104 protein-coding genes and 1 riboswitch (1 of these 105 only partly in view) are annotated in these 115,343 nt (G+C 61.5%); of the genes, 27 read left to right on the forward strand and 77 right to left on the reverse strand.

Annotated features, from left to right (window positions below; genetic code table 11):
• Nucleotides 1–79 precede the first annotated feature (79 nt).
• The 5 genes from HMPREF2896_RS10090 to rplS form a co-directional block, all read right to left on the reverse strand.
• Nucleotides 80–385, reverse strand: a complete 306-nt coding sequence (locus HMPREF2896_RS10090) for a DUF2469 domain-containing protein (protein ID WP_005528899.1) — start codon at nt 383–385, stop codon at nt 80–82.
• A gap of 87 nt (nt 386–472) precedes the next feature.
• Nucleotides 473–1,114 (reverse strand): ribonuclease HII, encoded by a 642-nt coding sequence (locus HMPREF2896_RS10095; RefSeq protein ID WP_070520045.1) that lies wholly within the window; start codon nt 1,112–1,114, stop codon nt 473–475.
• A 5-nt stretch (nt 1,115–1,119) separates the two neighbouring features.
• On the reverse strand, nt 1,120–1,821 hold the full coding sequence (gene lepB / locus HMPREF2896_RS10100) for a signal peptidase I (protein WP_070520044.1): 702 nt from the start codon (nt 1,819–1,821) through the stop codon (nt 1,120–1,122).
• Complete coding sequence (gene lepB / locus HMPREF2896_RS10105; protein WP_236659254.1) at nt 1,799–2,494, reverse strand: signal peptidase I; 696 nt, start codon at nt 2,492–2,494, stop codon at nt 1,799–1,801. Before lepB (HMPREF2896_RS10105) ends, lepB (HMPREF2896_RS10100) begins: the two co-directional genes overlap by 23 nt.
• Nucleotides 2,495–2,728: 234 nt before the next feature.
• Nucleotides 2,729–3,073 (reverse strand): 50S ribosomal protein L19, encoded by a 345-nt coding sequence (gene rplS, locus HMPREF2896_RS10110; protein ID WP_010190405.1) that lies wholly within the window; start codon nt 3,071–3,073, stop codon nt 2,729–2,731.
• A gap of 173 nt (nt 3,074–3,246) precedes the next feature.
• A riboswitch (TPP riboswitch) is annotated at nt 3,247–3,361 on the forward strand.
• Here rplS and thiC point away from each other — a divergent pair.
• From thiC to HMPREF2896_RS10140, 6 genes are all read left to right on the forward strand, one after another.
• Nucleotides 3,357–5,159: a phosphomethylpyrimidine synthase ThiC gene (thiC, locus tag HMPREF2896_RS10115; RefSeq protein WP_070445541.1), complete on the forward strand. Its 1,803-nt coding sequence runs from the start codon at nt 3,357–3,359 to the stop codon at nt 5,157–5,159. It overlaps the preceding riboswitch by 5 nt.
• Nucleotides 5,152–5,802 (forward strand): thiamine phosphate synthase, encoded by a 651-nt coding sequence (locus tag HMPREF2896_RS10120; RefSeq protein WP_070445538.1) that lies wholly within the window; start codon nt 5,152–5,154, stop codon nt 5,800–5,802. The genes thiC and HMPREF2896_RS10120 overlap by 8 nt, the downstream gene beginning before the upstream one ends.
• The gene (gene thiO / locus HMPREF2896_RS10125) at nt 5,799–6,944 is read left to right on the forward strand and encodes a glycine oxidase ThiO (protein ID WP_070643820.1); all 1,146 of its coding nucleotides are present in this window, start codon (nt 5,799–5,801) and stop codon (nt 6,942–6,944) included. The genes HMPREF2896_RS10120 and thiO overlap by 4 nt, the downstream gene beginning before the upstream one ends.
• A complete protein-coding gene (gene thiS / locus HMPREF2896_RS10130) occupies nt 6,941–7,138 on the forward strand; it encodes a sulfur carrier protein ThiS (protein WP_070711422.1) in 198 nt (65 codons plus the stop codon). Before thiO ends, thiS begins: the two co-directional genes overlap by 4 nt.
• Nucleotides 7,139–7,918 (forward strand): thiazole synthase, encoded by a 780-nt coding sequence (locus HMPREF2896_RS10135; RefSeq protein ID WP_070520034.1) that lies wholly within the window; start codon nt 7,139–7,141, stop codon nt 7,916–7,918.
• 35 nt (nt 7,919–7,953) lie between these two features.
• Nucleotides 7,954–9,012 (forward strand): ThiF family adenylyltransferase, encoded by a 1,059-nt coding sequence (locus HMPREF2896_RS10140; RefSeq protein WP_070719424.1) that lies wholly within the window; start codon nt 7,954–7,956, stop codon nt 9,010–9,012.
• Here HMPREF2896_RS10140 and HMPREF2896_RS10145 read toward each other — a convergent pair.
• Nucleotides 9,009–11,174 (reverse strand): YhgE/Pip domain-containing protein, encoded by a 2,166-nt coding sequence (locus HMPREF2896_RS10145; protein ID WP_070719426.1) that lies wholly within the window; start codon nt 11,172–11,174, stop codon nt 9,009–9,011. The genes HMPREF2896_RS10140 and HMPREF2896_RS10145 overlap by 4 nt on opposite strands.
• Nucleotides 11,175–11,502: 328 nt before the next feature.
• Here HMPREF2896_RS10145 and HMPREF2896_RS10150 point away from each other — a divergent pair, with 328 nt between their 5' ends.
• Nucleotides 11,503–12,642: an HNH endonuclease signature motif containing protein gene (locus HMPREF2896_RS10150; RefSeq protein WP_070520028.1), complete on the forward strand. Its 1,140-nt coding sequence runs from the start codon at nt 11,503–11,505 to the stop codon at nt 12,640–12,642.
• Between the two features lie 258 nt (nt 12,643–12,900).
• Here the strand turns inward: HMPREF2896_RS10150 and HMPREF2896_RS10155 are convergent, their stop codons facing one another.
• From HMPREF2896_RS10155 to rimM, 4 genes are read right to left on the reverse strand one after another with little or no spacing between them, the layout of a single operon-like run.
• Nucleotides 12,901–15,192: a Tex family protein gene (locus tag HMPREF2896_RS10155; RefSeq protein ID WP_070719428.1), complete on the reverse strand. Its 2,292-nt coding sequence runs from the start codon at nt 15,190–15,192 to the stop codon at nt 12,901–12,903.
• Nucleotides 15,193–15,232: 40 nt separating this feature from the next.
• Nucleotides 15,233–15,601, reverse strand: coding sequence for a hypothetical protein (locus tag HMPREF2896_RS10160; RefSeq protein WP_070445512.1), 369 nt, complete (start codon nt 15,599–15,601; stop codon nt 15,233–15,235).
• A 1-nt stretch (nt 15,602) separates the two neighbouring features.
• Nucleotides 15,603–16,445 carry a tRNA (guanosine(37)-N1)-methyltransferase TrmD gene (trmD, locus tag HMPREF2896_RS10165; protein ID WP_070719430.1) on the reverse strand — a complete coding sequence of 281 codons (843 nt, stop codon included), beginning with the start codon at nt 16,443–16,445 and terminating at the stop codon, nt 15,603–15,605.
• Complete coding sequence (rimM, locus tag HMPREF2896_RS10170; protein ID WP_070643806.1) at nt 16,442–16,942, reverse strand: ribosome maturation factor RimM; 501 nt, start codon at nt 16,940–16,942, stop codon at nt 16,442–16,444. Before rimM ends, trmD begins: the two co-directional genes overlap by 4 nt.
• A 33-nt stretch (nt 16,943–16,975) precedes the next feature.
• Between rimM and HMPREF2896_RS10175 the strand changes: the two genes are divergently transcribed.
• A complete protein-coding gene (locus tag HMPREF2896_RS10175; protein ID WP_070445506.1) occupies nt 16,976–17,374 on the forward strand; it encodes a cupin domain-containing protein in 399 nt (132 codons plus the stop codon).
• A 23-nt stretch (nt 17,375–17,397) separates the two neighbouring features.
• On the forward strand, nt 17,398–18,063 hold the full coding sequence (locus HMPREF2896_RS10180; RefSeq protein WP_070719432.1) for a TetR/AcrR family transcriptional regulator: 666 nt from the start codon (nt 17,398–17,400) through the stop codon (nt 18,061–18,063).
• 59 nt (nt 18,064–18,122) lie between these two features.
• Here the strand turns inward: HMPREF2896_RS10180 and rpsP are convergent, their stop codons facing one another.
• On the reverse strand, nt 18,123–18,647 hold the full coding sequence (gene rpsP / locus HMPREF2896_RS10185) for a 30S ribosomal protein S16 (protein ID WP_070445501.1): 525 nt from the start codon (nt 18,645–18,647) through the stop codon (nt 18,123–18,125).
• 294 nt (nt 18,648–18,941) lie between these two features.
• Between rpsP and HMPREF2896_RS10190 the strand changes: the two genes are divergently transcribed.
• The gene (locus HMPREF2896_RS10190) at nt 18,942–21,194 is read left to right on the forward strand and encodes an acyltransferase family protein (RefSeq protein WP_070719434.1); all 2,253 of its coding nucleotides are present in this window, start codon (nt 18,942–18,944) and stop codon (nt 21,192–21,194) included.
• Between the two features lie 66 nt (nt 21,195–21,260).
• Here HMPREF2896_RS10190 and ffh read toward each other — a convergent pair whose 3' ends face one another.
• From ffh to gdhA, 18 genes are all read right to left on the reverse strand, one after another.
• A complete protein-coding gene (gene ffh, locus HMPREF2896_RS10195; protein ID WP_070719437.1) occupies nt 21,261–22,865 on the reverse strand; it encodes a signal recognition particle protein in 1,605 nt (534 codons plus the stop codon).
• A 50-nt stretch (nt 22,866–22,915) separates the two neighbouring features.
• Nucleotides 22,916–25,015, reverse strand: coding sequence for a [protein-PII] uridylyltransferase (locus HMPREF2896_RS10200; protein WP_070719439.1), 2,100 nt, complete (start codon nt 25,013–25,015; stop codon nt 22,916–22,918).
• 2 nt (nt 25,016–25,017) lie between these two features.
• Nucleotides 25,018–25,356 (reverse strand): P-II family nitrogen regulator, encoded by a 339-nt coding sequence (locus tag HMPREF2896_RS10205; protein ID WP_070445489.1) that lies wholly within the window; start codon nt 25,354–25,356, stop codon nt 25,018–25,020.
• Nucleotides 25,357–25,483: 127 nt separating this feature from the next.
• Complete coding sequence (locus HMPREF2896_RS10210) at nt 25,484–25,852, reverse strand: Na+/H+ antiporter subunit G (protein WP_070445486.1); 369 nt, start codon at nt 25,850–25,852, stop codon at nt 25,484–25,486.
• Nucleotides 25,853–25,856: 4 nt separating this feature from the next.
• Nucleotides 25,857–26,147, reverse strand: coding sequence for a cation:proton antiporter (locus HMPREF2896_RS10215; protein WP_070445483.1), 291 nt, complete (start codon nt 26,145–26,147; stop codon nt 25,857–25,859).
• Nucleotides 26,144–26,698, reverse strand: coding sequence for a monovalent cation/H+ antiporter subunit E (locus tag HMPREF2896_RS10220; protein ID WP_070719442.1), 555 nt, complete (start codon nt 26,696–26,698; stop codon nt 26,144–26,146). Before HMPREF2896_RS10220 ends, HMPREF2896_RS10215 begins: the two co-directional genes overlap by 4 nt.
• Nucleotides 26,699–28,240 (reverse strand): monovalent cation/H+ antiporter subunit D family protein, encoded by a 1,542-nt coding sequence (locus HMPREF2896_RS10225; protein ID WP_070719443.1) that lies wholly within the window; start codon nt 28,238–28,240, stop codon nt 26,699–26,701.
• Nucleotides 28,241–28,678 (reverse strand): cation:proton antiporter subunit C, encoded by a 438-nt coding sequence (locus HMPREF2896_RS10230; protein WP_010190439.1) that lies wholly within the window; start codon nt 28,676–28,678, stop codon nt 28,241–28,243.
• The gene (locus HMPREF2896_RS10235; RefSeq protein ID WP_070719445.1) at nt 28,675–31,656 is read right to left on the reverse strand and encodes a DUF4040 family protein; all 2,982 of its coding nucleotides are present in this window, start codon (nt 31,654–31,656) and stop codon (nt 28,675–28,677) included. The genes HMPREF2896_RS10230 and HMPREF2896_RS10235 overlap by 4 nt, the downstream gene beginning before the upstream one ends.
• Nucleotides 31,657–31,844: 188 nt before the next feature.
• Nucleotides 31,845–33,707, reverse strand: a complete 1,863-nt coding sequence (ftsY, locus tag HMPREF2896_RS10240; protein ID WP_070719536.1) for a signal recognition particle-docking protein FtsY — start codon at nt 33,705–33,707, stop codon at nt 31,845–31,847.
• A 74-nt stretch (nt 33,708–33,781) separates the two neighbouring features.
• Entirely contained in the window at nt 33,782–37,285 is a 3,504-nt protein-coding gene (gene smc, locus HMPREF2896_RS10245) for a chromosome segregation protein SMC (RefSeq protein ID WP_070719448.1), read from the reverse strand.
• 10 nt (nt 37,286–37,295) lie between these two features.
• Complete coding sequence (locus HMPREF2896_RS10250; protein ID WP_070719450.1) at nt 37,296–37,604, reverse strand: acylphosphatase; 309 nt, start codon at nt 37,602–37,604, stop codon at nt 37,296–37,298.
• Nucleotides 37,605–39,131, reverse strand: a complete 1,527-nt coding sequence (locus HMPREF2896_RS10255; protein WP_070562754.1) for an alanine/glycine:cation symporter family protein — start codon at nt 39,129–39,131, stop codon at nt 37,605–37,607. It lies immediately after the preceding gene.
• Between the two features lie 34 nt (nt 39,132–39,165).
• Nucleotides 39,166–40,014: a bifunctional DNA-formamidopyrimidine glycosylase/DNA-(apurinic or apyrimidinic site) lyase gene (gene mutM / locus HMPREF2896_RS10260; protein WP_070562751.1), complete on the reverse strand. Its 849-nt coding sequence runs from the start codon at nt 40,012–40,014 to the stop codon at nt 39,166–39,168.
• 14 nt (nt 40,015–40,028) lie between these two features.
• Nucleotides 40,029–40,799, reverse strand: coding sequence for a ribonuclease III (rnc, locus tag HMPREF2896_RS10265; RefSeq protein ID WP_070445456.1), 771 nt, complete (start codon nt 40,797–40,799; stop codon nt 40,029–40,031).
• Nucleotides 40,796–41,335 (reverse strand): YceD family protein, encoded by a 540-nt coding sequence (locus HMPREF2896_RS10270; RefSeq protein ID WP_070719452.1) that lies wholly within the window; start codon nt 41,333–41,335, stop codon nt 40,796–40,798. Before HMPREF2896_RS10270 ends, rnc begins: the two co-directional genes overlap by 4 nt.
• 174 nt (nt 41,336–41,509) lie before the next feature.
• Nucleotides 41,510–42,256: a DivIVA domain-containing protein gene (locus HMPREF2896_RS10275; RefSeq protein WP_070711437.1), complete on the reverse strand. Its 747-nt coding sequence runs from the start codon at nt 42,254–42,256 to the stop codon at nt 41,510–41,512.
• A gap of 124 nt (nt 42,257–42,380) precedes the next feature.
• Nucleotides 42,381–43,727: an NADP-specific glutamate dehydrogenase gene (gene gdhA / locus HMPREF2896_RS10280; RefSeq protein WP_070719453.1), complete on the reverse strand. Its 1,347-nt coding sequence runs from the start codon at nt 43,725–43,727 to the stop codon at nt 42,381–42,383.
• A gap of 171 nt (nt 43,728–43,898) precedes the next feature.
• Here gdhA and HMPREF2896_RS10285 point away from each other — a divergent pair, with 171 nt between their 5' ends.
• Entirely contained in the window at nt 43,899–45,017 is a 1,119-nt protein-coding gene (locus tag HMPREF2896_RS10285) for a glycerate kinase (protein ID WP_070445731.1), read from the forward strand.
• A gap of 46 nt (nt 45,018–45,063) precedes the next feature.
• Here the strand turns inward: HMPREF2896_RS10285 and HMPREF2896_RS10290 are convergent, their stop codons facing one another.
• A complete protein-coding gene (locus HMPREF2896_RS10290) occupies nt 45,064–45,462 on the reverse strand; it encodes a hypothetical protein (protein WP_070445443.1) in 399 nt (132 codons plus the stop codon).
• A 36-nt stretch (nt 45,463–45,498) separates the two neighbouring features.
• Here HMPREF2896_RS10290 and HMPREF2896_RS10295 point away from each other — a divergent pair, with 36 nt between their 5' ends.
• Entirely contained in the window at nt 45,499–46,707 is a 1,209-nt protein-coding gene (locus HMPREF2896_RS10295) for an amidohydrolase (RefSeq protein ID WP_070719455.1), read from the forward strand.
• Nucleotides 46,708–46,848: 141 nt separating this feature from the next.
• Complete coding sequence (locus HMPREF2896_RS10300; protein WP_070719457.1) at nt 46,849–49,239, forward strand: glycogen/starch/alpha-glucan phosphorylase; 2,391 nt, start codon at nt 46,849–46,851, stop codon at nt 49,237–49,239.
• A 152-nt stretch (nt 49,240–49,391) separates the two neighbouring features.
• On the opposite strand, the gene pyk is transcribed toward HMPREF2896_RS10300, so the two are convergent.
• The 14 genes from pyk to hisD form a co-directional block, all read right to left on the reverse strand.
• On the reverse strand, nt 49,392–50,813 hold the full coding sequence (pyk, locus tag HMPREF2896_RS10305; protein WP_070445728.1) for a pyruvate kinase: 1,422 nt from the start codon (nt 50,811–50,813) through the stop codon (nt 49,392–49,394).
• Between the two features lie 300 nt (nt 50,814–51,113).
• Nucleotides 51,114–52,022: a prolipoprotein diacylglyceryl transferase gene (gene lgt / locus HMPREF2896_RS10310; protein WP_070445434.1), complete on the reverse strand. Its 909-nt coding sequence runs from the start codon at nt 52,020–52,022 to the stop codon at nt 51,114–51,116.
• 41 nt (nt 52,023–52,063) lie between these two features.
• Nucleotides 52,064–52,891 (reverse strand): indole-3-glycerol phosphate synthase TrpC, encoded by an 828-nt coding sequence (locus HMPREF2896_RS10315; protein WP_070445431.1) that lies wholly within the window; start codon nt 52,889–52,891, stop codon nt 52,064–52,066.
• A gap of 170 nt (nt 52,892–53,061) precedes the next feature.
• The gene (locus HMPREF2896_RS10320; RefSeq protein WP_070719459.1) at nt 53,062–53,736 is read right to left on the reverse strand and encodes a TIGR02234 family membrane protein; all 675 of its coding nucleotides are present in this window, start codon (nt 53,734–53,736) and stop codon (nt 53,062–53,064) included.
• Nucleotides 53,729–54,139, reverse strand: a complete 411-nt coding sequence (hisI, locus tag HMPREF2896_RS10325; protein ID WP_070445428.1) for a phosphoribosyl-AMP cyclohydrolase — start codon at nt 54,137–54,139, stop codon at nt 53,729–53,731. The genes HMPREF2896_RS10320 and hisI overlap by 8 nt, the downstream gene beginning before the upstream one ends.
• A complete protein-coding gene (gene hisF / locus HMPREF2896_RS10330; RefSeq protein ID WP_070445717.1) occupies nt 54,136–54,900 on the reverse strand; it encodes an imidazole glycerol phosphate synthase subunit HisF in 765 nt (254 codons plus the stop codon). The genes hisI and hisF overlap by 4 nt, the downstream gene beginning before the upstream one ends.
• 121 nt (nt 54,901–55,021) lie before the next feature.
• The gene (locus HMPREF2896_RS10335) at nt 55,022–55,825 is read right to left on the reverse strand and encodes an inositol monophosphatase family protein (protein WP_070643780.1); all 804 of its coding nucleotides are present in this window, start codon (nt 55,823–55,825) and stop codon (nt 55,022–55,024) included.
• A 4-nt stretch (nt 55,826–55,829) separates the two neighbouring features.
• Complete coding sequence (gene priA, locus HMPREF2896_RS10340; RefSeq protein WP_070719461.1) at nt 55,830–56,612, reverse strand: bifunctional 1-(5-phosphoribosyl)-5-((5-phosphoribosylamino)methylideneamino)imidazole-4-carboxamide isomerase/phosphoribosylanthranilate isomerase PriA; 783 nt, start codon at nt 56,610–56,612, stop codon at nt 55,830–55,832.
• Nucleotides 56,613–56,642: 30 nt separating this feature from the next.
• The gene (gene hisH / locus HMPREF2896_RS10345) at nt 56,643–57,278 is read right to left on the reverse strand and encodes an imidazole glycerol phosphate synthase subunit HisH (protein WP_070711442.1); all 636 of its coding nucleotides are present in this window, start codon (nt 57,276–57,278) and stop codon (nt 56,643–56,645) included.
• The gene (locus HMPREF2896_RS10350) at nt 57,275–58,495 is read right to left on the reverse strand and encodes an MFS transporter (RefSeq protein WP_070445416.1); all 1,221 of its coding nucleotides are present in this window, start codon (nt 58,493–58,495) and stop codon (nt 57,275–57,277) included. The genes hisH and HMPREF2896_RS10350 overlap by 4 nt, the downstream gene beginning before the upstream one ends.
• Before the next feature lie 50 nt (nt 58,496–58,545).
• A complete protein-coding gene (locus HMPREF2896_RS10355) occupies nt 58,546–58,728 on the reverse strand; it encodes a hypothetical protein (RefSeq protein ID WP_070445412.1) in 183 nt (60 codons plus the stop codon).
• Between the two features lie 5 nt (nt 58,729–58,733).
• Entirely contained in the window at nt 58,734–59,366 is a 633-nt protein-coding gene (gene hisB / locus HMPREF2896_RS10360; protein WP_070445409.1) for an imidazoleglycerol-phosphate dehydratase HisB, read from the reverse strand.
• A gap of 60 nt (nt 59,367–59,426) precedes the next feature.
• A complete protein-coding gene (locus HMPREF2896_RS10365) occupies nt 59,427–60,530 on the reverse strand; it encodes a histidinol-phosphate transaminase (protein WP_070719463.1) in 1,104 nt (367 codons plus the stop codon).
• A 3-nt stretch (nt 60,531–60,533) separates the two neighbouring features.
• Nucleotides 60,534–61,883, reverse strand: coding sequence for a histidinol dehydrogenase (hisD, locus tag HMPREF2896_RS10370; RefSeq protein WP_070719465.1), 1,350 nt, complete (start codon nt 61,881–61,883; stop codon nt 60,534–60,536).
• Nucleotides 61,884–62,034: 151 nt separating this feature from the next.
• Here hisD and HMPREF2896_RS10375 point away from each other — a divergent pair, with 151 nt between their 5' ends.
• On the forward strand, nt 62,035–62,958 hold the full coding sequence (locus tag HMPREF2896_RS10375) for a YbjN domain-containing protein (RefSeq protein WP_070719467.1): 924 nt from the start codon (nt 62,035–62,037) through the stop codon (nt 62,956–62,958).
• Here HMPREF2896_RS10375 and HMPREF2896_RS10380 read toward each other — a convergent pair.
• Nucleotides 62,917–63,501, reverse strand: a complete 585-nt coding sequence (locus HMPREF2896_RS10380) for a hypothetical protein (RefSeq protein ID WP_246824021.1) — start codon at nt 63,499–63,501, stop codon at nt 62,917–62,919. The two genes, HMPREF2896_RS10375 and HMPREF2896_RS10380, sit on opposite strands and share 42 nt — an antisense overlap.
• An 8-nt stretch (nt 63,502–63,509) precedes the next feature.
• On the reverse strand, nt 63,510–64,256 hold the full coding sequence (locus tag HMPREF2896_RS10385) for a hypothetical protein (protein WP_070643759.1): 747 nt from the start codon (nt 64,254–64,256) through the stop codon (nt 63,510–63,512).
• Between the two features lie 176 nt (nt 64,257–64,432).
• Here HMPREF2896_RS10385 and HMPREF2896_RS10390 point away from each other — a divergent pair, with 176 nt between their 5' ends.
• The 5 genes from HMPREF2896_RS10390 (at nt 64,433) to HMPREF2896_RS10410 (ending at nt 70,519) form a co-directional block, all read left to right on the forward strand.
• The gene (locus HMPREF2896_RS10390; RefSeq protein WP_070711447.1) at nt 64,433–65,020 is read left to right on the forward strand and encodes a TetR family transcriptional regulator; all 588 of its coding nucleotides are present in this window, start codon (nt 64,433–64,435) and stop codon (nt 65,018–65,020) included.
• 14 nt (nt 65,021–65,034) lie between these two features.
• The gene (gene glgX, locus HMPREF2896_RS10395; protein WP_070711448.1) at nt 65,035–67,260 is read left to right on the forward strand and encodes a glycogen debranching protein GlgX; all 2,226 of its coding nucleotides are present in this window, start codon (nt 65,035–65,037) and stop codon (nt 67,258–67,260) included.
• Nucleotides 67,261–67,317: 57 nt separating this feature from the next.
• On the forward strand, nt 67,318–68,703 hold the full coding sequence (locus HMPREF2896_RS10400) for a 3'-5' exonuclease (protein ID WP_070719469.1): 1,386 nt from the start codon (nt 67,318–67,320) through the stop codon (nt 68,701–68,703).
• A gap of 124 nt (nt 68,704–68,827) precedes the next feature.
• Nucleotides 68,828–69,463 (forward strand): hypothetical protein, encoded by a 636-nt coding sequence (locus HMPREF2896_RS10405; protein WP_236659250.1) that lies wholly within the window; start codon nt 68,828–68,830, stop codon nt 69,461–69,463.
• Between the two features lie 51 nt (nt 69,464–69,514).
• On the forward strand, nt 69,515–70,519 hold the full coding sequence (locus HMPREF2896_RS10410; RefSeq protein ID WP_070445378.1) for a GTP pyrophosphokinase: 1,005 nt from the start codon (nt 69,515–69,517) through the stop codon (nt 70,517–70,519).
• On the opposite strand, the gene HMPREF2896_RS10415 is transcribed toward HMPREF2896_RS10410, so the two are convergent.
• Genes HMPREF2896_RS10415 through ilvA form a run of 4 tightly spaced genes read right to left on the reverse strand, consistent with a single transcriptional unit; the run spans nt 70,516 to nt 73,112 of the window.
• The gene (locus tag HMPREF2896_RS10415; RefSeq protein ID WP_010190494.1) at nt 70,516–70,902 is read right to left on the reverse strand and encodes an RNA-binding S4 domain-containing protein; all 387 of its coding nucleotides are present in this window, start codon (nt 70,900–70,902) and stop codon (nt 70,516–70,518) included. The two genes, HMPREF2896_RS10410 and HMPREF2896_RS10415, sit on opposite strands and share 4 nt — an antisense overlap.
• 6 nt (nt 70,903–70,908) lie before the next feature.
• Complete coding sequence (locus tag HMPREF2896_RS10420; protein ID WP_070445375.1) at nt 70,909–71,145, reverse strand: hypothetical protein; 237 nt, start codon at nt 71,143–71,145, stop codon at nt 70,909–70,911.
• A 45-nt stretch (nt 71,146–71,190) separates the two neighbouring features.
• Nucleotides 71,191–71,829, reverse strand: coding sequence for a YigZ family protein (locus HMPREF2896_RS10425; protein ID WP_070719471.1), 639 nt, complete (start codon nt 71,827–71,829; stop codon nt 71,191–71,193).
• Complete coding sequence (gene ilvA, locus HMPREF2896_RS10430) at nt 71,829–73,112, reverse strand: threonine ammonia-lyase IlvA (protein WP_070719473.1); 1,284 nt, start codon at nt 73,110–73,112, stop codon at nt 71,829–71,831. Before ilvA ends, HMPREF2896_RS10425 begins: the two co-directional genes overlap by 1 nt.
• Before the next feature lie 178 nt (nt 73,113–73,290).
• On the opposite strand from ilvA, the gene HMPREF2896_RS10435 reads away from it, so the two are divergent.
• Both HMPREF2896_RS10435 and HMPREF2896_RS10440 read left to right on the forward strand, forming a co-directional pair.
• Nucleotides 73,291–75,216, forward strand: coding sequence for a choice-of-anchor I family protein (locus HMPREF2896_RS10435; RefSeq protein ID WP_141754783.1), 1,926 nt, complete (start codon nt 73,291–73,293; stop codon nt 75,214–75,216).
• 109 nt (nt 75,217–75,325) lie between these two features.
• Nucleotides 75,326–75,952 (forward strand): hypothetical protein, encoded by a 627-nt coding sequence (locus HMPREF2896_RS10440; RefSeq protein ID WP_070445366.1) that lies wholly within the window; start codon nt 75,326–75,328, stop codon nt 75,950–75,952.
• A gap of 107 nt (nt 75,953–76,059) precedes the next feature.
• On the opposite strand, the gene HMPREF2896_RS10445 is transcribed toward HMPREF2896_RS10440, so the two are convergent.
• Together HMPREF2896_RS10445 and dnaE are read right to left on the reverse strand one after the other, a co-directional pair.
• Entirely contained in the window at nt 76,060–77,256 is a 1,197-nt protein-coding gene (locus HMPREF2896_RS10445; RefSeq protein ID WP_070445363.1) for a cobalamin-independent methionine synthase II family protein, read from the reverse strand.
• A 112-nt stretch (nt 77,257–77,368) separates the two neighbouring features.
• Nucleotides 77,369–80,944, reverse strand: a complete 3,576-nt coding sequence (dnaE, locus tag HMPREF2896_RS10450; protein WP_070719539.1) for a DNA polymerase III subunit alpha — start codon at nt 80,942–80,944, stop codon at nt 77,369–77,371.
• Nucleotides 80,945–81,009: 65 nt separating this feature from the next.
• Here dnaE and rarD point away from each other — a divergent pair, with 65 nt between their 5' ends.
• Nucleotides 81,010–81,912 carry an EamA family transporter RarD gene (rarD, locus tag HMPREF2896_RS10455; RefSeq protein ID WP_070711454.1) on the forward strand — a complete coding sequence of 301 codons (903 nt, stop codon included), beginning with the start codon at nt 81,010–81,012 and terminating at the stop codon, nt 81,910–81,912.
• Here rarD and HMPREF2896_RS10460 read toward each other — a convergent pair.
• Genes HMPREF2896_RS10460 through lspA form a run of 4 tightly spaced genes read right to left on the reverse strand, consistent with a single transcriptional unit; the run spans nt 81,909 to nt 84,246 of the window.
• Entirely contained in the window at nt 81,909–82,178 is a 270-nt protein-coding gene (locus HMPREF2896_RS10460; RefSeq protein WP_070445357.1) for a permease, read from the reverse strand. The two genes, rarD and HMPREF2896_RS10460, sit on opposite strands and share 4 nt — an antisense overlap.
• Nucleotides 82,179–82,211: 33 nt before the next feature.
• The gene (locus HMPREF2896_RS10465) at nt 82,212–82,811 is read right to left on the reverse strand and encodes a hypothetical protein (protein ID WP_070643737.1); all 600 of its coding nucleotides are present in this window, start codon (nt 82,809–82,811) and stop codon (nt 82,212–82,214) included.
• Complete coding sequence (locus HMPREF2896_RS10470) at nt 82,808–83,731, reverse strand: RluA family pseudouridine synthase (protein WP_070445351.1); 924 nt, start codon at nt 83,729–83,731, stop codon at nt 82,808–82,810. The genes HMPREF2896_RS10465 and HMPREF2896_RS10470 overlap by 4 nt, the downstream gene beginning before the upstream one ends.
• Nucleotides 83,731–84,246 (reverse strand): signal peptidase II, encoded by a 516-nt coding sequence (lspA, locus tag HMPREF2896_RS10475; protein ID WP_070643734.1) that lies wholly within the window; start codon nt 84,244–84,246, stop codon nt 83,731–83,733. Before lspA ends, HMPREF2896_RS10470 begins: the two co-directional genes overlap by 1 nt.
• Before the next feature lie 32 nt (nt 84,247–84,278).
• Between lspA and HMPREF2896_RS10480 the strand changes: the two genes are divergently transcribed.
• Nucleotides 84,279–85,226: a DUF6263 family protein gene (locus HMPREF2896_RS10480; RefSeq protein ID WP_070719475.1), complete on the forward strand. Its 948-nt coding sequence runs from the start codon at nt 84,279–84,281 to the stop codon at nt 85,224–85,226.
• A gap of 129 nt (nt 85,227–85,355) precedes the next feature.
• On the opposite strand, the gene HMPREF2896_RS10485 is transcribed toward HMPREF2896_RS10480, so the two are convergent.
• Nucleotides 85,356–85,988 (reverse strand): WKL family lipoprotein, encoded by a 633-nt coding sequence (locus HMPREF2896_RS10485; RefSeq protein ID WP_070719476.1) that lies wholly within the window; start codon nt 85,986–85,988, stop codon nt 85,356–85,358.
• 106 nt (nt 85,989–86,094) lie between these two features.
• Between HMPREF2896_RS10485 and HMPREF2896_RS10490 the strand changes: the two genes are divergently transcribed.
• Nucleotides 86,095–87,030: an asparaginase gene (locus HMPREF2896_RS10490; RefSeq protein WP_070445339.1), complete on the forward strand. Its 936-nt coding sequence runs from the start codon at nt 86,095–86,097 to the stop codon at nt 87,028–87,030.
• Here HMPREF2896_RS10490 and HMPREF2896_RS10495 read toward each other — a convergent pair.
• Nucleotides 87,027–88,490: a DNA polymerase IV gene (locus tag HMPREF2896_RS10495; RefSeq protein ID WP_070643724.1), complete on the reverse strand. Its 1,464-nt coding sequence runs from the start codon at nt 88,488–88,490 to the stop codon at nt 87,027–87,029. The two genes, HMPREF2896_RS10490 and HMPREF2896_RS10495, sit on opposite strands and share 4 nt — an antisense overlap.
• 150 nt (nt 88,491–88,640) lie before the next feature.
• Here HMPREF2896_RS10495 and HMPREF2896_RS10500 point away from each other — a divergent pair, with 150 nt between their 5' ends.
• Together HMPREF2896_RS10500 and HMPREF2896_RS10505 are read left to right on the forward strand one after the other, a co-directional pair.
• Nucleotides 88,641–89,282, forward strand: coding sequence for a GntR family transcriptional regulator (locus HMPREF2896_RS10500; RefSeq protein ID WP_070719478.1), 642 nt, complete (start codon nt 88,641–88,643; stop codon nt 89,280–89,282).
• 161 nt (nt 89,283–89,443) lie between these two features.
• Entirely contained in the window at nt 89,444–90,628 is a 1,185-nt protein-coding gene (locus HMPREF2896_RS10505; RefSeq protein WP_210385989.1) for an MFS transporter, read from the forward strand.
• Between the two features lie 189 nt (nt 90,629–90,817).
• Here the strand turns inward: HMPREF2896_RS10505 and ileS are convergent, their stop codons facing one another.
• Entirely contained in the window at nt 90,818–94,015 is a 3,198-nt protein-coding gene (ileS, locus tag HMPREF2896_RS10510) for an isoleucine--tRNA ligase (RefSeq protein ID WP_070719480.1), read from the reverse strand.
• 363 nt (nt 94,016–94,378) lie between these two features.
• Between ileS and HMPREF2896_RS10515 the strand changes: the two genes are divergently transcribed.
• The gene (locus HMPREF2896_RS10515; protein WP_070719481.1) at nt 94,379–95,452 is read left to right on the forward strand and encodes an HNH endonuclease signature motif containing protein; all 1,074 of its coding nucleotides are present in this window, start codon (nt 94,379–94,381) and stop codon (nt 95,450–95,452) included.
• A 116-nt stretch (nt 95,453–95,568) separates the two neighbouring features.
• Here HMPREF2896_RS10515 and HMPREF2896_RS12875 read toward each other — a convergent pair whose 3' ends face one another.
• The 18 genes from HMPREF2896_RS12875 to rsmH form a co-directional block, all read right to left on the reverse strand.
• Nucleotides 95,569–95,739, reverse strand: coding sequence for a hypothetical protein (locus HMPREF2896_RS12875; protein ID WP_167595650.1), 171 nt, complete (start codon nt 95,737–95,739; stop codon nt 95,569–95,571).
• Nucleotides 95,740–95,862: 123 nt separating this feature from the next.
• Nucleotides 95,863–96,993, reverse strand: coding sequence for a DivIVA domain-containing protein (locus HMPREF2896_RS10520; protein WP_070711460.1), 1,131 nt, complete (start codon nt 96,991–96,993; stop codon nt 95,863–95,865).
• Between the two features lie 168 nt (nt 96,994–97,161).
• Nucleotides 97,162–97,473 (reverse strand): YggT family protein, encoded by a 312-nt coding sequence (locus HMPREF2896_RS10525; RefSeq protein ID WP_070643706.1) that lies wholly within the window; start codon nt 97,471–97,473, stop codon nt 97,162–97,164.
• Nucleotides 97,474–97,700: 227 nt separating this feature from the next.
• Complete coding sequence (locus tag HMPREF2896_RS10530) at nt 97,701–98,123, reverse strand: cell division protein SepF (protein WP_012715146.1); 423 nt, start codon at nt 98,121–98,123, stop codon at nt 97,701–97,703.
• A gap of 67 nt (nt 98,124–98,190) precedes the next feature.
• Complete coding sequence (locus tag HMPREF2896_RS10535; protein WP_070719482.1) at nt 98,191–98,901, reverse strand: YggS family pyridoxal phosphate-dependent enzyme; 711 nt, start codon at nt 98,899–98,901, stop codon at nt 98,191–98,193.
• On the reverse strand, nt 98,901–99,641 hold the full coding sequence (gene pgeF / locus HMPREF2896_RS10540) for a peptidoglycan editing factor PgeF (protein WP_070719483.1): 741 nt from the start codon (nt 99,639–99,641) through the stop codon (nt 98,901–98,903). Before pgeF ends, HMPREF2896_RS10535 begins: the two co-directional genes overlap by 1 nt.
• 24 nt (nt 99,642–99,665) lie before the next feature.
• Nucleotides 99,666–101,030, reverse strand: coding sequence for a cell division protein FtsZ (ftsZ, locus tag HMPREF2896_RS10545; protein WP_070719484.1), 1,365 nt, complete (start codon nt 101,028–101,030; stop codon nt 99,666–99,668).
• Between the two features lie 206 nt (nt 101,031–101,236).
• Nucleotides 101,237–101,896, reverse strand: a complete 660-nt coding sequence (locus tag HMPREF2896_RS10550; protein ID WP_083311485.1) for a cell division protein FtsQ/DivIB — start codon at nt 101,894–101,896, stop codon at nt 101,237–101,239.
• Nucleotides 101,889–103,379 carry a UDP-N-acetylmuramate--L-alanine ligase gene (murC, locus tag HMPREF2896_RS10555; protein ID WP_070719486.1) on the reverse strand — a complete coding sequence of 497 codons (1,491 nt, stop codon included), beginning with the start codon at nt 103,377–103,379 and terminating at the stop codon, nt 101,889–101,891. Before murC ends, HMPREF2896_RS10550 begins: the two co-directional genes overlap by 8 nt.
• 38 nt (nt 103,380–103,417) lie before the next feature.
• A complete protein-coding gene (gene murG / locus HMPREF2896_RS10560; RefSeq protein ID WP_070719487.1) occupies nt 103,418–104,503 on the reverse strand; it encodes an undecaprenyldiphospho-muramoylpentapeptide beta-N-acetylglucosaminyltransferase in 1,086 nt (361 codons plus the stop codon).
• A 29-nt stretch (nt 104,504–104,532) separates the two neighbouring features.
• Complete coding sequence (locus HMPREF2896_RS10565; protein WP_070445288.1) at nt 104,533–106,014, reverse strand: FtsW/RodA/SpoVE family cell cycle protein; 1,482 nt, start codon at nt 106,012–106,014, stop codon at nt 104,533–104,535.
• 14 nt (nt 106,015–106,028) lie between these two features.
• On the reverse strand, nt 106,029–107,420 hold the full coding sequence (gene murD / locus HMPREF2896_RS10570) for a UDP-N-acetylmuramoyl-L-alanine--D-glutamate ligase (protein WP_070719488.1): 1,392 nt from the start codon (nt 107,418–107,420) through the stop codon (nt 106,029–106,031).
• Nucleotides 107,417–108,529, reverse strand: coding sequence for a phospho-N-acetylmuramoyl-pentapeptide-transferase (gene mraY, locus HMPREF2896_RS10575; protein WP_070445282.1), 1,113 nt, complete (start codon nt 108,527–108,529; stop codon nt 107,417–107,419). Before mraY ends, murD begins: the two co-directional genes overlap by 4 nt.
• Before the next feature lie 23 nt (nt 108,530–108,552).
• Complete coding sequence (murF, locus tag HMPREF2896_RS10580) at nt 108,553–110,088, reverse strand: UDP-N-acetylmuramoyl-tripeptide--D-alanyl-D-alanine ligase (RefSeq protein WP_070719489.1); 1,536 nt, start codon at nt 110,086–110,088, stop codon at nt 108,553–108,555.
• The gene (locus HMPREF2896_RS10585) at nt 110,085–111,638 is read right to left on the reverse strand and encodes a UDP-N-acetylmuramoyl-L-alanyl-D-glutamate--2,6-diaminopimelate ligase (protein ID WP_070445276.1); all 1,554 of its coding nucleotides are present in this window, start codon (nt 111,636–111,638) and stop codon (nt 110,085–110,087) included. Before HMPREF2896_RS10585 ends, murF begins: the two co-directional genes overlap by 4 nt.
• Nucleotides 111,639–111,705: 67 nt before the next feature.
• A complete protein-coding gene (locus HMPREF2896_RS10590) occupies nt 111,706–113,574 on the reverse strand; it encodes a peptidoglycan D,D-transpeptidase FtsI family protein (RefSeq protein WP_070719490.1) in 1,869 nt (622 codons plus the stop codon).
• A 328-nt stretch (nt 113,575–113,902) separates the two neighbouring features.
• Nucleotides 113,903–114,739, reverse strand: a complete 837-nt coding sequence (locus HMPREF2896_RS10595; RefSeq protein WP_070445269.1) for a cell division protein FtsL — start codon at nt 114,737–114,739, stop codon at nt 113,903–113,905.
• Nucleotides 114,736–115,343, reverse strand: the 3' portion of a protein-coding gene (gene rsmH / locus HMPREF2896_RS10600) for a 16S rRNA (cytosine(1402)-N(4))-methyltransferase RsmH (protein WP_070719491.1). The gene runs 436 nt beyond the window's last position; 608 of the gene's 1,044 nt are visible here — the last part of the coding sequence; its start codon lies beyond the right edge, outside the window; it ends in the stop codon at nt 114,736–114,738. Before rsmH ends, HMPREF2896_RS10595 begins: the two co-directional genes overlap by 4 nt.

Here is a 115,343-nt window from a genome sequence, read left to right on the forward strand (position 1 = left end):
CCCTCGCCACCGCAAATCTGTGGATAACTAGTCCGGGGTCACCTCGATGGTGTTTCCCCGCACTCCTTTACCTAGAACTCTATTCAGGGAGAACAAAGTCCGGCTTGTCCAGCTCCTCAATATTGACGTCCTTGTAAGTGATCACACGGACATAGCGCACAAAGCGCGCCGAGCGGTACATGTCCCACACCCAGGCATCCGACATGCGGACCTCGTAGTAGACATCCGGGCCGGAGGTATGCGGGATGAGCTCCACCGCATTGGCCAGGTAAAACCTGCGTTCGGTTTCTACCACATAGGAGAATTGGCTGACCACATCGCGATATTCGCGGTACAGCGACAGCTCGACTTCAGCCTCGTAGTTATCGAGTTCCTCAGCGCTCACGGTGTGCTTCTCCTTCGCTCACAATTACCCGGGATCACGGTGTCACAGATTGAGCACAAGCTTAGTTCGCACTTGCTGCCTAAGCCTTCAGGCGCGCGCGAGGAATCGTGCATGAGCTTCAGCAACATTGCGATAGCTCATACGGTGCTCAAGCGTCGCCCCCAGCTGGGCGATGGCATCCTGATGCACAGCTGTGCCATAGCCCTTATGGGTTTCCAGAGCATAGCCTGGGTAGTGCTTCGCCACATCCACCATGAGACGGTCCCGGGAAACTTTGGCCAAAACACTAGCCGCAGCGATGCAACGTGCGGCGGTATCGCCGGCGATGATCGGCAGCTGCGGGGTGGGCAGGCCGGGGACGAAGAGGGCGTCGCTCAGCACATAGCCCGGGCGGATCCCCAGCTGCGCCACCGCACGGCGCATTCCTGACAGGTTGGCATGCTGAATGCCAAAGGCATCGATATCCTTCGCGCCTATGTGCACCACTGACCAGGCCAGCGCACGGCGTTTGATCACCGGCTCCAACTTTTCCCGGGCCGCCGGCGTGAGCTTCTTCGAATCATCAAGCCGCTCCAAGCCGGGCAGGATACGATCCGGCAAAATACACGCGGCGATAGTTATTGGCCCGCAGCAAGCTCCGCGCCCAGCTTCATCCACCCCGGCAACAGGCCCCAACCCTGCTTTGGAGAGCGCGACCTCATAGGTTCTCTTCTGTTTTAGACGGCGCATAGCGGTTAGAGGGGCATGTCCTCGATAGTGTGCGCACGGCTAATCGGAACCACCACGGCAGCGACCTTCCCGCGCACGTTCTCCACTGGAACGGTGCCCTGGAGCTTATCGCCTAGGTGCGCGCGCGAATCCAAAGAGTTTGTGCGGTTGTCCCCCATCACCCACAGGTGCCCCTCGGGAACGGTGACGGGCCCAAAGTACGCGCCGCCACAGGCCTGCGATCCCACCCGCTCATCGACGGGTATCTCCGGCGGATCGAGGACAAAGTCCTGGTTGGTGGGTTGGCCGTCCACCATGACGGCCGGATCGCCCTCCTGGCACGACACGGTCTGACCCCCGGTGGCAATGACCCGTTTGACCAGAATGTTATCGCCGTTGGGAGCCAGCCCCACAACAGCCGCCATATTTTGGATGCCGCGGAGAAACACATTGTGGGAACGCTTGACCTCAAAAGACGTGTTCCACGATTCCGGACCGGCAAAGACCACAACCTCTCCCGGGCGCGGATCGCTGAAGTAATAGCTCACCTTCTGCACCGCAATGCGGTCATTCGTACACCCCGGGCAGCCATGCAGGGTGGGCTCCATGGAAGAAGACGGGATGAGATACAGCCTTCCCACGAAGGCCTGAATCAACGCCAGCGCCACGAAGGTGACAGCCAGCGCCGAAAGAACATCGCGAACTCTAGGACTGGATGTCCGGGTCATCGACTCCACCAATACGGTTGAAGGGGAAGAAGATGAACATGACCTTGCCGCGAACATTCTCCAGGGGGATTGTTCCTTGGTACTCATCCTGCATGTGATAGCGCGAGTCCGCGGAGGCCGTGCGATTATCTCCCATCACCCAGATATTGCCCTCCGGCACGGTCACGGGGCCAAAGTACGCGCCGCCGCAGGCATAGGAACCGGTGGTTTCATCAACGCGATAGGTCGGTGGATCCTGCACATAATCCTGTTCAATGGGCTTGCCGTCCACCATGACTGCCGGATCCCCTTCTTGGCAGGACACCGTCTGGCCACCGGTGGCAACAACGCGCTTGACCAGAGTGTTCTCATCGGGCGGGGTGAGCGACACATAGCTCAGGGCATCCTGAATGCGGTGGATCACTGGGTTATCGGAACGCGGGGACACCCAGTTGCTATCCCAGTCCGGGGTGCCCTTGAATACCACGACATCACCGGGTTCCGGGCTCTTATCGCCGTAGTAGGAAACCTTTTCGGTAAAGATCCGGTCGTTATTGCAGCCTTCGCAACCATGCAATGTCGGCTCCATGGAGCCGGAGGGGATCACGTACTGCCGGCCTACAAAGTTCTGGAAAATGCCGACGACTGCGAGCACGGAGACCACTACGAGGGCAGTCTCCAGCAACCAGGGCATCTGCTTCTTTTCTTCAGCTGGGGGCGCCGCGCTTTCCGACGCCTCTCTCCCAACCCCCTGGGAACTTTCAGTAATGTCGTTTTCTTTTTCCACGGGCTAAATCCTAGCAATGTGTCTTGCCCTCACGGGCCTTGTGGCCCCGCGCGGCGCACGCTAAAAGGAGAAGGCAAAAGGAAAGCCCTTCGCCTTTCCTCACGGTGAGGATAAAGGCGAAGGGCTGTGATGCGCTGTAAATTAGCGGCGCTCCTTGATGCGGGCCTTCTTGCCGCGCAGGTCGCGCAGGTAGTACAGCTTGGCGCGGCGGACACGGCCGCGGCGGACTACCTCGATGGAGGCAATGTTCGGGGAGTGAACCGGGAAGGTACGCTCAACGCCGATGCCGAAGGAGACCTTACGCACGGTGAAGGTCTCGCGGATGCCGTCGCCCTGACGGCGGATGCAGACACCCTTGAAGAGCTGGGTACGCTCGGTGGTGCCCTCGATGACCTTGACGTTGACGTCGAGGGTATCGCCCGGGCGGAAGGACGGGATATCGTCGCGCAGCGAAGCTGCATCAACCTTGTCAATGAGGTTTGCCATTGGTGTTTTCCTTTTCAGTTTAAGACAGAGGACCCTAGCGCCACCTCGCGGCAGCTGACCGGTTCGTGCCTATTACACAGAACATCGTCATCTTTCCACACCCCACCCCGGAAGAACAAATTCCGTCAAACGCCTGACATCTCCTCATTGCGGGCTCTAAGGTGGGTGGCGCACTGACACCCCACGGGTGCCCACGGGAAGTGGGCTGAGAGTGGCGCTGATACCGCGCCTGCACCGTTCGAACCTGTCTGGTTAGCACCAGCGAAGGAAGAGAGGAGCAGCCATGACGGCTACCCATAACCCCATCCAGTCCACCAACTCCGGCGAGATCCACCCCAAGCACTCCTACTCCCCCATCCGGGAGAATGGCCTGGAGGTACCGGAGACCGAGATCCAGCTGGATGATTCCCCTACCGGCCCCAATGAGCCCTTCCGTATCTACCGCACACGTGGCCCGGAGTGTGAGCCCGAAGTCGGTCTGCCGGCACTGCGCGCCGAATGGATTGCGGAGCGCGGGGACGTTGAGGAATATGAGGGCCGCGCACGCAACCTCGCTGACGATGGCCGCTCGGCCGAGCGCCGCGGTGCGGCTTCCCAGGAGTGGAAGGGGGAGCGTCGCCAACCGCTGCGTTCTAAGGAAGGCAAGCGCGTTACCCAGATGCACTATGCGCGCCAGGGCATCATCACCAAGGAGATGGAGTTCGTGGCCCTACGCGAGCACTGCGACCCAGAGTTCGTGCGCTCCGAAATCGCCCGTGGCCGCGCCATCCTGCCTAATAACGTCAACCACCCCGAGTCGGAGCCGATGATCATCGGTCGGAAGTTCCTCACCAAAATCAACGCCAATATTGGCAACTCCGCGGTGACCTCCTCCATCGCCGAGGAGGTATCCAAGCTACGCTGGGCCACCCGCTGGGGCGCGGATACCGTCATGGACCTCTCCACCGGTGACGACATCCACACCACCCGCGAGTGGATCCTGCGCAACTCTCCGGTTCCTATCGGCACCGTGCCCATCTACCAGGCGCTGGAGAAGGTCAATGGTGTCGCGGAAGACCTGACATGGGAGATTTTCCGCGATACCGTCATCGAACAGTGCGAGCAGGGCGTGGACTACATGACCGTGCACGCCGGCGTGCTTTTGCCCTACGTGCCGCTGACCACGAACCGCGTCACCGGCATTGTTTCCCGCGGCGGCTCCATCATGGCAGGCTGGTGCCTGGCGCACCACAAGGAGTCCTTCCTCTACGAGAACTTCGACGAACTCTGTGAGATTTTCGCGCGCTACGACGTCGCTTTCTCCCTCGGCGATGGTCTGCGCCCCGGCTCCTTGGCGGATGCTAACGACACCGCCCAATTCGCTGAACTCAAAACCATCGGTGAGCTCACCCGGCGCGCCTGGGAGTATGACGTCCAGGTCATGGTGGAAGGCCCAGGACACGTCCCGCTCAACATGATTCAGGAAAACAACGAGCTCGAGCAGGACTGGGCCTCGGATGCTCCCTTCTACACGCTGGGCCCGCTGGTTACGGATATCGCACCGGGCTATGACCACATCACCTCCGCCATTGGTGCGGCACACATCGCCATGGGTGGTACGGCCATGCTGTGCTACGTCACACCGAAGGAACACTTGGGGCTTCCCAACCGCGATGATGTGAAGACCGGCGTGATTACCTACAAGCTTGCGGCCCATGCAGCCGACGTGGCCAAGGGCCACCCAGGTGCGCGCGCGTGGGATGATGCGATGAGTAAGGCCCGCTTCGAATTCCGCTGGCACGACCAGTTCGCGCTCTCCCTCGACCCAGACACCGCGCAGGCCTACCACGATGAGACCCTGCCTGCGGAGCCGGCGAAGACCGCCCACTTCTGTTCCATGTGCGGCCCGAAGTTCTGCTCTATGCGCATCAGCCAGGACATCCGGGATACCTTCTCCGACTCCCTTGGTATGCCAAGTTTTCCGGGTAAGGACGCCGTTGATCCGGAGGTCGTGGCAGCTGCCCGTGCCGGTGAGAAACAGATGTCGGAAGAGTTCAAGGCCCAAGGTTCGCAGCTCTATCAGGAGGAAGAAACCGCGCATGCCTGATCTTCGCTGCTACTTCGTCACGGGCGCGGGCACGCCTGCGGAGATCGTGCGCATCGCTGCGGCAGCGGCGCGAGGCGGTGCCGGGGTCGTGCAGGTGCGCTCCAAGCCGATTTCTGCCCGCGACCTTTTCTATTTAGGCCGCGACGTGGCCCGCGCGGTGGCGAAGGCTAACCCAGAAACGCGCGTGCTTATCGACGACCGCGTAGACGTCGCCGCCGCCCTACGCCACGCCGGCGAGCCGGTGCATGGCGTGCATGTCGGCCAAGATGATCTACCCGTCGCCGCTGCCCGCGCGTTGTTGGGTCCGGACGCGATTATCGGTCTGACCACCGGCACCCGCGAATTGGTCGAGGCCGCCAATGACGTCGCAGATGTCATTGACTACATCGGTTGCGGCCCGTTCCGCGCGACTCCGACGAAGGACTCCGGCCGCACGCCTTTAGGACTTCACGCCTACCCGGAATTGGTGAAGCTCTCCCGCGTGCCACTCGTAGCCATCGGGGATGTCACCGCTGAGGATGCAGCCGATCTTGCGGCAACTGGTGTGGCCGGACTAGCCGTCGTGCGCGGCATCATGAATGCCGAGGACCCAGAAGCTTATTGCCGCGCGCTGCTGTCCGGTTTTGACGAAGGTGCGCGATGAGTACTAGCTCTGATTCTTCAGTCATCGTCGTCGGCGCGGGCGTCATCGGTCTGGCCACCGCCGTGGAGTTGGCCGCGCGGGGCTTTAAGGTCACTGTCTTGGACCCGGCACCGGCCTCTGGGGCTTCGCACTATGCCGGGGGCATGCTCGCCCCCGCCGCGGAGGTGGTCTACCAACAGGATCCACTCTTCCCGCTGATGCGTGCCTCCGGCGCGTGGTACCCGAAGCTTATCGATCTCGTGGCTCAGCACACCGAGGTCCCAACTGGCTACCGCGCCGAAGGTACCCTCGTCGTCGCCGCTGACCGTGCGGATGCTCAGCACCTCACCGAGCTGGCTGACTATCAATCCCTCCACGGCATGGAGGTCGAGCGCATCACCGTGCGCGAAGCCCGGCGCGCCGAACCTTTGCTCTCGCCACGTCTGGCTGCTGCGGTGAGTATTCCGGGTGACACGCAGGTTTTCCCCCGCCAGTGGACAGCTGCACTGCTCAGCGCAGCCCAAGCACTCGGTGTGCGTTTCTTCCGTACGGCAGCACAGTCGATCAATGCTGACACGGGCATGGTCACCACGGCCGTCGGCGAGTTCGAAGCTGAACAGGTGGTACTCGCTGCAGGCCTGGGAGCACGCGATATCGAGTGGGCTGCATCAGCCGGGCTCGAAGAATCTCCGCTACACCTGCGCCCGGTATACGGCGATATCCTGCGCCTGCGCGTACCGGACGAGCTCCAGCCTCTGCTCACCCGCGTGGTGCGCGGCTTCGTGGAGGACCGCCCCATCTACCTCATCCCCCGCGGCGACGGCACCTTGGCGGTTGGCGCTACAACCCGCGAGGACACTCTTGCTACGGCCCAGGCCGGCGGTGTCTACGCGCTGCTTCGCGACGCCATCCGTGTGCTGCCCGCCGTCGAAGAGTGCGAATTCCTCGAGGCCAGCGCGGGTGCCCGCCCCGGAACCCCGGATGACCTGCCGTACCTCGGCCGCGTCAGCGACAAGCTCGTCATCTCCACCGGCTATTTCCGCCACGGCATTCTGCTCACGGCCCTGGCCGCGCGCTGTACACGCGAGCTCATCGAAGGCACCGAATCCAGCATCGATCTCACCGCTTGTGATCCTCTACGTCACCTCAAGGAGCAGCCATGATCCTCATCCTTAACGGCCAGCCCACTGACACCTCAGCGACGACCATCACCGAATTGTTGGACGAGCAGAACATCGCCGCCGACGGCACCGCCGTGGCCGTGTCCGAACAAGTCGTTCCTCGCTCGCAGTGGGAGTCCACCTCACTCACCGAAGGCGCGGCCGTGGAAATCCTCACCGCAGTCCAAGGAGGTTAAATGCTCACCATCGCCGAGACCACCTTTTCTTCCCACCTCATCATGGGCACCGGTGGGGCCACGAGCCACGACGCCCTTGAGCGCGCGCTCGTCGCCTCCGGAACCGAGCTGACTACCGTGGCCATGCGCCGCCACGCTGGTACCCGTGATGGTGAGAGTGTCTTCGATCTGCTGCGCCGGTTGGACATCGCCCCACTCCCCAACACCGCCGGGTGTCGCACCGCGCGCGAGGCCGTGCTCACCGCCCGCATGGCCCGCGAGGCGCTGGGGACCTCCTGGGTCAAGGTCGAGGTCATCGCCGACGAACATACGCTGCTGCCCGATGTCGTGGAAACCCTCGACGCCACCGAGCTGCTGAGCGCCGAAGGGTTCACCGTCCTGGCCTACACCAGCGACGATCCCGTAGCCGCCCAGCGCCTCGAAGACGCCGGAGCGGCAGCCGTCATGCCTCTCGGAGCCCCCATCGGCACTGGTCTGGGAATCCTCAATCCCCACAACCTCGAGCTCATCTGCTCACGTGCCTCGGTGCCCGTGCTTGTCGACGCCGGCATCGGCACCGCCTCCGATGCCACCCTCGCCATGGAGCTCGGCTGTTCCGGAGTGCTTCTCGCCAGCGCGGTCAACCGCTGCCAAGATCCCGAGGCCATGGCCACCGCCATGCGCTACGCCGTCGAAGCCGGCCGCCTAGCCCGACGTGCAGGGCGCATTCCGCAGCGCGAACACGCCCAGGCATCCTCCACCTTCGAGGGCCTAGCCTCCTGGGCCGACCACGTTCTCTAGACCTGTGGCATTGATCGCCGCCGCAAAAGGAACCTATGCTCAGCAAAGATGAACTCGCCCGCACCGCGCGCCAACGCCTTCTCCCCGGATTCGGTGACGCGGCCCAGGAGCGCCTCAATGCCGCGCACGTGCTCGTCGTGGGCGCCGGTGGGCTGGGCTGCCCGGCCCTCCAGCAGCTGGCGGCGGCTGGCATCGGGCGAATCACGATTATTGATTCCGATACCGTCGATATCAGCAACCTGCACAGGCAGGTGCTGTTTGGTGTAGGGGACCTCGGCAAGCCCAAGGCCGAGGTAGCCGCCGCGCGCGCCCGCGAGCTTGCCCCCGAGCTCACCATCACCGCGCTTAAAGAACGCCTCGGCTCCTCCACCGTCCTCGACCTGTGTTCCGAGGCCGACCTCGTCCTCGACGGCTCAGATACCTTCGATACGAAGTATCTCGTCGCTGATGCCTGCGAGCTCACCTCTACCCCACTGGCCTGGGGAACCGTGCTGCGCTACGGCGGGCAAGCCGCGCTGTGGCACTCCGGGAATGCATGTGCTGACGGGCGCGGGGTGGGCTTTCGCGATCTCTTCCCCGCCCCGCCTAGTGGCGAGGCTCTCGAGTGCTCCACAGCGGGAGTCCTGGGGGCTACGACATCGGTCATCGCGGGGCTCATGGCCACCGCGGCACTGGGCTGGTTGGGGAAGCTTCCGCACTACGAGGAGCTGCGTGGCCGCCTCACCTCCTATGAGGCGCTGCCCGGTAGCTTCCGCACACTGCGGGTGGGCGCCGATCCCGACCGCCCCCTCGTTACTGCCCTACCTGGCCGGCACACCCCGCCGCCGGAGCTTGTCACCGGCCGCGCTGCCCTCCTCGATATCTCCGAGGAGCCCAACTTTCCTTATGCCGCGGTGACACTGCCCTGGCATACCGTCACCGATGATGATGCCGTGCGCCGAGCACTATCCGCCTGCGCATCCGAACTGGTCTACGTGGCCTGCCCCTCCGGTGGGCGCAGCGCTGGCTTTGTCCTGCGCTACGCCGATCTCGCCGCGGACATGGGCATCGAGTTGCGCAACCTGCCCGGTGGGCTCGCAGCACACGATTTCTAGGCGCCAGCCGCCGCCGGCGTGCGGAAGAGATGCTCGTCGAGAATGCGCGCGGTGCCATGGTGACGGGCCCGGAGAATCACGCAAGAGGCCACCAGTGCCAGAGCGGTCACGATGAACAGCACCGCGATACCGGCCCAGAACGTCCCATCGTGGATGCCGTCGGTAGCGCGGGTAAAGGCGTTTTTCGCATAGGACATCGGGTGGAAAGGATGCAGCAAACTCAGCGGGCGTGGAATGGCGGCCACGGGCCACACGCCGCCGAAGACCATGACGCCTAGGGCAAAAGCACCGACGGCGAAGACGGCACCAATCTTGCGGCCGAAGGTTACGAGGAAGAACTGGTAGGTCGCCGCACCCACGGCCGCGATGGCGGCGATGACTAACAACATCATCGGCCAGCTGGCAGGACTCCAGCCCATGGTGGAGGACATCAAACCCATAAAGGTCAAGATCAAGAAGTTCAGCCCCGCCACCACGCCGAAGGCCGCCAGAATGCCACGTACCGGGCTCGTGACTGACTCGCCGCGACGGCCCAGGTAATACGGCAGCGTCATCGCCAGAAGCAGCATCACAAGGAAGCCGAAGACCAGCACGAAGAGCAACAACGCGCCACCAGTGATGTTCTTCTCGGTCGGGTCAACCGGGCTGACCACCGTCTGTACAGGGTGAAGGTTGGAGGAGGTGAAGTTGATGGGCACGGCCATGTTCTGTGCGGACGTATCCGGCTGGCTAATGGAGGGGGCTTTGGCGGCACCGTCGGCAAGCTTGGTAGCCAACTCATTGGAGCCCGCCTTGAGCTGGTCCATGCCATCCTTCAGCTCCGTACCACCGGCTGCCAGCTGGCTCGTGCCGTCCTTCAACTCACCGGTGCCCTCATGCAAGCGGGAAGCACCATCCTGCAGCTGGGCGGCACCGTCGCCCAGCTCGCCAACACCCGCGCGCAACTGCTGCGAGCCATCGGACAAGCGGTGCGCACCGTCATTGAGGGCCATCATGCCGCCGAGGTACTCCGAGTTGGGATCGGACAGGTTGTAGTAGAGCTGACCGGTGCCGTCAGAGAGCTTTTCCAGTTGCGCCACCATGTTTCCACTGGCGGCCGGGTCCAGCTTCGAGACCAGGGAATAGAGTTGGTCGGCTTGCTGGTGCATGCCGAGGCCACGGAGGACGTCGACAAGTTGCAGCAGCGCTGGAGCTACGGCCTGCGCCTGCTTGAGCACCGGGATGAGCATGCCCGTCAGTTGGTTGACGCCGCCATCGATCTGGCCCGCGCCATCCGCTAGGCGGCCGGTTCCGGCGAGCAGTTTGTCGGAGCCGTTGGCAAGCTGCGCGGCGCCATCATCGAGCTGCGCGGCACCATCGCTGAGGCGCCCTACTCCGTCATTCAGGCGGTTCGTGCCGTCCAGCAGCTGGCCCGTACCGTTGTTGAGATCGCCCGCGCCGGCGTCCAACTTGGCGATTCCCTCGACCGCGCGCCCGCCGCCTTCCTGCAATTTGCCCGCACCCTCATCGAGACGGCCGGCGCCCTCGGCCGCGGTTCCCAGACCATCGCTGAGTTTATTCAGCCCCTCAATAACCTGGTCGGCGTATTTCTTGGAAATCGCATTCTCGACGCTGGTCTGCACCTGCGGGATGAGGCTGGAAGAAATCACCGAGCCATTCGTGCCGTAGTAATCATTGGTGGCGAAGTGAATCTCCGGCTTGACCGGTTTATCGCTGATGATGGTGACGGCCTGCTCGGAGAAGTTCTTCGGGATGGTCACCACCATGAGGTATGTGCCCTTGAGCAGCCCCTCATCCCCGTCGCCCTTGCTGACTTCGGCAAAGTTCAGGTACTGCGTCTCCATTAGGCCTTCCACGACCTGATCGCCGTAGTTAGTGTAGGTGCCCTGCTTCTCGACGCCCGCGTCCTCATTCACCACCGCCAAATCAATGTTGCGCATGTACTTAGAGGGGTCCCACATGGCCCACATCATGGTGCCCGCGATGACGATGGGTGCTACGAGAAGGAAAACGATGAGCACGCGCGACAAGGTACTCGTGGGGCGCCAATCGAGGACGCGGTGCCACCCCATCGCCTCACTGTCGTGGCCTGCTGCGCTCCCCTTAGCTGCCTTGCCAGGCGAAGAAGCATTCTTCCGGCTTTCTTCCGTCTCACGGCGCATTCCCGCCTCCTCATGGTTTTAGCTCTGGCCCGCTTATAGCCTTCTGCCCAGGACTTTCAGAGGAAGTACAACGATAAGCGGGACCACTAGTTCATTTGTTTCACCAAACATACCACCTAATATGTTGGCTCTGTAAACTTATGGCTATTCGTGTCATTGCACCCCATGCCGTTACTCCCGTGCGAGCTCCGAATCACGACCTGGTGACTGCGTTTGGCCGTGTGGGTGCTAGTTACTCCCGTGTGAGCTCCGAGTTACAAGGCACATGAACAGGGCGTTTCCCCCCTCCGGTTGCGAGGCCTTAAGGCCTGTTTTAGGCTCTGTGCCCATGGGGGATATTGAGACCTACATCCGCCTTCGTAACTCGGGGATTGCGCTGGTGGAAGCAGCAACCAGCACACCCGAAAGCTTGCGCGCGCTGGGCGCCTCACGCGGCGATGCGGCAGAGCTGGCGTCACTTCATGCCATCTATTTCGGCGATACCCGCTTCACCGGCAAGCAGCGCACCGCCCGCCAAGCAGCCCGACGCCAAGGCCACGACCTGGCCACACTAAGCCTCATTGAGTCCTACGCCGCCAAACTGAAGAAGCAACTCGACGTCTGGAATGTGCGCGTCACACTTGCATCCACACCTTCAGAACGGATTCCTTCAGTGGCGGCGGAACGTTTGAAGGAACTCAAACCGAAACGCGTGCCGTCGCCTGGGGTGCGCCTTACCTACCGCAAGAACGGCCCGCACTCACTCACGGTTACCGACTCCGCGCTGAACATCTCCACCATGCGCAGCACGCTGGAGTCCATTAACCCCACTGACCTCCTGGACGCCACCCGTCAAGTCTTCTTTAAAGAAGGTGTGGGCTCTCGGCCGGCGGTGGGAACGAACGTCGTGATAACACTCGATGAGCTCGACAAAATCGTCCGTCATGACGGCGATGACATCGAACTCGAGCTCACCAACGGTGGGCGCATGAGCGGCGCGGAGTTTCTCACCTACAAGTTCGCCGAAACTGGCTACGCCACACTGGTCCACCCCACTATCGGCCCGGTGTGGCTGCACCGTCTTTCGCGCTTTGCCAGCGTCGAGCAACGCATCATGGCCAGCGCGGAGCACCCCACCTGCGCGATCGAAGACTGCAATAAACCGGCGGACTACTGCCAGGTCCACCACATCATCCCTTGGCAGGCGGGCGGAGAAACCAACCCGCCCAACCTGACCATGTTGTGCGCTTATCACAACGGTATTAACGACGATGACCCCACCAGCCCAACCGGCCGAGGCTATGTCTTTCGGCTGAGAGGACCCGTTGACTATATCCCGCCCTGGGGAACACCGATTACCGGGCAGCCGGCCTACCAAGAAGCCATAAACCGGCAGGCCACGAGCCCGACGCGCACTCCTCCAGGCCAACCACCCGATCCGCCGGACCCACACCCATCACCACCCAGCACTGTGTCACCGCCCGGATAGTCTTCGCGGCAGCTTAGCCGCACACGTCCACACCCCGAACCGGCTCCCCACCAGCACGGAATGTCCTCTTAACACGGCGGACTCAGCCCTGCGCCACGCGGAAACCTCAGCTTTCTTGAGGCCTTCCGAGTCTTTGGCGATCGCTCCATCCCACGGGCGTGTCCAATGCACCGTCCGTGCAGAACAGCCCGCCGAAAAACTCACAAACTCCCAACCGTTTGAACGGTCAGGGGTTTGTGGCGCGTGACTAGATGAGCTTTAAAAGCCGGCTTTCTTGAGGGCATCGGCCATCGAGCCACCGCCGCCGCGGTCCGCGCGGCCACGCCCTCCGTTGCGCCGGTCGGAACGGCCGCCTCGCCCCTCGGAACGCCCGCCGCCGTTGCGGCGCTTGGGGGCGGGCTGGCCGGGTTCGTCGTCAAGCCGCAGCGACAAACCAATGCGCTGGCGCTCCACGTCGACCTCCATGACCTTGACCTTCACCACTTGGCCCGAACGGACCACATCATGCGGGTCAGAGACGAACTTGTGGCTCATCGCGGACACATGCACAAGCCCGTCCTGGTGCACGCCAACGTCGATGAAGGCACCAAAGGCCGCAACGTTGGTCACGGTGCCCTCCAGAATCATGCCCGGTTTCAAGTCCGAGACCTTGTCTACGCCTTCCTTGAAGGTAGCCGTCTTGAATTCTGGGCGCGGGTCGCGGCCAGGTTTGTCCAGCTCCGCAATGATATCCGTCACCGTCGGCACACCGAAGGTATCGTCAGCAAAGTCCGCCGGCGACAGCTTCGTCAACACGCGCGAATTGCCGATGAGCTCCGAAACCCCCAGCCCGGTCTTCTCCGCGATGCGCGCCACCACCGGGTAAGCCTCCGGGTGCACGGCCGAGGCATCGAGCGGGTCCTTACCTCCATTGATGCGCAAGAAGCCAGCCGCCTGTTCGAAGGCCTTCGGCCCCAAGCGCGGCACCTTCTTCAGCTCCTTGCGTGAAGCAAACGTGCCATTCTCATCGCGATAGGCCACGATGTTGGCCGCAATCGTGGAGTTCACTCCGGCCACGCGCTCCAGCAACGGAGCCGAGGCGGTATTAAGGTCCACGCCGACGCCATTCACGGCATCCTCCACCACACCATCGAGGGTGCGGGCGAGCGCGACCTGGTTGACATCGTGCTGATACTGCCCCACGCCGATGGCCTTCGGGTCAATCTTCACCAGCTCCGCCAGCGGGTCCTGCAGGCGGCGCGCGATGGACACCGCGCCGCGCAGGGAGACGTCCATGTCGGGGAACTCATCGGCCGCCAGCTGCGAAGCCGAATACACCGATGCACCGGCTTCCGAGACCACGACCGGGTTCGGCCGCTTCCCACCCGCCTGCGCGATGAGGTCCGCGACTTCACCGGCGAGCTTCTCCGTCTCACGCGAAGCGGTGCCATTACCAATCGCCATGAGGTCCACCGAATGAGCCGCGCTTAACGACGCCAACTCCCTCACCGCCTCAGCCCACTTCTGCTGCGGCTGGTGCGGGTAGACGATGGTGGTGGCAAGGACCTTGCCCGTCGGGTCGACGACCGCGCACTTGACGCCATTACGGTAACCCGGGTCCAAGCCCAGCGTCGCGCGCTGGCCCGCCGGGGCGGCCAGCAGAACATCGCGCAAGTTGGTAGCGAAGACCTTGAGCGCTCCTTCCTCGGCCTTCTCCTTGAGACGCATGCGCACGTCGAGGCCCGAGGAGATGGAGAGTTTGGTGCGCCAGCCCCAGTGGACGGCGTCGGCAAGCCAGCGTGAGGTGGCAACGTCCAAGTCGAAGCGCTCCGCAATCATGCCCTCATACATGGCGTCATCGCCGGCATCGAGGTTGAGCTGCAGCACGCCTTCGTTCTCACCACGCAACAGCGCCAGGATGCGGTGCGAGGGAAGCTTGTCGAAAGGCTCAGAGAACTCGAAGTAGTCCTTGAACTTCGCGCCCTCGGTTTCCTTGCCTTCCACCACACCGGCATTCATGGAACCGCTGGTGTACATGCGCTCGCGCACTTCGCCGACGAGGTCCGCGTCCAGTGCAAAACGGTCCACCAAGATAGCGCGAGCACCCTCGAGGGCTTTCTTCGCTTCCTCGAAGCCTTCAGTGAGGTACTCCCCTGCCAGCTCGGCCGGATCCGCCGAAGGATTCTCAATGAGTTTGTCCGTCAGCGGCTCAAGTCCTGCCTCGCGCGCGATATCCGCCTTGGTCTTGCGGCGCTTCTTATACGGCAGGTACAGATCCTCCAGGCGCGCCTTGGTCTCGCAGCCCTGGATCAGTGCGCGCAGCTCATCGGTCAGCTTGCCTTGCTCCTCAATCGCGGCGAGCACCGTTTCCTTGCGCTCCTCCAGTTCCCGCAGGTAGGTCGAGCGTTCCTCGATGATACGCAGCTGCGAGTCATCCAGCCCGCCGGTGGCTTCCTTGCGGTAACGGGCGATGAACGGAACGGTGTTACCCTCCGCCATGAGCTTGAGGGCGGCTTCGACAAACTGCTCTTTGACGCCCAGCTCTCCAGCGATGGTGGCTGCGATATTCACAAAACCTCTTTATGGGTCGGGGACTTAAGACCTTCTCACCCTATACCCCGCCCTGCCACGCGCAGGAAGTGCCCAGCCCAAACTCGGTGTGACCAATCTCTGAGGTCCCGTACCACAATGTGTGCGGCGGCAAACAGTCCGCGACGGCCGCGGTGACCTTCGTCAGCGGTAAATCTGAAGAGCCGTTGACGATGACCCTCCACACGTGCTCACCCACCGGTGGCTGACCGTGCTTATCCATGTACTCGTTGACCAGAATGTTGTCGGGTTCGCAGGTAAATGACACGACCTCGGCGTTGATGTCCTGTGGCTCGACTCCGCCTTCACGCAAACGCTGCGGCATACCTTCGAGGACCTTGTTCCATTCAGCTTCGGTCATAAGTATTGACAAGTCAGTGCTCACGTCCATCTCAATCCTCCTTTAAGGTTTCCAGGTAGGCGCGATCGGCGTCACTTAGCTCCGCTGCATCCAGCAACTCTGGGCGGCGCTGCCACGTCCGCGCCAGCGACTGCTCGCGGCGCCACCGGTCCACACGGGCGTGGTCACCGGAGGTCAGCACGTCCGGAACCTGAAGGCCGCGCCACTCGCGCGGCTTGGTGTAGCTGGGCCCCTCCAGCAGGCCATCGGAGAAGGAATCTTCTTCGTGCGAGCGCCGGTTCCCCAACACACCAGGAATGAGGCGCACGACGGCTTCAGCAATGACGAGAACAGCTACCTCGCCGCCGATGAGCACGTAGTCGCCAATGGAGACCTCACGTACGCGGTAACGGTGCTGCGCATCGTCGACGACGCGCTGGTCGATGCCCTCGTAGCGCCCGCACGCAAACACAATATGCTCCTCCGCGGACCAAGCTTGCGCATCGGCCTGAGTAAAGGGCGTGCCCGCAGGGGTCGGCACGATGAGCAGCGGTTTGTCCGAATCCTCGCTTTCACCATAAGAGCGCGCCTCGACGCCATGGATGTCATCGTGGCGCGGCTTGCTCAGGTGCGGCAGGGCGCTCTGCAGGTCCTGGGTGGAGGCGATGCCGGAGGAGACGTCGTCAAGCGCCGGCCCCCACACCTCAGGCTTCATCACCATGCCAGGGCCGCCCCCATAAGGGGAATCGTCAACGGATTTATGCACGTCGGTGGCCCACTGGCGCAGGTCATGCACGCCCACCGCGAGCTTCCCCTGCTCGATGGCCTTGCCCAACAGCGCGTGGCGCAGCGGGTCGAGATACTCCGGAAAAATGGTGAGAACGTCAATCCTCATAGGTCGAGCAACCCTTCCGGCGGGGTGATGGTACAGGTCCCCGCCTCCAGATCGATCTCCGGCACGATCTCCTCCACGAAGGGCACGAGCGCTTCTTTGCCTTCGGTGAGCGTGACTTCCAGCAGGGACTGCGTGGGGCCGTGCGTCACGCCGGTCACCTCACCTACCTCTTTGCCATCAAGGAGGACGCGCAGGCCTTCCAACTCGTGGTCATAGAAGCCGTCGTCTTCTGGGTCATCCAGGGGTTCGGCGAAGAACTGGGTGCCACGCAGGGAATCCGCGGCCGTGCGGTCTGGGATTTCCTTAAACGTGATGAGCAGGCGTCCCTTGTGGGCGCGCACCGCTGCAATGGTGAGCTCATGTTCCTTCTTACCTTGCTTACCGTGAAGGACCTCGCCGACGGCGAATCGGGTCTCAGGGGAATCGGTGGTCACCTCGACGGAGACCTCGCCTTTAATGCCGTGGGATTTCACCACGCGACCAATGAGTAGTTCCATGCCTGCTAGCTTAACGGGCTACGCTGGGGCGGCATGACTGAGCTTCCCATCAATGATGCAACCACCTTTGGCGACGCCTCCCACAACAGCGCCGCCCTCGCAACGCTGAATCTGCTCGATGAGGCCCCCGAGCCGCACCCCACACGCCCCAGACCAGCCGTTAAGAGGGTCCTCAGTGCCGACGGCGCAAACCTCATCCTCTTTTCATTCCTGCCGGGACAAGACCTACCTGATCACAAGGCCGCACACCCCATCACCGTGCAGGTGCTCCGGGGATCGGTGATTTTTAGTTGCGAGGAACAGGATGAGGTGCTCGCTCCCGGACGCATAGTGCACCTTCCGGCGTACGTGCCGCATGCGGTGACATGTAGCGAGGAACCTGCACTCATGCTGCTCACCATGTTGACACCACACACTAGCGCGAATGTATAGACTTTTAGTACTATTCTTATAGTGTGAGTAGTTCGAAGCCGTATCACCATGGAAATTTGCATGAAGAGATCCTCCAGGAGGCCATCAAGCTTGGCCGAGAGGGAGGACCGGAGGCGGTGACGATTCGCGCCGCAACGCGCGCGGTCGGTGTCTCCCCTACTGCCGCCTACCGCCACTTCAAGGATCAAGCCGCGCTTCTCGATGCCGTCGCGGACGTCGCCACCTACGAACTCATTACCAAGCTCAGCGAGGCCTTCGAAGAGACGGAAGGCACCATCGTCGACAAGATGATGGCGGCTGGTTTTGCCTACTACCACTACGCCTTGGAGGAGCAGAACTTCTTCGAGTGCATGATGGCCACGAGCGGTTTTGATATTCCAGCTGGACTCGCGGCCGCGGCCGAGGGCCCCGGCGAGGACCTACGCGTGCAGGCCACATTCAATTTCTACGGCTACATGGAGCAGTATGCGCGCTCCATCGGACAGGAACCCAGTAAGCAACACATGATGCAGAATTGCCTGGCCGGCTGGTCCACTGTGCACGGTTTCACAGTCTTGTGCCTCAGCGGTCATTTGAGGTCGCTACCGGAGGAAAAGGTGGAAACCTTGGCGCAATCGGTCATAGCCTCCGCTGTCCGCGGCTTGGACTTCGACAATCCTCTGGAAGCGCACCACCCCGGGCGATCCTAAGCACTAAAAATCCCCGCGACCGACAGGTCAGCGGGGATAATCTTTTAGCCGAGTAGAAATTACTCTGCGGACTCCTCAGCCTCAGCGGAGTCGGCCTCTTCAGCCTTAGCGGCCTCTTCCTCGGCCTTAGCAGCCTCAGCGGCCGCGGCTTCCTCAGCAGCCTTCTCGGCGGCAGCCTTAGCCTCAGCCTCTTCCTTGGCCTTGCGCTTCTTCTCGGTGATGGCCTCGATGGTCGGGCCGTTGTTGGCCTCAGCCAGAGCAGCGTTGAAGAGGTCCAGCTTGGACGGCTTCTCCTCAGCAACCTTCAGGGTGCCCTCTGCGCCCGGCAGACCCTTGAACTTCTGCCAGTCACCGGTCACCTTGAGCAGTGCGAGAACCGGCTCGGTCGGCTGCGCGCCGACACCCAGCCAGTACTGAGCGCGCTCGGAATCGATCTGGATCAGGGACGGCTCCTGCTTCGGCTGGTAGATACCGATGTTCTCGATAGCCTTGCCGGAGCGGCGGGTGCGTGCATCAGCGACGATAACGCGGTACTCAGCGTTGCGGATCTTGCCCATACGCTGCAGCTTGATCTTAACGGCCATGATTGGCTCCTTTTCTAGTCACCGGGCAGTTCAGACACGCGCCGCTTGGTGGCGCGCCGGTTCAACCCTTGGATTTATCCTGCGCGTGACGTGCCGGCCGTCCGTAGGCGGTACCGGCGTTACGCAGAGATGAAGTTTTATGTGTCCTCCACGCTGTGCGTGAACAACCCCACCAACTTTAGCGGAACCCACACAAGATAGGAAATCCCCCTTAGCTCTTGCAGAGTTAGGCCTTACCCCGCGAAGGGGGTAGTCTGTAATGCGGTTATTTCGACGCCACACACTCCTCTTTTTATGAATAAACAAGCCCCCTCTACATTCCGCTACCGTTACGACCTTGACGGCCTCCGCGGCATCGCGATCGCCTTGGTTGTTCTGTACCACGTCTTCGTTGGTCGTGTCTCAGGTGGCGTCGATGTCTTCCTCCTGCTTTCTGGATACTTCTTCTTAGGCTCGCAGCTGCGCTATGCCGCACGGCCGAATGCCTCCTTGAACCCGTGGTGGCCCATCTGGCGCACGCTCCGCCGGCTGGTGCCTTCCCTCGTGCTCGTCATCGGCGTGAGCTATGTGCTTGTCCGACTCTTCGCCCCGAAGCTTTTAAACACGGAGTTGACCAAGCAGATCACTGCGACGGTCTTCTACTACCAGAACTGGGAATTAGCACGGCAGAACGCTGACTACGCAGCCGCTTCAGCAACTACGTCACCACTGCAGCACATGTGGTCCATGGCTGTGCAGGGCCAGTTCTACCTGCTGGGTATCTTCTTCGCTCTCGGCCTGGCCGCTTTCATGCGCCTGCGCCCCAAGAACACGGGCCTGCGAGAACAGCGTTTCTCTTCCATTAATTCCATCGCGGGCCCGATCCTCCTCGTAGTCACCGTCGTTTCTTTTGCCTATGCATCCCGCGACGGCCTCTTTGGCACCCCGGAAAACTACTATTCCACATGGTCGCGCGCCTGGGAGCTAACTTTGGGCGCGGTGCTCGTTATCTATGGTTCGCACCTGCGCATGCCGCAGCGCCTGTCCAACCTCGCCACGGCTCTCGGCTTGGCGGCTCTGGCTGGTACCGGCCTGCTTATTTCCGATAGCTTGGCCTTCCCTGGGCCGCTGTCTCTTCTGCCCATCGGCGGTGCAGTACTCATCATCATTGGTTCCGGCGGGTCTTTCTCACGGGTGCTCACCACCCGAGTTTCTCGCTGGCTCGGTGATATCGCCTACCCGCTCTACCTGTGGCATTGGCCGCTGCTCATCATTTCCATCGCCGCCCTCGGCCTTGACACCCCTCCGTGGTGGCTCGGGGCCATCATCATCATGGTGTCGCTGGGCTTGGCGGACCTGACGCATCGTTTCGTCGAGAAGCCCCTGCGCCAGCACCGCAAACGCCCGCTTGCCGACGACCTCCCCGTCCACCGCGGCCTCGCCGACCTTCGCACTCGCACCGGCGCTCTGCGGGGCGTTGGCGGAGTCCTCGTTGCCGCCTGCACCGTTGCGCTCGTGGCCGTTCAACCGCTGTGGCTGCGCAGCCTGCAGGAAGCGAACCACGAAATGCTCGACCCGAAGCTCTACCCAGGAGCGACGACCTTCGTCGAGAACATCACGCCGCCTGAGAACGTAGAGATCAAGCCTGACCCGATTCTCGCGCGCGGCATTCAGCCGCCAGTCGCCGACAACTGGTGCTTCATCCCGGAGCAAGAGCCAACGGACTACTTCATCGAGACCCAGAAGGACGGCGTGACGCCGTGCATCTTCGGTGATGTCAACTCCGATGTCGAGGTCTACCTGGTGGGCGGTTCGCACGCGGAGCAGTATTCTTCGGCCTTGGATCACTTGGGCCGCGAGATGGGTTTCAAGCTGGTTCCGCTCACCCGCGTGGGTTGCCCCATCGAGCTCGGCGATGAACTGAGTGTGAAGCCTTCCTGTGCCGAGTGGAGCAAGGAAGTGGTCAAGCGCATTATCGATGCGGACCCGGCCCTCGTGGTCTCTAATTCAACGCGACCCGGCCAGCCCTTGGGTCACGGCCCAGACGCCGTCCCGCCCGGCTATAAGGCCTTCTGGGACGAATTGGCCAAGCACGATATTCCCTTCTTGGGTTTCCGTGATAACCCGTGGGGATTCGATGAGCACGGCAATGGCCTCCAGTTTGATGAGTGCTACGTAGCCACCCAGGATTCTCTCGGATGCGGCATGCGCTTCGAAGAGGTCTACGCTCCCTATGACCCCGGCGCCGAAGTCCTCTCCCAGTACAAGAACATGCTGGCCGTGGACACCTCGACGTGGTTCTGCGATGCCAACGGCGATTGCCCGGTCATCATCGGCAATATCATGGTGTACCGCGATATGCACCACTTCACCAAGGCCTTCGCGGATTCGGCCATCCCGCTCATCCGTGAAGCCATCACCCCCTTCCTCAAGGGCGAGACGGTGCAGCAGCAGCCCCCGCAGATCCCGACGGACAGCCCCATAGTGCCTCAGTCCGCTGAGACGCCTCCGACCACACCGGCGGAGCCTATCCCCTATCCTGCATATCCGGCAGATAAAGCCATTTAGAACGACAAGGGCCGGCGCTTTTTAGCGCCGGCCCTTATTAGCGAAGAATGCTGCTGCATTCTTCGGTTATTTCTTTTTGCCCTGCCCAAAGTCCAGGTTGTTGAGATCGATATTCTCCATGCCCTTCGGCATCTTGATATCTCCCAGCCCGGGCATGCCGCCGCCGAGCTGTTCCTGCATCTTCTGCAGTTCTTGCATCGACGGCATTCCGCCGCCCATCCCCGGCATACCGCCGCCACCACGACGCTTCGGCGGCTTGCGCTTGCCGTTCTTGCCCTTGCGGCCCTTCGGCTTCTTCTTGGTAGCGGAACGCCCACCGCCCATGCCTGGCATGCCAAAACGGCCGGCCATCTGCGACATCATCTTCTTGGCTTCGGTGAAGCGCTCAATGAGCTGGTTGACGTCAGACACGCTCACGCCAGAACCGAGGGCAATGCGCTTACGACGTGAAGCGTTGAGAATCTTCGGGTTTTCCCGCTCCTTCGGCGTCATACCGCGGATAATGGCCTGGATGCGGTCAAGCTGCTTTTCGTCGACCATATCGGCGATCTGGTTCATCTTGTTGCCGCCGGGCATCATCTTGAGCAGGTTGCCCATCGGGCCCAGGTTGCGCACCATGAGCATCATGTCCAAGAAGTCATTGAGCGTCATCTCGCCGGAGCCCATCTTCTTGGCGGCTTCCTCCGCCTTAGACTGATCCAGCTTGGACTCCGCCTGCTCAATAAGTGTCAGCAGGTCACCCATGCCCAGAATGCGCGAGGACATGCGCTCCGGGTGGAAGACATCGAAATCCTCGAGTTTCTCACCGGTGGAGGCGAACATGATGGGCTTGCCCGTGACCTCACGAATGGACAGTGCCGCACCACCGCGGGCGTCACCGTCCAGCTTGGTCAGGACGACACCGGTGAAGTCCACGCCATCGCGGAAGGCCTCGGCGGTCTGCACGGCGTCTTGACCGATCATCGAGTCAATGACGAAGAGGACTTCGTCCGGATTGACGGCATCGCGGATGTTGCGCGCCTGCGTCATCAGGGTCTCATCGATGCCGAGACGGCCGGCGGTATCGATGATGACGATATCGTGCTGGGTGCGCTTGGCCTCTTCGATACCGCGCTTGGCGACGTCCACCGGATCCCCATGGGAGGTTCCCATCTCATGCTCGTGGGAATCCAGGGAGGTACCCGGATCCGGAGCGTAGACATCGACTCCCGCGCGCTCGCCAACGATCTGCAGCTGCTGCACCGCGCCCGGGCGCTGAAGGTCACAGGCCACCAGCATCGGGGTGTGTCCCTTGGAGGCCAGATGCTTAGAAAGCTTGCCCGCCAAGGTGGTCTTACCAGCACCCTGGAGGCCGGCGAGCATGATGACCGTCGGCGGGTTCTTCGCCAGGTTTAGGCGGCGGGTCTCGCCGCCGAGAATCTCGATGAGCTCCTCGTTGACGATCTTGACTACCTGCTGCGCCGGGTTCAGTGCCTCGGAAACCTCGGCGCCTGCCGCGCGTTCCTTAATGCGCTTAATAAAGCCGCGCACGACGTTGAGCGAGACGTCCGCCTCCAGCAACGCCAGACGGATTTCGCGTGCTGTGGCATTGATGTCCGCCTCGGTCAGCTTGCCCTTGCCGCGCAGGCCGGACAGGGCTGATTGCAAGCGGTCAGACAAAGACTCAAACACGTTAAAAGTGCTCCCTCAACTATCGTGGATAAATTTATAACTTCCCCAGCTTAGCCGTTGACCAGTGCTTGGGTCACATTCCGGACTAGCGTAGCGCGGGGGATGTCGCCAAGCGGCACGGCGTGAAGCACCATCGTGGCACCCGGCGTGGTGGTGGATAGCCACTCGCACTCCGGAAGCAGCGCGAGCACGTGGCCGAGGGTACCTGGGTAGTCATCGATGCGAACCTCGAAGACTCCCCCAGTCCACATCGCCGTCGCCGGTCCCGGTACGAAATCAGGCAGCACGGTATAGGTCCCTGATTTATAGGACTGCACGAGGCGCTCCTCTACCGTCGCGAGGTCAATGGCACCGTGAAGAGCGCGAATATCAAACTCACCGGCATAGCCCTCCTCAGTGCGCACGAGGCGCGAGGAGAGGATGTTCCAGCCCAACGCGGCGATAAGTGCCAACGCACGCACGGCCTCCCTCTGATAGCTGCCGCGCCACAGGACGGTAAAGCTGTCATCCTCGGGGTTGTGGCGCAGTCCAATGACGCGGTCGGCGGCAACCAGAGGACGAACTGGATGCAGAGCTTCTAGCTGTGCAAAAGCGCGGCCGCTGACCGCATCGATTCCTTTCTCCAGCCTGCGGTTCCACACGCCGGGACCGGTGGATTCAGCATCGGTGCGGGCGAGTACGACGAGGAGCGCTAGAGTCAGGTAGTCATAGCGCACGGCTTCGAGGAGCTCGTCACGGGCTTCATCGGATACAGGATCGGTACGGGAGACGATGCGCGCCAGAGTGGTGTGCTCAGCGACCACGGTTTGCACGCGGGAGCGATCCGCCAGGTCGAGGCCAAGCTTGGCCGCGGCACGCGCCACCATCTCCGCCCCCACCAGCTCGTGCGGGCGACCATATCCTTTCCCGATATCGTGGTAGAGCCCCACCAAGAGCAGCAGATCGGGCCTCGCTACGGAGGTGCGTGCTTCTGCACAGCGCGCGACGGTAAGGATGGAGTGGTAGTCCACGGTATGAGCGTGCGTGCGCTCGCGCGGCAGCAGCCCTCGGATGTGTTCCCACTCTGGGACGAGCCGCTCCCACAAGCCGTGAGCATCCATCTCCTGAATGAGGCGCGGGGTATTGAGCGGCGAGGACAATAAACTAAAGAATGCATCCGTCGCAGCGGCGGGCCAGCGTTCGGGCAGCTCCGGTAACTCGCGCAGCTGCTCCCAGACATGGGGCGGAACGCTTCTGCCCGAGCGTGCTGCGGCGGCGGCCACGCGCAAGAGCAGCCACGGCTCATCCAAGTCCGCGGCACGAGCGAGACGGATCTCGCCTCCGGCATCAACCACCCCAATATCGAGGGGCTTACGTGTGCGGTTGTGGCTGCGTTTGGATACGACTCCCCGGGCAGTCGCCAATGCCCTCTCCACGGCTCTATCTACCGCGGTAGCCGCGGTGACCACGGCCGCGGACAAGTCATAGCGGTCGGCGAAACCAAGCTCGTGGGCGATCTCCGCGGCGAACTCAGGGTCGAGAACATCGCGGTGCCGCCGGGCGGTGACGTGAAGGAGCGTGCGGACGTCGAGAAGCAAGGCCTGCTCCTCCTCAAGTGCTGGGGCATCCGCGAGGTTGCCAAGGGCGAGCGCCCGCAGGAATTGGATATCGCGCAGGCCGCCGCGCCCATTTTTAATATCCGGATGGGTCATCGTGGCCAGGGTGCCAGAACGGCGCCAGCGAGTAATGGCGAGGTCGACGAAAGCGTCGAAGTTGCTCTGCAGTAGGCGGCGCCACGAGGCATAGACCTGGGCGCGGGTGGAGTCCACGAGCTGCTTGTCGCCGGCAACGAAGGCCAGATCCAGCTGCGCGAAGCCGGCGGCGGGATCGGAACCAGCGATAGCGCCAAATTCGCTGGGGGTCCGCACCGCATAGTCGAGCCGGTATTTGGCATCCCAGATGGGGTACCAGATTTCAGCGACCACATCTTCGGGCAGCTCCGTATCATCCGGGTGAAGGAGGATGAGATCAAGATCCGAAAAAGGGGTCATCGCCCGGCGGGCGAAAGAACCCGTAGCGGCAAGCGCACAGCCGGACGGAAGCTGCAGAGACTGCGTCAGCTCTATCGCCGAGGCATAGGCATCCTCACGCAGTTGAGCGGCCGTAGACACTTCTACAGGGCTGCCTCGCCGCGCTCACCGGTGCGCACGCGGATGACATCCTCAACAGGAGTAATCCAAATCTTGCCGTCACCGATCTTTCCGGTATAGGCGGCGTCAACGATGGCAGAAAGGATATCCTCCACCTGCTCGTCGGAAGTGACTACCTCCAGCTTGACCTTGGGCACGAAGTCGGTGGCATACTCGGCGCCACGGTAGACCTCGCTGTGGCCGCGCTGCTGGCCGAAACCCTGGGTCTCGGTCACGGTCAGGCCGTGCACGTCGTGCTGCTCCAAGGCCTCACGGATGTCCGGCAGCGTGAACGGTTTGACGATGGCAGTGATGAGCTTCATCTGTTACTCCTTAGCTCCGGCGGTGTCGACCCGCGGCTGGACGGTTGGTGCAGGATTCATCCTAGCGTCGTGGGTGTGGCGGCGGTGCGAAGCCCCATGCGCCATAGACGAACTTCCAAAGTTCGCGCTAAACCTCCTCCTCAGAGGCCTCAACGGTCTGTGCACTCTTGCGCATACGCTTGGCGTACTTCACATCAGTGACGGTCACACCGTAGATGGAGCGTCCCATGTAGAAGGAGCCCACCGAGGCGATGATCCACACGCCGAAACACGCGATCATGACCTTGATCAGCGACCACAGGGAAAACCCGTTCTCGGCAAAATCCACGACTACCTTCGCCACAAGCAGCAGCGGGACGGCCAAGCCGACCGTCGGCCCCAACAGGTTAACGCGGGTCAATGCATCAGGCGCACGCCACAAGGCGATAGCGGTCGCAATGACCAAGACCGTGGCCACGACCAACAGAATCGAGGCGATAATCTCCGGGATAGTCATGGTCTTACCTCCTGCCCTTCGAGATGATGCGGGCCATCGACAACGTCGGCAGCACGCCGGCCGCAATAGCCGCGAGCATGGCGATGTCATAGACGATGGACGCGTGATTAGTCATGGACCACGAAATATACATGCACAACATGCCGTAGAAGACCATGTCACTCATCACGGTGCGGGTGAGCTCATCACGGGAGCGCAAGGCCAAAACCAACGCCGCGCACACCGATGCGCCGATGAGGAAAATACAGACAAAGACTACCCATTGAAAGGCGCTCATCGAGGAAAAATCAATCATTTCTTATCATCCTTTCGGGCATCCTTGTTCTGCGCAACCTGGCGCAGGGGCCACACGGAATACTTCTCCACATCGTGCGCGGCAAGCGGGGTATCGTCCGCCTTCGCGATATCGGGTGCGCGCATATGGCGGCCCAGTGTATCCAGCGGATACTCGTAGAACGTAGAGGCGAGCTCCTTGGTGGGACCCTGCCCAGGAACGCCATAGTCAATACCTTTCACCTGCGGGGCGAGGCGCTCCTCCATATCCGCCAGATCTTCCATAATGCTGGCTGGGTCATCCCCCATGACCGCTTGAACCAGCACGATACGCGGCAGGCCTTCTGCAATCGGCTCGCGCAAGCCCAAGGACAAGGTACCTGGGGTTGCGGTAATGGACGAGGTGAACCAGAAGATCTCCCACGCGCTGGTCACGCGCAAGGGGTACCGCACCACTACCGGGCGGTAGCTATTCTGCGGCTTGAAGGATTCTGCGGCGAGCAAGAAACCCGCGACAAAGATTTCCTTGATCAGCCATAGCGCGTAGACAACGGCATGCACTGCAGTCTTCATTTAACGGCCCTCCTGAAGGGAGTCGATGTCGGGTAAGGCTACGGGGTCGTCGCCAAGCACTGCGTCTGCATAAGCCTCCGTATCCAACAAGTCCGCTGAGGCTTCCATCGTGACGCTGATGACCGGACCGGAGAGAATGAACATGGTCAGCGAACCCAGGATCAACGCTGCCGAGGGCGCCATCAGCTTCTTACGGATCACCAGCTCATCGGGCACCTTCTCCTTGGGCAAATCCTTGCCCCAGAAAACGCGGCGCCACACGCGCAGCATGGCCAGGAACGCGGCGAAGGAGGCGATGATAATCACCGCGATGACGGTCCATGCCCATGCCCCGCCGGTGCGCGCGACTTCCGCGACGATGAGGACTTTGCCCCACATGCCGGAGAAGGGTGGGAAGCCCACGACGGAGAAGGCACCTGCGGCGAAGATCCACGCGATGATGGGATCACGGCGCGCCAAGCCAGAAAGCTTGTTGAGCCTGCCCGTACCGTACGTCTCCTCGATAGCACCAGAAGCCAAGATGAGGGAGCCTACCGTGAGCATGTGGTGAATGGTGTACAGGATTCCGGCGGCCAGCGCGCGCTGGGCATCGTGGGTGGTGAAGGCCATCATCACCAGGATGAAGGGCATACCGTTGAGCATCTGGTAGCCCAGCACGCGGCGGATGGAGTTCTCAGCCAAACCACCGAAGGAGCCCACCACCATGGAGATGATCATGATGACGATGATGAGCGTTCCCCAGCGCTGGTCCATATCGAACAGCTGCACCCACAGGCGGTAGAGCATGTACACCGCCACCTTGGTGTGCAGGCCGGAGAACAAGCCCATGACGGCAGCCGACGTGCCCGGGTAGGTACGCGGCAGCCAGGATTGCACGGGGAACACGCCAGCCTTCGCGGCGATGGCGATAACGATGATGCCGGAAGCCACCGTCACCGGACCGCTACCGGCGGCAGCACCTGTCAGCGCCGCCAAGTTAACTACGCCAGCCACCGAGTAGATATAGCCCACGCCAACCACCAAAAGCGTGGAGGCGAACAAGTTCACCAACACGAAGGCGCGGCCGGCGGCCAAGCGTGACCACGTACCGGACATGGTGATGAGACCATAGGAGGGCAGCAGCATGACCTCGATAAACACGAAGAAGTTAAAGAGATCAGCGGTGAGCAGGGCGCCGCACACGCCGGTGATCAAGATAAGCGTCAGCGATGGGTAGTAGCGCGACTTGGTCTCACCACCCACGATGGCGAACCAGTTGGCACCGAAGGCCACGATCATCGTCGTGATGAGCATCAGTGCTGAGAAGGTATCGGCCGCGAAGGCAATACCTGCGTTGCCCACGTAGTTACCCACGCTGTGCGCCACCACACCGTTGTTCATGGTGTAGAGCAACAGTGCAAAGGAAGCGAAGATACCCACGCCCGGAACGATGAGCATGATGGCATCGCGCACGCGGTGCCATGGCGCAAGAAGCGCCAGCGCCGCTGATCCGAGGGGAACCGCCGGGAAGAGCGGGAGGAGGGCGCTTACGGTGTCATACATCTAGTTGTCCTCCTCTTGTTCGAGTTCTTTCAAACGGTCCATCTTGTTGGCCGAGCGCTCCAGAATCTCCCGGTTCTGGGTGTCTCGTCCCAGCGTGGAGAAAGCGTGGTCAATGGTGTTGTCATCCACCGGCTCAACGACGTCCGTGTCGTCGTTCGCGCCCATCGCCGCCATGGTCAGCAGAATGGTCGAAGTAGCCATGGAAATCACCACGGCGGTCAGCACAAAGGCCTGCGGCAGCGGGTCCGCCATCTGGTCCATGCCCACCTGCGATGGAAAGGACTCTCCGCGATAGGAGTACACGCCGGTGGCCAAGAGCATGAGGTTAGCTCCGTGGCCGAAGGCCATCATGCCCAGCACGATGTGCACGAGGCCGCGCTGCTGGATGAGGTAGACGGCGCTACCGATGAGTAAAGCAATGGTCAGTGCGAGGATCATGAGTTCTTCTCCTCTTTAGCCGGAGTGTAGTGAGGCGAGGACGCGCGGCGGCGTGCCTCGGAGTCATTGAGCAGCGCCAGTGGGTCCGAAGACGGGTTGATGGATTCGGGGTACGGGTCGTCGACATCCTCCAGCACCACGCGCGGGGTATTCGGCAACGCGGAATCATCATCGTGGACCCACGGCAAGAAGTCCCGCTCAGTGCCTGGACGCAGGTAGCCACCCAAAGCATTGATGGCCATGGTGAGCATGCCCAGCACCGCGAGGTAGATGCCCAGGTCGAAGATGAGCGACGTCGTCCAGTGCTGCCCCAGGGCGTGGCCATGGATGGCAGTGAGGAAACCACCGGAGCTATGCGACGTCGGGATGTAGCCGATGAAGCCAGCCACCAGCGCCACAATGATGCCCACGCCGGTGAGGTGAATCGGGGTCATGCGACCAAAGACAATCTCATCGGTACCGCGCGAGAGGTAGGTCAAGCCGATGGCCGCACCCATGATGAGTGCCGCCGGGAAGCCGCCGCCGGAAGCCTGGTGGCCGCGGTAGAAAACGATGAAGGACATGACCACCAAGATCGGGATGGCCACAGCAATACCCTTGCGCAGCGGCACCGAGTTGAGCTGCGACTGGCCGAACGGAGCCGGGCGTGTGCCGGAGGTGAACGGGAAGCGCGGCAGCGTCGAGGTGACCGCAGCGATAACCACAGCGGCCATGCCCAGCACTGACAGCTCGCCCAGGGTATCGAGTGCACGGAACTCCACGATGATGGTGGCCACTACGTTGTCGCCACCAGTAATATCCGGAGCGTTGTTGAGGTACCACATGGCCAGGTCCGAGCGCTCGTGACGCCCCATCAGTGCCCACACGCCCAGGAATGCGGTGAGCCCGGCGAGCACGGCTACGACGATGGAGCCCACCTTGCGGTTGGTGTCCTGCACGGGGTGGAACTTCTCCGGCAGGTAGCGCAGGACCATCATCATGACGATGACGGACAGCGCCTCCACCGTGAACTGGGTCAGGGCCACGTCGGGTGCGCCGAGAAGGAACATCTGTAAAGTCACGCCGGTTCCCGCGGTACCAATCATTACTGCACCTGTGAGGCGGTTGCGTGTACGCACCAAACCAAACATGGACAGCGCCACGATTCCCAGCGGCAGCAGGTCCCACGGATTATCAAGGCCGTCCACACGCAGGTTGAGAGCCACACCATCGACACCCGTGGACACCAGAGCGGAGCCCGCAAGGATGATGACTAGGAGGATGATCGGCAGGATCAGCTTCGACGGGTTGTGGGTATCGGACATGCGGCCAACGAAACGGCCGAAGGCTGCGCACACGTCCTGAATCCACTTCAGGATTTGGTTACCGGTGCGCGGTAGGAGCTGGCGCTCCTCCATCGCGGTCCACAGCGGCCCGCGGAAGAACAACGCGATGATGCCAGCGATCAGCACCACCACAGAAATAAGCAGCGGGACGTTCAGGCCGTGCCACAGCGCGAGGTGGGAATGGCCCTCCATGCCGATGGCCGCCACGATGTTATCGAGTGGCTTATTGAGCACTCCCATGACGAAGATAATTGGCACCGACATCACACCGGGCAGCGCCGCGGGCAGCCACAGCCTCACCGGCGCCTCATGAACATGCGACATGTTGCGCGGGCCATCGAAGAAGGCACCGAAGACGATCTTGGCGGAGTAGGTAAACGTGAAGAACGCACCCACACCGGCGATGATGAGCAGCAGCACCTGGCCAGTTGAACCGATTGGAGCTTCCTCGAAGGCGGTGAGCATTCCTTCCTTCGACACGAAGCCGAACAGCGGCGGGACCGCCGCCATGGAGGCGGCACCAATGAGCATGGAGCCAAAGGTCCACGGCATCTTGTTCCACAACACACCGAGGCGGCGGATATCGCGGGAACCGGCCTCGTGGTCGATGACGCCAATGAGCATGAAGATGGAGGACTTAAACAGCGCGTGCGCCAGCGTGTGCACGAGCGCCGCCGCGATGGCGAAGGGGGTGCCAACGCCAATCGTAGCCACAATCCATCCCAGGTGGGACACGGTGGAATAAGCGGTCAGCTTCTTCAGGTCCGTCTTCTGCACGGCAAAGACCGCCGACATCACGGCGGTACCCATACCGGCGACGATAAGCAGCCAGTTCCACGCTGCAACATCATGGAAGATGGTGGAGAAACGAATCAACAAGTAAACGCCGGCCTTAACCACTGCTGCCGCATGCAGGAAGGCCGAGACCGGCGTGGCAGCCGCCATGGCCTCCGGCAGCCAGAAGTGGAAGGGGAACTGCGCGGACTTGGTAAACGCCGAGACCGCTATGAGAATGGCAACCCCGGTGGTTAAGCCCGGGCGCTCAGCCCACACATCAGAGGCCAAGATACCCTCAAGGTTCGTCGTCCCCGCTGCGGTTGCGGCAATCGCCACGCCCGTGAGCAAGGTAAGGCCGCCGATGAAGGTGAGGATCAGCGTGCGCTGCGAACCGGCCTCGCCGGACTTACCGCTGCGCGCGATGAGCATGAAGGACGCCAGCGATACCAGCTCCCAAGCCAGGAAGAGCACCACGACATCGTTAGCCAGCACGAGCAGGAGGATCGACAGCGTAAACGCTGTCATCAGCACATAAAAACTGACGTTGCCTTTGCCTTTGGGCAGGTAGGCCGCAGAGTAGGTGAACACCACTGCGCCGATGACGAGAGCCAACATGGCAAAGAAGATGCCCAGCGCATCGCCCCGGAAGGCGAGATTAACGTCGACGCCTGGCGTGATGACATCACGCACCCACGTCACGGAATAGGACAGTTCTTCGCCACGGGCCAGTGCCGGAAATTCTTTAGCCAACAGTGCCGCGGCGATAATAAAAATGCCGGCTAGCGGGTAGCCGGCTGCGCGATCAGCAACCTTGACGGCTACTGGTGCTAGCGCCACTGCGACAGCTGCGAGGAGGACGACATACAAGAGTGTCACGAAAGAGTAGCCTCACGAACCGTTGTTAGGGCTGTTTAATCAGCCTCACATAGACAGGACTGTCCTAGACTACCATTGTGACCTCCCCCAAAGCACATTTTTAATGGGACGAAGATGACGAAAGCGCCCCGCAAAGGAGGCGCTGCGTCTCGAAAGAACTTAGGTCTAGCCCAGGGATCTATAAGGTCCTACTTCTCCCCCAGCAAGGCATCAACGAAGCCTTCAACCTCAAACGGTGCGAGGTCATCTGCGCCCTCGCCGAGGCCCACGAGCTTGACCGGCACGCCGAGTTCCTCCTGTACCTGGAAGACGATGCCTCCCTTAGCTGTGCCATCGAGCTTGGTCAGGACAACGCCGGTGATGTCGACGACATCGCGGAAGATGCGGGCCTGGGTCAGACCGTTCTGCCCCACTGTCGCGTCCAAGACGAGCAGGACCTCATCGACGTCCGTCTTCTTCTCTACTACGCGCTTGACCTTGCCCAACTGGTCCATGAGGTCCACGGAGGTGTGCAAACGGCCAGCGGTGTCAACGAGAACGACGTCCACGCCTTGGTCAACGCCAGCGGCCACTGCGTCGAAGGCCACGGAGGCCGGATCCGCGCCTTCCTTGCCGCGCACGGTGGTAGCGCCCACGCGGCGGCCCCAGGTCTCCAGCTGGTCAGCAGCCGCTGCACGGAAGGTATCCGCCGCGCCGAGCAAGACGTTGTGCCCCATCGATACGAGCACGCGGGCTAGCTTGCCGGTCGTGGTGGTCTTGCCGGTGCCGTTGACGCCGACGACCATGATGACGGCTGGCTTGCCATCGTTCGGCATGGCCTTGATGGAGCGGTCCATCTCCGGGTGGCCTACCTCGATGAGGGCTTCGCGCAGCATGGCGCGGGCTTCCGCCTCAGAGCTCACTCCGCGCTCCGCAATCTTCTCACGCAGAGAATCAGTGACCTGCATCGTGGACTTCGTACCCAAATCCGCCATGATGAGGGTGTCTTCGATTTCCTCCCAGGCATCATCATCCAGGTCACCAGCGGAGAGAATGCCCATGAGGCCTTGGCCGATGGCGTTTTGCGAGCGCGACAGGCGCCCGCGCAGCTTGCCCAAGCGGCCGGCAGCCGGCGCAATATCCTCCTGCGGCTGGGCTGCCGGGGCCTCAACCACCTCAGCGTCGTCGGATACCTCTAGCTCCTCTGGCTCAGCTTCAAGTGCCGCGCTTGCCGACGCCGCCTGTGCCCCCGCCGCCGCGGCAGACTCCTCTGCCTCTGCATCGGCATCGGCTTCTACTTCTTCTGCCTCTGCCGCTGTTTCTTCTTCGGCCGCAGACTGAGCAGAAGGCTCCTCCTCAGCCGGAACCTCAGGTTCCTCCGGAGTCTCCTCCTCTACCTTCGGGGCTTCGGCTACCGGCTCCGGTTCAGCAGTCTCCGGTTCGCTGGCCGGGACAGTTTCCTCCGTGTCCGCTTCATCCTTATCAACAGCAGCGGCACCGGATACGGCAGCACCAGCGGCTGCAGCGCCCGCGGCACCTGCCGCGACAACGCCAGCGGAAGAATCTTTCTCTTCTTCTACCTTTGCCGACTCCTTCTGTGCAGCCGGTTCCGGCGCGCTCACCGGCTTCGCGTCTGCGACGGGTTCCGGCTTCGGCTCTGCCTGAGACTTCGGCTCTGCCTCAGGCGTCGGTTCCGCCGCAGGCTTCGCTGCCTTCGGTGTCTCCTCCTCACCCTTGAGCTGAGCGTTCGCTAGCTCGGTGGCATCACGCTGCTCAGACTTCTTCTCCGCTTGCGGCTGAGCTTTGGGCTCGGCCGGCATGGGCTCCTCGCCCTTAGCTGCCGGCACAGGCTCCTTGGTAGCGCCGCCGCCAGCCGGGGCAAAATTAAAACCAGACTTAGCTTGGTAGTTGCCGGACTTCTGTTGCTGGGTCAGCTCCTTAGGCTCCTCCACGGGCTTATCAAAGGAAACCTTCTTTGACTCGCCGCGCTTCTTGCCCAAGACAACGAACAAGACCACGAGCAGAATCAGGACGATGACTGCTATCGCAATCCACATAAAAGTAGTATTCATGCCCTCCATAGTGCCAGGGTTGCCCACATCCGGCACGATAAGGAGGGTGAAAAGTGCTGGGCGCAAGCCCCACCCTAGCGCGGGGCATCCACGCCGAGACGCGTGGCGTCCTCCGCCGCCTGTGCTGTGCCCGGCGCCTCACCAGCACGGGACATGCGCTGCGAAATCACGCGCGTCACGCCATCGCCGCGCATCGTCACTCCATAGAGCACGTTGGCTACGTCCATCGTCGGCTTCTGGTGGGTAATGACGATGAGCTGAGAATCCTTACGCAGCTCCTCGAAAAGTGCGATGAGGCGGCGCAGGTTGACGTCGTCAAGCGCGGCTTCCACCTCATCCATGACGTAGAACGGTGAGGGACGCGCACGGAAAATCGCCACGAGCATAGCCAGGGCCGTCAAGGACTTCTCGCCGCCCGAGAGCAGTGACAAGCGCTTCACCTTCTTACCCGGCGGGCGGGCCTCCACCTCGATGCCGGTGGCCAGCATGTCATCCGGCTCCGTGAGGATGAGACGACCTTCGCCGCCCGGGAACAGCGTCTGGAAGACCTTGGGAAACTCCGCTTCCACGTCATGCCAGGCATCCGTGAACAGCTGCAAGATTTGCGCATCCACATCTTCGATAACGCCAGTCAGATCCTTGCGGGCCTGAATCACGTCATCTAATTGCGTGGACAGGAAACTATAGCGCTCCTCCAGAGCCTTGTACTCCTCCAAGGCCAACGGGTTGACCTTGCCCAAGGAGTTGAGGTCCTTCTCGGCTTGCTTCAACCGCTTGGTTTCGGCGGAGCGATCGAAGTCCTCACCCGGTGTATACTCCTTGAGCAGGTCGGGGATAGCAATGCCGAGCTGCTCCACGATCTTGCCCTCGGCCTCATCCACCCGCACTTGGGCCTGGCTGCGGGCAATCTCAGAGTTATGCGCGGAGTCGGTCAGGCGATCAAGCTGCTGGCGGGTCGAGGAGACCGCTTGCTTCGCCGATTGTGCACGCCCCTGCAGCACGCCGCGCTGGGTGACCAGCTCATCGCGTTCCTCGGCGGCCCGCTCGAGTGCCTGCGCGGTCCGGGCAGCCAAATCTTGGGCATGCTTGTCGACAGTCCCCGCCAACCGCGCCTGTGCTTGCCGGCGGGCCATCGCCTGGTCGTGGCGGGCTTTGGCCTGGCGTTCGTGCTGGGCTTGGCGCCGCAGGGCCTCTCCCCTGCCCGCTGCTTGGCCGACCTTTTCCTCCGCACTGCGGGCCGCCATCTGGGCCTCTACCTCCATGGCCTTGACCTGTTCCAGGGCCGTCGAGGCAGCATCGCGTTCCACCGAGGAGGGTTCATCAGCCTGCTCTTCAGCGTCCACGCGCGACAAGCGGTCACGCGCCTCCGCCAATTCTTCGCGCAGGCGGGCTAACTGCACCTCGATATCCGTGGCTCGGGCGGCGGCTTTTTCATGCTCAGCCTTGTTTGCCTCGTACTGCTTGAGCAAGCGCTGGTGATCGCGCTTCCACGCTTCGAGTTCGTGATCGTGCTCCCGCAGTGCGGCCTTGGCACTCGCCGCACCTACGCGTGCATCGTCCGCCGCCAGCTTCGCGCCTTCGAGCGTGCCGGATAGCTCCTCCAGCTCATGAGTGGCTGATTCCAGTTGTTGCTCGGCCTCCGCAATCTGGCCGCTTACCTCAACGGTGGAGACGGCGCCTGTTCCTGCCTCCACCCAGCCTTCGCCGACGAGTAGGCCCTCAGAGGTCACAGCACGCAAGCGCGGATCCTCCGCAATAAGTTCACGGGCCGCGCCATAGTCATCAACCAGGACCACGTCGGAGAGCAACCGCGTCACCGCCGCCGATACTTCCGGGACCAAGACCATGTGATCCAGCAGCCAGCTCGCCCCGGAAGGCAAGTCCGCGTCAAGGCGCCAGGCTGAACCGGTGGGTTCCGCAGCGACGTCGATCAGCGGCGTGCGGCTCGCCTGCGCCAAGTCGCGCACGATGTCCCCGCTCACCGCGCCGGCTTGGGCCTCCGCAAAGGATCCGAGTGCTGCCGCAACGGCTGTCTCATAGCGAGTAGAAATGAACTCTGCGAGAGGTTTGAATCCCTCCCCCAGCTCGAGTGCTTCCGGAACGGTCTGGCCAAGGGTATCGATCCGAGCGCGCAAACTATAGACGGTACGCTCGTGCTCCCGCTGGGCATCACGCAGCTGCTCCAAGCGTTTATCGGCCGCGGCAGATTCGCTGGCCGCGCGCACATGCGCTTCCTCCAGCGGCTCACGCTCGGCAGCCAAGTGCTCCAGCTTGTCCGCCACCTCATCGGCTTCCGCCTGCGCTCCCCTAGTGCGCGACTTCGTATTCGCTAAAGTCTCTTCCTGACGCGCTAACTCAGACTCCGCGGAGCTGACCTGACCCGCCAAGTTCTCCTCGGCGGCGATGAGGCGAACCACGCCTTCACGGCGATCCGCAATGGCGCGCAGTTGCGCCATGTGTTCTTTATCAGCAGCCTCGAAGGCTTCCCGGCGCTCGGCCACTTCCTCCCGGATAGATTCCAAGCGCTCTGCAGCCTCTTCGGCCACGGCCAGCAACTCTTCGTGCTCCTCATCGGCTCGCTGGCCACGTGCCTCGAGCTCCTCCGGATCCTGGCCCGCGTAGGCCACCTGTGAGCCAACGTTGCTGGCGCGCTCGGCCGCGATGCGCTGCGTGGCAGAGATTCGCTCGCTGAGGGTCGATAACTCGAACCACAGCTTCTGCGCGGCCTCCGCGCGCGGCGTGACATCCCCCAACTCGGCCTCTACCTCAAGCTGGATCTCGGTCGCCTCTTCCAGCTGGGCTGTCACTTCCTCGACCTGCTCGGCGAGCACCGCCGCGCGTTTCTCAGCGTCATCGAATGTCGCGCGCAACCGCACCACACGGTCACCAGCAAGGCGCAGGCGGGCATCGCGCAAATCCGCTTGCACAGTGGCTGCACGTTGGGCGGCCTCCGCTTGGCGCGCCAGCGGCTTGAGCTGTTTGCCCAGCTCATCGGTCAAGTCCTGCAGGCGATCCAGATTGGCCTGCATGCCCGTCAGCTTGCGCTGCGCTTTTTCTTTGCGGCGGCGGTGTTTGAGCACGCCCGCGGCTTCTTCGATATAGGCGCGGCGATCTTCCGGGCGGGATTCCAGAATCTCCGCGAGTTTTCCCTGGCCCACGATAATGTGCATCTCCCGGCCAATGCCGGAATCAGACAGCAGCTCTTGGATATCCATGAGGCGCGCTTTCGCCCCATTGATCTCATATTCGCTCGCGCCATCCCGGAACATGCGGCGGGTGACGGAAACCTCTGAATACTCGATGGGCAAGGCACCATCGGAATTGTCAATCGTCAGTGTGACCTCTGCGCGGCCGAGGGCCTTGCGGTCCCCGGCACCGGCAAAAATGACGTCCTGCATCTTGCCGCCGCGCAGTGTCTTGGCGCTGCCTTCACCCATGACCCACGCGAGCGCATCGACGACGTTTGATTTACCCGAGCCATTCGGGCCCACCACGGCGCAGATACCGGGCTCGAATTTCAGGTTCGTCGCGGACGCGAAGGACTTGAATCCTTTGAGCGTGAGCGATTTGAGGTGCATTCGAATAAGTTTAGCGCTCGATGAAGCCCGACTCACCGCGCGGGGCGGCCCACTGCTCCACCACGGCGTTCACCACGCCTGGACGGTGGGTGGTCGACGGTTCTTCACGCAGCAAGGCCAGCAACTTCTCGCAGTCAGCACGCGGGCCTTCAGCAACCACCTGGACGCGTCCGTCCTGGAGGTTCGTCGCGTGCCCAGCCAGCCCTAGTTCGAGGGCGCGGGAACGCGCCCACCAGCGAAAGCCCACGCCTTGGACGTGTCCAAGAACGAAAGCTGTGAGGCGTTCATGGCCTGCAGAGGCTGCTGCCGTGTCTGCCATCTAGTACTCCCTCAAGTTTGTGCGGTCGCTCAAGTCAAATTCGTGATCGAGACGGCGACGGTCCTCCGCGCTGCGGCGCGTGACCGGATCCGTACCATCCCAGCACTCGACGTTGTGCAGTTCCGGCAGCATATCACGGTGGAAGACGGGATCCAGGCCCTTGCGGCGCTGCTCGTTGTAGTTCTTCAGCAGCTTGATAGCCACGCCAGACAGCGGCACGATGGCGCACACGTTGAGCAGAACCATGATGGCAGCGCCGGTATCGGCCAGGTCGAACACGGTACCTAGCGGGGCCACCGCACCGTAGAAAACAAAGGCCAGAACGATGAGACGGAAAGTCCACAGCACCCACTTCTTCCCGGAGAGGTACTCCACGTTGGACTCGGCAAGGTAGTAGTTGCCCAGAATCGAGGAGAAAGCCAGGAAGAACAGGATGAAGGTGACGAAGTGGATGCCCCACTCACCCACCACGCCGGAGAGCGCATTCTGGGTCAGCGTCACGCCCTCAATCGCATCAGAGCCGAAACGCTCGAAATCGGTGCCCAAGAGAATGATGAAGGCGGTAATTGTACACACCACCAGGGTGTCGAAGTACACGCCGAGGGTCTGCACCAGGCCCTGCTTAACGGGGTGGGACACCGTCGCCGTCGCTGCAGCGTTCGGCGCCGAACCTTCGCCCGCTTCGTTGGAGAACAAACCACGCTGGATACCTTTCAGCATCGCCATGCCCACGGTGGCACCGGCAGCTTCCCGGAAGCCAAAGGCAGAGCCCACGATCGAGACGACCATGTCTGGCACCTTGTCAAAGTTCACAATAACGACGATGAGACCCAAGATGAGATAGGCACCCGCCATAAACGGCACGATAAACTGGGTCATCGAGGCGATGCGCTGCACGCCACCGATGATGATGAGCCCGGACACGGCGACGACTGCGATGCCCACGCCTGCCTTGAAGGCCGCGGAATCCTGGCCAAAAGAGGCCGCCAAAGAATCGGAAATGGCGTTGGTCTGGAACGCATTGTAGAACCAGCCAAAGGTAATGGCGATGGCCACGGAGAAGATGGTTGCTAAAGGCTTCCACCCCAGGCCACGGGACATGTAATAGGCCGGGCCACCGCGGTAGGCGTCCCCCTCACGCACCTTCCACAGCTGCGCCAGGGTCGACTCCACGAATGCTGTCGCACCACCCAGGATGGCGATGAGCCACATCCAAAACACCGCGCCGGGGCCACCCACGGAGATAGCCACGGCCACGCCTGCAACGTTGCCGGTGCCCACACGAGAGGCCGCTGAAATGGTAAATGCCTTGAAGGCAGAGATTCCGCCATAGTCGGCATCCTCATCGACGCCGACGCCCTTGGGCTTCTCGACGACCGCCTTGAACATGTCCGGCACCATGCGGACCTGCACCACGGCGGTGCGGATGCCGAAGAAGAGGCCCGCGGCGATAAGCAGCCATGGCAGGACATAGGACCACAGGCTGTCGTTAATGACACCAATCACGGTGCTGAAGATTTCTTGCATGGGTTACACATTAATAACTCACACCAGAATCGTCCTAGTTGGCCGCCAACTTCCTCCCCGCGGCGCGGCTCTGGCAATACGGGCAATAGTGAGTACCACGCCCACCTAGCACGGTTTTCAGGATTTCTTCGCCACAGCGATCACAGGGCTGACCGCCCCTCCCATATACGTGCAAGGAACGGTCAAAATATCCGGATTCGCCGTTAACGTTGACGTACAACGCATCAAAGCTGGTTCCGCCAACGGCGAGGGCGGAGCGCATGACGTCGGCGGCCGCAGAAATCACAGCGACGGCATCGCGCTGCCGCAGAGCACTAGCCTTCTTCAGCGGAGAAATCTGGGCCGCCCACAGCGCCTCATCAGCATAGATATTGCCCACCCCGCTGAGCACCGTTTGGTCGAGCAAAGCCACCTTGACCGCGGTGCGTTTCGCGCGCAGGCGCCGCCCTGCCGCGGTCAGGTCGAAGTCTGTTTCGAGAGGATCGGGAGCGATATGTGCCATCCTCAGCCACGGCCCGAGACGCCAATAGCCGAAGGTGCGCTGGTCCACGAAGCTGAGACGGGTGGCGTCATCAAGCACGGCGGCGATGCGCACGTGCGGCGAATCCACCTCGCCGATCCGCACCTGCCCCGACATGCCGAGGTGGATGAAGAGCACATCGCGAGCTGGGTCGGTGTGATCCTCGTCGGCGAACTCCAGCCACATGAACTTGCCGCGGCGCGCCACCGCGGCAATCTTCCTGCCCACCAGCAGCGCGGACAGCGGGGCTTCCTGGCCCCGGTTGGCGCGCGGGTGGAGAACATCTACTGCAGCAAAGGAGCGCCCCACAAGATAGGGCTCGAGTCCGCTGCGAACAGACTCGACTTCGGGAAGTTCTGGCATCGAATTCTCGTGGCTTAGCTCTCTTTGCCGGCGGTGCCCTGCACCAGCAAGGGTGTCTCGCGCAATGCTTGGCACGCTTCTTCCGCTGCCTGCTGCTCGGCGAGCTTCTTGTTATGCCCTGTTCCCCTACCCACGGTCAAACCGGCCACGGTGGCCACGGCGTTGAAGGTTTGATCGTGCTCAGGACCCGTCGAGGTGGCCGAGTACACCGGCATCGCGGCCTTCAGCTCCGCGCACAGCTCCTGCAAGGTGGTCTTCCAGTCCATATGACGGCCGGACACCACGGCGTTGTCAATCTTGGCGGCGAACAGCTTCAGCACCACCCCGCGGGCAACCTCAAAACCATGCTGGCGGTAGATAGCCCCCAGGATGGCCTCGGTGGTATCGGCCAAGATGGAGTCCTTGTCACGGCCGCCGGTGGATTGCTCGCCCTTGCCCAACAGGACGTGCTCGCCCACGCCGATTTCGCGGGCGACATCGGACAGGCCATAGCGCGACACGATGGAGGCACGCATCTTAGAAATATCCGACTCGGGGCGCGAGGGGTACTTGTCGTAGAGCTTGGCCGCGATAGACAAGCCCAAGACGGCATCCCCCAGGAACTCGAGGCGCTCGTTGTTGGGCAGGTGCCCGTTCTCGTTGGCGAAAGAGCGGTGGGTCAGTGCCAAGCACAGCAGCTCATCGCTGATCTCCACGCCGAGTGCTTTTAGCAGCGGGGCGTGATCTACCTCCGCGAAGGCCGCGGCTAGTGCCTGTTCACCAGTGAGTTTCTTCTTCTTGCTCATAGGAACTTCTCCAGACCAGACCAACGCGGATCCACGCGCTCTTCTTCCCCAGAGACCCCCGTGGTTACTCCATCGGGAGCATCCACCTCGCAACCATCCTCGCACGTTGGCGCAAAGGGAAGGGATAAACCTGCCTCATCGATCACGGTCTGGAGGAGGTCGAGGATTCCATCCTTGATCTCGGGAACCTCATCACCGGAACCGCGATCCTCCTCCTCGGTCTCATCCCCGCTGACGAAGGATTCATCTGCGGAAAACACCTGGGATACGTGGAGATCCAGTTCCGGATGCAGCTCTGCTAGGCAGCGGGCGCATTCGCCGCTGAGGGTGCCGGTGATATCAGCGTCCACCAACACACCGGAGCCCAACGGGGTCAAGGTGGCATCCACCTTAACCTCAGTACCTTCCGGGATGCCGATCATTTCCACGCCGATGCGCTCTGGCGCGGGTCCGGTCTGCACGCGGTGCTCAGGCAGCGCCTCGGTTCCTTGGCTGCGGAGCAATTCCGTCACGTCGAACTTCAATGGTGATTTCATAGCGCCCACCAGCTTACCCTGTGCTGGCCCGCGCGCCCTAGACTGGCAAAGACCTGAAGCTGGGGCATAGGCGCTTAAGCACTTGGCCTAAAAGCTCGATTCTGTCCTCGGCGCTGTTCTCGCTTTTGCTGCACTCATCTCCTGGCGCGCGGAACGGCCGCACATTAGTCCCCTCTAGTAGTCGCGGGGCGCACGCGGCGCCCGGCGCGCCGGTTCCCGAGTCTCGCGCACAGCGCCGCGTCCCTCGCCGCGCGATTCCCCACGAGAGCGCACACCGGCACCTCGGCGCAGAGCGGAGCGATCGTTATTCACGGTGCGCAGGAGGTCAGACAAGGTGGTCTCGAATTCCCCGAGCTTGGCGTCAACGAATTCATCGCACTCGGTGCGCAGACGGTTGGACTCAGAGTGCGCGGTCTCCACGATACGGTGCGCCTCATCATCGGCACGGCGCACGACCTCGGATTCGGAGACCAAGCGGTCTTGTTCAGCTTGGCCTGCAGCGACGGCACGCTGGTATTCCTCATCTGCTTGGGCGCGGGTGCGCTCGGCGTCGGAGCGTGCGTTGTCCACCAGGTTGCTGGCCTCGTCCTCTGCCTGGGCGACAAGGGTGGTGGCGCGATGTTGGGCGTCGGCCAGCATGGCGTCCGAATCCTCACGCGCACGGGTCACGGTGTCATCAGCCTCGGCATTGGCTTCAGAAATAATCTGCTCCGCGCGTTCTTCCGCACCCTGCAGGATCTCATCCTGCTTGTCCAAGACGTCCTGGGCATCATCCATTTCGACCGGGAGAGCGTTGCGGAGATCGTCGAGAAGCGCCAGCATCTCGTGGCGCGGGACCATGCAATTAGAGGTCATGGGAACGGCATAGGCCTGTTCCAGGTTGCGAACAAGTTCATCGAGGGACTCAAATACGCGGTACATGGCACCAGCCTAACCAAGCACATACGCACCGCGACGTATCCCACGCGGGAAGAAACGGCGAAAACCTCCCCACTCAGTGGGGAGGTTAAACCAAGGCATAGAGAGGAATAGAGAACGGCTGGGGCTAGATCACGCCCTGCGCCAGCATGGCATCAGCCACCTTCTTGAAGCCAGCGATGTTAGCGCCCGCGACATAGTCACCCTCCAAGCCATATTCCTTAGAGGTCTTATCGATATTGCGGAAGATATTGGACATGATCTCGTGGAGGCGCTGGTCGGTGTACTCGAAGGTCCAGGAGTCACGGGAGGCATTCTGCTGCATCTCCAGCGCAGAGGTCGCCACACCACCTGCATTTGCGGCCTTACCCGGCGCGAAGGCGATGCCATTTTCCACAAAGTAGTGGGCGGCCTCCGGGGTACAGGGCATGTTCGCGCCTTCGGCAACATAGCGCACCTGATTCTTGACCAGGAGCTTGGCGTCCTCGCCGTCGAGCTCATTTTGGGTAGCGCACGGCAAAGCAACGTCGGCGCTGACCTCCCATACGTTGCCACCCTCGTGATACTCCACGCCCGCACCCGCTTCGCCGGCGTAGGTGGAAATGCGCTCGCGGCGGACTTCCTTAATCTCCTTGAGTAGCTCTAGGTCCACACCGTTCGGGGCGGTGATGTAGCCGGAGGAGTCAGACATCGCGACGACGGTACCGCCGAGCTGTTGCACCTTTTCGGCGGCGTAGATGGCAACATTTCCGGAACCGGAGACAATCACCTTGGCGCCGTCGAAAGACTCACCATGGGCCTTCATCATTTCCGAGGTCAGATACACCAGGCCGTAACCGGTAGCCTCGGTACGCACGAGGGAGCCACCCCAGCTCAGACCCTTGCCAGTAAGAACGCCAGACTCGTGCTTGCCCTCCAGTCGGCGATACTGGCCGAACAGGAAACCGATTTCGCGTCCGCCCACGCCACTATCACCGGCCGGGACGTCGCGGTATTCACCAATGTGGTTGTGCAGCTCCGTCATGAAGGATTGGCAGAAACGCATGACCTCGGCTTCTGACTTACCCTTCGGGTCGAAGTCAGAACCGCCCTTGCCGCCGCCGATAGGCAGGCCGGTCAGGGAGTTCTTGAAAATCTGCTCGAAGCCGAGGAACTTGATGATGCCCAGATTGACGCTCGGATGGAAACGCAGGCCACCCTTGTAGGGGCCGAGCGCGGAGTTAAATTGCACGCGGAAACCGCGGTTGACCTGGATCTGGCCGCTGTCATCCACCCACGGCACGCGGAAGATGAGCTGACGCTCGGGCTCGCACAGTCGCTCGACCAGGCCGTAATCAGCGTAGTGAGGGTCTTTATTGAGGACGATCTTCAGTGAGTCGAGTACCTCAGCGAGTGCCTGATGGAATTCCGGTTCGCCAGCATTACGCTTGAGAAGCTTGCTGTAGTAATCGGAGATTTGCTGGTCGATGGACATGGCAATCCTTTCATTGGGCACCGTTCCTCACGGTCGGTGCGTCATCCATTGAACAAGCAATAGTTTTCTATCAATCGACCTAAATTGCAAGATGGCCGTACTGTGGCGTGCCTTAAGGGCTGGTCAGAGCGCGAAAATTTTTTCTCGTATCTCTGCCATATACTCATGGGCATGCGCATTCTTGTTGCCCCCGATTCCTTTAAAGGCACCGCTACTGCAGCCGAAGCTGCCGCCGCCATTGCATTGGGCGCGCGGCGCGCTCTCAGCTCCTCGCCCCACGCAGACACAGCGAAGGTAACGACCCTGCCCATGGCCGATGGCGGCGAAGGCACCGCGGAGGTGCTCGCCAGCGCCGCTGTTCATCGCCACGGCACGGCGGGGCAAACGATTACGCTGCCTACCACCGATGCCATTGGCCGTCTGACCGAGGCCAGCTACCAGCTCGTTGGTGACACAGCCTTTATCGACGTCGCCGCCGCCACCGGCCTTCCTGCCGTTTCCGACGCCCTCGATCCACTCCATGCGGATTCCTATGGAACGGGCGTGCTGGTGGCCGACGCCGAATCGCGCGGCGCCAAGCACATCGTTCTTGGTCTCGGCGGCAGCGCCAGCATCGACGGCGGTCTCGGCATCCTCGCCGCGCTCGGCGCCGCCGCCCACGATGCCCGCGGATACGCCCTGCCCAAGGGCGGCGCACCTTTGGTCAACCTCGACCACATCGACACCGCGCAGCTCAACATGAAGGCGGCCATGCTGGACTACACCTTGGTCACCGATACTCGCGCCGTGCCCGTCCAAGCCGCAACGATGTACGGCCCACAAAAAGGCGCTGAGGGCGAACAAGTAGCACTACTGGCGGGCGCGATGCTACGGCTCTGCGAAGTCACGGAGACCGACCCACAGGCCGAATTCTTTGGCGCCGCAGGCGGCATTCCCATCGCCCTGAGCTGGCTTTCGCGCACGCTCTGGGGCACCTCGGAGCACTGCCGTATCGTGCCGGGCGGCCAGTATGTAGCCCAAGCACTCAATCTACCCACGCGTATCGCCGAGGCGGATCTCGTCCTTACCGGCGAGGGGCGCTTCGACGAACAATCGCTTACCGGAAAGGTGGTGGGCACGCTGGCGGACATGACTAGCCCGCCAACCCTGGGCATCATCGCCGGCTCCGCAACCGCATCGGCGCCACAGGGCACACTGCTGGAAGAACTCGACGGGGAGGAAGAGGGGGACGTCGCCCAGCGCTTAAGCAACGCGGCCGAACGCCTCGTCCGCAGCGTTCTGCAGAGCTAAAACTCTCTGAGGCTAAAACTCTCTGAGGCTATAGCTTTCAGCAGAACTACGGGGTCACCTGCACCGCCCACGGGAAAATTGCCGGTCGCTCGTGGGCGAGCTCGTCCTCCAGCAACACGTGGTCCTTCGGTAGAACCGAATGGGGTGTCAACAAGCGTGCGAGGACCATGGTCAGCTGATTGACGGAGCCCTTCACGCCATCGACATCGATGGCATAGCGGTAGACATTGGCGTCCTCTAAATCACGCTCTTCATGCTCATCGCGGTAGGTCTGGCGTAGCTGTTCTTCCAGCCCCTCCGGGAGTGCAGGATCGGGCACACGGGTAACCTCAGCAGAAGCTAAGGAGCCGTTATCCACCAGCTTGTGGGTAGCAGTGCTAAAGATTTCGGCCACGCGCTCGGCTTGAGCATCCGGCACCAGAACATCAAAGTGAATCAATGGCATGTAGGTAACCCTACCCAAACTTGAAGGACAGTAACTATGGCAGATCCCACACTTTCTCGGCTGAGCTCGCTCCTCCTCGAAGATTCAGTCGATCTCAGCTGGCAACGCGCCTTCTATGAAGACATGCATGCCCACCCAGAGCTGTCCCACCAAGAGGAACGCACCGCCGGGCGGATTCTGGAACAACTAGATAAGTACGAGTGCGAGCTCGTCACCGGAATCGGCGGCCATGGCATCGTCGCTATCTTCCGCAACGGGGACGGCCCAACCGCGCTGATGCGGGCTGATTTTGATGCCCTCCCGGTGGCCGAGGAAACCGGCGTCCCCTTCGCCGCCACCAATGGCGCAATGCATGCCTGCGGGCACGATGTACACACCACGGCATTGCTCGGCGCGTGCGCGATTCTCGACGCCCACCGCGACGCCTGGCACGGCACCTTCCTAGCACTGTTCCAACCGGCGGAGGAATCATCCATGGGCGCCAAATACATGATTGCGGACGGGCTCACCGACCGCGTTCCTGCACCGGATGTGTGCTTTGGTCAACACGTCATGCCGGGCCCCGCCGGCCAGGTGCAGTCCACCGCCGGCCCCATCCTGGCCGGCTGTGATTCCCTCCGCATCCGCATCACGGGGCGCTCCGCGCACGCCTCCATGCCGCACGAGGCCATCGATCCTTCCTACGCGGCCGCCATGGTGGTCACCCGCTTACAAGCCATTGTCGGCCGCGAAGTCCCTCCCCATGATTTCTTTGTCATCTCGGTGGGCGAGCTGCATTCGGGCGATAAAAACAACATCATTCCGGGCAGCGCCGAACTCGTACTTAACACCCGCTATTACAAGCCAGAGTTGGCGCAGCGCGTCTATGCCTCCCTCGAGCGTATGGTGCGAGCCGAGTGCGAAGCCTCGGGATGCCCAGCAGAGCCCACCTTCGAGTACTTTGCCCATGGCGAAGTCACCGATAATGACGCTTCCATTCATGAGACCGTTCGCTCGGCCTTCGACGCAGTCTTTGCTGATCTCTCCGTGAGCGCCACCTCATCCACCGTCTCCGAGGATTTCTGCTATCTCCCACAAGCCTGGGGCGTGCCTTATAACTTCTGGTTCATCGGCTCCACGCCGGAGCACCTCCTGGACAACCCGCCGGTCAACCACCAATCCACTTTCCTGCCGGATTATGAACCCACCATGCGCTCGGCCACCCACGCCGGGGCTGCAGCCGTCCTGTCTTTTCTGGGGCGCTAACCTTCCCGGAACGCTTTCGCTGTGTGTGATGATTAATGCACGCTGGCTGGCAGTGCTCTCTCCTGCAGCTGAATGCGGAACTGGTTAAGCTTGGGTGTTGGTATTTTTCCGCATTTTTATGCCTAAGGTGAAGGGATTCTCATGAGTCAACCCCAGCACTCCGATTTTCAGACCGCAGTTCCCGGACACGTCCGCGCCGCTGCTGGTGTCTCCCCCTCTGCCGCGACTAACCGCAAGTTCTGGTCCGGCTTGTCTTCTTCAGTAATGGAGCAGATTGCTGACAACTGGGAGGCCACCCGCACCGCCTACTCCGCCGCCCGCCAGCAGCACTATTTCTCTGCTGAGTTCCTCCAGGGGCGCGCCCTGCTCAACAACCTCACCAACGCCGGACTCGTCGACGAAGCCCGCGCCGCCTCCAAGGCCGCCGGTCACGAACTCTCCGATGTTCTCGAAGCCGAGCACGATGCTGCACTAGGCAACGGCGGCCTGGGCCGCCTCGCCGCCTGCTTCCTCGATTCTGCTGTCACCCAGAACTACCCGGTCACGGGCTACGGCCTGCTCTACCGCTACGGTCTCTTCCGTCAGTCCTTCGACAACGGTTTCCAGCGCGAGGAACCAGATGCCTGGATGGAAAATGGCTACGACTTCATCATTCGCCGTGCCTCCGAACAGCGCTTGGTCCACTTCGATGACATGGACGTACGCGCTATCCCCTATGACATGCCGATTACCGGATACGGCACCAACAACGTAGGTACGCTGCGCCTGTGGAAGTCCGAGCCTATCGATGAATTCGATTACGATGCCTTCAACTCGCAGCGCTTCACCGAAGCCATCGTGGAGCGCGAGCGCGTCATGGACATCTGCCGCGTGCTCTACCCCAACGACACGACCTACGAGGGCAAGGTGCTGCGCGTTCGCCAGCAGTACTTCTTCGTCTCGGCCTCGCTGCAGCAGATGATCGATAACTACATCGAGCACCACGGCGAGGACCTCACCGGCTTCGCCGAGTACAACTGCATCCAGCTCAACGACACCCACCCGGTGCTGGCCATCCCCGAATTGCTCCGCCTGCTTCTCGACGAACACGGGATGGGCTGGGACGAGGCCTGGAAGGTCGTCACCGAGACTTTTGCCTACACCAACCACACCGTGCTGGCTGAGGCTTTGGAGAGCTGGGAAGTATCCATCTTCCAGAAGCTGTTCTGGCGCATTTGGGAGCTGGTGGAAGAGATCGACCGCCGCTTCCGCGAAGACATGGCCCAGCGCGGCTTGGATCAAGGGCGCATCGACTACATGGCTCCGGTGTCCGACGGGCATGTCCACATGGCGTGGATCGCTTGCTATGCCGCGTACTCCATCAATGGCGTCGCCGCCCTGCACACCGAAATCATCAAGGCGGACACGCTCTCCGAGTGGCACGAGCTGTGGCCGGAGAAGTTCAACAACAAGACCAACGGCGTGACCCCTCGTCGTTGGCTGCGCATGTGCAACCCGCGCCTGTCCGACCTGCTCACTGAGCAGGCTGGTTCTGATGCCTGGGTTACCGATCTGACCGAGCTGGCGAAGCTGGCTCCTGTGGCTGAGGATGAGAAGGTGCTGCGCCAACTCATCAACATCAAGCGCGCCAACAAGCAGGATTTCGCCGCATGGATTGACGCACACCAGGGCGCTACCGTGGACCCGGATTCCGTTTTCGATGTCCAGATCAAGCGCCTGCACGAGTACAAGCGCCAGCTGATGAATGCGCTTTACATCTTGGACCTGTACTTCCGCATCAAGGTCGACGGCGAAACCGTTCCGAAGCGCACCTTCATCTTTGGCGCGAAGGCAGCGCCGGGCTATGTCCGCGCGAAAGCCATCATCAAGCTCATCAACACCATCGGTGACCTGGTCAACAACGACCCGGCTACCAAGGACGTGCTCAACGTAGTCTTTGTTGAGAATTACAACGTCTCCCCCGCCGAGCACATCATCCCAGCCGCTGATGTCTCCGAGCAGATTTCCGTCGCCGGCAAGGAAGCCTCCGGTACCTCCAACATGAAGTTCATGATGAACGGTGCCCTGACCTTGGGCACAATGGACGGCGCCAACGTAGAGATCGTCGAGGCAGTGGGCGAAGACAACGCCTACATCTTCGGCGCCCGCAACGAAGAAATCCCGCAGCTGCGCGCCGAGTACAACCCGGGCGAGCTCTATAACACGGTTCCGGGCCTGGCGCGTGTCCTCGATGCCTTCACCGATGGCACGCTGGGTTCGGAGAATGCAGGCATGTTTAGTGATCTGCGCTCCTCGCTGCTCGATGGCTTCGGCGAACACGCTCAGGATACCTACTACGTCCTCGGGGACTTCGCCGACTACCGCGAGACCCGTGACCGCATGGCTGCTGACTATGAAGCGGACGAGCTGGCATGGGCCAAGAAGGCCTGGCTCAACATCTGCTACTCCGGGCGCTTCTCCTCTGACCGCACTATCGCTGACTATGCCAACGAAGTGTGGAAGCTGACCCCGACCCCCATTTCCCACGTCTAGACAGACAGGGGTTAAAAGACGCACTAGTGCCTATTAACCCCTAGACGGGGCTTTCCGGAAAGACAAAGCGCCGCCCCACCACCGTTCCCCCTTCCCACTTAGTGGGTAAGGAAGCAAGCGGGGTGAGGCGGCGTTGTTTGTCTGCGACGGTTTTACTTATCGCGCAGAGTCTGGCCCAGCTCGTGGACCTGAATCATATTGGTGTTACCAGAGATTCCAGGAGGGGTACCGGCGATGACGACGATCATGTCGCCTTCCTTGTACTTATCCATTCCCAGCAGAGCCTCATCAATGGCGGCCATCATGTCATCGGTGGACTCGACCGAGTCACTCAAGAAGGTCTCTGCACCCCAGGTCAACGCCAGCTGCGAGCGCACCGCCGGGTACGGGGTGAAGGCAAGGAGCGGCAGCGCGGAGTGCAAACGAGCCACGCGCTTCGCGGTATCACCGGAGGTGGTGAAGGCGACGATGGCCTTCGCATTCAGGCGCTCAGCAATATCGCGTGCGGAGTAGGACACAACACCGCGCTTGGTGCGCGGAACGTGCGACAGCGGAGGAACCTGGCCGCCTTGCTCAGCATTCGTCACGATGCGGGACATCGTGCGCACAACATTGTGCGGGTCGATGCCGACGGAGGTCTCACCGGAGAGCATGACGGCATCAGCACCATCGAGCACTGCGTTAGCCACGTCGGAGGCCTCCGCGCGAGTCGGGCGCAGGTTGGAGATCATGGAATCGAGCATCTGCGTTGCCACGATCACCGGCTTGGCATTCTCACGCGCGATCTGGATAGCGCGCTTCTGGAACAGCGGAACCTGCTCCAGCGGGACCTCGACGCCAAGGTCACCGCGCGCAATCATGATGGCATCGAAAGCCAAGACGATGGATTCAAGGGCATCGACCGCCTCCGGCTTCTCGAGCTTCGCAATAACCGGAACGCGGCGGCCTTCCTCATCCATGATTTCGTGGACCTTGTCCACATCGGCTGGGGAACGAACAAAGGACAGAGCGATCATGTCCACGCCGAGCTTCAATGCGAAGCGAAGGTCAGCAATGTCCTTCTCCGACAGCGCCGGCACAGAAATGTCCATGCCTGGGAGGGACACGCCCTTGTTATTGGAGACCGGTCCGCCCTCGGTGACCTCACAAACAACGTCATTGCCGTCGACTTCCTTGCAGACGACGGCGACCTTACCGTCGTCGATCAGCAGGCGGTCACCCGGCTTCGCGTCCTGCGCCAGGTTCTTGTAGGTGGTGGACACGCGGTCGTGCGTACCTTCTACGTCATCAACGGTGATGCGGACGATTTCGCCGTCCTTCCACATCTCTTCACCGTTGACGAAGCGACCCAGACGAATCTTCGGTCCCTGGAGGTCCGCCAGGACGCCGACTGCCTGGCCGGTCTCATCGGTAGCCTCACGGACCCAGCGGTAGTTCGCCTCGTGGTCCGCATGCTCGCCGTGGGACATGTTTAGACGCGCCACGTTCATGCCTGCTTCAACGAGGCCAAGGATTCCTTCCTTGCTTGCTACAGCAGGACCCAACGTACAAACAATTTTGGTTCTTCTATCCAACATGGAGTGCCTTATTCACATCGGGAGTTTCTAACGGTTCCCAAACTACCCCGCTTTGCTGGTCTCGGCCACCACGAATGAAGCTCACACCATGTTTTGACCGTCGAATCAGGCTTCCCCGGTGACTGTTGCAGCCCCTTCCGATTCGGCAACAACCGGGAATAACCGGGCACATCTGGGCATTTTGTGTCCATGCTCCCGAAACTCGAGACTCTCGGTCAAGGCGTCTTAAAACATTGTGTGATCCCGGCTACTTCCCGAAGCCTCAGCGCGTGAATCTGTCGCTAGGCGCTGCGACTGTCACCTTTGTGAGTCAGCGACTCCTGCACTGTCACCGACGTCGGCGGCACGGGCCGGGTCCACCTCTTCTGGTGTTTCCTGGCCGCGCGGCAGCCGGAAGTACACGATGAGCGCTACAACAAAGCAGACCACTGACACGATGACGTTGACACGCAGACCAAAGATGAGCGTGGCATCGTCAGCACGCATGTTTTCTACAACGAAGCGCCCCGCTGTGTATCCGGCGACGTACAGCGCAAACACACGACCATGGCCGAGCTTGAATGCCTTGTGGGCCCACAGCAGGAACACGCACACCGCCACGTTCCACAGCAGCTCATAGAGAAATGTCGGATGCACCGAGGCGATTACTTCCCCGGTCGAGCGCCCACTGATCGGCGCGTATTCACCGCTTTCATTCACACGATAATAAATGTCGAGAGCCCACGGGACGGTGGTCTCACGACCATAGAGTTCCTGGTTGAACCAATTGCCTAGGCGGCCAATAGCCTGCGCCAATATGAGTCCAGGCGCGACGGCATCCGCAAACGGCCCCACAGGGATGCCCTTGACTTTGAACATGAGCCACACCGCGACCGCGCCCAAGGCCACCGCTCCCCAAATACCTAGTCCACCGTTGGTGATTTTCAGCGCGTCGAGAGGATCACACGTGGAGCAGAAGTACTTATCATTATCCGTAATCACGTGATAGAGGCGGCCGCCAATGATGCCGGCTGGGATCACTACCAAGGCAGCATCCCAGACCACATCCGGGTTTCCACCCCGGGCGGTATAGCGGCGCAGAGTCATCCACAGCGCAACGAGGATGCCGGCGATAATGCACATGGCATACGCACGAATAGGGACTGGTCCGAGATGCCACACGCCTTGTGGCGGAGAGGGAATGTTGGCGAGGTAGTAAATCTGCACGGGAAATAGTGTGCCTGAAAAAGACGGCCACTACAACGCGCTTAGCTTCTGCGCGAAGGGCACGCCGGATGCTGGCCGGCGGCCACTAAGGAGCGGGCCAAAGCCATCGGGTCCTGGGCCGCCATAATGGACTCACCGACGAGGATGGCATCGGCTCCCTGCGAGGCATAGGACAACACGTTACGCGGACTATTAACGCCGCCCACCGCAATACGTGTGATGCTCTCAGGAAGACCCGGTGAAATAGTAGAAAAGGCCTCCCGATTAAGTGCATCGGAGGCCAAAGACCACGCATTGATGGCCACGACAGTACCCCCTGCTTTGATAACGCGATCCACCTCAGCGCACGTGCGCACTTCCAGGATGGCTGTCATTCCAAGGGACTCCACGCGGTCGAGGAGCGACTCGAGGCGAGCCTGATCAAGCAACTCCACCTGCAAAGGAATCGCATCCGCCCCATAACAGCGCGCTTCATGAATCTGATAAGGATCAACAATGGTGTCGCGGCACAGCATAGGAATGTCGATTGCAGCGCGGGCAACACGCATGTCCTCCAGGGAGCCATGAAAGCGGCGCCTGTCTGTCTGGCAGGCCATGACGTGCACGCCTGCTTCCTCCAGCTTTCGTGCCAGGGCCGCGACGGAGTGCGGTCCGTCTAGGTGGACGATCTCTCCACCATAAGGCACGGCGCGCTTGATTTCGGTGATGATAGAACATCCCGAACGTAATAGGGCCTGTGCGGTATCGCGCGGTGCGTCCATGTCTCGAGACCGCGCTTTAACTTCCTTGAAGGGGACGCGCGCCTCCCGTGCGGCTACATCAGCTAGTACGCCGGCCACAAGGTGATCGACGGCAATCGGGGTAGGCATGGAGCACCTCCCTTCCCCGAAGGAAACTCAAAGAAAGAAACAGGGGCGTTTGAGATCACACTTAGGCTAGCGCGCCCTTGCCTCTAACAAGAAATCCGGGGCACCCGATTCCGTGCTAGGACCACTATGTGAAGCGGGAAATGCAGCCACGGCTCACGCCGCTGCCATGCCTAGGTCGACCGGGGATCGGTGGGGTCAATATCGGCATCGAGGGCATCCCACATCACACGGCCGGAGTCCTGGGAGGTTTCGAGGTCTTCCTGCAGGCGTTCCTGGCGTACCGCCGGGGTTTCATATTTGGCGGAGCGGGGCTTATCGGCCCCCGGATTGCTCGCCACCATGACCGCGCCGAAGAGGGCAAGCGCCGCACCGGCGATAGCAAGCACGGGGCCAACGGTCGACGCATCAGCGGTGAGGACAGTGGCCCAATCCGAAATGGTTGCGGAATCCACGGAGGTATCGTTCGTTCCTCCCTGCAGCAGCTCTTGAGCACGCTCCGTCTCGGGGCCGGCAGTCAACAGCGCAACCGGGCGCCATCCGGCAGCCGCCGCGGCGAGTGCGGTGAGGACAGAGACAATTCGACGGCCCGTGCGCCGCAGCGCAAAGGCTGCCACACCGCCAGCGAGAACCACGACGCTGAGTGCAATGAGCTCGAGGGACCACAAGGAACCAGATAATTCCACAACACTCGAACCGGCCTTATCGTCTTCGACCGCCGCCGTCACCCACGTCATGCGGGAAGACAGCCACAACAGGATGGCGCCGACGAACATCAGCACAGGTCCGATGCGTTTAGCTCCACTGTGCTTTGCTTCAGTGCACTTTGCTTCAGTGCGCTTAGCCATTGTTCTCCTCTCCGAAGAGATCGCGTGCATCGAAGCACGTCCGGTCCCCGGTATGGCACGCGCCGCCGTGCTGACGAACGGTCAGTAAGACGGTGTCTCCATCGCAATCTAAGCGCGCACCCACCACCTCTTGGGTATTGCCGGACGTCAGACCCTTAATCCAATACTCACGGCGCGAGCGTGAATAGTAGGTTCCACGACGCGTCGCCAACGTATAGGCCAAGGCATGATCATCCATCCATGCCAGCATGAGCACTTCTCCGCGCTCCGATTGCACAATGGCCGGAACCAAACCCGCCTCGTTGCGCTTAAGCTGCTGAGCAATCTCTTCACTCAGCTCATAGTCCCCTACGGCCTCCGAATCGGTGCTTCTGTGCCCGCTGCTTTCATTGTGTACCTTCACTGGCGGACCTCCTTCCCTGCTGCCGCAAGTGCCTCTTTAACCTCAGAGATCTCTACCTCACGGAAGTGGAAGATGCTGGCCGCGAGCACGGCATCTGCCCCGGCATCAACAGCCGGTGGAAAATGCTCGGCCCTACCCGCTCCGCCGGAGGCGATGATCGGCACGGACACCGCCGCACGCACCGCCTCGATCAATTCGATGTCGAAGCCCGCCTTGGTGCCGTCTCCATCCATGGAGTTCAGCAGAATCTCACCAACCCCTAGTTCCTCACCGCGCTTGGCCCACTCCACGGCGTCGAGGCCTGCCGAGCGCGTTCCGCCATGTGTGGTGACCTCAAAGCCGCTGGGAAAATCTTTCGCGCGGCGAGCATCCACCGAAAGCACAATGCACTGGGAACCAAAGACATCCGCCAGTTCGCGCAGCAACTCCGGGCGCGCGATGGCAGAGGAGTTTACAGAGACCTTATCCGCGCCGGCACGAAGAAGCTCGCGGACATCGTCCACCGACCTGACTCCACCGCCAACGGTCAACGGGATGAAGACTTGATCGGCCGTACGGCGCACCACATCGAGCATGGTGCCGCGGCCATCCTTTGATGCGGAGACGTCGAGGAAGGTCAGCTCATCAGCGCCCATGTGGCCATAGCGGGCAGCCAACTCCACCGGGTCACCGGCATCACGCAGGTTTTCGAAGTTCACGCCTTTGACCACACGGCCATTATCAACGTCAAGACACGGGATCACGCGCACGGCAAGTGCCATGGTGACCATCCTCCTAAAACTAAAGGTCAGATGAGAGGCAGTCCGTATGGAAACTGCCGAATACTAAAAACTACGTCCGGCTTCAGCGCCCAATTCCCACGCTGGGGTTTAGTGCCGGAGCCTAGCGCTCCCCACGAGGATTTCGGGCGATGGCATCCAGAATTGTGGCATGAACCTGCGGGGTTCCTCCCACAAAGCCCTTCGAGTTGGCGGTCCACTCATTTCCTTCTGGATCGCTCACGCGGCCACCGGCGGCCTTGATCATGAGCGCACCCGCCGCGTTATCCCATGGGTGCGGCGAGAAATTCACCGCCCCATCAAACACGCCTTGGGCCACGAAGGCATTGTCCAGCCCCACCGACCCAGTCATGCGGGGACGCAACCCGGTCTCTCGGAGGTCCTTGAACAAATCGGTTGGCAGGTGTGAGGAACAGCCCACATGACCGCGGGCCTCGTCGAAGCCCTGAGCCTCCTCGCCGCCCCCGAAACCGGTCGAGGGGCCGCCGCTGGTGCGCAGTGGCATGCCTTGTGCCGCGACGACGCGACGGTTTAGCAAAGGAAAATCTGCGACTGCGACGACGGGCTTCGCTTCGTGCAAAAGCGTGACAAGAATTCCGCAGCACGGATTTCCCGCGGAATAGTTCGCGGTTCCATCCACTGGGTCCACGACCCAGATCGTCTCTTGGAGGTCTCCCCCGTATTCCTCGCCGAGCACCGGGATTCCGGTGAGCTGACTCAGCGTTTGACGCAACTGCTGCTCAATGACCAGATCTACCTCGGTGGCAAAGTCTCCCTCGCCCTTGAAACGCGCGGGTGCTGCGCCGAGGCCCCTGCGGAAGAGATCATCAACGTGATCCACCGCTGCCTCCGCAAAGGCAACAAGCTCGCGTGGGTCCGACTCCGAAGTTCCTGTCATCGGGGCCATCGGCCTACCTCTCCTCGATCGGGTCGATGTATTCCTCTCCCGGCAGCGGGGTAACCTCTGCAACGGCAGCGAGAGCTTCCTCCAGCGTGAAGCGCTCCTCATAGAGAGCCTTACCGATGATGGCGGAATCAATTCCCTCATTTTCGTAGAGGGCCAATTCACGCAGATCATCCAGGGTGGAAATTCCTCCGGAAGCAGTGACCTTGGCTTCTGTAGCGGCCGCGACCTCACGCAACAACTCAATGTTGGGGCCCTGCAGCGTACCGTCCTTGGACACGTCCGTTACTACGAAGCGAGTACAACCAGCCACATCGAGGCGTTCGAGGACCTCCCAGAGGTCGCCGCCGTCAGATACCCAGCCGTTACCTCGCGTCCGCCACTCGCCATCCACCAGGCGGACCGCCAAGTCCACTGCGATGCGGTCACCGTGTTCTGCCAGAGCCTTGGCAATCCAGTCAGGGTTCTCCAAAGCCGCGGTACCAATATTGACGCGGCGCGCACCGGTGGCGAGAGCTCGGGCCAGAGATTCATCATCTCGAATCCCGCCGGTCAGCTCCACGTTCAGGTCCACGCTTGTGGTGATTTCGGCGAGCAGTTCATGGTTGGATCCGCGGCCAAAAGCCGCGTCCAAATCGACTGCATGCAGCCACTGCGCACCCTGAGCCTGCCACTTCAGGGCAGCCTCACGCGGCGAGCCATAGGATTTCTCGGTTCCGGCCTCTCCTTGATCAAGGCGAACTGCCTGACCATCAACGACATCAACCGCGGGCAACAGTGTAAAACTCATGGTGGGTAGTCTACCTTTCACGCGGACTCTTTAAAGCGTTCCTATCCAGTTCTTCAGCAGCTGCGAACCAACGTCACCAGATTTCTCCGGGTGAAATTGGGTGGCCCACAATGCGCCATTGTCTACCGCAGCGACAAAACGGTCACCGCCATACTCCGACCACGCCACCTTCGGCGGCTCCGTAATCTCGGTCTCCAGCTCCCAGTTCCGCGCGGCATAGGAATGCACGAAATAAAAGCGATCCTCCGGGCTCACGCCTTCAAACATGCGGCTTCCGCTAGGAAGCTCCACGGTGTTCCATCCCATGTGCGGGAGGACGGGAGCCTGCAAACGGGTAACCTCCCCGGGCCACTCGCCGCAACCTTCGGTGTGCACGCCGTGTTCAGTGCCTGACTCAAAAAGAATCTGCATGCCTACGCAAATCCCCAAAACGGGGCGACCACCAGCCAATCGCTGACCAATGATTCGCGGCCCCTGTGCGGCGCGCAGGCCCTCCATGCAGGCAGCGAACGCCCCCACTCCGGGGACCAAAAGGCCATCGGCCTCTACCGCCTGTTTCGGGTCCGCGGTCACCGCGACGGTGGCACCGACCCTCTCCAGCGCGCGCACTGCCGACCGGACATTGCCAGCGCCATAATCCAGGACTACTACGTCGTGTGAGCTCATCGTGCTTCCTTTCCGGGTCTCCTCGGCCTTCTAATCATGCGCAGGCGGGTTTGGATGTCGTTCAGCTCGCTCACGCGGGTCTTGCCCAAGGCGAGGTCAGCCGCAGACATGAGCAGGCCCACCGCGATGATGGCGGCGCCAGCGGCGAACGCGCCATAATAACCAGACATAGCCACGACGGCGCCGAGCACCGTCGAGCCAAGGCCCGTGCCGCCGTCGTAGAAAATATTCCACACCGCAGAGCCCTCCGAGAGGCGCTCGCGCGGGAGACGGTCGAACATCGACAACAGCGCCTCATTTTGCACGATGCCGAAACCCGCACCGTAGATGACCGTGCCGAACACGAGCAGCCATACTGACCATTCTTGCCACAGCACGGCGGCGATAAGCCCCACGCCTAAGACTGAAAAAGCCTGAGCGGGAATCATCAGCGTGCCTGGCTGGCCTACTCGGTCCGCCACCACACCGGCCACATAGCGCGCGATCATGGCCGAACCACCAATCACCGATAGCATGAGGCCGCCCAAGACAGCGCCGCGCTCAGGATCCAACTCACGCACCGCCGGAGAAATGAAGTTAGATGCCACGCCATAGCTCACGGAAAAACTCATCAGCGCCAGTGCTGGGACGAGCACGAGCTTCCACATCGGGGCGCGCGGGGTGGTGTCTGAGGGGTCCGGCGACCCCACTGGAGCGGCTTTGATTTGCGGCACCAGAATGCACGTGAAGAATCCTAGTAAGCCAAGACCAGCAGCCAGAAGATACACCGTGTTGTAGTTAAAGGCTGAAGCCACCGCGAGGCCCACGGGCAAGAAGGCCATTTGGGCTGCACCGATGAATAGGCCGAAAATTCCCGTGGCCTTACCCAGCAGGCGCCGTGGCGTGATTTCCGCGATGAGTGCGTTCTCCGCCACTGTGAGCGCACCGAAGCCTATACCGCGCAGAGCGGAAAAGCCTAGGGCGATCGGGGCTGCATCGCCCAGCATGTGCCCCAACGCCGGCAGCCCCAGCAACAACGCCGCGGCCGCCATAATCGGGCGGTAGCCAAAGATGCGCAGCAGCATCGGTGTTGCCATTTGGGTAAGCACTGTGGCCAGCATGAACACGCCGGTCGTGGCACCAGCCAATGTCGCGGAACCGCCGGCATCCAGCACGGCCAGCGGCACCACAGGCAGCAAGACCGACCAAGCACCAAAAGCGGAAACCACCGCGATCATGGTTTCCTTAAAGCCAGCAACCTTCCATACGCTCTGAGGGGTCTTTTCTATCACTTCGCCGCCAATCCTGCTGAGAAGATGTCAAGGAACCAGACCAAGGCGGCAGTCACGGAGATCGCCGCGAGCGCACCCGCGACCACAGTCATCAGCACCGACCCGTTCTGGTATGCCGCCCACGCACCACCGACGAGCAACCCGGCGACCAGAAAGAGAACGAGAACCATTACATTCATAAGTCTTAGAGCGCTCCCTTCGTCGAAGGAACTCCGTTCACGCGCGGATCCCGCTCAGTAGCCTGGCGCAGAGCACGGGCCACTGCCTTATACTCGGCCTCCGTGATGTGATGCGGATCGCGGCCGTAACGCACGTTGACGTGCAAGGTCGTCGCCGAGTGCGTGGCAAAGGTTTCAAAGAAGTGTCGGTTGATAACCGTGGCGTAATGCCCACCGATAATCTGCCACTCCATGTTCTCCGGCTCGCCATTCATCACGAAGTAGGGACGCCCTGAGATATCGACGACGGCCTCCACCAGCGTTTCATCCATGGGGAGGAGCTGGGAGCCGAAACGGCGGATCCCGGACTTATCCCCCACCGCCTCCAGAAAGGCACGGCCCAGCACGATAGCGGTGTCTTCGACCGTGTGGTGAGCATCGATGTCAATATCGCCCTCAGCGTGAACGCGAAGATCGAAGGAGCCGTGGGTGCACACAGCGTTAAGCATGTGGTCAAAGAACGGCAGCCCCGTCGAAATATCCGACTGGCCGGTGCCATCGAGGTTTATTTCTACAGAGATCTTTGTCTCCCCGGTGACGCGCTCTGCGCGGCCAATGCGGTCGCCATGGTTGTGACGTACAGCGTCGCCAGCACTCATTGCCCCACGCTCCTTCTTCAAGTCATGAGCCCACAATGTGGGCTCATTTCATCATCGTTTTTAGTTAGTCATCTCTACTGTATCTGCCAAGTCCGCCGCGGCCGAAAGGAAGGCATCATTCTCTTCAGGCAGACCAATCGTGGCGCGCAAGAGACCCGGTACACCGTTATCACGAATCAGGACATCGCGGTCCAGGAATCCTTGCCACACCGCGTGCTGATCGGCAAAGTGTCCGAAGGAGACGAAGTTGGATTCGCTGGGTACGACGTAGTATCCGAGCTCCTTAAGCCGTGCGACAACCCGGTCCCGCTCCGCCGATAGTTTGGCCACAGTTCCCAAGGTCTCTTCCTTATGCGCAAGGGCAACGGTGGCCGCGATCTGGGAGAGAACCGACAGGTGATAGGGCAAACGAACGAGCATGACGGCTTCCACGAACGCCGGATCTGCCACGAAGTAGCCCAAACGTCCGCCGGCGAAGTCGAAGGCCTTGGACATCGTGCGCGAGACCACGAGCTTGGTCGGATATTTCTCCAGCAGCGTGGTCGCAGAAGGCGAAGGCGAGAATTCCATATAGGCCTCGTCCACGATGACGATGCCCGGCGCGGCCTGCACGATCTTCTCCACCACATCAATCGGGGTGACATCACCGGTGGGATTGTTCGGTGTTGTGATGAAAACGACGTCGGGGCGGTGCTTGGCGACGGCCTCCAACGCCTCCTCCTCATCAATACGGAAATCCGCATCGCGTGGGCAGGAGATGAATTCGGTTTGGGTGCCCGCGCATAGAATGGGGTGCATCGAATAGCTCGGTGTAAATCCCAGCGCGCTACGCCCCGGCCCGCCAAAGGCCTGCAGCAGCTGCTGCAGAACCTCATTGGAGCCGTTAGCTGCCCAGACGTTCTCCACGCTGACAGCCACCCCGGTCTGCTCACTGACGTACTCCGCCAGTGCCGTGCGCAGCTCCACGGCATCGCGCTCTGGGTAACGGTTGAGCTGACGCGCGTGCTTCTCGACGGCCGCCACCATGTCCTTCACCAGCGCCTCCGAGGGTGGATAGGGGTTCTCGTTGGTGTTGAGCTGGTTGGTCACCGTCAGCTGCGGGGCTCCATAGGCGCTGGAGCCGCGCAATTCTTCGCGAAGGGGAAGATCCTTCAACTCAGCCATTGCTTAAGCCTCTTCTTTCTGGGTATCGGTGTCATCAGCGAATCGTGCCGCAATTGCTTCACCATGGGCGGGCAAGTCTTCTGCAGTGGCGAAGGCAATGACATTCTGAGCTACCTCGCCGAGTGCCGCGCGGTCGTACTCGATGAGGTTGACCGGCCGTAGGAAGGTGTGCGTCGACAGCCCGGCGCTAAACCGCGCGGTTCCCGAGGTAGGCAAAACGTGGTTGGAACCGGCGGAATAATCACCGAGCGGTACGGGCGAGTATTCACCAACGAAGATCGCGCCGGCGTGGCGGATACGCTCCGCAACTGCCCGGGCATTCTTTGTGTGTACCTCCAAGTGCTCAGCGGCATAGGCGTCCGCGACAGCGATACCTGTCTCGAGGTCGTCGACCAGGACGATGCCGGACTGTTCTCCGCGCAATGCCTCAGCTGCGCGCTCGGCGTTGGCTGTGGCGGTATAGCGCTGAGCTACCTCCGCATTCACCGCAGCGGCAAAGTCCTCAGAATCGGTGATGAGCACGGAGGCAGCCATGGGATCGTGCTCCGCCTGGGAAATGAGGTCATAGGCCACGTAGACGGGGTTAGCGGTCTCATCGGCCAGGATGGCGATCTCGGTAGGACCAGCTTCTGCATCAATTCCCAGCACTCCCTGCACCGCGCGCTTAGCGGCAGCAACAAAGACGTTGCCGGGGCCGGTGATGATATCGACAGGCTCCAGAGCTTCTTCACCCGTGGCGGGTTCATCATCGCCGTAGGCCAGAAGCGCGATGGCTTGCCCGCCGCCGACGGCCCAGACATCATCCACGCCCAGCATGTGGCACGTGGCCAGCACTGTCGGGTGTGGCAGCCCACCGAATTCCTTCTGCGGCGGAGAAGCCACGACCATCGCCGCAGCGCCCGCTTCTTGGGCGGGGACGGCATTCATAATGACGGAAGACGGATACACCGCCTTGCCGCCTGGGACGTAGAGCCCTACTCGCTCGATGGGCTGGAAGACCTCGGTGACCGTCGCGCCTGGTGCCAGTGTCGTCGTGTGCGAAGCCGGCTTCTGATCAGCGTGAACGGCGCGCACGCGCGCGATAGATTCTTCGATGGCTGCTCGCACACTCGGGTCCAGGTCCTCGGCAGCCTTCTTCATCTCCTCCTTAGGTACTCGCACTGCGGCGGGGCGGACTCCGTCGAATTTTTCGCCGAAATCGAGGGCCGCCGCCGCACCACCCTCGCGGACTTTCTCCACCATGGGGATGACGGTGCCCATCACTGAGGACACGTCCGTTCCCCCTCGCGGCAGGACTCGGCGCAGCCGGGAGGTGGTGAGTTCCTCTCCACGCAGGTCGATGGTTCGTAGCATGCTCAGACCCCTTTTATAATATGCAGCAGTTTCTATACCTTCCCATTACTATACCTGGACCGAAAAGCCAGCGAGCTGGCAGGTAGGGGTTATAGAATGTGCCACTAGTAACACATTCCGGGAGCCCGAATCGGTGAAGGGAGGCGGCGAGATGAGCAACGGCGCCGATGGCTTGGACAGCCAGCCTCCTTCCAACCTGCTTGCCCGCGTCGAAAACCTCGCACACCGCGAAAGCCTCGATTGCATTCGGGTCACCGCACACGAGCTCCTCTTCCCTCACCCACCGCTTGGGGAAACCCGCGCTTTCATGGACACCGAGGGCGAACCAATCCTGCGTTTCTACACCACCCATCACGGCGTTCTAGGTTTCGGCGACATTCCTGCTCTCAGTGAATTCGTCAATGACTGGAACCATGACTGCCTCTCGCCGCACCTCATCCTCAACTATTCGGCACCTACCGCGGTAGAGGTGTGGGGGCATTCCTTCCTCGTGGTTCACCAGAAACCTACAACGTCCCAGCTTTCCGCTTCGGTTCTGCCAGCACTCCACAACGCCGCGGCCTGCCTCGAAGAATTGGCCGATCACTTCCCCGTTCTCACGCTTCCCCGCCCAACGGCTCCGGAAGAAGAAACAGAACTCGACGGCCCCGTCGCCGACGTCGACACCGCTCGGCTCGGGGAACTCTTGCCGGCCCTCGGAATTACACGCTTCCAGGCGGATGCTGACGAGGCCGTCTATGCCTGGATCAATGATGTCCTCTTTGCTTTCGCCATCGATTCCGGCCCCAGCCTCATCATCAAAGGCCATTGGGATCCCAACCTGCCGGGCAGCGAGTTCTCCAAAATCTTCCTCATTTGCAATGACTGGAACCGGACCAATCACTCAGCCTCCGCCTTCTGCCACTCAAACATTGATGGGTTGCAGGTACGCATCGATTACGCGGTTATGACGGGCGCCGGGCTTTCCGACGCCCAATTGATCACCGCCCTCGGCCGCGGCATCAAGCACGTTCTCCACGGCATCGATGACATCTCACGCGATGCGGTGGGCTCCTCCCCCGTCGCGTGGCCCTAGCGCGCCGTCGACCGGCACCTCATTTTCTTCCGAATCCCTCTCGCTCACAGCATCGCAAGGCGAATCGATGAATAGCGCGGACCAGTAGGCGAACATGGCCATAAACGGCCCTACCAGCCAAGCACTACCCGGCGAGAATTTCGGCACAAACTCTACATACTCTCCGGGATTCTCGGGAATATAAGTGGCGGTGGCTCCACCGAAGACATAAAACGAGGCCGCGCCAGCCAGAGCAGCCAGAGCCACCCACAGCAGTACGCCGACGCCACGGTAGCGCTCACCTCGCACGTAGGCAGTAGCCCCCAGGGCCGCGCTGAGAACTCCGGTGATCAGTACGAAGGTGATATAGGAATCAAATTGCACGTCGGCAACGTTGCTCAAGGCGTAGCCGCCATCCTCAACCCGGTGCCCCTTGAGAGCTGGACGCCACAGTCCCCACGCGGCGCCGGCTGCAGAGAATCCAAAGAGTGCTAACGCGAGCAACCCCGCGCCGAATCCAATGGCGCGGGGTATGCGAAGGCTAGGAGCACGCAGTCCAGGCACGATACTCTCTAGCCGCAGAAGGTCCAGTTACCGTTCTCACGCTTGAAGCGCATGGTGGAGCTATCCATGCCCTGGCTGGTGTTAACGTTCACAGTCGCGGAAGCATCGTCACCGTTAACCACAACATCGTTGATGGACTCAACACCGGTCTTGGACCAGTCAAAGCCATCCATCTGGGAGGTATCCTGGCCCGCTGCCGCCATCATGTCCTTGAGCTGGTTCATCGGAACATCCGGAACCTGGTTGTAATCAACCTGATCGAGGCCGGAGTTCGGATCGTTGCGGATAGCCGCGCAGGTGTGCTCCGGGAGGTACTTCACAAAGGAACGCATGGTCTGCTGCTCATACATACCGCGTACTAGGGTGTTAATACCGTCGATATCCTCCTGGCTGGCAGCTTCACCCTGAACCGGTTCGACCTTGGGCATGTTCTGGAAAGGATCAGCGCCTTCTTCGAAGGGGTTGGCCAGAGTCTGGTTAGCAGCCTCGGGGTTCTCCCCCTCCGGCTTGGCAGCTTCGTCCTTATTCTCTTCGCCGTCCTTCTTGTCCTCCCCCTCCTTCTTCTCCTCAGAAGTCTTCTCTTCCGTCTTCTTCTCAGACGTCTTTTCCTTAGACTTCGTAGTCGTGGTGGTCTTTGCCGCAGAGGACGCAGTGTCACCTGCATTCTCATCATCGGAACCACAAGCAGCCAAGGAAAGCGGCGCAACGAGTGCAACAGCAATGAGGGACTTCTTGGCAGGTGTCAGAAAAGACAAGGGAAAACTCCTAAATGTACATAGAGAGCGATAGGTTAAACCACGCGGGACGCAGTGTTTGCTCTTGGGCAACTCACATAACCTTAACAAGCGCTGTTTGAAGAATTCATATTCTACACCTTGAAGCTTCCTGTGAGCCTCACGAGGGTATTCTCTTGCCGCGTAGAGTTGGTCGTGTGCACCTTTCTCGCGACGCTATCGTTTCCACCGCCCTTGAGCTTTTGACCCAATACGGCCTTGCTGATGTCACTATGCGCCGAGTCGCCACCAACCTCGGAGTCGCACCCGGCGCGCTGTACTGGCACGTGGCCAACAAACAATCACTGATCGCCGCCATGACCGCAGAAATACTCGCTCCCGTCACCGGGGAAAGCACGGCGGAGCTGGTCAGCTCGCTGCACAATGAGCTGCAACGCTGGCGCGATGGAGCTGAAGTGGCCATCGCCGGAGCATCCTTCCCTGAGTCCTCAGCGAGCGCTGACGTGGAAAAGCTATTCACCAAGGCACTGCAGAAGGAGGCACCCGATGCCTCGCCGGAGGATAGAGCCGTCGCCGCCCGCACTCTGATCCACTACACGCTGGGCGCTACTTTCATGGAGCAATCCCGCGAACAGCTCAGTGGGGCGACTCCAGGCGGGACGTCGCCAAGCACAGCGTCTACAGCTTCCGAGACCACGCCGGTGGACGCCACCTCGGTGCGCGCAGCGGAGCTGATGGTCGCCGGCTTAAGATCACTGCGAAGCGATCACATGCATCAGAATTGACTAAGCTAAGCCTCATGACTGAGACCCGTGCTGACCTAACGCCATCTCGCCAGGTGTGGCCTGGTTCCCCCTCCCCGCTCGGCTCCACCTATGATGGAGCCGGTACTAATTTTGCTATCTTTTCCGAAATCGCCGAGAAGGTTGAGCTCTGCCTCATTGACCAGGACGGTAACGAAGAACGCATCGAATTAACTGAGATCACCGCACACGTCTGGCACGCCTACCTCCCGAACGTCAGCCCCGGGCAGCGCTATGGATACCGCATCCACGGCCCTTATGAACCAGAAAATGGTCTGCGCTGCGATCCCTCAAAACTTCTTGTCGATCCTTATGCCCGCGCCTTCGACGGCGACTTTGACGGGGATCCCTCGCTGTACTCCTACGATATCTTCGCAGAGGAACCCGGCAGCGGCCGCAACCAGGATGACTCCTTGGGCCACACCATGCTCTCCGTGGTCATCAACCCGTTCTTCGAGTGGCACGGCGACAACCGCCCGCACACCCCGGATAACGAAACAATTATCTACGAAGCCCACGTCAAGGGCATGACTATGACGCACCCGGATGTGCCGGAGGAGCTGCGCGGTACCTACGCCGGTATGGCACACCCAGCGATCATTAACTACTTCAAGGACTTGGGAGTGACGGCCGTCGAGCTGCTGCCGGTTCACCAGTTCTTACAGGATGATCGCCTGCGCCAGCTGGGCCTGCGCAACTACTGGGGTTATAACACCTTCGGGTTCTTCGCCCCGCATGCTGACTATGCCTACGCCAAGAAGCCTGGCGAGGTGGTCGCTGAGTTCAAGGCCATGGTTCGTGCCTTCCATGAGGCCGGAATCGAGATCATCCTCGATGTGGTCTACAACCACACCGCCGAAGGCAACCACATGGGCCCCACCATCGCCTTCCGCGGCATTGATAACCACGCCTACTACCGCTTGGTTGATGACAACCCCGAGCACTACATGGACTACACCGGTACCGGTAACTCCCTGAATGTCCGTCACCCGCACTCCCTCCAGCTGATTATGGATTCGCTGCGTTACTGGGTGACGGAGATGCGCGTGGATGGCTTCCGGTTCGACCTCGCGTCCACTCTGGCGCGCGAACTCGATGATGTGGATAAGCTCGCCACTTTCTTCGATTTGGTCCAGCAGGACCCGGTGGTCTCCAAGGTCAAGCTCATCGCCGAGCCCTGGGACGTGGGCCATAACGGCTACCAAGTTGGCAACTTCCCGCCCATCTGGAGCGAATGGAACGGCAAGTACCGCGATACCGTCCGTGATTTCTGGCGCGGGGAGCCGGCGACAATGGGTGAGTTTGCCTCACGCCTGACTGGTTCCTCCGATCTCTATGCCAACAACGGCCGCCGCCCCACCGCGTCTATCAACTTCATCACCGCGCACGATGGCTTTACGCTTCGTGATTTGGTGTCCTATAACGAAAAGCACAATTCCGAGAACGGTGAAGACAATCGCGACGGTGAGTCCCACAACCGCTCGTGGAACCATGGCGTGGAAGGGCCGACTGACGACGAAGAGATTAAAAAGCTCCGGCGCCGCCAGGTCCGCAATTTCCTCACTACTCTCCTGCTATCCCAGGGCACCCCGATGCTGTGCCATGGTGATGAGCTGGGCCGCACCCAAGACGGCAATAACAACGTGTATTGCCAGGACAACGAGATTTCCTGGATCGATTGGTCGATGTTGGAGCAGGAAAAGAACGTCGCCATGCACGGCTTTACCAAGCGCCTGATCAACATCCGCAAGAACCACCCGGTGTTCCGCCGCCAGCGTTTCTTGGCTGGTGGCCCCTTTGGCTCTGAGGTGAAAGATCGCGATATTGCCTGGCTCGTGCCCTCCGGCAAACTCATGACCCCGCAGGACTGGGATTTTGAGTTCGGCAAGGCCCTCATGGTCTATCTCAACGGTAACGCGATTACGGAAACCACTGCCCGCGGTGAACGCATTACGGATGATTCCTTCATCATGATTTTCAACGCTCACCACGAAGACATCGAGTTCACGCTGCCCAAGAAGGACCTGGGTGCTAGTTGGAGGCTCATCGTCGACACCTCTGATTCCGGTGGCTATCCGGACGAGGAGAAGCTCATCGCAGCCGAAGGTTCCATCGTGGTACAGCCGCGCACAACGCTGATCCTGCGCCAGACTGAGCCCCCAGTTTTCGACGACAGCGATGACTCTGCGCAATCCGCTGCCACGGCAGAAGAAAGCCGATAGCTAGACTGCACTCCACCGTCTGCTGTCCACCATTAACCCCGTCCTTGAAAGGAAACCGTGTCCTATACCGCCCACGGTGCTGTCATTGATGTCACCACCGATGCACTCACCGTCCAACGCTCCCAGCTAGCCGCTTCCCTTGGCGCCCCAGCCCGCGAGGCTCTCTCCTTAGCTGATGCCACGGGCGTGGAGTGCACGGAACCAACGGAGACAGGGTTTGGGCAGGTCATAGTGCGCGGCACGAGCGATTCTGCAGGGACCGTTGGGGACACGATCATCCGCTTCGCCCCCGGCCAAGACGCGGCCGCATTTGCCCGCGCGGTTGAGGCAGCGCTGCGCGGCGAAGCACCGGCTGCCAGCAGTGGTGTGCAGGGGCTCAACTTCACCGCCGTCGATGTGGAAACCGCCAACGATAACTGGGGCTCGGTCTGCCAGATCGGTGCGGTCCGCTTCCGCGATGGCGAAGAGACCGAGTCCCGCACGTGGCTGTGCACTCCCCCACCGGGGCTCGAGCACTTCGACGAGGTCAACATCAGCATCCATGGCATCACAGCGGAGGACGTCGCTGATACTTTACCTTTCGCTGATGCCGCCGCCGAGCTCTTCGAGTTCCTCGGCACAGACACGCTAGTAGCCCACAACGCGCAATTCGATTCCACGGCCCTGCGCAGTGGCCTCAAGAAGGCCGACGCGCCGGTGCCAGAACTTCGCTTAGCGTGTTCCCTGGCACTGGCCCGCGACGCCTCCCGTACAGGCGTCATCGACGTGGCCAACCATAAACTTCCCACCGTTGCCTCCTACCTCGGTGCCGAGGATTTCCGCCATCACGAGGCCACAGCCGACGCCCGCGCGGCGGGCGAGATTGTCAGTGCCCTAGCGCAACGCTTTGGTCACTCCGGAAGCATTGAAGACTTGTTCACCACCCGTGATTTTGCGCTGGGCACGTTGAGCGAGGACTCCGTCATCCCGGTCCTGCGCGCCAACACCGCTCCCCTCTCCGCTGCCGACTTGGGCGCTGGTACGGATTTCCGCGACAAGACGCGCATGGCGGGTACAGCCTCGGGCTCGAAGAAGAAGGGCTCCGCCGCTAAGGAGCGCCGTGGTGCAGCCCCGTGGCAATCCGTATCCACTCCGGACACCATCCCGGATCCCAATCCTGATGCGGATCCGGAAGGCGCGCTATTTGCTCAGAATGTCACTCTCACCGGTGACTTCGAGCCTTTCGACAAGGGCCTTTTGTGGTCCAAGATTGCTGAACGCGGCGGCCAGGTGGGCAAGAATGTCACGAAGAAGACCACCATCCTGGTTGTGGGCCAGTGGGCTACCAAGACCTCTAAAGAAAAACGCGCTGAGGAGCTGCAAGGCAAAGGCCAGGACATCGCGATCTGGCAGACGGACAAGCTGTTAGAGGAGCTGCAGCTTGATGAGGCTCCGCCGTTCTAACCTGCGTAGCTCTTGAGCACGGAGGCGCTAGAACATCAAGGCTCTAGCGCGTGGTGGGTTTTCTACGAACTAGTGGGAACCTGTGGGCATAAAGCCCAGTCCAATAAGGGCAAGGAATCTGCACTTGCCTACCTTTCGGAGTAAATCCACCATGACCATCGCGCTGCCCACCTCCCTCCGCATCGACCACCTGCTCCCCTCGCTCTGCCCGAGCGAGGAGCTCAACGGAATCAAGCTCTGTGATGATGGCTTCGGTGATTCACCTGCTAGCCTCCAGCTATCGCGGACGCTATCGATGTCCTTGGTCCACGGCACAGGCACCGAAGCCAAGCGCGTGAGCCAGCGCGCTGTGGACGATATGGGTTTGACCGTGCGCCAAGCTTGGGATGCTGCCGCGCTGAATCTGCAACGCCGCGCACTGACGCAGCAGGGGCTGCGCTTCTTTACCCGGCCTGCCGAACTCGGACTGGGTAGAACGGAAAAGGGCCTAGAGGTGCGGGTGCATCGCTGCGCTGTCTCGTCGTGGTTGGCTCACCCGCAGGCCTTCGTTATCCTGGACAATCATCTGCAGCGGCTTAGCCAGGCTCGGAGTATTACCTACCTCGTGCCTGATGCGCACACTCTCTACGCGCTGCTCAACATTTCCCCGCAGCGCGCCACGGAACTGGCCTACCGCGCGGCCGAATTGCGCCCGCGCCATCGACCACCGCTGAGCTTGCAACCACTAGTATTAGCTAACGGCTTTCCATTGGAGGTGTAGACACACCTCCATACTTCCTCCGCCGTGGCCGAAAGGAGTCACGTTCTTAAGATGGCTGAATCATCCATGTCCCGCCTGAGCAACCAGTACCATTCCTGGGTACACGCGCATCCTACCGCGGCGCAGGATTTCCGCGATGCCATCGAGGACTTGCTTAACGACGCCGGCATTATCTTTGACCGCGTAGCGACCCGCGTGAAGCTGTGGCCTTCTCTCAAGGCGAAAGCGAAGAAGCGCCGCGACAACGGCGAGCTGATGTACCCGAAGCCGTGGGAAGATATCCACGATGTTTTGGGGGTGCGAATTACCGTCTTCCACTCCACGGTTATCCCGGAAGCTCTAGAGGTTTTGGGAGAAACCTTTACCGTGCTGCGCTCGGTGGACAAGGCGGCGGAAACGCGGATTTCTGGTGGTTTTGGTTATGGCTCGCACCATTTGGTGCTGACGGTGTCCGAGGACAGCGCCGCCACGCTGGAGGAACTTGAGCCTTATATCGGCTGGACCTTCGAGATTCAAATCCGCACCGTGCTACAACACGCTTGGGCGGAATTTGAGCACGATATCCGGTACAAGCAGGGCCCGAACCCGCCTTCCCCGCAGGTGGATCGCCTCTTCACACTGGCTGCGGGCCTGATTGAGCTGGCGGACCAGCAATTCGATGAAATCGCCGCACTCAAAGCCCCCAGTTCTGAGGCAGGCGATGACGTGGAAATTACAGCCGAGACCCTCCCTGGTGTCCTCGCCATTATTCTGGGCAGCCGCTTCCCTCGTTCACGCTCGGAGCATTATCGCTTCCTTGCCGAGTTGCTCGACAACAACGGCATCACACGCTTGAGCCAGCTCAAGCAGCTGCTCGACGATGACGCCATCGCCCACGTACACGATGCCATGCGCTACCGCTTCCGCCCGGGCCAGGTCAGGCTTATCGACGACTTGCTGCTCAACAAATTCGGTGCCCAGCACATCGAAGCCACGGCCGAGGCCGGTGACCGCAAAGACCGCAAGCGCCGCTTGAATGCTCGGCTGAAGGCCTTAAAGAACTTCCGAAATAATTAGCGGAATCCACCGCGGAATTTCTCCATCTGCCGGCGCTCCTTCTTCGTCGGGCGGCCAGCACCGCGCGGGCGGACCGGGACGGAGGGCATAAATTCCTTCGGCGGTGGCGGCGGGGCGTGGTCGATGTAGCAAGTGCGCGCAATCGGGGCGCCGACGCGCTTGGACACGGTGGCGAGCACCTCAAGGTCATGCTCGTGGTGGTTGCGCCACACGCGCACGCGGTCGCCAGGAACGACCTGCTGCGCGGGCTTAGTGGCGTTGCCGTTGAGTTTGACGTGCCCGGCGCGCACCGCCGTGGCGGCCTCCGAGCGGGTCTTGAACATGCGCACGGACCAAACCCAAGCATCAATGCGTACGGGCCGCCCGTCGGGCTGATTCACCATGGGCTTTTATAGGTTGTGGTTCTCGTTCACGATCTTCTGGATTTTGACCCAGTTGTACGCGCCACCCACCACGGCCACGATGAGACCAATCGCCATCCAGGTCCAGAATCCGGTGAGTGCCCAGCCTAGGAGGACACCGCCGGCGACGCCGCCCACGACGCAGATAGCGCCGTTGCGTGCGTGGGTGCGCACGGCTTGCTTGCGTTGCTCAATGGGGTTGTTGGGGCGTCGCTGCATAGTCATGGGGCTTATTCTACATGGCCAAAAACTCGCGGCCTTCTCGCGGCCTTAAAGCTCCACCCAGGCAGTTCCAGCTTCCTTCGGCTCTACCCCACCCTGGGTCAGCGCGGCGAGCGTCGCCGCAAGCTCCTCCTCACCGCCGGGTTCCACAGACACGGTGAAAGTCACCGCTTGGGCGTAGGCGGTATCCACCATGTCCACACCCCGGTTGCGTAGCTCTGCCTCTAAGCGACCGGCGTCCGCGTGGGAAACCTCAGCGGTATAGAGCTCGCGTAGGGCACGCGTGACGGGCTCAACCTGCTCCATCGTCTCGCTGACGGCACCGCCATAGGCGTGAACGAGCCCACCCGCGCCCAGCTTGATACCGCCGAAGTAGCGCACGACGACCGCGCAGATATCGAGCAGTCCGGAGCCCTTCAAAACATCGAGCATGGGCTTGCCCGCCGTGCCGGAGGGCTCGCCATCATCGGAGGAGCGCTCCACTGGATTCGAGCCGTCCACGTGGTAGATATAGGCCGAGCAGTGGTGGCGGGCGTCGGGGAAGCGGTCGCGGGCGGCGTCGATAAGCGCGCGTGCTTCCTCTTCCGTCGTGGCGCGGCCGATAAGGGTGATAAACCGCGAACGTTTGATCTCAATCTCGTGCTCGACAATCTCACCGGCGACGGGACGCTGATAGCTCTCCAGCATTATGCGACAAGAAAATCGTACTCGGGGGTACCTGGCTTTAGTTGCTGGCAATTAAGCTTCGACGCCTCCATGCGCTCCAGCAGTCCGTCGATACCTGCGGCACTCCCCAGCTCGATACCTACCAGCGCGGCACCGGTCTCACGGTTATTGCGCTTGAGGTACTCGAACAGCGTGATGTCATCCTCTGGACAAAGAACATCCTGCAGGAAGTGGCGCAACTGGCCGGGCTCCTGCGGGAAATTCACCAGGAAGTAGTGCTTGAGTCCACGGTGCACCAGGGAGCGCTCCATGATTTCGGCATAGCGCAGCACGTCATTGTTGCCGCCGGAAATCACGCACACCACCGTTGAGCCTGACTGCAGGTTGAGCGTGCGCAGGCCGGTCACGCTCAGCGCGCCGGCGGGTTCGGCGATAATGCCCTCGTTTTGGTACAGCGCCAACTGTTCCGTGCACACGGCGCCTTCGGAGACGGTGTCATGGTGCAGGCGGCCCTGGTTGGCTTCCAAGATCTGGAAGGGCAGCTCACCAATGCGCTTGACGGCGGCACCGTCGACGAAGGGATCAACGGTCTCCAGGGTCACCGGCTCACCAGCAGCGAACGCTGCGCTGAGCGACGCCGCCCCGGCCGGCTCAATGCCCACCACCGCCGTGCGCGGGGCCATGTCAGCGAGGTAGGAGGTGATGCCGGAGATCAGGCCGCCACCGCCCACGGGGACCACCACGGTATCGAGGGATTTACCGATCGAAGACAGCTGGGAGACGATTTCCGCAGCCACAGTTCCCTGGCCGGTGACGGTATCGCGCGAATCGAAAGGCTCGATGAAGAAGGCGCCGCGCTCCGCTGCATCCGCGTGCGCGGCAGCTGCTGCCTCATCGAAATTGGCGCCGGTGACAACGAGTTCCACGAGGTCGCCGCCGTGGACCAAGATGCGGTCGCGTTTTTGTTTCGGGGTCGGTTCCGGCACGTAGATTTTGCCGTGGATTCCCATGGTGCGGCAGGCATAAGCCACTCCTTGGGCGTGGTTTCCCGCCGACGCCGTGACGATGCCATGTGTCCGCTGCTCTTCGCTAAGGTTTGACATGCCGTAGATAGCCCCGCGGATCTTGTAGGAGCGCACGTCTTGCAGGTCCTCGCGCTTTAAGTACACCTCATAGCCGGTTTCCTGGGACAGTCGCGGGCAGTATTGCAGCGGAGTCGGGGCAATCTCCGAGCTAATTCGCGATTGGGCCAGTTGAATATCAGAGGCGTGGATTGGCTCGAAGTCTTGCGGGGTGCTTGTCATGGTGGCTCATTTTAGCGCCCCACCATTCTTTCGTCGCACATTACCTAGCATTCGACCGATTCACTGAACGTTTACCTAGATCTCGCTTGGCCGCAACGCTCTGTTCCCCGAAAGTGTCATGGGCGGCACGTACGGTGATGCGGAATCTTTTTCGTCTCGCTTCAAGGAGTCTTTCTCAATGTCTCGCTCTATCTCCCGCCGCTCTCTCGCGCTCTGCGTGGCGACCGCAACCAGCCTCAGCGTGGCCGCACCGGCCTCCTCGGCCGCGATTGTGAACAACGTCATCGAACACTCGGCGGCAGACGCCAGTCTCAAGCTCACCCCGGTTGGCACCTATGAGTCCGGGGTATACGCGGAGTCGGCTGCGGAGATCGTGGCCTTCCACCCGGACTCCAAGCGCATCCTTACGGTCAATGCGCACGCGGGTCAGATTGATGTTCTCGACGCTTCTGCCCCAGCCAACCCCACCTTGATCGGCTCTATTTCTGCTGGTGAAGGCAAGGAAATCAACTCCGTAGCGGTGCGCCCCGACGGCCTAGCGGTGGCCGCCGTCCAACAGGCGGACAAGACTGAGGACGGCGAAGCACTGTTCTTCAACGCCGCGGCCGCGGACCTGGATACCGCCGAAGTGGGCCGCGTGATGGTGGGTGCATTGCCGGATAACGTCCACCTCACCGCAGATGGCGGCTACGCGCTGCTGGCCAACGAAGGCGAACCATCCAATGAGCTCAACGCCGAGGGCACCGACTACGTGACGGACCCGGAAGGATCCGTCTCCGTTATCAAGCTTCCGGAGGCTGTTGAGGCGCCAACGCAGGCGGATGCCCGCATCGCTGGATTCACGGCTTTCGACGACCAGCCTCTGCCAGAGGGCGTGCGAGTCTTCGGCCCCTCCGGCCATGATTCTAAGCCGTCCATCGACTTTGAGCCGGAGTACATCACCTCCCAGGACGGCAAGGCTTTCGTGTCGCTGCAGGAGGCCAACGCCATCGGCGTCATCGATATTGAATCCGCCACGGTGGAGAACATCCTGCCCGCCCACATCGCGGATCACTCGCAGGTCCCGCTGGACCCCTCGAACAAGGATGACGCGGCCGAGCTGCGCACGCTCCCGGTCAAGGGCCTGTCCATGCCAGATTCCATCGGCGCCTTCACCGCCGGTGGCCAGACCTACTTTGCCACTGCGAACGAAGGCGATGCCCGCGAGTGGGGTGTGAAGGAAAAGGACGGTGGCTCCGGCGTCTACACCGATGAAGTGGAACTCAAGGATCTGGTTGAGGATGGCAAGGTATGTGAGGGCGCGCTGGGCGACGTCAACGTGGAGGAACTCGCCGACAAAAAGCACGCTGGCAACCTGAAGCTGAGCAACGCCTCCGGCTGGAACGAAGAAAAGGGCTGTTTCGATGAGCTTTATGCCTACGGTTCTCGTTCCTTCAGCATCTACGACTCAGAGGGCAACGTTGTCTTCGATTCCGGCGCCGAGTTCGAAAAGATCACCGCTGAGCTCAACGAGCCGGGTATCTTCCACCACAACGCCGATAACGAAGAAGCAGAGTTCGACGATCGCTCTGATAACAAGGGCCCAGAACCAGAGGCCCTGACCATCGGCACCGTTGGGGAGCGTACTTATGCCTTCATTGGCGCCGAGCGCGTTGGCGGCATTTTCGTCTACGACGTCACCGACCCCGCCACCGCTTCCTTCGTCACCTATGTCAACAACCGCGACTTCTCCACTGATGAGTTCGCTGCTGCCGGCGACTTGGGCCCGGAGGGCTTTGCCTTCGTCGACAAGGCAGACTCCCCTAACGGTGAGCACCTGCTCATCGTAGGCAACGAGGTTTCCGGAACCACCACCGTCTACAACGTTGAGGACCTGCTCAATGCCGACGAGGACAACCAAGACGATGCCGACGACCACGATAACGAAGACAAGAGCAGCCAGAGTTCCCACTCCTCCACCGCGACCATCGCCGTCGGGTCTCTCATCGGAGTCATCGCCGCTGTCGCTGCCGCGGTAGGCCTGCTGAACGCCCCGGGTGTCCGCGAAACGGTTCTCAGCTTTGCTCCAGCACCGCTGAGCGAGCAGCTGGAGAAATTCCTATAAAACCTATCTTCGCTAAGGGGAGGGCTGCTACATTGAAGTGGGTTTGAGACAACCCTCCCCCTTTTTTTCGTACTTCCTTTCGCACCCTTCCCAAGGAGAACCCCTGATTATGCGCCTTTCCACCTCACTAATCGCAGTGTGTGCCACGACGATGGCATTGGTCACCCCGCTGGCCTCAGCCGCCGAATCAGCTGAGAGCAGCCAGTCCTCCTCGTCCTCCCTGAGCCAAAGCTCCACGGGCGGAAGCTCCGAGGGTCCAAACGGTGGAAGCTCGATGAACGTCGGACGCATCGACACCTCTGATCTTTCCGAGGAGTGTGCGAACCAGGTACGCAAGGCGCAAGAGGAGCACGAAAAGGCGGTGGCTGATGGCACCGCGGGCTCTTCCTTCATGGGTCCGCAGGAGCTCGGGCTCGGCATCCTTAACGGTTATGGTTCCTCCGGTATGCCCGCAGAACCAGATTGCGTCCAGGCAGAAAAGGACGCGGCGCTGGAGAAGGAATGGGACGAGATGCCCGACTGGGTGCAGTCTGCGCGCCCCAATGACACGGCCGAGGAGGTCTTTGCCTGGGTCGGCGGCACGATCGCGCTGGTCGCCGTCGCGATTAATGCGTTGACCGTGGTCGCGCAATTCGACCCATCCGTCCTCGACGGCCTGCGTGCGTTCCTGAAGAGCCAGGGCTTCTACTGGGATAACTCCCAGAAGAAGGAAGACGAGAAGGCGGCTGCGAAATAGCCGCTGCCCCAACGAAAAGAAACGCGCGAACCTATACGGTTCGCGCGTTGTTGTTAGGGTTCGCGCGTGGTATTCAGCTGCTGGCTGAGGGGGGAGCTACTCCTTGCTTAGAACAGCTCCTCGGTAGCAATCTGGGCACCTTCCACGAGGGACTCCAGCTTGGCCCACGCAATCTGGCGGTGCAAACGGCCGCCGAGGCCGCAGTCCGTCGATGCAATCACGTTTTCCGGGCCCACCAGTTCAGCAAACTGGATGATGCGGTCCGCCACCAAGCGCGGATGCTCCACAGCATTCGTGGAGTGCGAAACCACACCCGGGTAGATCACAGTGCCCTCCGGCAGCTTGTGGTCCTTCCACACGCGCCACTCGTGCGCGTGACGCGGCGAGGCGCCCTCGAAGGAGAAGCCGCCGACCTTGGCTTGCAAGATCTCCTCAATGATGTCCTCGAAAGGAATATCCGTCACGTGCGGGCCATGCCAGGAGCCCCAGCAGATGTGCAGGCGGGTCTGCTCACGCGGGATATCCTTGATGGACTCGTTGAGGATCTCAATGCGCTCGCGCAAGAAGGCCTGGAAATCCTCGACCGTCGGCTCCGGAACCACCGAGTCCCAGGCTTCGGCCAGGTCTGGGGCGTCGAATTGCACCGTCAAGCCGGCATCGGTGATGGCCTTGTACTCCACCTTGAGCGCCTCGCCACACGCACGCACGAGATCGGACTCATCCTCGTAGTACTTGTTGGGCAGGCGGGCCGCAGCGCCCGGGGACAGTGCGGCGACGAAGCCTTCGGTGCCTTCGGGGAGGGCATCGGCAAGCAGCTTCACGTCAGCCTCGACCTGCTCCTGGCCGATGTAGGTAACCGGCCCGGTGAACTCCGGGTTAGCTACCTTCTTGCGGCCGGTAAAGATACCGGAATCCGGGTCGTTATAGGCCTCCGCGAACAGGGCGCGGTCGCGGCGATCCTTCATCGAGGAGAGGCGAATCTTGCCCGGTTCGGAGCGGATCTTGTCACCGATTTCCCAGCGGTCCTTGTCCGTCATGGTCAGACCACCCAGGCGGGTAAAGGAATAATTCCACCAGGCGCCATAGTCCACAGCGCCAGAGGTGATGTGGCCGTATTCGCCCTCGTTAATAATGTCGATGCCGAGATCAACCTGGCGCTTGACCACGTCAGCGACCGAGCGCTCCAGAATCTCGTGGAACTTCTCATCGGAGATGGTGCCGGCGGAGCGCTCGAGGTTAGCGTCCAACAGCTCCTGCGTGCGCGGCAACGAGCCGACGTGAGTGGTACGGATCTTATTGACCATGAGGAAACGGTCTCCCTTTCAACTAGACTGTGCTGTCTAGCGTAACCCACGGGCGAAGCACAGCCCGCCTCATTCTGTACTTTTATTCAACACACGAATGCGGGGTGTCACCTCAGCCGAGAATTCCGGCGCCCATCGTCGCTTTGAGATCACCCATGAGGTTGCTGGAGCGCTCCACGCGCAGATGTTCGCCGAGGACCATCATGGTGGACTCTTCGCCGTCGACAAGCGTGAGGTACACGTCAGACTCACCCTTGTTGTTGACCAAGACCTGCTTCAGCCGCGCAATGTTGTCCATCGTGCACTGATCCGTGCGCATGGTCAGGCGCAGCGGCAGACCGGCACCGTTACCCGGCCCCAAATCGGGAACGCGGATATCGGAGCAGAACAGGGACATGCGCTCATCGCGGATCTTCACCTGGACCTTGGCCAGGATGATGTTGTCTTCAGCAATCTGCGGGGCTACCAGCGAGTACACCTGGTTGAACACGAGGATATCCACCTGGGCGCCGTTATGGTCTTCGATGCTCACGATGGCCCAGGGCGAGCCATCGCGCTTGGAAAAGCGCCTGTCAACGCCCGAGATAATGCCGCCAATCACGAGCTCCTGGCCATTGCCCACTTCGCCGTTGAGGATCTTGGTAATCGGGGTATCCGTCTGCGCATTCAGTGCTTCCTCGAAACCATCAAGCGGGTGGCCAGACACGTACAGGCCGAGCATCTCCCTTTCCAGAGCCAGCTCGTGTTTACGGTCCCAGTTCTCCTCCGGGATATCGATGGCAAAAGCAGAAACAGAGTCACCCTGTTCATCCCCGCCTCCGAAGCCAGCGAAGAGGTCGAATTGCCCCTTGTCGGCTGCCTTTTTGGTCGTCTGCACCGAATCCACGGCGTCTTCATGAATAAGCATGAGGCCCTTGCGTGGGTGTTCCAGGGAATCGAAAGCACCGGCCTTAATGAGGGATTCGGTGACACGCTTCGAACAGGCCGCCAGCTCAATCTTGTCCAGATAGTCGGAGAAGGATGTGAAAGCCCCTTTCTCCCGGCGGGTCTTCACGATGGAATCCACCACTTCCCCGCCGACGTTGCGGATAGCGCCCATACCGAAACGAATATCTTCGCCGACAGCCTGGAAGGTCTCCACCGACTCATTAACGTCCGGTGAGAGCACGCGGATGCCCAGGTGGCGGCAGTCAGCCAGGTAGATAGCGGACTTGTCCTTCTTATCACCCACCGAGGTCAACAGTGCGGCCATGTATTCCGGCGCATAGTAGGCCTTGAGGTAGGCCGTCCAGAAGGACACCAAACCATAACCCGCGGCATGGGACTTGTTGAACGCGTAGGAGGCGAAGGGCTCAATGGTGCCCCACAGAGCATCCATTGCTTCCTTGGAGTAGCCATTGTCCTTCATGCCGCCCCAGAACTTGTCATACTGCTGGGCCAGCACTTCTGGCTTCTTCTTACCCATGGCTTTACGGAAGCCATCTGCCTCGCCGGCGGTGTAGTTTGCCACTTTCTGCGAGATACGCATGATCTGCTCCTGGTACACGATAAGACCGTAAGTCTCATCGAGGATTTCCTTGAGCGGCTCCTCCAGCTCGGGGTGAATTGGGGTAATTTCCTTGCGGCCGTTCTTGCGGTCCGCATAATCCCAGTGCGCGTTCACACCCATCGGGCCCGGGCGGTAGAGCGCCAGTGACGCCACGATGTCCTTAAAGCCCGTTGGCTTCATGCGCTTGAGCAGCTCCTGCATACCGCCCGAGTCGAGCTGGAACACGCCCAACGTATCGCCGCGCGACAGCAGGTCATAGACCTTTGAGGCATTCGGGTCGTCGGCATGGAGGTCTTCTAGGTGGACTTCCTCGCCGCGGTTTTTCTTGATGTTTTCCAGGCAGTCACCAATCACGGTGAGGTTGCGCAGTCCCAAGAAGTCCATCTTCAGCAGGCCGATGGCCTCACAGGCCGGGTAGTCCCAGCCGGTGATGTAGGCGCCGTCGGCTGGGCGCTTCCACATCGGGATGTGGTCCATGAGCCGGACCGAGGCCATAATCACCGCGCAGGCATGCACGCCGGCCTGACGGACCACGCCCTCGAGGCCGCGGGCGGTCTCATAGATCTTCTTGACGTCCGGGTCAGTCTCAATCATCTGCCGGACCTCGGCCGCCTCCGAATAGCGCTCGTGCTCTGGGTCCGTGATGCCGGCGAGCGGGATGTCCTTGGCCATGATCGCGGGTGGCAGGGCGCCGTTGATGCGGTCCGCCATCTGGAAGCCCGGCTGGCCAAAGTGCACCTTGGCGGAGTCCTTAATGGCCTGCTTGGTCTTCACGGTACCGAAGGTGATCACCTGGGCAACCTTGTCCTCGCCCCACCGCTCGGCGGCGTAGGTAATCATCTCGCCGCGGCGGCGATCATCGAAGTCGATATCGATATCCGGTGCGGACGGACGCTCCGGGTTCAAGAATCGCTCGAAGAGCAGGCCATGCTCGATGGGGTCAATGTTGGTAATCGTCAGCGCGTAGGCCACGAGCGCACCGGCCGCCGAACCACGGCCCGGACCAACGCGAATGCCGATGGAGCGCGCGTGCTTGATGAGCTCGGCCACGATGAGGAAGTAGGAAGGGTAGCCCTTCATATCGATGACGCTGATCTCGTACTCAGCACGGTCGATGTACTCCTGCGGCACATCCCCACCGTTGAAGCGATCCTTCAGTCCCTCCATCACCTCGTGAGTTAGCCAGGAGGTTGGGGTGTAGCCCTCGGGGACGTCGGCAATCGGCATGCGGTCATGGGTGTGCTCCTCCCAAATCGCGCCATAGTCCTGCACGCGCTCGGCAATCCACAGGGTGTTATCGCAGGCCTCCGGCACCATGTGGTCCCACAGCTCACGCATCTGCGCAGCAGTCTTGATGTAGTAGCCGGTGCCGTCGAACTTGAAACGGTCCGGGTCCATGAAGGTCTTGCCGGTCTGCACGCAGAGCATGGCCTCGTGGGAAGGCGCCTGGGATTCCAGCACGTAGTGACAGTCATTGGTCACCAACGGCGGCAGATCCAGCTTGCGGCCGATCTCCAGCAGACCGTCACGCGTGCGCTTTTCGATGTCCAGCCCATGGTCCATGAGCTCTAGGAAGAAGTTGTCCTTGCCATAAATGTCCTGCCACATGGCAGCAGCTTCGAGCGCCTCGTTGAACTGGCCCAGGCGCAGGCGGGTCTGCACATCGCCGGAAGGGCACCCGGTGGTCGCGATGATGCCTTCAGCATGCTCGGCAATCAGCTCGGCGTCCATGCGCGGCCACTTACCCAACTGACCCTCATAGGAAGCTAAGGAGGAAAGCTTGAACAGGTTGCGCAGGCCGGTTTCGTTCTCCGCCAGCATGGTCTGGTGGAGGTAGGCACCGGAGGCAGAGACGTCATCGCGCTTCTGGTCCGGGGTTCCCCACAGCACGCGCTTCTTGTTGAAGCGCGATTCCGGCGCCAGGTAGGCCTCGATGCCGATGATGGGCTTCACGCCAGCACTAGTCATCCTTTGGTAAAAAGCATTGGAGCCGTACATGTTGCCGTGGTCAGTCATGCCCACCGCCGGCATACCTTGGCGGACCACCTCATCAGCCAACATATCCACCTTGGCCATGCCATCCAGCATGGAGAACTCGGTGTGGTTGTGCAGATGGACGAAGGAGGAGTTTTTGGCCATGCGGCTCATCTTAGCGGGGACGTCAAACTTCGCCCGTAGGTCCTCGTTAAGGTACATTTTCTTAAATGTTCTACACCATTGCTGCCTATCTCATGTGGGGTTTCTTCCCAGCGTTCTTCCCGCTGCTGCGCCCCGCCAGCCCGTTTGAGATTTTGGCCCACCGCATCGTGTGGACCGCCGTTCTCGTCACCGCAGTGTTGCTGGTGACAGGTGGCTGGCGCGAGCTGAAAGCGTTCAGCCTGCGCACTTGGGGGTGGATGTTTGCCTGTGGCGTGGCCATCACCATCAACTGGGGCACCTATGTCATCGCCATCAACAGCGATCACGTGGCCGATGCCGCACTGGGCTATTTCATCAACCCTCTCGTCTCCGTGGCCCTCGGCATTATTTTCCTCAAGGAGAAGCTGACGAAGGCGCAGGTGGCGTCGGTCAGCATCGCCTTCATCGCAGTGTTGTGGCTGACCTTCATGACCGGTCAGGCCCCCTATTATTCGCTGGCTTTGGCCTTCAGCTTCGGAATCTATGGTTTGCTCAAGAAACGCATCACGGTTTCCTCGATGGGCTCTGTGGCCGCGGAAACCTTGGTCATGCTCCCCTTCGCGCTGATCTACCTGGGCTACCTCCAGGCACAGGGCGAATCCACCTTCACTACCGAAGGGCCCGGGCACATCGCACTGCTGGTTACCTCCGGCCTCGTCACCGCCCTGCCGCTGCTGTGTTTCGCCCAGGGCGCTAAGCACCTGCGTCTGTCTACCCTCGGCATGCTGCAGTACATGACCCCCATCATGCAGATGCTGTGGGCGCTGTTTGTCACCCAGGAACACATGTCCACGGAACGCTGGATCGGCTTCGCCATCATCTGGGTAGCGGTCATCATTTACCTGGCGGACTTGGTGCGCATGGGCCGCGCTTCTCGACGCCGCGCCCGCCTCCACCCCGCAGAGAAAACAACCCCCAGCCGGGACTAGCGGCGCTTCAGCTCGTCGCGCGCCTCCCGAGCCCGGGCACGCCGGGCGGATTCCTCGCGCGCGTTGAGCGCCCACCGCGGCATGAGGATGGCCATGGCGATGCAGTAGATGGCCACCACGATGAGAATGCCGAAGGCGAGCTTGTCTGCTCCCCAGACCCCTTGCGCGATGGCGGCCCCAGAGGCGATGAACGCGCCCGCCCACATCAAGAGGTAGGCAAAGCGGTAGTTCGGCGGCCACTCGGAGGTGTTGGGAAATAGGCGCATGTCTTCTCCTTGGTTGTTCTATCGGTAGCTGTTCTAGCGGTTCTCATTCTGTCCGACGTTGGCGGGCGGGCGCACGCCGAAGGAGCCCCATGCGGCATCCTCGGGCGCGACCTCCACGGTATCGACCCGCGGGTCGGAGGCGAGGGCGCGCAACTGACTCCCATCGGAATACACCACGACGGCGTCGACCTCCGATGGTGCCTCCTCCCCCATGTCACGGGCATGGTCGGACACGCGGGACAGGACGGTATCGAGGACGTCGACGCGCGTGGCGCCAGTGACAGGTTCGGGAACTGCAATGGGGGCGGCCAGCCCGATCACGATGGCATCCATGCGCTGGATTGGTCTCAGCGCATCGGAGACCTCCTGTGCGCTCAGCGCCTCGCTAAAACCCACCAGGGCATAGGCTGGCTCGTCCGCCTGCGCTAGTGAGGCCTCCGCGCGTTCGCGATATTCAGCAGCAGTCTCGGTTCCATCCGGCCCCAGCTGGTCTCCTTGCAGCGCCGCGCGGGGCTGGGTGCCAAGGAGGCCGAAAGCGAGAACCACCACCAGCGCCAGCACCGCCAACAGCACCAGCGCCGCGGCCCGGCGGCGCCGATAGATGCGCTGGCGCGTGCTCCGCTGCGGGCTCATCCGCGCAAAACCTCCACGGCGTGCTTCAGGTCCTCGGGATAAGGTGCGGTGCATTCAAACCACCTGCCAGTACCCGGGTGGGTAAATCCGAGCTTTACCGCATGCAGCCACTGGCGGTTAAGCCCCACGCGCTTGGCCAGGTTCGGGTCACAGCCATACATCGGATCACCCACACAGGGATGCCCGGTGGCGGACATGTGGACGCGGATCTGGTGGGTTCGGCCGGTCTCCAAATGAACTTCGAGGAGGCTAGCCTCGCGGAAGGCCTCCAGCAGCTTGTAATGTGTCACCGCCGGTTTGCCGTCATCGACGACCCCAAATTTCCAGCCCGCCGAAGGATGACGGCCAATGGGTGCATCAATGGTCCCCACGATGGGATCCGGCAAGCCTTGGACCACGGCGTGATAGGTCTTCTTCACGGTGCGCTCGCGGAAGGCGTTCTTGAGTTGGGAGTAGGCACGCTCACTGGCGGCCACCACCATGACGCCGGAGGTTCCCACGTCGAGGCGGTGGACAATGCCCTTGCGTTCGGTAGGGCCGGCGTCGGCAAGCGCATAGCCCGCCGCCCGCAGCCCGCCAATGACGGTGGGGCCATCCCAGCCCAACGTCGGGTGCGCGGCCACCCCCACCGGTTTGAACACACAGATGACGTCCTCGTCGACATAGAGGACATCCATGCCCTCCACCAGCTCCTCCTTGGGGACAAGTGGTTCCTCAGGCGCCGGCATCATGACGTCGATCCACCCGCCGGCGTTTAAGCGCTCGGACTTGCCCACTGCCTCGCCGTCGATTTCCACGTCACCCGCCGTGCACAACTGGGCCACTCGGGCGCGGGAAATACCCAGGAGCTTGGCCAAGGCAGCGTCCACGCGCATGCCATCGAGGCCCTCGGGTACCGGCAACCTACGGCTTTCGCGCATTACACTCCCCCCGCTTCCTGCTCTTCCGACTTCTCATTCATCTCTGAGTAGAACATCGCGATGATGAAAACCACCACGCCACAGGTGATTGCCGCGTCCGCGATATTGAACACGGCGAAGCTGCCCACGGAGATATAATCCACGACGTGGCCGAACCAGAACCCTGGCTCACGGACCAGACGGTCGATGAAATTGCCCAGCGCGCCGCCAGCGATCATTGCCAGCCCGATGGCCTGCCACTTGTCGTGGATACGCGGAGCGGCGATGGCCACGCCGACAATGAAGGCCAATTGGATTGTGGTAAACAGCCACGTCGAGCCCTCCCCTCCCATGGAGAAGGCCGCGCCGGGGTTAAACAAAAGGTAGAAGCGGAACCAGTCACCGAACACCGGTAAGGCTTCACCTTCGGTGAGGATGGACAGCATCAGCGCCTTCACGGCTTGGTCGACGGCAGCCACACCGAGCACCACCGCAACCATCACTCCGATATAACTCCTTGCTTTCACCCGTTCCATTCTAAACAGGCTCATCCGGTAATTTGGAATGCGTGTTTCGTGTGAGAGCTCTAGCAGTCCTGTCCGCCACCGTCCTAGGAGTAAGCGGCGCGCTCGCCGGCTGTTCCTATTCCCAGCCGTCCAAGCCAGTCGAAGAACCGGTCGGCTTGGCCCTCGACGCCCCGCGCGTCACCCTCTTGGAGCCCGGTGACGGTGCCAGCCGCGTTCTGGCTTATCAGGATCTCGATGCTTCTCAGGAGCTGACCTACAAGGTCGCCACGGGTTTCGACCAGCAGCTGCGCAAGGATGGCAGCGCTGCCCCTTCGCCGGCGACCGAGGATACGGTCACTCTTCCGCTGCAGGCTTCGGTGGAAGCTGCCACCGAGAACGTCGAAGGCCAGCTTCCGGCGAGCCGCAACGCCTTCGTCACCGTGGGCAAGCCCGAGGCTGACGGCACGGATGTCTCCTCCGCCGAGGGTTTCCAGTTTGGGTGGCGTGGTACGGATACCGGACAGATGAATTCTCTGCGCCTAGCGGCCCCTCAGGCAGCAACCGATCAGGCCCGCAGCACAGTCGAGCGCGCTATCACCAGCCTGACCTCCCTGCCCATCGTCTTCCCAGATGAGGAAATCGGCCCCGGCGCGACATGGATGGTGGAATCGCGCGTCACTGGCGAATCCACGCTGCTGCAAACCACGACATATACCTTGGACAAGCTGGACGGGGATACCGCCACCCTCAGCGTCAAGGTGGAGCAGCGTCCTTCCCTGGGCGCGCTGTCCTTTGACGGTGCCGACGCCCCCGAGGAACTGCAGGGCAAAGAACTCAAGGTGCTCGATCACACCTCCACCTCGGAGGGCTCGGTCACAGTTGATCTGACCAAGCCGCTTCCCACCGCCGGCGATGTCTCTGTGACCACCGCCATTTCTTATGGTGCGGAAGGCTCCGATCTTCGCGTGGTGCAGACCAGCGCCACCGAAATGGAGTTCACAACCGACTAGCTAGCGCGCTTGGCGCCTATGCCGCTGCACGCGGCAGCCGCGTCACGGGTTTCCAGACAACACAGCGCCCACCACCTGACTGGCAGAAAAGCCAGTGGGTGGTGGGCGCTGAGGTTTTGTCGGCCGGGCTTACTGAGCTGGAGCCTCAGTGCCCTCTGCAGGCGCCTCGGCAGGGGCCTGCTCGTCTGGCGCTTCCTCGCCTTCAGCGGGGGCGTCGGCAGGCGCCGCTGCGTCTTCCGGCACGGAATCGGCGCACATCTCCGGAACCTCTTCCGGCGGGACGATGTTGGTGACCAAAACACAAGCCCAGGTCTTAGACAGCTTCCATGTACCACTCTCGTTGATGAACTCCACCTGGTCGGCGGTCTGCTGCTGACCATCCGGGGTATTGATGTGGACGGTCGCCAGCGCGGAATCCGGCACGAGGCCCGGAATGACCGGGGCCACGACCTCGAAGGTGGCACCGGATTCGGCCTGGGACTGCGACATGACGTCGAAAAGCTCCGGCGCCGTCTCGCTACCCTGGACCAGCTGCACCTTCTCTTCCTGGGGAAGGTTCGGGTCCGCGGCCTTGGACAGAATCTCGTTGAGCTGCTCCACAGTGGGCATCTCGGTGGAGACAACCTGCGAGGCGGAGGTTTCGCCCGAAGGCTTGGCGGCGGTGCTGCTCTCGCTCGCTGCATCCTCAGAAGACGAGCAGGCGGACAGGACAGTCGCGGCGCCCAGAGCCAAGATGGCGGCGCTCAGCTTGAAGGATTTCACAAATACTCCTCACGTAGGGGATCGTGGTTTATCCTTTTTACTTTAGCGTCCGTGAACCCAGCCCTGGGTTTCCCGCGCAGGTGCGTGGCTGTAGTAGCCTGCTGGCATGACCTTTGCCCTCATCGCCACCGGTGGCACCATCGCTTGTACGACGGTCCGTGACGGTTCCCTAGTCCCCACCGTTAGCGGCCAGCAACTGGCCGCTTCTCTGGGCACTGACGGCGGCACGCACGACATTGAGGTGGTGGAATTCCGCGCGCTAGATTCCAGCTCAATTACGTTGGCCGACCTCGATGAGCTCCTGTTGTGCGTTCGCGAACAGCTCTCCCGCCCAGACATCGACGGCGTCCTCATCACGCACGGCACCGATTCCATGGAGGAAACCGCGCTGGCCTTGTCCCTTTTTGACTTAGGCGATGGCCCTATCGTGCTCACCGGCGCCCAGCGCGCCTTCGACCACCCGGCCGGTGATGGCCCGCGCAACCTGCGCGAGGCCTATGGGCTTCTGCGCTCCGGCAAGCCGGGCGTGTGGGTGCAGTTCGGCGGCAAGACTATCCCTGGGCGCGGTGCGCGCAAGTGGCATACTTCGCAGCTCAACGGCTTTGAGGAATTGCCGGTGGGAGTCTCCACCTTAGCGCCCCTCCCCCTAGCGCCCTTGGCCAATCACCCCGTTGAGATCATCGCGGCCTACCCGGGGGCATCAGCCGAGCTTGTCGACGCCTCCCTTAAACACGCCTCCGGCCTCGTCATCGAGGCGATGGGTTCGGGAAACATGGGCGCGGAGATGGGTGCCGGGGTGACCCGCGCGCTGCAGGCGGGCGTGCCCGTGGTGATCAGCACCCGAACTCCCTACGGGAATACCAAGCTGGCCTATGGCGGCGCTGGCGGTGGCGCCACCTTGGGCGAGATGGGCGCGGTGGCCGCCGGCGGATTCCGCGCCGGGCAGGCCCGCATTATGCTTGCTGCGGCACTTGCTACAGGCACGCCGGTGGCAGAGATGTTTAGTAAGGCACCAACCAGCACGGCCTATACCGCGGGCTAATTGTCCTCGCGTGGTGGGGCCTCTACCGCCCCCTCGGGGGCGACGTCACCGTCAAGCTCGGCATCATTGTCCGGCAGGACGTCCTCCCAGGCCAAGGAGTCCAGCGGATCGGCTGGGCGGAGCTCTTCATCCTCAGCGGCGAAGGAGCGCACAAACCCCGGGCCTGTAGCACGGGTTTCAAAGCGCACGCTGACCACTCCGTGGCCCGCGCCCTGAATCCAGCCGTGGCCGAAGTCGGGGTGATAAACGTCCTGAGTAGCACGCCATTTGCGGCTCGGCGATTCCTCGGAATCTGCAGTGGAGGAGACATCGACTGGGGTGGACGTGCTGCCCGGCAGATAATCGCTGACCCCGGTTTCATAGTCCGTGTCTGGGTCCTGGCGCACGATCTCACGGTCTAGTTCCGGAAAGAGCACGTCTTGGCGGGCCTCCTCCAACCCTGAGTAGCTCACGCCCACCAGCCTGATAGGACCGAGTTCTTCCGGGTAGCGCGCTAAACTCAGCGCTTTGGCTTCGAGCACCTTCAGATCATCTGTCGCATAGGGCAAGGTGGCTGAGCGTGACTCGATGTGAAAGTCCGCCATCCGCAGCTTCACCGTCACCGTGCGCGCGCCGCGACCATCCTTCAACAAACGGGAATGAGCGCCATGCGCCGCGCGAATCAGCGCCGCATCTACCTCTGCCGCCGTGCGCAGATCGGTGGGATAGGTGAACTCGGTGGAGATTTGTTTGGCAATCGCGCGCGGGGCAACTGGACGCTCATCAATCCCTTGGGCAAGCTCCCACAACTGCACACCCACCACACCGCCGAGCGAAATCTCGACTTCCTTGCGGCTCATTGCGGCCAGCTGGCCGATAGTCTCCACTCCGATGGCGGCAAGCTTCTGCTGGGTGACCGGCCCCGCACCCCACAGCTTTCCCACCGGCAGCGGGTGAATGAGCTCCTCGAAGCGCTCTCGTGGAACAACGAAGGTGCCGTCCGGTTTGGCCTCCCCCGAGGCGATCTTCGCGCTCTGCTTTCCCGCACCCGCACCAATAGAGCTGGGAAGGCCCGTCTCCGCTCGAATCACGCGGCGCAGGTTCTCTGCCCACTCACGAACCTCGTCGGCTGACGCACCGACTAGTGCCTCAGGTTCCATGAAGGCCTCGTCGATGGAAAGCTGCTCGATGACCCCAGCGTGCTCCGCAATGATCTCAAATACCCGGCGCGAGGCCGCCGAATAGACTGCTCGGCGAGGTTGCACCACCACGGCACGAAAACCCACGAGCTGCTGCGCGCGGAACATGGGCATGGCGGAATGCGCGCCATAAGCGCGCGCCTCATAGGAAGCACCCGCGACGACCCCGCGGCCGGACGTCCCTCCCACAAGCACCGGACGACCGCGCAGGGTGGGCCGAGTCAGCTGTTCCACCGAGGCATAGAACGCATCCATGTCGATGTGAAGAACCCAGCGCTGCATAACTACAAGTCTAAAACATATATTCGCATCCACAAGGAAGCCCTAGGCAGGCAAAGAGAACTAGCTCTCATGCGCGGCATAAGTGATCTATGCCCCACGATTGGCGCTTGGCGCTAGACACCAAACCCCGCTTGCATGCATCATGTATACATGCAAAAAGACAAGGTACCTGCCGCTGAAAGGGCCTATGAGCACCTCAAGAGCCGCATCATCGATGATGAGGTCGATGACTCGGACATGCTCTCCGAAGCCGCCCTAGCCGCCGAGCTAGGGATGAGCCGAACCCCGGTGCGTGAGGCTTTCCTCCGCTTGGAGGTGGAAGGCTTTTTGAAGCTCTACCCCAAACGTGGCGCGTTGGTCGTGCCGATTAGCCCCCGCGAGATCCGAGAGGTCTACGAGGCCCGTCTCCTCGTGGACGAGAACTCTGCGCGCCACATCTGCGGGCTATCCCCCGAGGAACGTGAACTCATTGCCGATGTCCTCGATGCCACCATCGAGGAACAGAATGCCGCCCTCGACGCTGGCGATCTGGGCACCTATACCCAACTAGACGCTAAGTTTCACCAAACCATCATGGACAACGGCGGCAACCGCCTGCTGGCGCACCTCGGCCACACGCTGCGCGAGCGCCAACAGCGTTTTACCGCCACCGCCATCGGCCGCAGCGTTGAGAAGGCCCGCGCCTTCGTGGCCCAGCACGCAGTGCTTGCCGACGCCCTCCGCACCGGCGACATCGACTCCTACCTGACCGAACTCCATTCCCACCTCAACTCCTCAAGGAAACAACTGTGACTGTCTCCGCGCATTCGAACCCTGCTGTCGAGGCGCCTTCCACTGAGCACGACGCCTTTATAGACCCCGACTCTGCCGAAAGCCCCACCTCTTCGCACTCACCTGTCCGCTCCCTCGAAGCGCCGCTCCCAAAGCGTGCGTGGTACCCCGTCGCTGGCTCAATGATTGCCGTGGCGTGGGGAGGAAACGAGTTCACCCCGCTGCTGGTGATGTATCGCGAGACCTCCAATTTTTCCCAGGTTACGGTCAATGGGCTCCTCGCCGCCTATGTCGTAGGTATTATCCCCGCCCTGCTGATTGGCGGCCCACTGTCCGATCTGCTTGGCCGCCGCCCCCTGCTGCTCCCCGCGGCACCACTGTCTCTGGCGGGCTCTTTCTTGCTGTCCATCGCCCCCAACGAGCCACTCATCATTGCGCTGGGGCGTGTCCTGTGCGGCATGGCTTTGGGTTTGGTCATGGCCGTGGGCTCAACGTGGATTACAGAGCTCATCACGCGTGCTGGCGGGAACCCGGCGGCAGGCGCCCGCAAAGCGTCCTTGTGCTTGACCGCAGGCTTCCTCGTGGGCGCAGGTATCGCTTCGGTACTCGCCCAGTGGGGACCGTGGCCGACCCACACGGCTTATATCCTCCACATGTTGCTTACGTTACTGACCGCCGTGTGGATCCTGCATACCCCGGAGACCCGCCAGCCCAGCCGGGGCGACGTCAAGACCACAGTCTTGGAGCTTCGGGTGCGCGACATGCTGGAGATGCTGCATATCCCAGCCGTTGCTCACAAGCGTTTCCTGCGCGTCGTCGTCCCCGTGGCCCCGTGGGTATTCGGTTGCGCGGGAGCAGCCTATGCGCTGCTGCCACAGCTCTTGTCCGATTCGGCAGGTGATGCCCCTATCGCTTTCTCCGGCCTGATGACTGTCATCACCCTCGGCTGCGGTGTCGCCGTCCAGATGTTGGGCCGTCTGGTGGATACCCATCAGTCTGCACGCGCCTCGGCGCTGGCCATGTTCGTCATCACCGTCGGCGCCATCCTCGGGGCCTTCGCCGCTCATTCGCTCTCCCTCCCGCTCGGCATCGCAGCCGCTGCGACGATGGGTGCGGGATACGGTCTAGCTCTCGTCGCCGGCTTGTCTGAAGTCCAGCGCATCGCGGGCGAGCGCGAGCTCGCCGGCCTGACCGCCGTGTACTACTCCATTTCCTACACCGGCTTCTTCATCCCCATGGCCTTCAGCGCGCTTGCACCCTACATAGGTTTCACCGCGTTGTTCAGTATCGGCAGCTTCTTGGCGCTGGTCTGCCTCATCAACGTCATCCTTGCCTGGCGCGCGCACCTGCCCGGCACCCGCCGCTAGCGCAGACCCCCACAATCACTGCATCTTCCCGAGACACCCCTACACTCAGGGCAATCTCCCGAACATCCCGTAACCACGGCTTCCTTCCTTAGGCCGCCCTTCGCTTCCTGTGCACAGACGCAAAAAGCTCCGCCTCCCACATCCGGGAAGCGGAGCTTTCCTTCGACCGTTTACGTCGCTGTTGTCGCCTTAGGCCTTAGCCACCGTGGCGGTCACGCCCTTAAGAACATCATGGACGTTCTGGCCAGCACTAGGCGCGAGAGCCTCGGTCGTCACAGCGAAGTCGACAGCGAGCACCTCCGCCGCGATATGCTCGCGGTGCCGGTTGGCCCACTCTTCCTTCTCCGCCGGGACAGACAGGACCACGGTGATGCGGTCGGTGACCACGAAGTCCTCGGCCTTGCGGGCATCCTGCAGGCCACGGATGACATCCGCCGCCCAGCCCTCAGCCTCCAGCTCTTCGGTGACGTTGGTATCCAATACCACCAAGCCATCCACGCCGTCCACGCGCGCCGTGGACTCCGGGTTCGCAGCCTTGAGACGTTCCGTGTACTCATCCGGGGTCAAGCGGATATCGCCGTCAACGATAACCTCCTCGCCGTCGCACTCGTAGTTGCCCGCCTTCAGGTTCTTGATGGCGCGCTGTACGTCCTTGCCCAAGCGCGGGCCTGCCACCTTGGCGTTGCAGACCACCTCGAAGGTGCCAACCTCATCGACGTCATCGGTCAGCTCAACGTCCTTAACGTTGACCTCATCGCGGATGATGTCCTTAAAGTCGGCCAAGCGAGCCGAATCCGGCATCGCCACGGTCAGCTTCGGCAGCGGCAGGCGGTTGCGCAGCTTATTGGACTTGCGCACAGACGACGCCGCCGAAGCCACCGCGCGGGTGGCATCCATGGCGGCCACCAGGTCCGCGTCAGCCGGGTAGTCCTCGGCCTTCGGGTAGGAAGCCAAGTGCACAGAGCGCTCACCGGTCAGGCCGCGGTAGATGACCTCAGCCACGTGCGGCAGCAACGGAGCCACCACGCGAGAGACCGTCTCCAGGACCGTGTACAGGGTGTTGAAGGCCTCCGGGTGGGTCTCCTCGCCCTCCCAGAAGCGGTCGCGGGAGCGGCGCACGTACCAGTTGGTCAAGGCATCCGCGAAGAGACGAACCTCCTCGGTTGCCGTAGCAATATCGGTATTCGCCAGCGCATCATTCGTGTTCTTCACCAAGTCATGCGTCTTGGCCAAGATGTAGCGGTCCAGAACGTTGGTGGAGCTGACATCGAACGTCGCGTCCTGGGAAGCGTAGAGCTGCAGGAAGGTGTAGGCATTCCAGATCGGCAGGATGGCCTGGCGCACGCCCTCACGGATGCCCTGCTCGGTGACGATGAGGTTGCCACCGCGCAAGATCGGCGAGGACATGAGGAACCAGCGCATGGCATCCGAACCATCGCGGTCAAAGACCTCGTTGACGTTCGGGTAATTGCCCTTGGACTTGGACATCTTCAGGCCGTCATTGCCCAGAACGATGCCGTGGGCCACAACCTTCTTGTAGGCCGGGCGGTCAAAGAGCGCGGTGGACAGCGCATGCATGACGTAGAACCAGCCGCGGGTCTGGCCGGAGTACTCCACGATGAAGTCCGACGGCGAGTGGCTCTCAAACCACTCCTTGTTCTCAAACGGGTAGTGCTTCTGCGCAAACGGCATGGAACCGGACTCAAACCAGCAATCCAACACATCCGGCACGCGGCGCATCGTGGACTTGCCCGTCGGATCATCTGGGTTCGGGCGGGTCAGCTCATCGATGTGCGGGCGGTGCAGGCTGGTAGGACGCACGCCGAAGTCACGCTCCAACTCATCCAGAGAGCCGTAGACATCCACGCGCGGGTACTCCGGGTCATCGGAGATCCACGCCGGGATCGGAGCGCCCCAGTAGCGGGTACGGGAGATGTTCCAATCACGAGCGCCCTCCAGCCACTTGCCGAACTGGCCGTCGCGGATGTGCTCCGGCAGCCACTCGATCTCGTTGTGGTTGAGCTCCACCATGCGGTCACGGAACTCGGTCACCTTGACGAACCATGCTGGCAGAGCCATGTAGATGAGCGGCTCGCCGGAGCGCCAGGAGTGCGGGTAGGAGTGCTCGATGGTCACGTGGCGCACCACGCGGCCAGCTTCCTTCAGGTCCTTGATGATGGGCTTGTTAGCGTCGAAGACCAGCTGGCCCTCGTAGGGTGGCACCTGCGAGGTGAACTTACCGTCCTCATCCACCGGGATGACCAGGCCCACGCCGTACTTCTGGCAGGTGAGCATATCGTCCTCACCGAAGGCCGGAGCCTGGTGAACCACGCCGGTACCGTCCTCGGTGGTGACGTAATCTGCGAGCAGCAGCTGGTAGGCGTTCTCGACATCCGGGAAGAAATCGAAGATGGGCTGGTACTTAAAGCCCTCTAGCTCAGCGCCCTTGAACGTCTTGAGAACTTCCGCCTCACCCAGCTCCTTGGCCAGGGTGCCGGTGAGCGCTTCGGCCATGATGAAGGTGCGGCCAGCAAAGTTGCCCTCGGTGGCCTTGAACAAGACGTAGTCGACCTCCGGGTGGACCGCCAGCGCCAGGTTGGACGGCAGGGTCCAGGGGGTGGTGGTCCAGGCGAGGAAGGAGGCATCGGCAAGCTCGGCGTTATCCGCCAACGTCTTCTGCGCTGCGCTTCCCTCCACAGCGCCAGCTACCGGGAAGGTCACCGTCAGGGTCGGGTCCTGGCGCATTTTGTAGGAATCATCCAGGCGTGTTTCCTGGTTCGACAGCGAGGTGTGCTCAGCCCAGGAGTACGGCAGTACCCTAAAGCCCTGGTAGATCAGGCCCTTGTCATAGAGCTCCTTAAACGCCCACATCACGGACTCCATGTAGTTCAAGTCCATGGTCTTGTAACCGTTCTCGAAGTCCACCCAGCGGGCCTGGCGGTTAACGTACTCTTCCCACTCATCGGTGTACTCGAGGACGGACTTGGCGCAGTACTCGTTGAACTTCTCCAAGCCCATCTCCTCGATCTGGGCCTTATCGGTGATGCCGAGCTGTTTTTCTGCCTCCAGCTCCGCCGGCAGACCGTGGGTGTCCCAGCCGAAGACGCGCGGGACGTGGTTTCCGGCCATGGTGCGGTAGCGCGGGACGATGTCCTTGACGTAACCGGTCAACAGGTGACCGTAGTGCGGCAGGCCGTTGGCAAAGGGAGGGCCATCATAAAAGACGTACTCGGGGCAGCCCTCGGTTTGCTCGAGGCTGGCTTTAAAGGTGTCGTCGCCCTTCCAGTACTTCTGGACTTCCTGCTCCATATCGGGGAAACGGGAAGACCCAGCAGTCATATCGACTTTGGGATAAACACTGCCGACGTTCGCGGGGTTATTACTCATCTAAAAATTCCTTCACTCGTTCGCTGTGGCGGGGACGCGCCTTGCGGCTCGCGGTACCACCCCGCTTGGGCACCGAGGCGCCCCGCTTCGTTGATGTGAAGGAGATGACGGTCCCTACCCGCCCGGTTCTAATAATGCTCCGCTAAGCGCGAAGCACGTTCTTCCGGAATGCTCCCCGGTGATAGCCGGCTCACTGCATATGCCTAAAAGTATAGCGAGGCGGTCAAGTTTTCACAGGCCCAGGTTCCCGAAAGCCTCAAAATAGAAACGCCAGTACATAAAAGAGGCACCTGGGATAAGGTTTTCCACAGGAACATTTTTTCTAATGCGCACAGGCCATAAGGTGTTTTAAGCTCCACAAATATGAACGCGCTACAGACTTTCCTCAACGCACTCGGGGCCGGCATCGATGTCGTCGCCGAGTGCGAAGGCATGTCTGAAGCAGACCTCATCGCCGCCGGTTCCCCAGACAAAACCGCGGCGGAGTTGGTACGGCTGCATACGAGCTTCTTTGGCAAGACCGCCATGACGCGGATGCAACGTGACGCAGTGAAGGCAGCGCGCCAACGCAGGCATTCTTTGCCTACCTTGGAGATCATCGACCGCTATGCCCGCAAAGCCAAAACACAAGCGTTGAGCTGGAAACTGCGTCTAGAACTCTGCCGGACGAGCGCCGATACCCTCGCGATGGAAACACTGGCGAAAAAGAAGCTCAAGGAACACTCGGCACCACCCACGCCGAAAGAGGGCGTGACTGTTTACCGCCGCCGCAATGCACCGTGGACGATGGCAATAACAGGTCCCTCGCACCTGATTGCAGAGCTTAGCGACGCCATCGACCGCGAACGCCCCCTCAAGTCCATCCGCGAGGCCTTCTTCAAAGGTGCTGCCCCGCGCCGCGGCCTGCAGACTAATATCCTCGTACCACTGGAGGCCATGACAAAGACTCTCGACGGTGACGGCGAGGAAATCACCCTTCACATGACCAACGGTGCCACGATGACCGGCGCGGAATACCTCAACAAGGTCATCGCCGATGAGATCGATAAAGAAGGCGCACTCGCGACCCTTTTCCACCCCTATCACGGGCCGGTCAACCTCTACTACGAGGAGCGCTCGGCCAGCATCAAGCAACGCATTATGGCTATGGCCGAGTTCCCAGTCTGCGCGTGGGATAAGTGCATGAAACCGGCCGATGAATGCCAGGTTCACCATCTCATCGCGTGGAAGAACGGCGGGTACACCAACCAAGAAAACTTGGTGATGCTCTGTCCCTATCACAACGGGGTGAACCAGGATGATCCGAATGCGCCGCCGGGTCGCGGCCGCACGGCTCGGGTCGGGGGTAAAGCGAAAAGGACACACGGCCCTCCCCCACCGCCCACGCCGTTGCAAGCGCCTCCCGGGCTATTCGGCACCCCGGAAAGAAACGACTAGGAGCTACACAACTAGAAGTCTTCGCACAAGCAGCCCTCCACCCAGAATTATCACTGGACCGAGGGCTACTCGTCGTGTCCGAGATACGCGCGCTACAGGTTTTCTGCGGGACCGGGCTACTCGTCGTGCTTGCGGCGGAGTTTAATCACGGTGTCTGCGATGAAAAGAACAATGCCCACCCCGGCGGAAGCGAAGAGTAGGTACAAAGACCACTCAGCGGCAGTGAGGATGTAGTTCACGAAGGCCAAGAAAGCGACAAAGGCCAACAGCAATGCGCCGATAAGCATGCGTGCTCTCCTTCCCTCACCAATGACTAAGGGCTCTGTGCTTTACAAAGAATGTATACCTACGAACGTATACCTACATAAAAGAATAACGGCGCCCCCGCAGGGACGCCGTTCATTCACTGATTAATTGTTGGACTTGCCGGTTTCACCGTTGGGAGCAGCGGTGCCGCGGGACTCCAACTCCTCAAGCTGAGACTGCAGCAGGGTCTTGAGGCGGGTACGGTACTCGCGCTCGAAGGTACGCAGCTCGGAAATGCGAGCCTCCAGAGCGGTCTGCTGCTGCTTGACCGTGTTCATGACCTCGGTGTGCTTCTTCTCGGCATCTGCCTGCAGGGCAGCTGCCTTCTCCTCAGCCTGGCGAATCTGTGCCTCGGCGCGGGACGTTGCGTCAGACTCAGTCTGCTTTGCCTTGTTCTCGGCATCCGCCACCAGCTTCTTGGAGCGGGTATCGGCTTCCTGCAGCTGTGCATCGTAGCGCTTCTGGGCGTCAGCAAGCTGGGCCTTGGAGTGCGAGTCAGCGTCGGCAAGCTGCTTCTCTGCAGCCGTACGAGCCTCAGCGAGCATGGACTCGGAATCAGCCTTAGCCTCGCTGGTAAGACGGTCCGCCATCTCCTGAGCCAGACCCAGCACGCGGGCGGCCTGCATGTGGGTATCCGGGGTGGCGAGGCCCTGTTCGGTGGACTGAGCAGCACCTGCACCAGCCACAGCAGCGGCGGAGGAGGCAGTGGTGGAAGCAGCCGAGTTCTTCTTTGCGGACTCCAGCTCCTTCTTGGTGCGCTCCAGCTCCTTCTTGGAGGCCTCGAGCTCGCGCTTGGCGGCAGCAGCTTCTTCGCGAGCAGTCTTAAGCTCCGCGGAGTTGTCCTGTGCCTGAGCAGCCGGTGCCTGGGCGGACTGTGCCTGAGCGGCCTTCGCCTGCTCCTGCGCACGCTTGGTCTCTTCCTTGGCCTTGGCAATCTCGTTCTTGGAGTCAGCCAGCTTTGCTTCGTACTCGGCGCGCAGCTTGGACTCGACTTCCTTACGTACGGCGGCCTCATCGACCTTTGCGGCAGAAGCGCCGCCAGCAGCGGGAGCCGGAGCCTGAGACTTCAGTTCCTCAACCTGGGCGTGGAGATCATCGTTCTCATCCTGCAGCTGAGCAAGAGCATCCTCAACGAGGTCGAGGAACTGATCGACCTCATCCTCGTTGTAGCCACGCTTGCCAATTGGCGGCTTGCTGAAAGCGACGTTGTGTACATCAGCTGGTGACAGTGGCATTGACTTCTCTTCCCCTTACGAATCGGTCAAACCTCTAGAGGGTCCAGAGGCCGGGTACATATGCGGTTAATAATACGGATTGTGGTAACTCATTGTATCCGAATCAACACATTATCTAACGCTGGCACGAGTCTCAACGTTAACAGGAGGGTTTAATACACCCGTTTATTACATTGCAAGCCCATTGGGGCTGAAAAATAGCCAGCCAATAAGTTGCGAAAGGATGGACAAAAGCAGGAACAAAACGATGATGGAAACGTCGAGCGCAATGCCTCCTAGCTGCAGCGGCGGAATAACCTTACGCAGCGCCTTAACTGGCGGGTCAGTGACGACGAAGAGCACCTCGGCAACCATCATGAACCAGCGGGGCGGATTGAATTGGCGCGAGAAAGACTGAATCATCTCGATGACGATGCGCGCCAACAAAATCCACGAGTAAAGACTCACGGCGACGAGCAGAATTGAACCTAAAGCATTCACAGTGCCCGAGCCTATCCGAACCACCCCCGCGGACGGTACTCCCCTGCCCGAGGGTTCGCCCTCGGCGAACAGAGATGGCACCGCGGCAGCCGCACCGCCGCCGAGAATACCGCTCCGCTTAGACCGCTAGGGAAATAGCGAGAAAACCAACAAACCGCCCCATCGCCCCCTCCCCCTTAGCCAACACAGGGGAGAAAAGGCGCTGAAGCGGTTAAAGCGCGAAGTTTTTAGCGCAGGTGCGCTGCACGCTCGAGCTCAACAGTGGAGATATCGGCGCCCTTCGGCACGATAGCGAAAACCTTACGGCTGGTGTCCACGCCCTTCGTCAGGTTCTTCATGCGGCCTTCCAGTGCAAAGCAGAGGCCAGCAGCGAAGTCAACGAAGCGCTTTGCGGAGCCGCGATCAGCGTCAGTGAGCTCGAAGACCACTGCGTCACCGTCACGGAAGGGGCCGCCAACCTTCGCTGCATCGTCGAAGGAAACGAGCGACAGCGCCACGATAGTCGGGACAAATTCCTCTTCCTGCTTTTCGTAGGAAGGTGCATACGCCGGAGCGCTATAAGCGCGCTCGTCTGCGTAGTAAGCATCGTCGGCGTCCATGTCCATCGGGCCTAGCCCGAAGAACTCTTTAGTCCTATCAATCAGTGACATTCTGGGTCTCCCTCTGACCTAGTGTGCTGTTCATTTGCTGTCTTGTAATGCACTTTTACAATGACAATTAACCTAGCGGGCGCTCTCCCATAATTCCGGTTCCGACACGCACGACATCTGTTCCAGATGCAATCGCCGGCTCCATGTCAGCGCTCATTCCGGCGGACATTTTCAGGTCTCGCCCAAGCTTGGCCGCCACCTCATCCGTCAGCGCCCTCACCTGGGTGAAAACCTCCGCCGGATCGCTCTCCAGCGGTGGAACCACCATGAAGCCACACAGCTGCAGGTTCTCCAGATCTTCGACCAGATCCACCAGAGCGGATACACCCTCTAGCGGGCAGCCACCACGCGCGGTATCACCGTCGGCGGAGACCTGAATATAGACCGGAAGCGTGTCCTCACGCTGGCCGCGCTCCTGGGCAAGAGCCACGCCGCGGTCGAGTGCTCTGGCGAGTTTTTCTGAGTCAAGCGAGTGAACACTATGCGCCCACCGGGCCACGTGGTTCGCCTTCTTGGTCTGTACTTGGCCGATCATGTGGAACCGCATCTCGGGCAAGACCTCCGCCTTGGCGCGGGCCTCCTGCTCGCGATTTTCCGCCACATCCGTTACCCCTAGCTCCGCTAGCAGCGCGATGTCTTCGGCCGGGTGAAACTTCGTCACAGGCAGCAGCTGCGGGGCGAGGCGGCCAGCGGCCTCAGCAAAGCGGTGAATATCCGAACGGGTGCGCGCCAGGCCGGCCCGCAATTCTTCGCGGCGCGCGGTGTTGTTATTAGTCATTAATCCTCCAACCAAATCACGCCGGCTTGGCGTCCAGTAACGCCCTCGCGGCGATATGAAAAGAAATCTGTGTCCTCAATCGTGCAGCGTGGGTCCGACTCAATGGCCGTGACTCCCATGCCCATCAGCTGGCGAATCACACCGGCGCGCACGTCGACGCCCCAGGTACCCGACGCCGTGCGGGTCTTGGAGCCGGGCAGGTGCTTCTCGACGTCCTCCGCCATCTGCTCCGGAACCTCATAGTTACGCCCAGAAGCGGCCGGCCCCATAAGCACCTGGATCGACGAAGGGGTAGCCCCCAGCTCAATCATCGCGTTGACCGTGTTCCGAACGATTCCATTGCGCGCGCCCAGACGCCCGGCGTGGGCGGCACCGATGACGCCCGCGGAGACGTCGACAAGCAGCACCGGCGTGCAATCAGCCACGAGCACGCCCAACCCCAGGCGTTTTTCGGTGGTCACCACCGCATCGGTGGCCGGCACGGGCTCCTTCGCGCCGCGGTGTTCGGCGCCCACGACCGTCACGGTATTGGTGTGCAGCTGCTCCATCCACACGATGTCCTCTAATCCCGTTGCTCGGAGAAGTCTCTCGCGATTGGCGGCCACAGCGGCGGGGTCATCGCCGACGTGATCGCCTAAGTTGAAAGAGTCATAGGGGGACGACGACGCCCCGCCGGCACGGGTTGTAAACACCATGCGGACGGGGCGTCGTGCTGCGTGTGCTTCCTCGTTTACTGGCATGCACTCCAGAGTAGCTGGCTGGGACTAGCGCATGAAGGACGGCACGTCGAGATCGTCGTCGCCATCGTCATCGAAGTCACGGCTGTTGCGCTCAGCGGGGCGCGAGAGGCGGTACTCGTCATCGGCACCACGGCGGTACTCTTCGCCACGGAAGCGATCCGAGGTGGTAAACAGTCCGCTCGACGGGGCTGGCTCAGCCGGCTGCTCGCGCTCGTAGGAGTGGCGCGGGGTGTACTCCTCGCGGCCGATGCGCTGGGACTCAGCTCGCTGCGGCTCGGCACGGTTGTACTCTTCGCGCGGGGCCTCGGTGCGCGGCGCGGCGGGGCTCTCAGGCTGTGCTTCAGCACGGTTCTCGAAGAGGGAACCCGGGCGTGCGGCCGGGGTAGCCTCCGAACCTTGCTGCTGTGCCTGGCCAGACTGCGCCGGCTGGGAGGTCATATTGGCCTGCGCGTCGAAGCCGGTGGCGATAATGGTAACGCGAACTTCGTCTCCAAGGTTGTCATCGATGATGGTGCCGAAGATGATGTTGGCGTCCTCGTCGGCGCGCTCCTCCACCATGGAGGCAGCCGCGTTGACTTCGTGGAGGCCCAGGTCGGAGCCACCAGCGATAGACAGCAGAACGCCCTTGGCGCCCTCCATGGTGGACTCCAGCAGCGGGGAGTTAATGGCCTGCTCAGCAGCGTTGAGCGCGCGGTTATCCCCGCGAGCAAAACCGATGCCCATGAGGGCGGAACCGGCGTCGGACATGACGGAGCGAACGTCCGCAAAGTCGACGTTGATCATGCCCGGGATGGTGATGAGGTTGGTAATACCCTGCACACCATTGTGCAGGACTTCGTCGGCGGCGCGGAAGGCTTCGACGATAGACAGCTCCTCGCCGCCCAGCTGCATGAGGCGATCATTCGGAATAACGATGAGGGTATCGCAGACCTCGCGCAGCTCTTCGATGCCGGCCATGGCCTGACGGGTGCGGCGCGCGCCCTCGAACTTGAACGGGCGGGTAACGACACCGACGGTCAGAGCGCCCATCTTCTTTGCGATGGAGGCAACGACAGGGGCTGCACCGGTACCGGTTCCGCCGCCCTCGCCAGCGGTGACGAAGACCATGTCGGAGCCTTGGAGGGCGTCTTCGATTTCGGTCTTGTGATCCTCCGCGGAGGTCTTTCCTACCTCCGGGTTAGCGCCGGCGCCGAGGCCGCGGGTAGCTTCGCGTCCGATGTCGAGCTTGGTATCCGCATCCGAGAAAATCAGCGCCTGGGAATCGGTGTTGATCGCCACGAACTGGACTCCCTTGAGCCCTTCTTCGATCATGCGGTTGACAGCGTTGACACCGCCACCGCCGACGCCGACGACCTTGATGTCCGCGAGATTGTTGCTAGATGAGATCATACGAGGGTCTCTTGCCTTTCGAATAAGGTTTTAATGTAAACGAGGAGGCGCCTCTTTTCGTGAGAGGCGGTTACATCCATCTTTAACGACAACGGGGTAATTTCGGCGCACATTTTGCCGCGTGTCGGTACCCTCAACCTCTACTTTAGGGTTGCTGACATGCGGTTTTCTTAACAAGCGCCCCACCCGTCCCACTCGCGACGCCCCTAGCGGCGAGTCACCAGCGACGGGTTAGAAATGTTCCAGGATTCGCCCTCAAGCTTGAGCACATCTTCGAAAGCAATCGCCTTGTTTTTATTGTCTTCGGATGCCCCCCAAAAGATGGTTTTCTCATCCTTTGTGTGGAAAGTCAGCGAATACCTGTCTGCGATCTCGAGGGTCGTCACCTTCTCCCGAATCGGCGCGGGGAGGGCTGCAACGGCCTCGACGGCCGCCTGCATCTCTGGGGAGCCGGAGTCTGTGCTACCGGTCAGCTCCACGGCCTCGGGTGGTGCTTCATCTTCCACAAATTCCTTACCGTGATTATCTACCAACACCGTCGTGCCACCATTGCGAACAAAGGCCACTGCCTCATGTTCGGTGATCTCAATGTGCACCGTCGACGGAAATGCTCGCGATACCGTCGCGCTTTCTACCCATGGAATCGACGCCACGCCCTGCGCGGCCTCGCGAGCATCCAAGCGCGCGAGGTTCGAGCCCTTGGCGACACCACTAGCTTGCTCCACATCCTCAGCAGCAACGTGATCGTTTCCCACCACCTCGAAGGATTTCACCGTGAGGATAGGAAAAAGCCACACTGCGGCTGCAGCGATGACCGCTACAAGTAGCACCACGCCCACCGCGAGCGCCCCAGTCTTTTTAGACATTCGGTTCCTTCGGCTCTTCCGCCTCATCGTTGCGTCCCAGCTCGGACAAAATCTCACCGGCTACGTAGGTAACCGTGCCCGCACCAATCGTGAGGACGATATCACCGGGCTGTGCCAGGGAAATGACATCGCCAGCGGCTTCGGAGAAATCGGGTTCGAAGATGACCGGCATGTCCTCCGGCATCTTATCGGTGATGATGCGGGAGGTAATTCCTTCAACCGGTTGCTCGCGGGCTCCGTAGATGTCGAGGACGACGGCGGCGTCGGCAAGCGCCAAGGCCTGAGCAAACTCCGCGTCGAACTTCATTGTCCGGGAGTACAGATGCGGCTGGAAGCAGGCGATAACACGCGCCCCCTCGTCCTCCGCATCCGCCTTCGCACGGGCCGCGTTAAGTACCGCGGATACCTCCGTAGGGTGGTGCGCATAATCGTCGAAGACGCGGATTCCGCGCTCGCTGCCGCGGTACTCGAAGCGGCGGCGCACGCCCGTAAAGTCGGTCAGGCCAGCGGCCAGTTCCGCTGGGTCTCCGCCAGCCAGCGTGCCGGCCAACAGCGCGGCCGCCGAGTTGAGCACCATGTGATGCCCGGGGACGTGCAAGTCATAAGACAACTCCTGCGGCGCCTGCCCCGGCAGGGCCAAGCGAACGCGGACGTGCGCGCCGGCGGCGGAGACGGTTTCCTCCAGAATCTCCGCTACGAGGGGCACGGAAGAATCTTCGCCTACCGCACTGCGTGCGCCGTAACCCAGCACCTGAATACCGCGCTGTGCTGCGCGTTCGCCGGTAGCGGCCGCCTGACCGTCTTCAAGGCAAACTACCAAGTAGCCGCCCTCAACAACGCGGTCTGCAAAATCATCGAAGACCTGAAAGTAGCTTTCCGCGGTGCCGAAATAATCCAGGTGATCCGGCTCGATATTGGTAATCACCGCCACGTAGGGGCTGTAGCGCAGTAGTGAAGCATCGGATTCATCGGCTTCTGCAATGAAAGCATCACCCGTGCCGCCGTGCGCGTTGGTTCCGGCACGGTTGAGCTGGCCACCGATGGCGAAGGAGGGGTCGAGGCCCGCCTGCTGCAGCGCGGACACCGCCATGGAGGTAGTCGAAGTTTTTCCATGAGTACCAGCCAGCAGGACCTGGCGGTGGCCGTCCATCAGCTCAGCCAGCAGATCTGATCGACGGATGACCGGGATTCCGGCCTCGCGCGCAGCAATGAGCTCGGGATTGTCGTGTGGGATGGCGGCGAAGGAGGTCACGACCACGGTTGGCTTATCACCAGTCAGGTCAAGGTTTTCAGCGCCATGGCCGATGGCGATGTGCGCACCCATCGTGCGGAGGACGTCGACAGCCGTCGATTTCTTAACGTCCGAGCCGGCGACGACCGCGCCCCGACTAACCAGAATACGTGCGAGACCGGACATGCCGGAGCCGCCGATACCGACGAAGTGGACGCGGGACAGGTCCGTGGTGGCAGGGGTATCAGTCATGGTGAAAAATCCTTCTTTCATTAACCTGTACTGTGCGTCTAGCCGCGGTTCTCGGCGGCGACACGCTGCGCGATGCGGTCAGCGATGATAGCTGCAACCTCGCCGGCTGTGCTGGCGTCAGCGGCAGTACGCATGGCCGTCAAAGTTTCGGGGTGGTCAAGGATAGCGCGAACTTCGGCAACGAGGCGCTCCGAGGTCAATTCGGCGTCCGGAACTTGGACCGCGGCGCCGGATTCCACCAGCGCGCGCGAGTTCAGAGCCTGCTCGCCATTGCCGTGCGGCAGCGGCACATAGAGTGCGGGCAGACCGGCCGCGGAGACCTCTGCCACCGTCATCGCTCCGGAACGGCAGATCATGAGGTCAGCAACGGCCAGAGCGCCAGCCATGTCATCGATATAGGGCACCGCGGTGTAGTGCTCGTGCTCAGCCGGTGCCTCGTTCTTTTTGCCATAGGCGTGCAGCACTTGGAAGTCTCGGCACAGGTCATCGAGCGCGCCGGCCACGGCAGTGTTGATGCTCACTGCTCCCTGTGAACCGCCGGTCACCACGATTGTCGGGCGATACGCGTCGAGGTTCCAGTTCTGGCGCGCATCCGCCGCCTTTGCGCCGTCGGGATCCTCACCCATTCCCGGCCGCACGGGAATTCCCAGGACCTCACCGGGCATACCTGAGCGTTCCTGCGCGTTGATGCCCGTGCCCCCGAGGCGCACCCCCAGCTTGTTGGCCATGCCGGCCAGAGCGTTCGTCTCGAGCACGAAGAACGGGATACCCAGAGACTTCGCCGCCAGATAGGCCGGCGCAGCGACGTATCCTCCAGTACCAAAAACCACATTGGCCCCGACGTCCTTCAGAACCGCGCGGGTTTCCCGGACAGACTTGAGGACCCGCCACGGCAGCTTCGCGGCATCGGCGTTGATCTTGCGTGGGACTGGGACCGGCGTAATCATGCGCAAATCGACGCCACGCGCCGGCACGATATCACTTTCCAAACCTCGTGGGGTTCCTAGAGCGGTCACCCGCGCGCCATGGCGCTGGCGCAGCTCCTCCCCCACCGCGAGCGCTGGTTCGATGTGTCCAGCGGTGCCGCCACCTGCGATGACGACGGAAATCGGCGTGTCATTCATGCACTACACGCTACCAGCGCCGCGCTTTCTTACCGTCGCTCGCCGCGCCGATACTCCCGGCGATACTCCCGCCGTTGTTCCCCCTGCGGCGTCTGCGAGCGCGACGAGCGTCCCGTTACTGCACGCCCAAATCTTTCCTCGCGGCTGCGCTCAACATGGCGCTGGGAGCGGTCGCGGTGCGCGCGCTGGGAGCGCGTGCCCTCCCCTCGTTCACGCGGGGCCCGGTGTGCCCCGCCGCGACGCTCATTGGGCGGCGTAGGTTCGGGGATAAAGAAGATACGGTCGAATAGCGGGCGCCCAAAGTTCTGCATGGCGGAAACCTGCAGCGGCTCGTGGCGCGCCACATTGCACAGCAGGCCCATCGAGCCAATCGTGATCACCGCGGCCGTACCACCCGCAGAAATCATCGGCAGCTGAATACCCGTCACAGGCAGCACGCCGATCACGTAGCCAATGTTAATGAATGCCTGCACGACAACACCCACCGCCAACGTGGCGGCCAGCAGGGACTGGAATTGATCCTGGGCGCGTGTTGCCGCCCGCAGCCCGAAGTAGCCCAGTACGGCGAACAGACCGATGACCAAGGCACCGCCCCATAGGCCCAATTCCTCGCCGATGATGGCGAAGACGAAGTCATTCTTCGCCTCTGGGAGGTAGAACCACTTGGCGCGTGACTGGCCGAGGCCAACGCCCCAGAAGCCGCCGTCGGCAAGCGAAAGGAAGCCCTGGTAAGCCTGGAAACCGGTTCCTTGTGTGTCCTCGATATTGCCGCGCAGCGCATCGAAATAAGTGTGGAAGCGGTGCGAACGGAAGCCGCCGGCCAAGAAGACGGTGACCATGCCGATGGCGCCGAAGACACCGACGACGGTCGGAACACGCCAGTCCACACCGGCGAAGACCAGAGTGAACACGACGATGAGGGCGAAGGAGACACCCATGCCGAGATCGCCTTGGGCCACAATCAGCACGAACATGATGCCGGCGATGATGGAGTACATCATGAAAGGGTCCGTCAGGCGCATCGAACGGTGCGTCTTATCCGCCAGCGCTGAAGCGCCGTACATGCCCACGGCCACACGGGCAAACTCGGAGGGCTGGAAAGCCACTCCACCAGGCAGCATGATCCAGGACTGCGAACCGACCTCCACACGACCGGTACCAATGCCGGGCACGAGGACGAGGATAAGAAGCAGGATGGATAGCCCCAGAAACCACGGCACGAGTGCCCGGAGCGTGCGGGGCGACATGCGCAGGCCAATCCAAAACACGATGAGGCCGGCGATAACGAGCACGCACTGGCGCAGTGCAGCAGACCACGGGCTATCGGTCTCCGACAGCGACGTCGCCATCGATGAGGAGAAGGCCATGAGCACGCCGATGCCGATGAGCGAAAATATGGCGATGCGCAGCATTAAATAGTCAAGCCCGGGGTAGGCGCGGAGGCGCTCGCGGAGGTCACGCAGGTGGTATCCCAGCGTGCGTTGTGGCTTCTGGGTGCTGGTGGCGGTCACGGGTGCTCCTAGCGCTAGCGGGCGAGGCGGCGGGCAGCGGCGGCAAAGATATCGCCGCGCTGGCCCATACCGGTGTACATGTCCAACGATGCCGCAGCGGGTGCTAAAAGCACGGTATCGCCGGCGTCGGCGTGTTGCACGGCGGCGGACACTGCCTGTTCCATTGCGGCTTCCGGATCGTGGCTATCCACGATGACGACGGGCACATGTGGCGCTGCCTTCACGAGGGCTTGGGCAAGCACATGCTTGTCGACGCCCACCAGAACCGCCGCCTTCAGCCGCGCGGCATGGGTGCGCAACAGTTCCGAGACATCAGCGCCCTTCAGTTGGCCGCCGGCCACCCACACCACGGAGTCCAAGCCGCGCATAGCGACCTCCGCGGCATGTGGGTTCGTCGCCTTGGAATTGTCGATGTAGGTCACGCCAGCATGGCGGTGAACAATCTCCCCGCGGTGGCCAGCCACCACGTAGGAGCCAAGTCCTTCGGCAATGGATTCCGGCTGAGCACCGGCGACAGCCGCGACCGCCGACGCGGCAGCGGCATCCAGCACTCCGGCCAGACCGGCGGGTTGGATGGTGGTGGCATCGTCCACCACGACGGATTTCATCCCCGAAACCTCGTTGACGAGGAGGCTGCCGGTGCTCACGCCTACTTCACCTGCAGCGGGCTCGGCATGGCCGAAAGCAGTTGCGCCGGGAAGAGAGGCAGCGAGCGCTCGAACGCGCTCATCTTCCTTGCCGTAGACGGCATGCTCTCCGCACAGAATCTTGGCCTTGTCTGCGGCATAGGCTTCGAAGGAGCCATGCCAATCCAGGTGGTCGTCCGCGAGGTTAAGCAGAGCTCCGACTTCTGGGCGTAGCTGGGAGGACCAGTGCAATTGGAAGGATGAGAGCTCCGCTACGAGGATGTCCACACGGGGCTCAGCGGCCAAGGCATCAAAAGATGACACGCCGATATTGCCTACGGCTTGGGCGCGCTGTCCGGAGCGTTGCTCGTCAGCAGCCATGATGGCAGCGAGCATGCCGGTGGTCGTGGTTTTGCCGTTGGTGCCGGTGATCGCGAGCCAACGGCGCGGGGCACCAAAAACTTCTGCTTGGTCGAGGCGGTAGGCCAACTCCACATCGCCGATCACCTCAAGGCCGCGGGAGGCTGCAGCGGCGAGCAGCGGTGAATCTGGCCGCCACCCCGGCGAGGTGACGACGAGCGAGTACTCAGCTAAGTCCACCGCGGAAGTGTCCACGGTGGCAACGCCCAACTCTGCAGCGATACGGCTGCGGGAGTCCGCGTTGCCATCGGCCACCGTTAAGTCCACGCCCAAGCGGGAAAGGACTGCCGCGCACCCGCGGCCAGAGACGCCAGCGCCGGCGATGAGGACGCGGCCGGAGAGGAAGTCTGGGCGCGTCATGCCCCTACTCCTATGCCGGAGGCGGTGAGCCAATCACCGTAGAAGATTGCCACGCCGGCCATCGCCGCCATGGCAGCCAGAAGCCAGAAGCGGACAACGACGGCCGTTTCCGCCCAACCACCGTTCTCAAAGTGGTGGTGGATCGGCGCCATACGGAAGAAGCGCTTTCCTGTGGAATGGAAGACCACGATTTGGATAACAACGGAGACCGTTTCGATGACGAACAGGGCACCGATGATGATCATGAGTAGCTCGGTACGGCTGGTAACGGAAATACCCGCGACCAAACCACCAAGTGCCAAGGACCCGGTGTCACCCATGAAGATTTTGGCGGGCGCGGCATTCCACCAGAGGAAGCCCAGGCAGCCGCCCAGTCCTGCGGCCGCAAGCACGGCGAGGTCGAGCGGATCGCGCACCTGGTAGCACCCGGCAGCAAAGTTAGTGGCGCAGGAATAGCGGAACTGCCAGAAGGTCATCAGCGAATAAGAGCCCATGACAATCGCGGTAACGCCCGCCGCGAGGCCGTCGAGGCCGTCGGTGAGGTTCACCGCGTTCGACCACGCCGCAATGAGGATGTACATGAAGATCAAGAACACGATGGTTCCGATGACCGTGCCGCCGACAGCTAGGTCGAAAGTATTCAAGTCGCGGATGAAGGATAGCTTGGTGGAGCCTGGGGTCAGCCCCGCATCGTTGGGGAAACGCAGAACCAAGAAGCCGAAGAGCAGCGCCAGCACGAGCTGGCTGACTAGCTTGGCGGTCTTATTGAGCCCGAGGTTGCGGTGGCGGAAGAGTTTGATGAAGTCATCCGCGAAGCCCACCGCGCCCAAGCCTAAGGTCAGTCCGAGGACCAGCAAGCCGGAGGCGGTAAAGGCCTCATGCCCTGTTAGCAGGCCATAGAGGCCAGCCACAACATAGGCCACCAAGATGCCCGCGAGGATGGCAAGGCCACCCATCGTCGGCGTACCGCGCTTGCGCAAGTGAGACTTGGGGCCATCCTCGCGGATCTCTTGTCCGCGGCCGGTATCGGAGAAGTAGCGGATAAGAACCGGGGTGGTAAAGATCGCCACGAGGAAGCTAACCGCACCAGCGATGATGATCTGAGTCACGAGCTTGAAGTCCTTTCTAGCGGCTAGCTGTGGTTCAGCTGTTCCGCGACCAACCAGAGACGTTGGGCATTGGAGGCCTTAATCAAGACCACATCTTTAACGTTACGGCTAGCCCAATCATCGACCCCTGCTGGGGCCACGCGCAGTATGCCGTCCACCGCCTGTGCGGCGGCCGCGGCATCGGCGCACACCACTGTATTTATACCTTGCTGCGCAGCGGCCTCGGCCATCGCCCGGCAGTTGGGATTCTCCCCTACCGCGATGAGGTGCTCGACGTGGTACTTGGCCAAAAACTCACCGAGCTGGCGGTGCGATTGCTCTGCATCGCTGCCGAGTTCTCCCATCTCCCCCAGCACCGCGATGGAACGGGCGTCGGGGCGCGCTGCTGCGGTATAAGCCAAAGCGGCAATGGCCGCTCGCATCGAATCGGGGTTGGCGTTATAGGAGTCATCGATGACGGTGACGCCATCGCGGCGGGTGCGCACGTCCATGCGGTGTTCGGAAGCGAGGCGGTGGCCGGACAGGGCAGCCGCCACCGTGTCTGCCGACACCCCCAGCTCGATGGCTGCGGCGGCCGCGGCCAGTGCATTAGACACCTGGTGGGAGCCAAAGACTTGGAGCTTCACAGCAACGGGTTCGGCATCCGGGCTGTGCAGGGTAAAGGAGGGACGAGCGACGTCATCGAGCACGATGTCGGTGGCATAGTACTGTGCTGCCGGGGCACCTCCGCGACGATTTTCCGTGGAGTAGTACACCACTTTGGCCTCCGTGCGTGGAGCCATGGCAGCGACGAAAGGATCATCGGCGTTAAGGACGGCTACGCCGCCTGCCTCCGCGTTCGGCAGCGCCTCCACCAACTCTCCCTTGGCCTGAGCGATATTCTCGCGCGAGCCAAATTCGCCGAGGTGCGCGCTACCAACGTTCAGGACCACGCCAACGCGCGGCGCGGTGATTTCGGTGAGGTGACGGATGTGCCCGATGCCGCGGGCCGACATCTCCGACACCAGGTAGCGCGTGTGCTCATCGCACCGCAGAGCCGTATAGGGCAACCCGATTTCATTATTGAAGGAGCCGGGCGGAGCGACAGTCTCCCCCACCTCGCGGAAGATGGTGGCAATGAGGTCCTTGGTAGACGTCTTGCCGGCCGAACCGGTAACACCGACAATAGTGAGTTCCTGCTCTGCGGCAAGGCGCTGCGTTACTGCACGAGCAATCGCAGACAACGCTGCGACAACGGCGGCCGCAGACCCATCTGTATCGTTGGCGTAAATATCCGCGTTGGCACCGTCACCCTCGACGCGCCCGTGGGGTTCGACGACTATCGCCGGAACACCCACCGGCCGCGCCGCCAAAACGGCAACGGCGCCTTTATCAATTGCGGTGGTGGCGTAGTCATGGCCATCCACGCGGGCTCCGGGCAGCGCTACAAAGAGGCTGCCTGGGGTGACCTTGCGAGAATCGAATTCGACAAAACCAGTCACCTGGGTGTCTGGTTCTTCGACGCTATCCAGGCGGCCGCCCGTGATCTCAGCGATCTCAGCGAGGCTTAACGCAATCATGCTTGCTCCTTGGATTCTTCGGTACTCAGGGTAGTCGCAGTAGTCACGGCTTCAAGAGCTCGAGCCATCTCTTCGCGGTCATCGAAGTGATGGACGGTATCGCCAATGAGCTGGCCTACCTCGTGCCCCTTGCCAACGACGATGACGGCATCACCCGGCTGCGCCCACGCCACGACTTCATCAATGGCCTTGGCGCGTGAGCCTACCTCGCGGATATCAGCCGCTGGGTTTGCCTCCTGGGCGCCCGCAAGCACGGCTGCACGGATCGATGCTGGGTCTTCGGTGCGGGGGTTGTCATCGGTGACGACGACAAGGTCCGCGCCCTTCGCGGCGGCCGCTCCCATGAGCGGACGCTTGGAGGAATCGCGGTCACCTCCCGCGCCGACGACGATGCCGATGCGGCCCGTGCTGCCTTCCAACTGCGTGCGCAGGGTCTCCAGAACGGCCGCGATTGCAGCCGGCTTGTGCGCGTAATCCACCACAGCCACAAAGTCTTGGCCGCGGTCAACACGCTCCATGCGCCCAGGGACTGCCACCTTCTCTACACCCTCGAGGAAGACGTGCGGCTCGATTCCAATAGCGGCGGCCATCCCTGTGGCGAGAGCCGCATTGGCGATGTTGAAGGTACCCGGCATAGGCAGGCGGAATTCAAACGTTCCGGCATGCTCACCGGAGGCAAGCGTTAGTTCCACCTGCTGTGCACCGGTGACCTCAGTGCTGAGCTGACGGCCAGTGATATCGGCATCGCTTCCTTGCGAGGTCGTTGATACCCGGATCACCGGGCGTGCTGCGGCGCGCTGCGCCATACGCTGTCCCCATTCGTCATCGACGCAGATGACGGAGCGGTCGGCGGCGTGGGGGCCGTCGAAAAGCAGGGCCTTGGCCTCAAAGTAGTCTTCCATCGTCGGGTGGAAGTCCAGGTGATCCTGGCTCAGGTTCGTAAAGCCACCCACGTCGAAGCGCGTTCCCTGGACTCGTCCTAGCGATAGCGCGTGGGAGGAGACCTCCATCACCACGTGCGTAACTCCCTCAGACACCATGCGCGCAAAAAGCTCCTGCAAGGTCGGCGCCTCCGGAGTGGTCAAGGAAGTCGGGACCGGCTCCCGGTTAATGCGGGTACCCGTCGTACCAATGAGACCCACTGAATAGCCCGCGTGCAAGAGGCCTGCTTCGAGGAGGTAACTCGTGGTGGTTTTACCCGAGGTGCCCGTCACTCCAAGGATGGTGAGTTTCTGCGTGGGGTGACCATAAATCTCAGCGGACACGGCTCCGAGGATGGCGCGGATATCCTCCACCACAAGAAGCGGCCGCTTCTCTCCGGCGTCGTCGAGGATACGCTGGCCTTCGGCGTCAGTGAGAATGGCTGCGGCCTTAGTATCGGCGGCAAAGCGCGCGCCGTGAACCCGTGTGCCCGGAAGCGCCGCGAACAGGCCACCGGGCGGCAGTGCTGCCGAGTTCAGCCCACAGGACCTAACGGTAGTCGAGGCATCCCCGATCACTGTGCCCCCAGAAATCTCTGCTAGGCGCTTCAGGGTGGTGCTGCTGGTCACGGTGATTCCTCTTCTCTATTTCTCTGTCTCTAGGTTTTCGATATGTGCTTTTCGGTGTGAGAGCTGACTACTCGGCGCGCAAAGTCAGTTGCGGTGCTGGCGGGGAGGGCGGGATATTGTCGCGGTCAAGGAGCCAGGATGCGATATCGCTGAAAACAGGGGCCGCTGATTGGCCGCCGGATCCATCGTCGTTGACACCGGATTCCGGCTCATCGAGCATGACGGCGACGACGAAGCGGGGATCATCGGCAGGCGCAATGCCCGCAAACGTGATCCAGTATTTGGAATTGGAATAAGCCCCAGTGTCCTCATCGACTTTCTGCGCGGTACCGGTCTTGCCGGAGAGCTGATAGCCCTCGATGTTGGCGTTGCCGGCGGTACCGTTGTTCAGGCCCTGCGGATCATCCTGGAAGACCGCTCGGAACATGTCGACGACGGTGCGTGCGGTTTCGGCGCTGACCACGCGGGTGGTCTCGGGCTCCTCCAGCTCTTCCTTCGTCCCGTCCGGCGCGGTGATCGAATCAATGATGCGCGGCTCGATGCGCTCGCCGTCGTTGGCGAGGGCCTGGTAAACAGACGCCAGCTGCAGGGCAGTCCATGACTGGCCCTGGCCGATGGGCAGGTTAGCGAAGGTACCGCCGGACCACTGCGAACGATCGGGAACCAGTCCCGGGGACTCGTTGGGCAGCTCGATTCCGGAGGTCTGCCCGAGTCCGAACTTCTTCAGGTAGTCGGCGTATTTATCTTGGCCAAGTCGATCCGCCAACATCAGCGTTCCGACGTTCGAGGACTTACCGAAGACGCCTGTCGTGGTATAAGGCTCAACGCCGTGCGGCCAAGCATCATTAACAGTCACGCCGGCCATGTCGATGGAGCCGGGCACCTGCAGAACTTCATCCGGGTCAGTCAGACCCTCCTCGATGGTCGCGGCGGCAGTAATAATCTTCGCCACCGAGCCGGGCTCGAAGGGGTGCGAGACCGCCAGGTTGTCGAAGGTCTTGTCCTTCTGGAGCTGCTTTTCGATGTCCTTGTTCGGATCAACCGTCCCCGTATTCGCCATGGCTAAGACCTGTCCGGTAGCGGCATCCAGCACGACCGCCTCAGCGCTTTTCGCCTTCGAGTTAGCCTTTGCCTTTTCCAGCTTCTGCTGCACGTAGGTCTGCAAATCAAGATCCAGCGTCAACGTGACATTTTTGCCGTCAGTGGTGGGCACCTGATCACGGAGGCTACCGGGAATCACCTGGCCATTAGCCGAAACGTCTTCGGTGGAGCTGCCATCAATACCCGTGAGGGTGGTATCACCGGAGGCTTCGAAACCAAACTGGCCTTGGCCGTCCATGGACACCTTGCCGATAACGTTCTCCGCGATAGCACCGTTGGGGTACTGGCGGATTTGCTGCTCATCGGCGGCAAGGCCGTGGTATTCCTCGGAAATAGCTACCGCGACCTCTGGGTCGACATTGCGCACGAGGACCTCATACTGGGTGTCGGCACGGAGCTTGTCCATAATCTGCTCCGGTTCCACGTCGCCGGCATCGATTCCGGCCTCCTTCAGCTTGCTCGGAATCCCCTCCGACATTTCGGTGAGCCGCTCGGTCACTTTGTTGTCTAGGTAGGAATTCTTCGCGTCGGGAGCCAAGGAGTCAAACTCCGCCGCCCCGGTGGCCTTCTGCTCTTCCTGCTCACGAAGCTCATCGCGCAGGCGAGTGGGTGAGACGGTCAATGACCGAGCACGCATGGTGTAGGCCAAGCGCTGGCCATCGCGTGCAAGGATCTCACCGCGCCCGGCGGTGTCGACGTACACGCGGGTTCGCTGCGCTGCTGCCTTCGCTGCCAGGTCTGGACCCCATACAATCTGCACCCAGGCGAGGCGCCCCATCCAGGCCAGCATGATGACGAGCATCACCGCCGCAATGACGTGAACGCGCTGGCGCATCGTCTTTTGCTGACTCAGGAAAGGCTTGCCGGTACGTGGATTCCGGGAGCGGGTCGCGGGAACGACGCGGTCGGCGTCGTAGCGCTGCCGTGGTTGGTGAGAGGCGCCGCGTGGCTGAGCGGCACGGGCGGCGGGAGCCCGCCTCGGGCGCCGGCCACCGGAGTGTGGTGGGGTCACACGTCACCTTTCTGTCTGCAGCGAGGGTAGGTAAGTAAACAGCTGAATGTCTTGCCCCACGCTTGGCGCGGGGTAAAGACAGTCTCATCCCGAATTGTGCCCTATTATCGCCGCCTGCCCACGCAGGCACGCGCGAAGCGGGAGGGGGATTCTATCCCCGCGCCGCATAGGGAGCCTGGGCCGGAATATCCGGCAGCTCAACGCTCGCCTCCCCTGGCTGGCCGCCTTCGGGGCTATCCTCCGAATGCGCGTCCGTGGTAGCGGCACCTCCGCCTTCGCGGTTGCGCTCGCTGAGCGTCGGGCGGGCGTTGAGGTTGTCGGACATGTTGGCCGTCGCATTCGGGTCACTGGAAGCCTGCCCCGGGCGGACCGGCTCACCGTTGACATCGATGACTGATTCCATATCCGGGGTTGCCTCGCGCTTGTGCTCGATGTTGCCGTCTGCGCCAACCTCCACAACGCCCGGCTGGACCGGAATGCCCATCTTGGCTTCGTGGGCGCGGCGAGCGACATCCGAGGCCGAACGAACGTTTTCCAAGTCTCGGTTTAGGGTTTCCAGCTGGTTATCCAGCGTGGATTCTTGGGCGGTGAGCTCCTGAATTTTGAAGGTCTGAGACGTAGACAAGCCCGACAGCCACATGGCTGCGGCCACACCCGTAATCAGCAGAGCAATGGCGGTGAAGGACAGGCGCGCGAAGAGGCCGTTAACCCGCGTGGGCTGTGCGACACGACGCCCACGATTGCTTACGACCTGCTTCGAGCCAAGGCGGCTTCCCCGCAGGCCGGAGCCAACGCGGCGAGTAGGAACGGTGCCGCGGTGCGGGGTGCGGCTCGGCAGCGGGGTGGTACGGCGCCCCCGTTCAAGCAGCGCGGTTCCCTGGCCCGTGGCATCGGCTCCAGTGGTGAAATCGCGGCTTGCGCCCATGGTGTGGGTCCTCTCGTGGTCGCGGCGGTGCGTTGCCTGTGCGGTACGGTCTCTCAGCGTCATGGCCTACCTCCCGGTTCATGAAAAGACGGTGTCCCCTCAAGGCGTTCGAGCGCGCGTACACGGACGGATGCCGCACGCGGGTTCTCCGCAATCTCTTCCCGGCTCGCCTTCTCCGCACCACGCGTCACCACGGAATAATGCGCCGCGGTCCCGGGCAAATCCATGGGCAGGCCCGCTGGAGTGGTCGAGGTGCTGAGCTTGGTGAAAGCATGCTTGACAATGCGATCTTCGAGCGACTGGTAGCTCATAAACACCGCACGTCCGCCAATGGACAAGGCATCCGTAATCACAGGGATAACCTGCTCAATAGCCTCAAGCTCACGGTTGACCTCAACGCGCAGCGCCTGAAAGGTTCGCTTCGCCGGGTGGCCACCAGTGCGGCGCGTTGCTGCGGGGATGGTGGCGTACAACAAGTCGACCAAGCGCGCGGAGTTGCTAAAAGGCTCCTTTTCCCTTTCCCGCAGAACCGCGGATGCGATTTTGCCGGCGAAACGCTCATCGCCATAGGTCTTTAAGATGCGAGCCAAGTCGCCGTGACTATAAGTATTGAGAATGTCGGCGGCGGTCGTTCCCTGGCGAGGGTCCATGCGCATATCCAGCGGGG

The sequence above is a fragment of the Corynebacterium sp. HMSC069E04 genome (genome assembly GCF_001813175.1).
GTDB classification, from domain to species: domain Bacteria; phylum Actinomycetota; class Actinomycetes; order Mycobacteriales; family Mycobacteriaceae; genus Corynebacterium; species Corynebacterium aurimucosum.

Bases quoted from the DNA above. Each gene is read 5' to 3' on its own strand.
- HMPREF2896_RS10095 (WP_070520045.1), bottom strand. From the start codon at position 1,114: ATGCGCCGTCTAAAACAGAAGAGAACCTATGAGGTCGCGCTCTCCAAA.
- lepB (WP_070520044.1), bottom strand. From the start codon at position 1,821: ATGACCCGGACATCCAGTCCTAGAGTTCGCGATGTTCTTTCGGCGCTG.
- lepB (WP_236659254.1), bottom strand. From the start codon at position 2,494: ATGCCCTGGTTGCTGGAGACTGCCCTCGTAGTGGTCTCCGTGCTCGCA.
- rplS (WP_010190405.1), bottom strand. From the start codon at position 3,073: ATGGCAAACCTCATTGACAAGGTTGATGCAGCTTCGCTGCGCGACGAT.
- thiC (WP_070445541.1), top strand. From the start codon at position 3,357: ATGACGGCTACCCATAACCCCATCCAGTCCACCAACTCCGGCGAGATC.
- HMPREF2896_RS10120 (WP_070445538.1), top strand. From the start codon at position 5,152: ATGCCTGATCTTCGCTGCTACTTCGTCACGGGCGCGGGCACGCCTGCG.
- thiO (WP_070643820.1), top strand. From the start codon at position 5,799: ATGAGTACTAGCTCTGATTCTTCAGTCATCGTCGTCGGCGCGGGCGTC.
- thiS (WP_070711422.1), top strand. From the start codon at position 6,941: ATGATCCTCATCCTTAACGGCCAGCCCACTGACACCTCAGCGACGACC.
- HMPREF2896_RS10135 (WP_070520034.1), top strand. From the start codon at position 7,139: ATGCTCACCATCGCCGAGACCACCTTTTCTTCCCACCTCATCATGGGC.
- HMPREF2896_RS10140 (WP_070719424.1), top strand. From the start codon at position 7,954: ATGCTCAGCAAAGATGAACTCGCCCGCACCGCGCGCCAACGCCTTCTC.
- HMPREF2896_RS10145 (WP_070719426.1), bottom strand. From the start codon at position 11,174: ATGCGCCGTGAGACGGAAGAAAGCCGGAAGAATGCTTCTTCGCCTGGC.
- HMPREF2896_RS10150 (WP_070520028.1), top strand. From the start codon at position 11,503: ATGGGGGATATTGAGACCTACATCCGCCTTCGTAACTCGGGGATTGCG.
- HMPREF2896_RS10160 (WP_070445512.1), bottom strand. From the start codon at position 15,601: ATGGACGTGAGCACTGACTTGTCAATACTTATGACCGAAGCTGAATGG.
- trmD (WP_070719430.1), bottom strand. From the start codon at position 16,445: ATGAGGATTGACGTTCTCACCATTTTTCCGGAGTATCTCGACCCGCTG.
- rimM (WP_070643806.1), bottom strand. From the start codon at position 16,942: ATGGAACTACTCATTGGTCGCGTGGTGAAATCCCACGGCATTAAAGGC.
- HMPREF2896_RS10175 (WP_070445506.1), top strand. From the start codon at position 16,976: ATGACTGAGCTTCCCATCAATGATGCAACCACCTTTGGCGACGCCTCC.
- rpsP (WP_070445501.1), bottom strand. From the start codon at position 18,647: ATGGCCGTTAAGATCAAGCTGCAGCGTATGGGCAAGATCCGCAACGCT.
- HMPREF2896_RS10190 (WP_070719434.1), top strand. From the start codon at position 18,942: ATGAATAAACAAGCCCCCTCTACATTCCGCTACCGTTACGACCTTGAC.
- HMPREF2896_RS10205 (WP_070445489.1), bottom strand. From the start codon at position 25,356: ATGAAGCTCATCACTGCCATCGTCAAACCGTTCACGCTGCCGGACATC.
- HMPREF2896_RS10210 (WP_070445486.1), bottom strand. From the start codon at position 25,852: ATGACTATCCCGGAGATTATCGCCTCGATTCTGTTGGTCGTGGCCACG.
- HMPREF2896_RS10215 (WP_070445483.1), bottom strand. From the start codon at position 26,147: ATGATTGATTTTTCCTCGATGAGCGCCTTTCAATGGGTAGTCTTTGTC.
- HMPREF2896_RS10220 (WP_070719442.1), bottom strand. From the start codon at position 26,698: ATGAAGACTGCAGTGCATGCCGTTGTCTACGCGCTATGGCTGATCAAG.
- HMPREF2896_RS10225 (WP_070719443.1), bottom strand. From the start codon at position 28,240: ATGTATGACACCGTAAGCGCCCTCCTCCCGCTCTTCCCGGCGGTTCCC.
- HMPREF2896_RS10230 (WP_010190439.1), bottom strand. From the start codon at position 28,678: ATGATCCTCGCACTGACCATTGCTTTACTCATCGGTAGCGCCGTCTAC.
- ftsY (WP_070719536.1), bottom strand. From the start codon at position 33,707: ATGAATACTACTTTTATGTGGATTGCGATAGCAGTCATCGTCCTGATT.
- smc (WP_070719448.1), bottom strand. From the start codon at position 37,285: ATGCACCTCAAATCGCTCACGCTCAAAGGATTCAAGTCCTTCGCGTCC.
- HMPREF2896_RS10250 (WP_070719450.1), bottom strand. From the start codon at position 37,604: ATGGCAGACACGGCAGCAGCCTCTGCAGGCCATGAACGCCTCACAGCT.
- HMPREF2896_RS10255 (WP_070562754.1), bottom strand. From the start codon at position 39,131: ATGCAAGAAATCTTCAGCACCGTGATTGGTGTCATTAACGACAGCCTG.
- mutM (WP_070562751.1), bottom strand. From the start codon at position 40,014: ATGCCAGAACTTCCCGAAGTCGAGTCTGTTCGCAGCGGACTCGAGCCC.
- rnc (WP_070445456.1), bottom strand. From the start codon at position 40,799: ATGAGCAAGAAGAAGAAACTCACTGGTGAACAGGCACTAGCCGCGGCC.
- HMPREF2896_RS10270 (WP_070719452.1), bottom strand. From the start codon at position 41,335: ATGAAATCACCATTGAAGTTCGACGTGACGGAATTGCTCCGCAGCCAA.
- HMPREF2896_RS10275 (WP_070711437.1), bottom strand. From the start codon at position 42,256: ATGTACCGCGTATTTGAGTCCCTCGATGAACTTGTTCGCAACCTGGAA.
- gdhA (WP_070719453.1), bottom strand. From the start codon at position 43,727: ATGTCCATCGACCAGCAAATCTCCGATTACTACAGCAAGCTTCTCAAG.
- HMPREF2896_RS10285 (WP_070445731.1), top strand. From the start codon at position 43,899: ATGCGCATTCTTGTTGCCCCCGATTCCTTTAAAGGCACCGCTACTGCA.
- HMPREF2896_RS10290 (WP_070445443.1), bottom strand. From the start codon at position 45,462: ATGCCATTGATTCACTTTGATGTTCTGGTGCCGGATGCTCAAGCCGAG.
- HMPREF2896_RS10295 (WP_070719455.1), top strand. From the start codon at position 45,499: ATGGCAGATCCCACACTTTCTCGGCTGAGCTCGCTCCTCCTCGAAGAT.
- HMPREF2896_RS10300 (WP_070719457.1), top strand. From the start codon at position 46,849: ATGAGTCAACCCCAGCACTCCGATTTTCAGACCGCAGTTCCCGGACAC.
- HMPREF2896_RS10315 (WP_070445431.1), bottom strand. From the start codon at position 52,891: ATGCCTACCCCGATTGCCGTCGATCACCTTGTGGCCGGCGTACTAGCT.
- HMPREF2896_RS10320 (WP_070719459.1), bottom strand. From the start codon at position 53,736: ATGGCTAAGCGCACTGAAGCAAAGTGCACTGAAGCAAAGCACAGTGGA.
- hisF (WP_070445717.1), bottom strand. From the start codon at position 54,900: ATGGCACTTGCCGTGCGCGTGATCCCGTGTCTTGACGTTGATAATGGC.
- HMPREF2896_RS10335 (WP_070643780.1), bottom strand. From the start codon at position 55,825: ATGGCCCCGATGACAGGAACTTCGGAGTCGGACCCACGCGAGCTTGTT.
- priA (WP_070719461.1), bottom strand. From the start codon at position 56,612: ATGAGTTTTACACTGTTGCCCGCGGTTGATGTCGTTGATGGTCAGGCA.
- hisH (WP_070711442.1), bottom strand. From the start codon at position 57,278: ATGAGCTCACACGACGTAGTAGTCCTGGATTATGGCGCTGGCAATGTC.
- HMPREF2896_RS10350 (WP_070445416.1), bottom strand. From the start codon at position 58,495: ATGATCGCGGTGGTTTCCGCTTTTGGTGCTTGGTCGGTCTTGCTGCCT.
- HMPREF2896_RS10355 (WP_070445412.1), bottom strand. From the start codon at position 58,728: ATGAATGTAATGGTTCTCGTTCTCTTTCTGGTCGCCGGGTTGCTCGTC.
- hisB (WP_070445409.1), bottom strand. From the start codon at position 59,366: ATGAGTGCTGGCGACGCTGTACGTCACAACCATGGCGACCGCATTGGC.
- HMPREF2896_RS10365 (WP_070719463.1), bottom strand. From the start codon at position 60,530: ATGGCTGAGTTGAAGGATCTTCCCCTTCGCGAAGAATTGCGCGGCTCC.
- hisD (WP_070719465.1), bottom strand. From the start codon at position 61,883: ATGCTACGAACCATCGACCTGCGTGGAGAGGAACTCACCACCTCCCGG.
- HMPREF2896_RS10375 (WP_070719467.1), top strand. From the start codon at position 62,035: ATGAGCAACGGCGCCGATGGCTTGGACAGCCAGCCTCCTTCCAACCTG.
- glgX (WP_070711448.1), top strand. From the start codon at position 65,035: ATGACTGAGACCCGTGCTGACCTAACGCCATCTCGCCAGGTGTGGCCT.
- HMPREF2896_RS10410 (WP_070445378.1), top strand. From the start codon at position 69,515: ATGGCTGAATCATCCATGTCCCGCCTGAGCAACCAGTACCATTCCTGG.
- HMPREF2896_RS10415 (WP_010190494.1), bottom strand. From the start codon at position 70,902: ATGGTGAATCAGCCCGACGGGCGGCCCGTACGCATTGATGCTTGGGTT.
- HMPREF2896_RS10420 (WP_070445375.1), bottom strand. From the start codon at position 71,145: ATGACTATGCAGCGACGCCCCAACAACCCCATTGAGCAACGCAAGCAA.
- HMPREF2896_RS10425 (WP_070719471.1), bottom strand. From the start codon at position 71,829: ATGCTGGAGAGCTATCAGCGTCCCGTCGCCGGTGAGATTGTCGAGCAC.
- ilvA (WP_070719473.1), bottom strand. From the start codon at position 73,112: ATGACAAGCACCCCGCAAGACTTCGAGCCAATCCACGCCTCTGATATT.
- HMPREF2896_RS10435 (WP_141754783.1), top strand. From the start codon at position 73,291: ATGTCTCGCTCTATCTCCCGCCGCTCTCTCGCGCTCTGCGTGGCGACC.
- HMPREF2896_RS10440 (WP_070445366.1), top strand. From the start codon at position 75,326: ATGCGCCTTTCCACCTCACTAATCGCAGTGTGTGCCACGACGATGGCA.
- HMPREF2896_RS10445 (WP_070445363.1), bottom strand. From the start codon at position 77,256: ATGGTCAATAAGATCCGTACCACTCACGTCGGCTCGTTGCCGCGCACG.
- dnaE (WP_070719539.1), bottom strand. From the start codon at position 80,944: ATGGCCAAAAACTCCTCCTTCGTCCATCTGCACAACCACACCGAGTTC.
- rarD (WP_070711454.1), top strand. From the start codon at position 81,010: ATGTTCTACACCATTGCTGCCTATCTCATGTGGGGTTTCTTCCCAGCG.
- HMPREF2896_RS10460 (WP_070445357.1), bottom strand. From the start codon at position 82,178: ATGCGCCTATTTCCCAACACCTCCGAGTGGCCGCCGAACTACCGCTTT.
- HMPREF2896_RS10465 (WP_070643737.1), bottom strand. From the start codon at position 82,811: ATGAGCCCGCAGCGGAGCACGCGCCAGCGCATCTATCGGCGCCGCCGG.
- HMPREF2896_RS10470 (WP_070445351.1), bottom strand. From the start codon at position 83,731: ATGCGCGAAAGCCGTAGGTTGCCGGTACCCGAGGGCCTCGATGGCATG.
- lspA (WP_070643734.1), bottom strand. From the start codon at position 84,246: ATGGAACGGGTGAAAGCAAGGAGTTATATCGGAGTGATGGTTGCGGTG.
- HMPREF2896_RS10490 (WP_070445339.1), top strand. From the start codon at position 86,095: ATGACCTTTGCCCTCATCGCCACCGGTGGCACCATCGCTTGTACGACG.
- HMPREF2896_RS10495 (WP_070643724.1), bottom strand. From the start codon at position 88,490: ATGCAGCGCTGGGTTCTTCACATCGACATGGATGCGTTCTATGCCTCG.
- HMPREF2896_RS10500 (WP_070719478.1), top strand. From the start codon at position 88,641: ATGCAAAAAGACAAGGTACCTGCCGCTGAAAGGGCCTATGAGCACCTC.
- HMPREF2896_RS10505 (WP_210385989.1), top strand. From the start codon at position 89,444: ATGATTGCCGTGGCGTGGGGAGGAAACGAGTTCACCCCGCTGCTGGTG.
- ileS (WP_070719480.1), bottom strand. From the start codon at position 94,015: ATGAGTAATAACCCCGCGAACGTCGGCAGTGTTTATCCCAAAGTCGAT.
- HMPREF2896_RS10515 (WP_070719481.1), top strand. From the start codon at position 94,379: ATGAACGCGCTACAGACTTTCCTCAACGCACTCGGGGCCGGCATCGAT.
- HMPREF2896_RS12875 (WP_167595650.1), bottom strand. From the start codon at position 95,739: ATGCTTATCGGCGCATTGCTGTTGGCCTTTGTCGCTTTCTTGGCCTTC.
- HMPREF2896_RS10520 (WP_070711460.1), bottom strand. From the start codon at position 96,993: ATGCCACTGTCACCAGCTGATGTACACAACGTCGCTTTCAGCAAGCCG.
- HMPREF2896_RS10530 (WP_012715146.1), bottom strand. From the start codon at position 98,123: ATGTCACTGATTGATAGGACTAAAGAGTTCTTCGGGCTAGGCCCGATG.
- HMPREF2896_RS10535 (WP_070719482.1), bottom strand. From the start codon at position 98,901: ATGACTAATAACAACACCGCGCGCCGCGAAGAATTGCGGGCCGGCCTG.
- pgeF (WP_070719483.1), bottom strand. From the start codon at position 99,641: ATGCCAGTAAACGAGGAAGCACACGCAGCACGACGCCCCGTCCGCATG.
- ftsZ (WP_070719484.1), bottom strand. From the start codon at position 101,030: ATGATCTCATCTAGCAACAATCTCGCGGACATCAAGGTCGTCGGCGTC.
- HMPREF2896_RS10550 (WP_083311485.1), bottom strand. From the start codon at position 101,896: ATGTCTAAAAAGACTGGGGCGCTCGCGGTGGGCGTGGTGCTACTTGTA.
- murC (WP_070719486.1), bottom strand. From the start codon at position 103,379: ATGACTGATACCCCTGCCACCACGGACCTGTCCCGCGTCCACTTCGTC.
- murG (WP_070719487.1), bottom strand. From the start codon at position 104,503: ATGAATGACACGCCGATTTCCGTCGTCATCGCAGGTGGCGGCACCGCT.
- murD (WP_070719488.1), bottom strand. From the start codon at position 107,420: ATGACGCGCCCAGACTTCCTCTCCGGCCGCGTCCTCATCGCCGGCGCT.
- murF (WP_070719489.1), bottom strand. From the start codon at position 110,088: ATGATTGCGTTAAGCCTCGCTGAGATCGCTGAGATCACGGGCGGCCGC.
- HMPREF2896_RS10590 (WP_070719490.1), bottom strand. From the start codon at position 113,574: ATGCGCCAGCGCGTTCACGTCATTGCGGCGGTGATGCTCGTCATCATG.
- HMPREF2896_RS10595 (WP_070445269.1), bottom strand. From the start codon at position 114,739: ATGACGCTGAGAGACCGTACCGCACAGGCAACGCACCGCCGCGACCAC.